The 115,343-nt window shown below is 48.8% G+C and carries 81 protein-coding genes (2 of these 81 running past the window's edge); 56 read left to right on the forward strand and 25 right to left on the reverse strand.

Annotation, left to right across the window (positions count from 1 at the left end):
- Positions 1 to 1,159, reverse strand: partial view of a SusC/RagA family TonB-linked outer membrane protein gene (locus U9S71_RS00600; RefSeq protein WP_326324420.1) — the beginning only. 1,889 nt of this gene lie to the left of the window's left edge; 1,159 of the gene's 3,048 nt are visible here — the first part of the coding sequence; it begins with the start codon at positions 1,157 to 1,159; its stop codon lies off the left edge, out of view.
- Positions 1,160 to 1,334: 175 nt separating this feature from the next.
- Here U9S71_RS00600 and U9S71_RS00605 point away from each other — a divergent pair, with 175 nt between their 5' ends.
- From U9S71_RS00605 to U9S71_RS00615, 3 genes are all read left to right on the forward strand, one after another.
- Positions 1,335 to 4,214 carry a ligand-binding sensor domain-containing protein gene (locus tag U9S71_RS00605; RefSeq protein WP_326324422.1) on the forward strand — a complete coding sequence of 960 codons (2,880 nt, stop codon included), beginning with the start codon at positions 1,335 to 1,337 and terminating at the stop codon, positions 4,212 to 4,214.
- Positions 4,215 to 4,250: 36 nt separating this feature from the next.
- A complete protein-coding gene (locus tag U9S71_RS00610) occupies positions 4,251 to 5,072 on the forward strand; it encodes a glycoside hydrolase family 16 protein (RefSeq protein ID WP_326324423.1) in 822 nt (273 codons plus the stop codon).
- A 101-nt stretch (positions 5,073 to 5,173) separates the two neighbouring features.
- Positions 5,174 to 7,438, forward strand: a complete 2,265-nt coding sequence (locus U9S71_RS00615; RefSeq protein WP_326324424.1) for a glycoside hydrolase family 20 protein — start codon at positions 5,174 to 5,176, stop codon at positions 7,436 to 7,438.
- Between the two features lie 34 nt (positions 7,439 to 7,472).
- Here the strand turns inward: U9S71_RS00615 and U9S71_RS00620 are convergent, their stop codons facing one another.
- The 8 genes from U9S71_RS00620 to U9S71_RS00655 form a co-directional block, all read right to left on the reverse strand.
- Positions 7,473 to 8,630: an SGNH/GDSL hydrolase family protein gene (locus U9S71_RS00620; RefSeq protein WP_326324425.1), complete on the reverse strand. Its 1,158-nt coding sequence runs from the start codon at positions 8,628 to 8,630 to the stop codon at positions 7,473 to 7,475.
- A gap of 6 nt (positions 8,631 to 8,636) precedes the next feature.
- On the reverse strand, positions 8,637 to 9,614 hold the full coding sequence (locus tag U9S71_RS00625) for a hypothetical protein (RefSeq protein WP_326324427.1): 978 nt from the start codon (positions 9,612 to 9,614) through the stop codon (positions 8,637 to 8,639).
- Positions 9,615 to 9,638: 24 nt separating this feature from the next.
- The gene (locus U9S71_RS00630; protein ID WP_326324429.1) at positions 9,639 to 10,595 is read right to left on the reverse strand and encodes an IPT/TIG domain-containing protein; all 957 of its coding nucleotides are present in this window, start codon (positions 10,593 to 10,595) and stop codon (positions 9,639 to 9,641) included.
- 44 nt (positions 10,596 to 10,639) lie between these two features.
- Positions 10,640 to 12,397 carry a RagB/SusD family nutrient uptake outer membrane protein gene (locus tag U9S71_RS00635; RefSeq protein ID WP_326324430.1) on the reverse strand — a complete coding sequence of 586 codons (1,758 nt, stop codon included), beginning with the start codon at positions 12,395 to 12,397 and terminating at the stop codon, positions 10,640 to 10,642.
- A gap of 19 nt (positions 12,398 to 12,416) precedes the next feature.
- Positions 12,417 to 15,644, reverse strand: coding sequence for a TonB-dependent receptor (locus U9S71_RS00640; RefSeq protein ID WP_326324432.1), 3,228 nt, complete (start codon positions 15,642 to 15,644; stop codon positions 12,417 to 12,419).
- A gap of 376 nt (positions 15,645 to 16,020) precedes the next feature.
- Entirely contained in the window at positions 16,021 to 17,151 is a 1,131-nt protein-coding gene (locus U9S71_RS00645) for a FecR family protein (protein ID WP_326324433.1), read from the reverse strand.
- Positions 17,152 to 17,207: 56 nt separating this feature from the next.
- Positions 17,208 to 17,792, reverse strand: coding sequence for an RNA polymerase sigma factor (locus tag U9S71_RS00650; RefSeq protein ID WP_326324434.1), 585 nt, complete (start codon positions 17,790 to 17,792; stop codon positions 17,208 to 17,210).
- Positions 17,793 to 17,810: 18 nt separating this feature from the next.
- Positions 17,811 to 18,695, reverse strand: coding sequence for a ComEC/Rec2 family competence protein (locus U9S71_RS00655; RefSeq protein ID WP_326324435.1), 885 nt, complete (start codon positions 18,693 to 18,695; stop codon positions 17,811 to 17,813).
- A gap of 252 nt (positions 18,696 to 18,947) precedes the next feature.
- Here U9S71_RS00655 and U9S71_RS00660 point away from each other — a divergent pair, with 252 nt between their 5' ends.
- The 13 genes from U9S71_RS00660 (at position 18,948) to U9S71_RS00720 (ending at position 36,923) form a co-directional block, all read left to right on the forward strand.
- Positions 18,948 to 19,964, forward strand: a complete 1,017-nt coding sequence (locus U9S71_RS00660) for a LacI family DNA-binding transcriptional regulator (protein ID WP_326324436.1) — start codon at positions 18,948 to 18,950, stop codon at positions 19,962 to 19,964.
- 207 nt (positions 19,965 to 20,171) lie between these two features.
- Complete coding sequence (locus U9S71_RS00665) at positions 20,172 to 23,285, forward strand: SusC/RagA family TonB-linked outer membrane protein (protein ID WP_326324437.1); 3,114 nt, start codon at positions 20,172 to 20,174, stop codon at positions 23,283 to 23,285.
- A gap of 12 nt (positions 23,286 to 23,297) precedes the next feature.
- Positions 23,298 to 24,992: a RagB/SusD family nutrient uptake outer membrane protein gene (locus tag U9S71_RS00670; RefSeq protein ID WP_326324438.1), complete on the forward strand. Its 1,695-nt coding sequence runs from the start codon at positions 23,298 to 23,300 to the stop codon at positions 24,990 to 24,992.
- The gene (locus U9S71_RS00675) at positions 24,992 to 26,179 is read left to right on the forward strand and encodes a glycerophosphodiester phosphodiesterase (RefSeq protein WP_326324440.1); all 1,188 of its coding nucleotides are present in this window, start codon (positions 24,992 to 24,994) and stop codon (positions 26,177 to 26,179) included. Before U9S71_RS00670 ends, U9S71_RS00675 begins: the two co-directional genes overlap by 1 nt.
- Before the next feature lies 1 nt (position 26,180).
- Entirely contained in the window at positions 26,181 to 27,206 is a 1,026-nt protein-coding gene (locus U9S71_RS00680) for a zinc-dependent alcohol dehydrogenase (RefSeq protein WP_326324442.1), read from the forward strand.
- Positions 27,207 to 27,238: 32 nt separating this feature from the next.
- A complete protein-coding gene (locus U9S71_RS00685; RefSeq protein ID WP_326324443.1) occupies positions 27,239 to 28,066 on the forward strand; it encodes a glycerophosphodiester phosphodiesterase in 828 nt (275 codons plus the stop codon).
- 17 nt (positions 28,067 to 28,083) lie between these two features.
- On the forward strand, positions 28,084 to 29,124 hold the full coding sequence (locus U9S71_RS00690) for a substrate-binding domain-containing protein (protein ID WP_326324444.1): 1,041 nt from the start codon (positions 28,084 to 28,086) through the stop codon (positions 29,122 to 29,124).
- A 39-nt stretch (positions 29,125 to 29,163) separates the two neighbouring features.
- Positions 29,164 to 30,639, forward strand: a complete 1,476-nt coding sequence (locus U9S71_RS00695; protein WP_326324446.1) for a sugar ABC transporter ATP-binding protein — start codon at positions 29,164 to 29,166, stop codon at positions 30,637 to 30,639.
- An 11-nt stretch (positions 30,640 to 30,650) separates the two neighbouring features.
- Positions 30,651 to 31,571: an ABC transporter permease gene (locus U9S71_RS00700; RefSeq protein WP_326324448.1), complete on the forward strand. Its 921-nt coding sequence runs from the start codon at positions 30,651 to 30,653 to the stop codon at positions 31,569 to 31,571.
- A gap of 2 nt (positions 31,572 to 31,573) precedes the next feature.
- Positions 31,574 to 33,064, forward strand: a complete 1,491-nt coding sequence (locus U9S71_RS00705) for a mannitol dehydrogenase family protein (RefSeq protein ID WP_326324450.1) — start codon at positions 31,574 to 31,576, stop codon at positions 33,062 to 33,064.
- 46 nt (positions 33,065 to 33,110) lie between these two features.
- Positions 33,111 to 34,046 (forward strand): PfkB family carbohydrate kinase, encoded by a 936-nt coding sequence (locus U9S71_RS00710; protein WP_326324452.1) that lies wholly within the window; start codon positions 33,111 to 33,113, stop codon positions 34,044 to 34,046.
- Between the two features lie 157 nt (positions 34,047 to 34,203).
- Positions 34,204 to 35,505 carry an FAD-dependent oxidoreductase gene (locus U9S71_RS00715; protein ID WP_326324453.1) on the forward strand — a complete coding sequence of 434 codons (1,302 nt, stop codon included), beginning with the start codon at positions 34,204 to 34,206 and terminating at the stop codon, positions 35,503 to 35,505.
- Positions 35,506 to 35,627: 122 nt separating this feature from the next.
- Positions 35,628 to 36,923 (forward strand): MFS transporter, encoded by a 1,296-nt coding sequence (locus U9S71_RS00720; RefSeq protein WP_326324454.1) that lies wholly within the window; start codon positions 35,628 to 35,630, stop codon positions 36,921 to 36,923.
- 280 nt (positions 36,924 to 37,203) lie between these two features.
- Here the strand turns inward: U9S71_RS00720 and U9S71_RS00725 are convergent, their stop codons facing one another.
- Entirely contained in the window at positions 37,204 to 38,196 is a 993-nt protein-coding gene (locus U9S71_RS00725; protein WP_326324456.1) for a hypothetical protein, read from the reverse strand.
- Between the two features lie 1,604 nt (positions 38,197 to 39,800).
- Here U9S71_RS00725 and U9S71_RS00730 point away from each other — a divergent pair.
- From U9S71_RS00730 to U9S71_RS00740, 3 genes are all read left to right on the forward strand, one after another.
- Complete coding sequence (locus U9S71_RS00730) at positions 39,801 to 41,639, forward strand: carbon starvation CstA family protein (protein ID WP_326324457.1); 1,839 nt, start codon at positions 39,801 to 39,803, stop codon at positions 41,637 to 41,639.
- Positions 41,640 to 41,707: 68 nt separating this feature from the next.
- Positions 41,708 to 42,130 (forward strand): Xre family toxin-antitoxin system antitoxin, encoded by a 423-nt coding sequence (locus U9S71_RS00735; protein ID WP_326324459.1) that lies wholly within the window; start codon positions 41,708 to 41,710, stop codon positions 42,128 to 42,130.
- Positions 42,131 to 42,138: 8 nt separating this feature from the next.
- Positions 42,139 to 42,600: an RES family NAD+ phosphorylase gene (locus tag U9S71_RS00740; protein ID WP_326324460.1), complete on the forward strand. Its 462-nt coding sequence runs from the start codon at positions 42,139 to 42,141 to the stop codon at positions 42,598 to 42,600.
- Between the two features lie 26 nt (positions 42,601 to 42,626).
- Here the strand turns inward: U9S71_RS00740 and U9S71_RS00745 are convergent, their stop codons facing one another.
- Entirely contained in the window at positions 42,627 to 42,848 is a 222-nt protein-coding gene (locus U9S71_RS00745; RefSeq protein ID WP_326325278.1) for a helix-turn-helix domain-containing protein, read from the reverse strand.
- Between the two features lie 11 nt (positions 42,849 to 42,859).
- Here U9S71_RS00745 and U9S71_RS00750 point away from each other — a divergent pair, with 11 nt between their 5' ends.
- The 12 genes from U9S71_RS00750 to pruA all read left to right on the forward strand — a co-directional run bounded on the left by U9S71_RS00750 (position 42,860) and on the right by pruA (position 55,773).
- Positions 42,860 to 43,207, forward strand: coding sequence for a nuclear transport factor 2 family protein (locus U9S71_RS00750; RefSeq protein ID WP_326324461.1), 348 nt, complete (start codon positions 42,860 to 42,862; stop codon positions 43,205 to 43,207).
- Positions 43,208 to 43,278: 71 nt separating this feature from the next.
- Positions 43,279 to 43,485, forward strand: a complete 207-nt coding sequence (locus tag U9S71_RS00755) for a hypothetical protein (protein ID WP_326324462.1) — start codon at positions 43,279 to 43,281, stop codon at positions 43,483 to 43,485.
- Positions 43,482 to 43,646, forward strand: a complete 165-nt coding sequence (locus U9S71_RS20955) for a PIN domain-containing protein (RefSeq protein WP_436410293.1) — start codon at positions 43,482 to 43,484, stop codon at positions 43,644 to 43,646. The genes U9S71_RS00755 and U9S71_RS20955 overlap by 4 nt, the downstream gene beginning before the upstream one ends.
- Positions 43,647 to 43,914: 268 nt before the next feature.
- Positions 43,915 to 44,511, forward strand: coding sequence for an RNA polymerase sigma-70 factor (locus U9S71_RS00760; protein WP_326324464.1), 597 nt, complete (start codon positions 43,915 to 43,917; stop codon positions 44,509 to 44,511).
- Between the two features lie 75 nt (positions 44,512 to 44,586).
- Complete coding sequence (locus tag U9S71_RS00765; RefSeq protein WP_326324465.1) at positions 44,587 to 45,759, forward strand: FecR family protein; 1,173 nt, start codon at positions 44,587 to 44,589, stop codon at positions 45,757 to 45,759.
- Between the two features lie 248 nt (positions 45,760 to 46,007).
- Entirely contained in the window at positions 46,008 to 47,561 is a 1,554-nt protein-coding gene (locus U9S71_RS00770) for a SusC/RagA family TonB-linked outer membrane protein (RefSeq protein ID WP_326324466.1), read from the forward strand.
- Positions 47,558 to 49,531 (forward strand): SusC/RagA family TonB-linked outer membrane protein, encoded by a 1,974-nt coding sequence (locus U9S71_RS00775; protein ID WP_326324467.1) that lies wholly within the window; start codon positions 47,558 to 47,560, stop codon positions 49,529 to 49,531. Before U9S71_RS00770 ends, U9S71_RS00775 begins: the two co-directional genes overlap by 4 nt.
- 21 nt (positions 49,532 to 49,552) lie before the next feature.
- Complete coding sequence (locus U9S71_RS00780; RefSeq protein WP_326324468.1) at positions 49,553 to 49,879, forward strand: hypothetical protein; 327 nt, start codon at positions 49,553 to 49,555, stop codon at positions 49,877 to 49,879.
- A complete protein-coding gene (locus U9S71_RS00785) occupies positions 49,852 to 51,321 on the forward strand; it encodes a RagB/SusD family nutrient uptake outer membrane protein (protein WP_326324469.1) in 1,470 nt (489 codons plus the stop codon). The genes U9S71_RS00780 and U9S71_RS00785 overlap by 28 nt, the downstream gene beginning before the upstream one ends.
- 93 nt (positions 51,322 to 51,414) lie before the next feature.
- Complete coding sequence (locus U9S71_RS00790) at positions 51,415 to 52,296, forward strand: endonuclease/exonuclease/phosphatase family protein (RefSeq protein WP_326324471.1); 882 nt, start codon at positions 51,415 to 51,417, stop codon at positions 52,294 to 52,296.
- 82 nt (positions 52,297 to 52,378) lie between these two features.
- Positions 52,379 to 54,028, forward strand: a complete 1,650-nt coding sequence (locus U9S71_RS00795; protein ID WP_326324472.1) for an FAD-dependent oxidoreductase — start codon at positions 52,379 to 52,381, stop codon at positions 54,026 to 54,028.
- Positions 54,029 to 54,138: 110 nt separating this feature from the next.
- Positions 54,139 to 55,773: an L-glutamate gamma-semialdehyde dehydrogenase gene (pruA, locus tag U9S71_RS00800; RefSeq protein WP_326324473.1), complete on the forward strand. Its 1,635-nt coding sequence runs from the start codon at positions 54,139 to 54,141 to the stop codon at positions 55,771 to 55,773.
- 50 nt (positions 55,774 to 55,823) lie between these two features.
- Here the strand turns inward: pruA and U9S71_RS00805 are convergent, their stop codons facing one another.
- The 3 genes from U9S71_RS00805 to U9S71_RS00815 form a co-directional block, all read right to left on the reverse strand.
- On the reverse strand, positions 55,824 to 56,486 hold the full coding sequence (locus tag U9S71_RS00805; RefSeq protein WP_326324475.1) for a carbonic anhydrase: 663 nt from the start codon (positions 56,484 to 56,486) through the stop codon (positions 55,824 to 55,826).
- A gap of 17 nt (positions 56,487 to 56,503) precedes the next feature.
- On the reverse strand, positions 56,504 to 58,141 hold the full coding sequence (locus U9S71_RS00810; RefSeq protein WP_326324476.1) for a SulP family inorganic anion transporter: 1,638 nt from the start codon (positions 58,139 to 58,141) through the stop codon (positions 56,504 to 56,506).
- A 70-nt stretch (positions 58,142 to 58,211) separates the two neighbouring features.
- Positions 58,212 to 58,778, reverse strand: coding sequence for a hypothetical protein (locus U9S71_RS00815; protein WP_326324477.1), 567 nt, complete (start codon positions 58,776 to 58,778; stop codon positions 58,212 to 58,214).
- Positions 58,779 to 58,828: 50 nt separating this feature from the next.
- Here U9S71_RS00815 and U9S71_RS00820 point away from each other — a divergent pair, with 50 nt between their 5' ends.
- Positions 58,829 to 60,682 (forward strand): glycoside hydrolase family 2 protein, encoded by a 1,854-nt coding sequence (locus U9S71_RS00820; protein WP_326324478.1) that lies wholly within the window; start codon positions 58,829 to 58,831, stop codon positions 60,680 to 60,682.
- A gap of 36 nt (positions 60,683 to 60,718) precedes the next feature.
- Here U9S71_RS00820 and U9S71_RS00825 read toward each other — a convergent pair whose 3' ends face one another.
- Positions 60,719 to 61,468, reverse strand: coding sequence for a GntR family transcriptional regulator (locus U9S71_RS00825; protein ID WP_326324479.1), 750 nt, complete (start codon positions 61,466 to 61,468; stop codon positions 60,719 to 60,721).
- A 271-nt stretch (positions 61,469 to 61,739) separates the two neighbouring features.
- On the opposite strand from U9S71_RS00825, the gene U9S71_RS00830 reads away from it, so the two are divergent.
- From U9S71_RS00830 to U9S71_RS20960, 9 genes are all read left to right on the forward strand, one after another.
- The gene (locus U9S71_RS00830; protein ID WP_326324481.1) at positions 61,740 to 64,862 is read left to right on the forward strand and encodes a SusC/RagA family TonB-linked outer membrane protein; all 3,123 of its coding nucleotides are present in this window, start codon (positions 61,740 to 61,742) and stop codon (positions 64,860 to 64,862) included.
- A gap of 25 nt (positions 64,863 to 64,887) precedes the next feature.
- On the forward strand, positions 64,888 to 66,801 hold the full coding sequence (locus tag U9S71_RS00835; RefSeq protein ID WP_326324482.1) for a RagB/SusD family nutrient uptake outer membrane protein: 1,914 nt from the start codon (positions 64,888 to 64,890) through the stop codon (positions 66,799 to 66,801).
- 45 nt (positions 66,802 to 66,846) lie between these two features.
- Positions 66,847 to 68,022, forward strand: a complete 1,176-nt coding sequence (locus tag U9S71_RS00840; protein WP_326324483.1) for a DUF5000 domain-containing lipoprotein — start codon at positions 66,847 to 66,849, stop codon at positions 68,020 to 68,022.
- A gap of 19 nt (positions 68,023 to 68,041) precedes the next feature.
- The gene (locus U9S71_RS00845) at positions 68,042 to 69,241 is read left to right on the forward strand and encodes a DUF4998 domain-containing protein (RefSeq protein ID WP_326324485.1); all 1,200 of its coding nucleotides are present in this window, start codon (positions 68,042 to 68,044) and stop codon (positions 69,239 to 69,241) included.
- 45 nt (positions 69,242 to 69,286) lie between these two features.
- Positions 69,287 to 72,448: a GH92 family glycosyl hydrolase gene (locus U9S71_RS00850; RefSeq protein WP_326324487.1), complete on the forward strand. Its 3,162-nt coding sequence runs from the start codon at positions 69,287 to 69,289 to the stop codon at positions 72,446 to 72,448.
- Positions 72,449 to 72,605: 157 nt separating this feature from the next.
- Positions 72,606 to 73,778: a glucosidase family protein gene (locus U9S71_RS00855; RefSeq protein WP_326324489.1), complete on the forward strand. Its 1,173-nt coding sequence runs from the start codon at positions 72,606 to 72,608 to the stop codon at positions 73,776 to 73,778.
- Positions 73,779 to 73,842: 64 nt separating this feature from the next.
- Positions 73,843 to 75,672 (forward strand): class I mannose-6-phosphate isomerase, encoded by a 1,830-nt coding sequence (locus U9S71_RS00860; protein WP_326324491.1) that lies wholly within the window; start codon positions 73,843 to 73,845, stop codon positions 75,670 to 75,672.
- Positions 75,650 to 77,035 (forward strand): sugar porter family MFS transporter, encoded by a 1,386-nt coding sequence (locus U9S71_RS00865; protein WP_326324493.1) that lies wholly within the window; start codon positions 75,650 to 75,652, stop codon positions 77,033 to 77,035. Before U9S71_RS00860 ends, U9S71_RS00865 begins: the two co-directional genes overlap by 23 nt.
- A 106-nt stretch (positions 77,036 to 77,141) precedes the next feature.
- On the forward strand, positions 77,142 to 77,465 hold the full coding sequence (locus tag U9S71_RS20960; RefSeq protein WP_436410294.1) for a LytTR family transcriptional regulator DNA-binding domain-containing protein: 324 nt from the start codon (positions 77,142 to 77,144) through the stop codon (positions 77,463 to 77,465).
- Here U9S71_RS20960 and U9S71_RS00870 read toward each other — a convergent pair.
- The 8 genes from U9S71_RS00870 to U9S71_RS00900 all read right to left on the reverse strand — a co-directional run bounded on the left by U9S71_RS00870 (position 77,430) and on the right by U9S71_RS00900 (position 85,517).
- On the reverse strand, positions 77,430 to 77,693 hold the full coding sequence (locus U9S71_RS00870; protein ID WP_326324494.1) for a DUF4369 domain-containing protein: 264 nt from the start codon (positions 77,691 to 77,693) through the stop codon (positions 77,430 to 77,432). The two genes, U9S71_RS20960 and U9S71_RS00870, sit on opposite strands and share 36 nt — an antisense overlap.
- Before the next feature lie 29 nt (positions 77,694 to 77,722).
- Positions 77,723 to 80,470 (reverse strand): porin family protein, encoded by a 2,748-nt coding sequence (locus U9S71_RS00875; RefSeq protein ID WP_326324495.1) that lies wholly within the window; start codon positions 80,468 to 80,470, stop codon positions 77,723 to 77,725.
- A gap of 92 nt (positions 80,471 to 80,562) precedes the next feature.
- Positions 80,563 to 81,810: a DUF4934 domain-containing protein gene (locus tag U9S71_RS00880; protein WP_326324497.1), complete on the reverse strand. Its 1,248-nt coding sequence runs from the start codon at positions 81,808 to 81,810 to the stop codon at positions 80,563 to 80,565.
- Positions 81,811 to 81,822: 12 nt separating this feature from the next.
- Positions 81,823 to 83,607: an O-antigen ligase family protein gene (locus U9S71_RS00885; RefSeq protein WP_326324498.1), complete on the reverse strand. Its 1,785-nt coding sequence runs from the start codon at positions 83,605 to 83,607 to the stop codon at positions 81,823 to 81,825.
- Entirely contained in the window at positions 83,600 to 84,037 is a 438-nt protein-coding gene (locus tag U9S71_RS20965; protein WP_436410295.1) for a MauE/DoxX family redox-associated membrane protein, read from the reverse strand. Before U9S71_RS20965 ends, U9S71_RS00885 begins: the two co-directional genes overlap by 8 nt.
- Entirely contained in the window at positions 84,021 to 85,067 is a 1,047-nt protein-coding gene (locus tag U9S71_RS00890) for a hypothetical protein (RefSeq protein WP_326324500.1), read from the reverse strand. The genes U9S71_RS20965 and U9S71_RS00890 overlap by 17 nt, the downstream gene beginning before the upstream one ends.
- Before the next feature lie 37 nt (positions 85,068 to 85,104).
- Complete coding sequence (locus tag U9S71_RS00895) at positions 85,105 to 85,302, reverse strand: hypothetical protein (RefSeq protein WP_326324501.1); 198 nt, start codon at positions 85,300 to 85,302, stop codon at positions 85,105 to 85,107.
- Positions 85,303 to 85,319: 17 nt separating this feature from the next.
- On the reverse strand, positions 85,320 to 85,517 hold the full coding sequence (locus U9S71_RS00900; protein WP_326324502.1) for a hypothetical protein: 198 nt from the start codon (positions 85,515 to 85,517) through the stop codon (positions 85,320 to 85,322).
- A 479-nt stretch (positions 85,518 to 85,996) separates the two neighbouring features.
- Between U9S71_RS00900 and U9S71_RS00905 the strand changes: the two genes are divergently transcribed.
- From U9S71_RS00905 to U9S71_RS00915, 3 genes are all read left to right on the forward strand, one after another.
- Positions 85,997 to 87,961, forward strand: coding sequence for a discoidin domain-containing protein (locus U9S71_RS00905; protein WP_326324504.1), 1,965 nt, complete (start codon positions 85,997 to 85,999; stop codon positions 87,959 to 87,961).
- Positions 87,962 to 88,076: 115 nt separating this feature from the next.
- Positions 88,077 to 88,994 carry an endonuclease/exonuclease/phosphatase family protein gene (locus U9S71_RS00910; RefSeq protein WP_326324506.1) on the forward strand — a complete coding sequence of 306 codons (918 nt, stop codon included), beginning with the start codon at positions 88,077 to 88,079 and terminating at the stop codon, positions 88,992 to 88,994.
- 30 nt (positions 88,995 to 89,024) lie between these two features.
- Positions 89,025 to 91,304, forward strand: a complete 2,280-nt coding sequence (locus U9S71_RS00915; RefSeq protein WP_326324508.1) for a GH92 family glycosyl hydrolase — start codon at positions 89,025 to 89,027, stop codon at positions 91,302 to 91,304.
- A gap of 17 nt (positions 91,305 to 91,321) precedes the next feature.
- Here U9S71_RS00915 and U9S71_RS00920 read toward each other — a convergent pair whose 3' ends face one another.
- Complete coding sequence (locus U9S71_RS00920) at positions 91,322 to 92,107, reverse strand: response regulator transcription factor (protein WP_326324510.1); 786 nt, start codon at positions 92,105 to 92,107, stop codon at positions 91,322 to 91,324.
- Complete coding sequence (locus U9S71_RS00925; protein ID WP_326324512.1) at positions 92,082 to 95,264, reverse strand: ligand-binding sensor domain-containing protein; 3,183 nt, start codon at positions 95,262 to 95,264, stop codon at positions 92,082 to 92,084. The genes U9S71_RS00920 and U9S71_RS00925 overlap by 26 nt, the downstream gene beginning before the upstream one ends.
- Positions 95,265 to 95,611: 347 nt before the next feature.
- Here U9S71_RS00925 and U9S71_RS00930 point away from each other — a divergent pair, with 347 nt between their 5' ends.
- The 12 genes from U9S71_RS00930 to U9S71_RS00985 form a co-directional block, all read left to right on the forward strand.
- The gene (locus U9S71_RS00930) at positions 95,612 to 96,658 is read left to right on the forward strand and encodes a LacI family DNA-binding transcriptional regulator (RefSeq protein ID WP_326324513.1); all 1,047 of its coding nucleotides are present in this window, start codon (positions 95,612 to 95,614) and stop codon (positions 96,656 to 96,658) included.
- 36 nt (positions 96,659 to 96,694) lie between these two features.
- Positions 96,695 to 98,887, forward strand: a complete 2,193-nt coding sequence (locus U9S71_RS00935) for an alpha-glucuronidase family glycosyl hydrolase (RefSeq protein WP_326324515.1) — start codon at positions 96,695 to 96,697, stop codon at positions 98,885 to 98,887.
- Positions 98,888 to 98,949: 62 nt separating this feature from the next.
- On the forward strand, positions 98,950 to 102,138 hold the full coding sequence (locus U9S71_RS00940; protein ID WP_326324516.1) for a SusC/RagA family TonB-linked outer membrane protein: 3,189 nt from the start codon (positions 98,950 to 98,952) through the stop codon (positions 102,136 to 102,138).
- A gap of 10 nt (positions 102,139 to 102,148) precedes the next feature.
- Positions 102,149 to 104,056 (forward strand): RagB/SusD family nutrient uptake outer membrane protein, encoded by a 1,908-nt coding sequence (locus U9S71_RS00945; protein ID WP_326324517.1) that lies wholly within the window; start codon positions 102,149 to 102,151, stop codon positions 104,054 to 104,056.
- 21 nt (positions 104,057 to 104,077) lie between these two features.
- Positions 104,078 to 105,262 carry a DUF5000 domain-containing lipoprotein gene (locus tag U9S71_RS00950; RefSeq protein WP_326324519.1) on the forward strand — a complete coding sequence of 395 codons (1,185 nt, stop codon included), beginning with the start codon at positions 104,078 to 104,080 and terminating at the stop codon, positions 105,260 to 105,262.
- Between the two features lie 13 nt (positions 105,263 to 105,275).
- A complete protein-coding gene (locus U9S71_RS00955) occupies positions 105,276 to 106,397 on the forward strand; it encodes a DUF4998 domain-containing protein (RefSeq protein WP_326324520.1) in 1,122 nt (373 codons plus the stop codon).
- Positions 106,398 to 106,415: 18 nt separating this feature from the next.
- The gene (locus tag U9S71_RS00960) at positions 106,416 to 107,480 is read left to right on the forward strand and encodes a glycoside hydrolase family 43 protein (protein WP_326324522.1); all 1,065 of its coding nucleotides are present in this window, start codon (positions 106,416 to 106,418) and stop codon (positions 107,478 to 107,480) included.
- An 8-nt stretch (positions 107,481 to 107,488) separates the two neighbouring features.
- Positions 107,489 to 108,961, forward strand: coding sequence for a sulfatase (locus U9S71_RS00965; protein WP_326324524.1), 1,473 nt, complete (start codon positions 107,489 to 107,491; stop codon positions 108,959 to 108,961).
- A 35-nt stretch (positions 108,962 to 108,996) separates the two neighbouring features.
- Positions 108,997 to 111,963 (forward strand): glycosyl hydrolase 115 family protein, encoded by a 2,967-nt coding sequence (locus tag U9S71_RS00970; protein ID WP_326324526.1) that lies wholly within the window; start codon positions 108,997 to 108,999, stop codon positions 111,961 to 111,963.
- Positions 111,964 to 111,975: 12 nt separating this feature from the next.
- Entirely contained in the window at positions 111,976 to 113,439 is a 1,464-nt protein-coding gene (locus U9S71_RS00975) for a sulfatase family protein (RefSeq protein ID WP_326324527.1), read from the forward strand.
- Positions 113,440 to 113,764: 325 nt separating this feature from the next.
- On the forward strand, positions 113,765 to 114,877 hold the full coding sequence (locus tag U9S71_RS00980) for a glycosyl hydrolase (RefSeq protein WP_326324529.1): 1,113 nt from the start codon (positions 113,765 to 113,767) through the stop codon (positions 114,875 to 114,877).
- A gap of 70 nt (positions 114,878 to 114,947) precedes the next feature.
- Positions 114,948 to 115,343, forward strand: partial view of a SusC/RagA family TonB-linked outer membrane protein gene (locus tag U9S71_RS00985; RefSeq protein WP_326324530.1) — the 5' portion only. It continues 2,697 nt past the right edge of the window; only the first 396 of its 3,093 coding nucleotides appear in the window; the start codon lies at positions 114,948 to 114,950; its stop codon lies off the right edge, out of view.

A 115,343-nucleotide genomic window follows, 5' to 3' on the forward strand; every position in this document is an offset into this window, starting at 1 on the left:
AAGCCGGATACAGTGGCGAGGCAAAGTACGCCTGCCGGAAGGCAACGTTATTGGGAGAGAAGGTATTGAAGTTATTCAGATGGGCGGTAAAGCCCAGCTTCAGCCACGGTGTCACCCGCGCTTCAGTCTGCATGCGGATGTTGTATCGTCGCACGTAGTTTTCGGCATCCATGATGCCGTCTTGGTCTACGTAATTGATCCCAAAGGCGTAGGTTATTTTTTCGCCACCGCCTTGCACGTCGAGGTTATGGTTGGTTATCATCGCGCCCGAACGCAGCAGCTCGCCATACCAATCGGTATTCATAGCCGGGTTTTGAGCGGTTCCGCCAAAGCGTTCGGCCGAGCTCTCGGCGATATGCCCTTCGCCTTTAGCGGTTACGTAGGCAGCATACTGTTGCCCATTGGCCATCTTCAGTACGTTACTCGGTGTTTGCAGTCCTACGTAGCCATTGTACGTTACCCGGGGCGTCATGTTGAGCGATCCTTTTTTGGTCGTTACGATGATGACTCCGTTGGCCGCTCGTACACCGTAGATGGCCGCTCCCGAAGCATCTTTCAATACCGACATGTCGGCGATGTCGTTCGGATTCAGGAAACTGATGTCGTCCATAAACATCCCGTCTACCACATATAGAGGCGACTCGTTGTTAAACGATCCCACGCCACGTACGCGTACAATAGGGGTGGCGCCTGGCGCACCCGAGCTCACTACCTGCACGCCCGTTACAGAACCTTGCAGTGCATCCATGGGTGCAGCCACTGTGCGTTTCCCTGCTTGCTCCATATCCACCGTGGCCACAGGGGCCGTCAGGTCACCTTTGCGCTGCGTACCATAACCCACCACAACCACCTCTTCCAGGTCGTGCGCCACATCGGCTTGTAGCCGTATCTGCATGGTCGCATCCGTTATCGCCAATGTCTGCTTTACATAGCCGAGAGCCGATACGACCAGCGAGTCGGCGGTTGCCGGAACTGATAAGTTGAATGTACCCGCTTCTGATGTGGTGGTTCCCACCGTAGGTGCATTCTTTACCGCTACCGAGGCGGTGACGGGGTTCCCTTGTTCATCCAGAACAGTTCCCGAGACTGCCTTGTTCTGCGCCCATACGCTGTTCATCACAGCAAGGCACATAACAAGTAATGTAATTGGTTTTCTCATTGTCGTTAAGATTTGATTCGCGTTCTCAGTGCTTTATAATCAGTTTGGCAAAACTAATGGAGATATATTCGCTCCGCAAAAAAAGGAGTACTACATTACTACGACGATCTGCCTTGAGTCATTATTTTCGCTATCTTTGTGCTACGACATCGATTCTACAAGCGGGAGGAATTACGTGAACTTAGGTACGGCCATCAAACGGTTTTTAAGTGCAGTACTGATTTTTCTCTGCGCCACTGGCGGAGTAGCAGGGCAGCTCCACGAATTGCCTTGGGTAACCAACTATGATAAATCCGTGTTCCAAGGCGGTACACGCACGTGGGATATTGGGCAAGACAGCCGAGGGTATCTTTATTTCGCTAACAACGACGGCCTTATGGTTTTCAACGGGAATTTCTGGAAAAAGTTCCCGTTGCCTAACGGCACTATTCTCCGTTCGTTGGCCATCACCCCGCAAGACCGAGTGTTCGTTGGGGGCCAAGGCGAAATCGGGTACTTCCAATCAGACACGACGGGTAGCTTGGCATACATATCGCTCACAGATCGTATCCCTGAAGCCAACCGTCGGTTTGCGGACGTGTGGAACACCGTTGTCCTCGGTAATGCCGTTTTTTTCCGTACGGGCAATAGTATTTTCCAATTTGAAGATAATCGCGTCATCGCTCATCCCGCACCGCAGGAATGGCTCTTCCTTGGCCGATCGGACAACAGACTGCTGGCGCAGGACAAGGGGAGCGGCCTGCTGGAATATCGGGATGGTCAATGGGTACCCCTATTGGGCGATGAGACGATGCCCACTGGAGAGATTGCTGCGGTATTCTCCATCGGGCATGACAGCACGTTCATCGGCACCACCTCCAACCGTACCTTCCTGCTCGATGGAGCCGGGATACGGCCGCTCGATACCGGCCCATGGATTGACCAATACACCCGCTCTTATGCCAAACTCAACGATAGCACCTACGTGGTCGGCTCACGAATGGGTTGTACCATTCGCCAGATCGATGGAAGCACCCGGCAACAGTTTACCACCCACGAAGGTCTGCTGAGCAACAGCGTTACGACGGTATTCGTTGACCGCGCCAATCAAATTTGGGCGGGTGTAGATAATGGCCTCACACTAATTGCTTACAATAGCGCCATTACCTTCTTGCATCCTAACCTCAATAGCGATCTTACGGGCTATTCGGCCCGTATTTTTAAAGGTTACCTGTACCTCTCCACTTCCAATGGGGTGTACCGTGCGCCGGTGTCCGATCCGGTCGGCGGTTCCGCTTCACACAACGGTTTCGAATTGGTTGTGGGCAGTGATAAGGGCGATGCCTGGCGCATTGATGAAGTGAACGGGCAGCTCCTGCTTGCTCACCACCGTGGGCTGTATGCCATCCGGGGCGACCGGGTTGTGCCGCTATCAAATGGTACTGGTTCGTGGATGTTCCTGCCCATGTCCTCGGCATACCCAATCCAAGAGGTGTTGGTAGGTACCTACGATGGTTTGGATGTGTTGCGCTATGCTGACGGGGTGTTTCATTATACCCATTCGCTGGAGGGTACACCCGATTCGTATCGCTTCCTCACCAAAGACGACCAGAACGATGTCTGGGCGTCGCACCCCTACCGGGGCATCTATCGTCACCGACTTATGCCTGGCGGCCAACGCTATAAAACCACGTTATTCACCGCAGATCACGGACTGCCTTCCAGTTATCAGAACTACGTATTCATGGTAAAAAACCGGATGGTATTCGCAACTAAACAGGGGGTTTATGAATTTGACAGCGCTCTTGAACGCTTCGTACCGTCTAAGGAGTTTTCGGTGTTCCGCCATCTCGCACTGAATTATCTCAAAGAAGATGCCGATGGCAACATCTGGTTTTGCACAGGAAACAAGATCGGTATCGCCCGCTACCATAGTGCAGATAATCGGTATGCCCTTACGTATTTTCCGGAACTCGAAGGGTACAGCGCCGCTGGGTTTGAAAACATTTATCCCTACAACCGTAACAACATATATATTGGCTCGGAAAAAGGATTCGTGCACCTGGATTACGAAGCGTACCTCGCCGAACAAGATTACCCCAGCGTAGTGCTTTCTGAGGTGGTAGTCACCAACGACCAGCAAGACAGCACTCTTTTCAATGGCTTCCATGCCAGCCGAGTTGACGACGTACACCTGCCCGCTTCATATGACACCTACCGATTCGCCTATAGCGCCACCAGCTATGGTGCAGGAAACAGGATTGCGTATAGCTATTGGTTGGAAGGGTACGAGGATAAATGGTCGCCCTGGAGCGACAATATCGAAAAACACTACACGAACTTACCCAGTGGCACCTACCGATTTAAAGTAAAAGCCATAGATAACCTCAACCGCGAATCTGAAACCGCAGTTTTCGCGTTCGTGATTGACCCGCCCTGGTACAAAACCACATGGGCTTTGTTAGTGTATGCAGTGGTCATTGCAGTAGGCATCTATCTGTTACTAAAGTGGCAGCAAACCGTATTTCGCAATCAACAGCAACGATACGAGGAGCAGCTTGCCCACCTGCGGTATGTACACCAGCTGGAGAATGAGAAGAAAGAGAAGGAAATCGTCAAACTGCAAAACGAGAAGCTGGAAAACGAAGTGTTGTCAAAGACCAAGGAACTGGCTAATACCAATATGCAGCTCATGGAAAACGCGGGCACGTTAATTAAGTTGAAGGATGAGATTGCTAAGCTGAACGCGCAATCTGGTGGTAAGGCCAAAGATCTCACCCGGATAACAGTCTTGCTACGCGATGTGGAGAAAAACAACAAAAACTGGAGCCAGTTTGCCATGCATTTTGATGAGCTAAACGATGGTTTCCTCACCAGTCTCAAGGCTGCCCACCCGGTCCTTTCGCGTACAGACCTCAAGCTTTGCGCCTACCTGCACCTTAACCTGTCGTCGAAAGAGATTGCCCAGTTGCAGAACATCTCGGTGCGGGGGGTAGAGATGCACCGGTACCGGTTGCGGAAAAAATTACGACTTCCAACCGAGCGATCGTTAAATGATTACTTAGATGATATTTAATTTTTCGTACGGCGTATTTGTACTATCTATGTAGCTATGAAAATAATGGGATGGATTGGAATTGCTTTGCTCTTCGTCGGCTGTAGGCAGCATGGCGGAGGACCGGTAGATACCGAGTTTTCCGAAACGCCCGTTTGGGCAGACGAATTTGAATACGAAGGCTTGCCCGACGAAGAAAAATGGGGATACGATGTCGGTACGCTTCATAACGGTTGGGGCAACCAAGAGCTTCAGTATTATACCGATAAAAAGTTGGACAATGTCCGCGTAGCAGATGGGGTGCTTCGTATCACCGCACTTAAGGAATCTCATGAAGGGATGGGTTATACATCGGCTCGGTTGGTAAGCCGTGGCAAGGGTGACTTTCTATACGGTCGTTTTGAGGCGCGGGCAAAGTTGCCAGCCGGCCGGGGCACTTGGCCCGCCATATGGATGCTGCCTACAAACAATACTTACGGCGGCTGGCCTGCTTCGGGCGAAATCGATATCATGGAGCACGTGGGTTTTGATCCCGGTACAGTCCACATCAGTGTCCACACCGAAGCCTACAATCACATCATCGGTACCCAACAAACAGTAACGCGCTCCGTTGCAGACTTCAATACGAGTTTCCACGTTTACCGGGTAGATTGGACACCCGACTACATGCGCGGGTACATTGATGATGAATTGCTCTTCGAATTTGCCAACGAAGGCACAGGTTCGGCCGTGTGGCCTTTTGACCAACCCTTCCATTGGCTGCTCAATGTTGCCGTAGGCGGTAGCTGGGGTGGGCAACAGGGAATAGATGATGGTGTTTTTCCGGCTACAATGGAAGTCGACTACGTACGGGTTTATCCCCTGAATGAGCAGCCTTAGTCGAAATTTCCTCTTTCTCGGGTTTAGCTCGTAATGATAATTGGATAATTTGGGCGTTTTGAGTAAGTTTGTGTCAGATACGTAATAACAAACAGATTCGCATGGCTCAAAGAGTATCCCCCTTATTGTTGGGATTGCTTGCTTTACCGCTGCTACTGGTGGTGCCTGCCTATGCCCAAAGCCAAGTGTCCCTTATCCCCAAACCTACGCTCGTCGAAATGCACCAGGGAGCGTATGTGTTTCCTTCGGCTACGCCATTAGCTGCATTCGATGCATTTACGGATGTGGCTGACTTATTGTACGACCACCCTTCCGTTAACTTTATGGCCGTGGAACGTATCAAGTCGCATAAGCGTATTCCTGAAACCGGTGTACGGCTTGTCCAGGCACGTGATGGGGACCGGTTAGCCAAGGACGCCTACCGATTGGTGGTCGATACCTCCGGCATTGTCATTACCGCTCATCAGGCACCAGCGATGATTAACGGCATATTGACCGTACTCCAGCTTGCCTACACGCAGCCCGATGGCCGGCGGCTACCCGCTATGGTTATCGAAGACAAACCGCGGTTTGGTTACCGTGGCCTCCACCTCGATGTTTCCCGACATTTCTACCCGCTCCCCTTTTTGAAGAAGTTTGTCGACTTGATGGCGCTGTATAAATTCAATACATTCCATTGGCACCTTGCGGATGGCGCAGGGTGGCGGCTGGAAATTAACAAATACCCCAAGTTGACCCAAAAGGCCGCTTGGCGCACCCATGCGGGGTGGAAAGAATGGATGCATAATGGACAACGTTACTTGCCAATGGGCGAACCCAATGCCAGCGGTGGTTATTACACGCAAGCAGAGGCACGTCAATTGGTTGCCTACGCCGCTCGTAAAGGCATCACCATTATTCCTGAAATCGAAATACCGGGCCATTCCGAAGAAGTGTTGGCTGTTTATCCGGAGCTCTCTTGTACGGGCGAGCCGTATCGGCATAATACCTTCTGCATCGGTAACGAGGCGACGTCTACATTTTTCGAAGACGTATTAACTGAAATAATAGCCATTTTTCCGTCCGAATACATCCATATTGGTGGTGGTGAAGTGGATAAAGCAGCGTGGGCAGCGTGTGATAAATGTAAAGCCCGAGTGGAGCAATCGGGATTGGACAGTATAGATGCGTTGCAGCGCTATGCCGTGGGCCGTATAGACAGTTTCTTGCGTATACACGGACGGAAGTCGCTCGGCTGGGATGAAACGATGGATGAGGGTGCGCCGGGCACTACCATCATGAGCCGGCATGGTGGGACCACCGGTTTGAACGCCGCGACCGCGGGTCACGATGTCGTCATGACCCCTGATAAACACCTTAGCTTTGATCAATACCAAAGCGACCCGCGCACGCAGCCGGAGGCGGCCGGGGGGTATATCCCCCTCTCGGCGGTGTATGCCTATGAACCCATCCCTGCAGGGCTGGCAGCTGATAAAGTTAAACACATATTGGGCGCTCAGGGGAATATCTGGACGGCATACATGCCTACTACCGAGCAGGTTGAATACATGGCCTTTCCACGTGCGCTCGCCTTGGCAGAAGTCGCGTGGTCGGATCCTGCTCGGCGTGATTGGGATGATTTCAATAAGCGGTTGCAGCGGCATTATCAATTACTACAGCGATGGAACGTCAATTACTGTCGTCCCTCCTATGCCGTTGGTATCGATGTGGACTTCAATGCCGATACGTTGACCAACACGATAACGTTAGCTACGGAGCAATCTGCCCCCGGCATCCGTTACACAACCGACGGACAGGAACCGGACGCTGGGTCAGCACTCTATTCCAAGCCCATCGAACTGGCGGTGCCGGCTACGATTAACGCTGCTTTTTTTGTGGATTCGGGCCGGGTAGGCCCCATTGCCACCGCGAAAGCCGATATTCACAAAGCGATTGGTAAAAACATCACATACCAAACGGTGTGGGATGAATCATTTCCGGCCCAGCAAGACAGTACGCTACTCAATGGCCAGAAAGGGGGTGCGCTCGCTACTGATGGGCAGTGGCAGGGATTTGTGAATAATGTGGATGTAACCATCGATTTTCAGCGTAGAGAAGCCATCAAGTCGGTCGCAATCGATTTCCTCCAAGACCCGTCGGCCAATGGCTATCTGCCCGGTGACGTAACGGTGCTCCTCTCCGATAACGGTAAAAATTTTCGGGAAGCCGGTACGGTGCGGACCGAAACGCCGACTACAGACATGTTCCGTGAGGTGAAGACCTATGCCTTTAACTTTGATGCCGTGCAGACCGCACGATATGTCCGGGTGGTGGCTACCAATGCACGAAATGCACTATTGTTAACGGATGAAGTGGTTGTGTATTGAATGTTGATATACCGGTCTGTTATTTTTCGCTACGCTAATTGCTTTCCATAAACAGAGCCGTCAAGACCTGTGCATACCAACGCGATAAGTAGTCGTTGGGATGGTTGATGTTGTTGCCGGTCATATCTTGATACGATTTGTGGGTGAGCAGCCATTTATGCCAGTACGTCATATCGGCAATGGCCACGCCCACACCCTCCAATGCGAGCAAAGCGGGTCGGTAAGCCTCTTGCATCCTATTCTGGATAGCCTTCGGATTAGCCAGCATTGGGGTGATTACAACGAATTCGCATGTTGGGCGTTGTTTCCTTATGGCATCCATCATCGCCTGAATCTGCTTGGCAAAAATATCGACCGGCACACCTGCCGAACCGTCGTTCATGCCGAATCCAATCACGACTAGATCGGGTTGTTTTGCAATCACTTGTTCAATATTTTCTAGCCCCCACGCGGCCATTTTGCCGCCCACGGCAAGATTATCATATGATACGGCTGCGCTAAAATGTTGGCGAAGCTGGCGAACAAATAGCTCCGTCCAGTTGGGCATAAATGGCGGAACATGCTGGAAGCCGCTACTGTTTGCACCGGTTTCGATGCTGTTTCCCCAGAAAACCACGTGCAGCCTCTCGCTGGCAGCGAGCTTGCCAGTGGTATAGGTCAGGCGATCTGTTGTGGGCAGCAGGCGTTTGGCCGCTTCGTTTCCCCGCCGATCGGGGATGTAGGTTACCGCGAGTTGTTTAGACCGTATAAGTTCACCTTCGCTGAATAAAACATATGTCCCCGGCGCAGAACCCGGTTGCGAAATACCTTCTTTTACTTCGTTGTAAACCAAATCGCAGCTATCCCAATAGGGTATGCGCGATGAATCTGTGAGTACAATTCGTTGCCCTTCCCATATCCAGTCTTTTCCTTCTTCATAAACGATGTCCAAATACGCGTCACGGACAGAGAGAACCGACCGTACGGGGAACAACAGGCTGCCGCTCGGTGCAGCGTGCCCATCCTTGAGGGGCATCACTAACTCATTGTAGATGGTGTCTGCCATCAAAAACGGCTGCATATATTGGTCAAGATTAATATATGCCGGCCAATGCCTATCCAGTGTATCAATAGTTTGTGCCGCTACCCGGAGGCTCGTGGCACTAAGCGCGAAGGCCAACACACCACCTACAATAAGTTTTTGTGATAACATGTGATTCTATTTATGTTTCGTCACTGCTAAGATATCAAAACCGCTGAATTCGAAGCCAGCATCAAAAGTGCCGGGTACTTCCCATCCGAGGTTCATCCCCGATAGCCGGAAGTCTTCAAAGAACGAACCGGTGAGGTACCCCCGTTCTTTGGCAAGTTCTAAGGCACCTACAATCAGCGGATAGATGTCTTTTTCGATGGTTATCCAATTTCCTGAATGGAACGACCCCTCCATAAAGTCGGTGCTGCCTACACTGTAAATAAATTTTCCCGTCGCATCGCCTTTGCCTACATCTTGTGCGGCATAAAGTGGAATTTGTTCATGCCGATAGTCGTAAAATGGAATACCAAACCACAAGTAGTCGCCATAGTATGCCGATGTGGGGTTCAGGTCTTGTACGGTAATAAACAGTTGGAATTGGGCGGTATGCAAGCCGGGGTTGAAGTCACTGGCATCCATTTTCATTTCCGCATCGGTTAGTCTGCCTTTAAACTTCAATATCAGTCCTTCCAAATCTTTCATCAGTGGTTTCTCTGGAAAGGCTTGCTCAATCAGCAAGTGGGGCCACGCTTGGTTTTGCTGGCGAGGGGCATCGTATTCAGCAGAAGTATAGACATCCATGGTTACCTTCACATTTGTTCCGTCCTTTTCGAAAGAAATGGCTTTCCCGGCATTCGCAAAGGTGACGCGCCCATTATCGCTGGTCGTTTTATCCGTCTCTTCCAACTCGTGCTTTGTTCCCCATTCGGCCATTTCCCATATTGGTGCTGTTGTTGAGGCACCAAAAGGATAGATGTTTCCTGGCGATGGTATATCGGCGCGCTTGCGCACCAAGCCGCGCTCGAAAGCGCGGTCCCCTAAAACAGAAAGGGTGTCGTATTGGGTTGTTTTCGGTTCCGTGGGTACACTCGTATCGCCACCTGCCGCACAGGAAGCAAACAAACAGGCACTTCCTAGTCCGAGACATATGATTCGTGTTTTCATTGCTGTTGTCATGATCATATAAAGTTATAGTAATTCTAAATGAAAATCATCAAATGCGATCACCACCGGATCGGCCAAGCCAAAATAATAGACGCCCGGTGAGCCGCCCAGGTAAGGAGCAGGGTCTTCGACAGTCTGCTCGAAAAGAATCCCATTGGTGTCTTTATTGGTCACCTTTATCCGGAAATTGCCGGGCTGCGACGAGGAAACTGTTACCTGGTACGGTACGTTCGGTGCAAATCCTTCAAATGTCTGATTCACCATAATGTTTACCCAATGTCCGAGCCCGTTCTCGCCAGTTTTCAAGAGTTGTAACATATTGTTTGTGGTACGCAGAAGGTAGAAGCGCTTGTTGTCGCTCTGCGCATTGAAAATGATGCCGGCAAAAGACTCGGGGGAGCTGCTCATGGTTGCCGTCAGCTCAAAATAGCTGCCATCGCCCACCTTCATGTCCAGCTCGGTATCGCGATACAGCATGTAAGACTCTTGTCCACCTTCGGAACTGAAAAGCCGATTTTCACTCAACGAAAACCTACCATTTATAATCTGCCAGTTCGAGCCAAGTGGATTGGGGACGGTAGCGGCGCCCACCAATGGTACATCAGCTCGCTCGAAATCGTCCTTAAATATCTTTGAGCGTACCAGCGAAAGGTTCAGTTTGTTTGAAATCTTGCCCTTACTCCGGACCGATACACCCACGATATTGCCCTCGATTGCCGGCACGACTACCCGAATCAATGTATCTGAAACAGATACCGCTTCGATGACTGATTGGCCAAATTTGACTTCGTTTTCTGCGGTGGTCGCTGAAAAATTGATGCCGACAATAGCTAGCGTATCGCCTTCTGCGGCATTGGAAGGCTCCAATGCGAGGATACGTGGAATAGGGGCCGTATTAATTGGTGCCGACTCCTCTTCTTTACAGCCGCTCATCAATGCTACAGCTGCACATAGATATATACTAAAGTTGTTCGTCTTCATTTGTTATAAATATTTTCCGTTGTTCATTCGTTTCCACCGCGGCACTATTCCCAACCCGGATTTTGATCCCATAGTGGCATCAAGGTTAGTTCGCTCAACGGGATGGGAAAGACTAAGTGATTGTCTGTCCACGACTTCCGTCGTCCGGTTACGATGCGTTTTCCGGTAAAGCTGTTGCCGGATTTCGTCCACTCCATACCGGTCGTCAATTTATCGGTGGTGCTCAATATTTTCCAGCGCCTTACATCCCAAAACCGGTGCTCTTCGAACGCCAATTCAACACGGCGTTCACGGCGGATGCGTTCGCGCATCTCCTCCTTGCTCAGGCCGCTGGGCAGCTCAGGCATAATTGCACGGCCACGGATGGTATTGATGGCGTCATACACCTCCTGTGTAGGGCCATAGGCCTCATTCGCAGCTTCGGCATAGTTGAGGTACAGCTCGCCCAGCCGGTATTTCTTAAACCGAGATGTCCCGGTATTCGGGTCTAACTGGGCTGGGTCGCGGAATTTCCTAAGGTAATATCCATTGCCTGTTCGTTGCGTAATATTGGAGATTCCATCGGCGCCACCCAGGTAAGACTGGATGTAATAGGGGTCGCCATTGATTTCACCATAATACGCATTGTTATACCACACGGTTGCATAAAATCGGGGGTCGCGATTTTCATAGGGTTTTGACTCATCGTAACCCGAGGTGGTATTGATAATGGGGTAGAGGTGGTCTTCGTCGTAGTAGCCGGTAATGGCCGGTTCGCCATTTGCCATGTCATAACTATCTACCAGCTCTTGGGAGGGACTTACGCCCGCTTTATCACCACCTAAGGTGGGAATAGCATGCATACGGAACATTAGGTGGCTGAATTCGTGAGCTCGATAGGGCTTAATCTCGAAGATGGTTTCTTTATCAGCAGGATTTGCACTGATATCCGTACGGCTGTCGAAATATGCTTCATAGTTGGGGTGGAGGATGTAGTTATTAGCCAGCAATTCATCCAATGAGTTTTTGCTTGCTTCGGCGGCGGCGACCCATAATGCTTGGTCATCCGCCTCATTCCAAAGTGGACTTGCGGCGAACAATAGTGCCTGTGAACGTATAGCGTGTGCTACCGCTTTGGTAAACCGCCCACGCTCTGGCTCGGTGGTAATGCGGTAAGGCAGGTGCTGCTCCAGGATGGCCTCATCGCAATTCTGTTTGATAAAGTCAACGCATTCTTGGAAAGACTGCCTCGGTAGCGATTCAAACTGGAAATCTCCACCGAAAGGCCGATCAACGACGGGCATGCCCCCATACATTTTGATCAGCTCCAAGTAGAAGAAGGCCCGTAACACTTTTACTTCGGCGATCAACCGAGCTTTCACCTGCGGGTTAGCAAATGGTGTGCTGCTGATGTGTGCGAGAAAGACATTGGTTTGGCGAATGCCTGCCCAGTTTTTACGGTAGTAGTTACCGTTTGATTCCGTACTCGAAGAGCCGGTAGAGAATTGGATATCCAATGGATTCCAATTGGGTCGTAACTCGCCATTGTACCAGCGGGAAGGGGCGCGAGCCATATCCTGCGGAAAGTCATTGTCGTGCGCTTCGTCCGAGAAGCCTGCGAGCATGGTGAAGTAGTCATATGCCGTACCGTATGGGTTAATATTGTCATACATGGTGTTCACATATTCCGATGTCATCATTTCGTCGGCAAATATCTGCTCTAAGGTGAGGCGCCCGTCAGGCATAATATCCAACGGGTCTTTTTGGCAACCGGTGGCTGCTAGTATCAGCGCTGTATATAGCGTATATAGTAATTTCTTCATCTTCTTTTAGCCAAAACAATTAAAAAGTGACGTTAATACCCCCATTGAATACCCGGTATACCGGATAGCTCAGCGAGTTGTTTACTTCCGGATCGAAATCGTTGGTACGCATCCAATCCCAAGTAATCAAGTTGAGTCCATTCACGTAAAACCGGACCTCTTTCGCCCCGATACGGCTGCTCAGTGATGAGGGTAAGCGATACCCGATTTCTGCATTTTTCAGGCGAACAAAGCTGCGGTTTTCAATAAAGAACGCATTTGCATCCCGTTCGCTGACAGAGCTACCCAAGCTTAGCCGGGGGTATCTGATTTCTTCACCTGCTGCGGCCCGCTCGGCTGTCCAGGCGTAGCGGTGCCGGTCCCTGAAGTCATACATTCCCATTGTACCATAACCCGATAGCGGTTGCGTGACGTTCAATATTCCTTGAAACAGAAAGGAGACATCAAAGTCGCGGTAGTTGACACTGAAAGCTCCACCAAAGGTATATTCAGGAACCCCGGAGTAGCCTATGGGTACCATATCGCGTTCGTCGATTATTCCGTCGCTATTGGTATCTTGGTATTTGAAGTCGCCGGGCCTTACCGTATAACCGACATAGTTGAGGCCTTCGGCTTCAATTTCTTCATAGCTGGTGTAATATCCTTCGCGTAGCGGATAGCCAAAGACCTGCCCGATACGGTAACCGGTCTGGCGGTAACGGTAAGCATAGTCATCAGGGTATTGCAGCTCATCTGAGTATACCACTTTATTGCGTGCGAAGTTATAATTCAGTTTGGAGAGGATGGACCAGTCGTTGTTGAGCTGCTTGTTATAGTTGAGTTCAATCTCGTATCCGTGGTTCTCAACCACCCCCATGTTAACCGGGCTCATGCGAGATGCTTCTACGCCATATACCATTGGTATCGTCTGTCGGTTAATCAGGATATTGTTGCGGTTTTCCTTAAATAGATCAACCATCAGCGTGAGGTCGTTCATCAATCCGATTTCCAAGCCCACGTTGGTTTTCTCGGCCACTTCCCATTGGATTAAAGGATTGCCCAGGTAATTTTCTGCAATCTTGCCTCCTCTGCCCAGCGACCCACTATAGCCACCACCGGTTTGGCGCTGAATGTCGTCGAGGTAGAGGAAGCGCCTGCTTCCCAATCGATCGCTACCCACCCGGCCATACGAAGCACGTAATTTGAGCAACGTGATGTAACTATTGTCCTGTAAGAAGTTTTCGTTCGATAGGACCCACCCCCCAGACACGGTTGGGAAAAATCCGTACCGTCTGCCTTTCGCAAACTGCTCAGATCCATTATATCCGGCATTGAATTCCGCAAAATACGTGTTGTCATAGTTGTACATAGCGCGCAAGGAGATGCCGCGCAGATTGAAGGGTAGCCGGTCATTTGGCATTACCCGCATTTCCTGTTGGGCAAGGAGCATCCCGGTTACCGTGTGTTTTTCGTTGAATGTACGTTGGTAATCTGCGGTGAACTGGAAGTTGAAAAACGATTGAAAGTTGGAACCACTGCCGATGCTTAGTGGCGTATTTTCCAATTCCAGAAACATTCGCTTATATTCAACACTATCCATACCCAGGTGGTTTGACGTGTTCGGGTCGATAACCTGTATCCACCGTTGGTATTCTTTAGCGGCGGTGAGCGAGTAAATCGTCCTGGTATCAAAAGAGGCCATGAATTTGGCAGACAAGCCTTCGGTTACCATATCGAGGTCCTGCTTCAGACCCCAGGATGCGGTTATGTTATTCCGTGTTTCTTTCCGGTACCCGGAGCGGTTAATCAATGCCCACGGCGATACGTTATAGTTGCCGGGCCCAATGAGCACTTCTCCTTCGGGGGTAAGCGGCCCGGGCAACACGACTGGAAAGTAGCTATAGGTCCTTCTGAAGATTTCATCGGTGTTGGCATTGGGCGAGTTGACCTGTTCAAAATAGCCAGCGGCATTCAGGAAGGTGCTCAGCCTTCCCGACTTATTCAGTTTGGCATCAATGTTAGATCGGAAGTTATACCGTTTCAAATAGCCAGCCGGATCATACTCCGTGACGTCTGGGCTTATTTTCCACTGCCCGCCCTGATCGAGGAAACCCACATTGACAAAATACTGCACGTAGTCGCCACCACCACTGATGTTCAGGTTGTACCGTTGTTGGCCTACTAAATCGTTAAAAAGCAATTTCTGCCAGTTGGTGTTCGGGTACGCGTCTGGATAATCTTGGTATAGGAACCGGTCGAGCGCATATTCCGAATATGGCGGTTGGTTTACCGGGTCGTTGGGGTCTGTATTAGGGTTGTCATTTGCCCAAGCCTGGTTGCGAAGGCTAGCCCATTCATACGCGCTCACTACCGAAGGCGACCGCGTAAATCCCTGCAGACCCTGTTCATAGGTAAGCCCGATAGCGGGGCGGCCGCTGCTTCCTCGCTTTGTGGTTACGAGGATAACCCCATTGGCCCCCCGAACACCGAAAAGGGCGGTAGAAGATGCGTCTTTCAGTATAGATACACTTTCCACCTCGTTGGGATCAATGTAGGTCATTTCTCGCTCCACGCCGTCTACCAAGATGATGGGTGCGGTTGCGTTCAACGTGCCCATGCCGCGCAAAAAGAGGGCGGTGTGGTCCCGCCCGGGTTCACCGCTACGCTGTAAGGCAGTAAGGCCAGGTAATCTACCGGCCAATGTTACGGCGAGGTTTGCTGCAGGACTCTGTTTGATCTCCTTGGTTTGTATGGATGCGATAGCACCTGTTACGGAGATTTTTTTCTGTGTGCCGAACGCAACGACCACCACCTCATCCAAATCGCTCATGGCTAGGGTCATCGAAATGTTTACGGTGTTTTCGACGTCAGCTATGGCGTGCTCCACCGGTTCGTATCCTACTAACGAAAAGACCATCAAGGTTCCGTTCTCCGGAAGCGTAATCTGGTACTGTCCGCCATCATCTGTTGTGGTAGCTGCGGTAGTGCCCTGCAGGCTTACCGTGACTCCCTGTAACGGTTCCCCCTCTCCGTCCGTCACCCGACCGCGGATTACCCGTTGTTGTAATGGTGTCGCCACCGGTCGTGTCGATCGCGTGCGCCTATCGGAAGCTTGTTCGGTGATCACAACGGTGTTTTCGGTGATCTTGTAGGTTAACGACATGGGATTCAACAACGCTTCCAAGGTTTGAGCCAACGATACGTTGTTAACTTGGATAGAAACCGGTGTAGACCGATTTACAAGGCGGTCATTGGAAATCACCATCATGTCAGTTTGCTTTTCAATGGCTTGAAACACCGCCCCAATCGGTTGGTTTTTGACGTTTAAAGAGATAGTTTGCGATCGCGTTGCTGCACTTAAGTGTAAGCAAGCCGTCAAAAGCAATAGTGAGGTCAATCTCATGATTCGAAATAATTGCTGGATACCCAGGGGTACCTTCTTCTTCCCCCATAGGGAAAAATCATAATTTATCATTACGTTTGTTCGTTTAGATAAGTTAACTAACTAGTTTTAATTCGTGTTATTGCTGGTTTTTTCTGAACAAGAGGGGAGTGTTCGCAGCACTTCCCTTATTCATATCAGAAGGTTACGTGTCTATTTCATATTTTTTGTTTTTTTTAAGTTATCGATTGGTTACATCATTTTAATTTATCATTAGGGTTCCGTTTTCAAATGTCACATCGATCATAGATAGTTGTAGAATGTCAATGACCCCTTTCAATGAAACGTCCCGTTTAAATTTCCCCGTGAATGTCTCTTTGGGGATGCCCCGTTTATAGGTCACATCCACATCATACCACCTAGCAATCTGTTTGAGCATTTCGTGGAGTGGCGTAGATTCAAAATGGAATATCCCTTGTTTCCAGGCAATATATTGGTTGGTGTCTACGGGGGTAACCTGGATATTATCGCCGATTATGTTAGATTGCTGGCCGGGCGCGATAGCTATCGGCAATCCGGGGTTTGCAGTGGACGCCACTTGTACGCGGCCCGTTACCAATGTAGTTTTGGTATGCGGTTCATCGGGGTAGGCGGAGATATTAAATTGCGTGCCCAATACTTCGACTACCTGGCCGTCACTTATCACTTTAAAGGGTTTTCCTTGTTGCTTACTTACGTCAAAGAAGGCCTCACCTTCTAATTCCACAACCCGTTCGGAGCCATCAAACCGGCTCGGATAGCTCAACGCAGAAGCAGAATTGAGCCATACCCGCGTTCCGTCGGGCAGCGTTATTTGGTACGTGCCTCCCCTCGGCGTGATAAGGGCTAGCTGATCTTCGCTATCATAGGTGGGCGCTATAAGCTGACCATCGATGATTGCAGTGCCATCGAGGTATGTCAGCGCTTCGTTCACGGCGATTCCCGTTTGCTCTTCGCTCAACATGACCGTCCGGCCATCAGCCAATGCCAGCGTCGCCCGGTTGCCGCCCGGCACGATATCCGCTGCCGTCCGTTGTGCGATTGCCGGATCGTTAATCCTGTCATCGGCGATATACCAGATCCCCGCTATCGCCAGCATTGCGGCGGCAGCGTAGGGTAACCAACGTCGGCTCAGCCGCCGATAAACGCGATCGGCTGGTCTTATTTGTTTCATCAACCGCTGGTACATCCGTGCTTTCAGCTGTTCCGCATTATCGTCATTTTCTGCCGACAGTAATACCCGGGTATCATCAAAACGGTTGTACCATTCGGTTAAATCCGCCAGCTCCTCTTCGGTGATTGTTCCGGCCGCTAACTTGGCAATCAGGCCGTCTATGCGGTTACCGTGCTCCATTTCATGTCGTTGGTTTTTAATATAGACACCAAAAAGACATGTGGGGGTAGGTTACTTTAGAAAAAATAAGTTAACATGACCAGCCATGCACCTAGGTCTAGGTTCCCGCGGATGTCACGGTTGGCTTTCTTTAGGTGATATTTCACGGTATTCTCAGAAATGCCCAATTGGTTGGCCATCTGTTTGATGGTTTTGCCTTCCGTTTTGTTCAATTCAAAAACAATGCGGCATTGGCTAGGTAAACTTTTTATCGCGCGGTCGATACGTTGTTGCAGCTCTTGTGCTATCAGCAGCTGTTCGGGCGAAGGGTTCTTTGTTTCAGGTATTTCATATCCCGTTTCGCGCAGGCGCTCGCGATGGCGTTTCAGCCTACGGTTAAACACTTGGTTGCGTATCCCAACGGCCAGGTATGCCGATAGGTCGTCATTCTCCACGTGCAGTTTTTCTCTCAATCGCCACAGTTTATATAGTACGTCCTGTACACACTCTTCGGCTTCCTGTTGGTTATCTAAGCGGTTGGTGGCAACCACAAACAACCGATCCCAATAGCGCTCGTAGATTTCAGACAGCGCGACCTCGTCGCCCTGTCTCAGCTTGGCGACCAGTTCCTTGTCGTTATGGTTTCGATAAGCGGATGCCATGGGTCTGGGGTAAGCCGTCTATTGTATTTTATGGAGGCCCTCAAACATCCAATAATGTTCTTTGATGCCGATCTCGTCCATTAGACTCCTGATTTCAATCGTCTCCCAGTTGTGCGTATTATATCCTTTTCCGGCGTCGTTGTCATGAAGCCACTTTGGGGTTGGCCATAGGCAAGCACGGAAGGTTATGTTGCGGTAAAAATCTTTGCTTACGCCGTTCTGGCCATGATGGGCCATTTGCAAGTAATCACAGTTGAGCTCTTTTCGGTACGGGCCGTTCCACAATTTGTCGCCGCTTTCTCGTCCCAGGTCGGCAAGGAATAATACCGATTTCTTGGTGTCCCATACTTTGATCACTACACTCTGGTTATTATAAGGGTTTGCTGTGATTTCCTCGTTTTTAACGCCTAGTATCTTGAAGGTCGTATTGCCCATAGGGATGACCAAACCCGGCTCCTTCATGTCAACGACCTTTCCATCGAATTTGCGTAGCCGATCATAGAACTCTTTGGTTAACGCTTCGCTCCCTTTCTCATACTGTTCAACAAACGACGTTGATAGCTCCGAATGGTAGACGGTATGAATCGTCAGGTTACCGGGCGCTTTCAATATTTCATTCAATGCGCCGATGTGATCGCTGTGGGGGTGTGTAATGAACCAAGCCTCCACTTCATTTCCCATAGCAGCGAGAAACCCTTTCAGGTATGGCGCATCCGCGGCTGTACCGCCATCCATCACACACAGCTTGCCATTATCTGTGAGCAGCACATAGGAGTTCATCTGGGAAGATGATTGTGCGGGCAGCTGCCATAGGGTGAATCCAGGTTTCTTGGCCCCGTAAGCGGTTGTGTAGAAAACCAGACCGCATACGACTAATGGAAGCCATAAACAACGAAAGTTCATATTACTCATAATTTTAAAGCCTTAGCGCCGAAAATAGGAATAAAGCTCGAGGTTACCATCCCGGTACATCCTGTACCCATATCGACTATCAAATGGCAGCGTGGTTGCCTGGCTGCGGTGATAGATGGCGCAGCGTCCTATCGACCCCGCGCCTTGACAGGCAAAAAAATATGAAATTAATTTTGTTTAATCGATTAAATTTTTTCTTCTTTGCGTTAATCAATTATAAAGAAGATGTCAAAGAAAGTATCTATGAAGCGTATCGCAACGGAGCTGGGGGTTTCAGTAGCGTTGGTTTCTTATGTGCTGAATGGGAAGATGACCGATCGCATTAATGAGGATACTGCCGAGCGGATTCGGACGTTAGCGAAGAAACTAAACTACCGCCCTAATCAGATTGCCAAAAGCTTAAAGAATAGCAAAACGTATACGATGGGCCTAATCGTTGCGGATATATCTAATTTCTTTTACTCGCATTTAGCGAGATATATTGAAGAGGAAGCCAACACCCATGGATACAATCTGATATTTGGCAGCGCGTACGAAGACCCTAAGCGCTTTGAGAACATACTGCATATTTTTATTGCTCGGCAGGTGGACGGATTGATTTTAGCAATTCCGGAAGGAGCCGAACATTGTATTCCGTATCTAAAGGAGGTCGAGGTGCCATTTGTGCTTATTGACCGTGAATTTCCCCAGTTTGAAGGAATCACGACGATCAACCTCGATAACTTCAAATCTTCCGAACGTGTTGTCGATCACTTTCTCTCGCAGGGTTTTAAGCGCTTGGGAGCAATAGGATTATCAACACATCTGCACCATCTGCTGGAACGGAGGCGTGGGTTCATGGAAACGGCGTTAACTCGACTTTCGGGCGACGCTGTCTTTGCTTATGAGATTGTGGAAAACAGGCTGACCGAGGAAATCGAGAATGTTGTGATTGCCGCGATTGAACGGGATAAGGTGGATGCACTTTGCTTCTTTACCAATAAAATAGCTATGGCGGCTCTTCCAGTTATTGTCAAGTTAAATTTGCGGGTGCCGGAGGATATTGCCATTGTCTGCTATGATGAAGCGGGTGCATACAAGCTTTTTCATCGCCCCCTCTCGTATGTGCGGCAGCCGCTAGAATCCATGGGCAGCTCTGCTGTCAATTGCCTTATAGGTAATGGAGAGGGTGTTATAGGCAACCATATTAAATTTGATTCGGACCTTATCATTAATGAGTCGTCATTGCTTACATCACGCAATGCCCTGAAGGGGGGATAGCAACTAAATAATTTATGATGCTGTAATGAAGTTTAAATGTTCTGGTGTTTAGAGAAGTTAAAAAATCTTTTACTTTAATATTAAAACTTATATATTTGTAAATACACCACTTATAAATAAAGGTTATTTAACCTCATTAAGTTAATATTAACGTATTATTTCAGCATTTAACAGCGGTTTGGGAAAAGAAGTTTAAACGATTAAATTATGATGAAAAATTATGCTTACCACTTAGATGATTTTGCAAAGTGTAAAATTATCTTGGCTGTGAGGGCGGCCATTTTGATTGTGTTATGGCAATTTATGGGCATGGGGGCGTACGCCCAAGCAGACTCGAGGATAATTACCGGAAAGGTAACCGATGAAAATAGTCGGCCAATCGTAGGGATAACCGTTAGCGTGCCCGGCGAAGTTGCTGGCACCGTATCCGATTCTCTCGGTAACTATTCCATTGAAGTAGGGAAAAATGCCACGATGCTTAGATTTTCAACCATTGGCTATGTGGAGAAGAACGTAGAGATAGGCGGGCAGCGCGTGATAAACGTCACGCTGGAAGAAGATTTCGTAAACCTGAATGAAGTCGTTGTGGTTGGTTATGGGTCGATGAGTAAGAAAGACCTAACCGGGGCGGTAGCCACCGTTAGTGGCGACAAGTTGGAGAATATCAATGGCACCCAATTGTCGCAAGAGTTGCAAGGCCAAATACCGGGCGTAACCGTAACCCGGAGCAGCAGCATGCCCGGTGCGTCTGCCAATATCAGAATTCGGGGGATTACAACCATTGGTGATAGCAACCCACTGATTATTGTCGACGGCGTACCCTATACCAATATCGATGATATTTCGTCTAGCGATATTGAGGAAATTACCGTACTGAAGGATGCCGCTTCGGCATCGATCTATGGTGCACGCGCTGCAGCAGGGGTAATTTTGATCACTACAAAAAATGCGGAGAAAGGTATCACGCGTTTGGAGGCCGGTGTAAACATGGGATTGGAGCAATTGCCTACCTTTCCGGTGAGCGTGGGGCCGACGCGGTACCTGCAAATGGCGAATGAGGCGATGTGGAATGATGCGGGTAATCCGGAAGGAGCTGAATACCCCCTCTTTTCGGAAGACGATGTAACCAATTGGCTCAACTACAATAAAACAGACCCAAACAATTACCCCGTAACAGACTGGATCGATTTGTTGATGGGGAAGACAGCACCGCGCCAAAGGCATTTTCTGACTTTTTCTCATGGTGGAAAAGCCGTGAATACGCGGGTTTCGGTGAATTATGAGAATACAGACGCTTTGTACGAAAACCGGAATTACGAGCGTGTCATTACCCGGGCGAACAATGAATTGATGCTCACCGATAAGCTGAAAGCCAATTTTGATATCACATTAAATCATTCGATAAGCAACAACCCCACGTCCAACCCGATCCGATCAGCCCATAAATATGCGCCAATTTACGCGGCCCTTTGGTCGGACGGGCGCATAGCCGGAGGGAAGGATGGTTCGAATATGTACGCCGATATTTTATATGGCGGCTTTGACAAAACAACCAATAATAAATTCAACGGCCGGATTTCATTAGACTACCAGCCTGTTGAAGGATTGACGCTTACGGGAACCATCTCTCCTTACTTCCAATTTGGCAAGGGCAAGAATTTTGTGAAAAAAGTACCCTACTATGCTGCGGAAGACCCAACCCAGCTGGCAGGGTATGTATCGGGCCACAACATGACCAGCCTCTATGAGGACCGTACAGAGGTGACCACCCTTACGAAGCAGTTCTTTGCGAACTATGCCAAGAGTTTCAAGGCACATAATCTATCACTGATGGGTGGTTATGAAGACTACACCTATAAAACAGAATCGCTCGACGCACAAAGTGAAGATTTCGAACTATCCAACTTTTACTACTTGAATCTGGGTAATAGGAACATGCTTTTCAATACAGGCAATGCCGTAGAATCGGCTTACCGCTCATTGTTCGGCCGGTTGCTGTATGATTATGATAAAAGATACTATGTGCAGGCGAATTTCCGATACGACGGATCTTCCCGGTTCCATCCCGACCATAGATGGGCACTTTTTCCATCTGTTTCGGTTGGTTGGTCGCTCTCGGAGGAATCTTTCATGAAAGACATTTCTCAGGTTTCCTTATTGAAATTGAGGGGGTCTTTCGGGTCGTTGGGAAATGAGCGGATCGGCTATTATCCATATCAATCAACCATTTCGTACTATAACACACCCTTTTACCAAGGAGACGGCATCATCTCAAAGACAACGGCGGCCCAGGTAGCGTATGCGATTGAGGACATCAGTTGGGAAACAACAGAATCGTGGAACATTGGCGTTGATGGTGGATTTTTGGGCAACCGCCTGAGTGTAACTGCTGATTATTACGTCAAGAGAACCCGAGATATGCTCCTAAAGTTGGAAATACCCGACTATTTGGGTTTTGGAAACCCTGATCAGAACACGGGTCGGATGAAAACTAAAGGCTGGGAGCTGGTAACCAATTGGAGCGATCGCATACGCGACGATTTCCGGTATTCGGTGTCGGTTAATGTGTCTGACTTCAAATCGGTAATGGGTAACTTAGGAGGCACCGTGTTTACGGGGAACACGATTATCCGTGAAGGCAGCCAATATGATGAATGGTTTGGTTACATTGCTGATGGATTGTTCCAAAATATGGCAGAAATAGAAAATGGACCCCTATTGCATTCAGCCGTTCAACCAGGCGATATTCGTTATCGGGATATCTCCGGGCCCGACGGTGTGCCCGATGGGGCAATCACGCCCGAGTATGATAAGGTGCTATTAGGCGGTTCCTTACCTCGGTTCACCTACGGCGGGAATCTGAATCTGGGCTATAAGAATTTTGATTTTTCATTGGTCTTTCAGGGGGTAGGTAAGCACACCAGCCGATTGACACCTGATATGATTCAGCCCTACGAGTCATGGTGGACCAGCCCTTCTACCCTGTATGACGGAAATTACTGGAGCGTCTATAATACTGAAGAAGAAAATAGAAATGTTCGCTTTCCCCGCTTGTCCCACCAGAGTGCAGCAAACAATAATTATGAGATGTCTGATTTCTGGTTGTTTGACGGTAGCTACTTCCGTCTGAAGAATATAACACTGGGCTACAGCTTGCCCGAAAGCCTGTTGAGCCGGATCAATATGCGCGGTTTGAGGATTTATTTAACAAGTACTGACTTGTTCTCTCTGAGCGACTACCCATCGGGATACGATCCAGAATCGTCTCACGACTCATATATCTCAAGAACATACAGTGTTGGATTGAATGTTAAATTTTAAAAGCAAAGAACGATGAAAACGGTAAAAAAATATATAATCGGCCCGTTCCTCTTGATTTTTATGCTTTCCTGTGCGAAACTCGATTTAGTCCCGCTCTCGGAAGGGTCGAGTGAAAACTGGTATTCAGACCAGACACAGATAGAAATGTCACTCAATGATTTGTACCGAACGTATGTTTGGCATCTGGAAGATGGTTTCAAAACGGACCGATGGACAGACGACTGGGCGCAGCGGCTGGTGGTTTACGAATTTCCAGCCGGGGCCATCACCAGTGAGTGGGAGGAAAGCGAAGCGATGTGGACGGATACATATAAGGGAATTAGCAGGGCAAACAGGGTCATCGAAGGCCTCGACAACGCTGCGGAAGCACTTCCGGAAGAGACCATAAATCGCTTACGCGCCGAGGCCGCTTTTTTCCGTGCATATTTTTATGCGCAATTGATCACACTATACGGCGATGTGCCATTCTTTCAAAATACCATGACAATTGAAGAAGCTTTTGAGCTGGGGAGAGAGGATGCGGAAATTGTCTTGAATGCGGTTTACGCTGATTTTGATTACGCCATTGAACACCTCCCCATTGAGAATATCAGTGCAGATATCAGACGGGTAAGCAAAGGTGCAGCTATTGCCATGAAGGCCAGGGTTGCGCTGTGGATGTCCGATTGGGAAATCGTAAAAGAAGAAACGCAAAAGGTCATGGATTTGGGAGTATATTCGCTCCATCCTGATTATGAAACGTATTTTATGTCGAAAAAAGTTGAAGACGAAACGATCTTTTCACTTCCTAGATCCAAAGACCTCGATGAGGTATGGAGTTCACGGAACTTTATGCCCCGGACGGCGGGCGGCAATGCGGTGGCACAACCTTCTTGGGAGTTGTTGAGTATTTATCCTTGCACGGACGGACTTCTGATCGATGAGTCACCGCTGTTTAACCCACAAAAACCGTTTGAAAATAGGGACCCACGGCTTTCGGCGACTATTGTCGAATTTGGCTCTGAATTCCTGGGGTTTATTTATGATCCTGACCCGAGGGTTGAAAAGGTGTTGAACGTGAATACCGGTCAGTTGGTAGAGAATAAAGACACCAAGGGGTATACCCAACACGCTTCATACAACGGCCTTCAGTTAAGGAAGTACGCGGATATGAATTGGATCCCTTGGCTGGCTGATAACCCGATTATTCTCATGCGGTATGCCGATGTGTTATTAATGTACGCGGAAGCAAAAATCGAATTGGGTGAAATTGATGAAACGGTACATAACGCGATTAATCAAGTGCGTGCGCGGGCCTATCACACAACTGTGGGTGATGTAACCAATTACCCCGCTGTGACAACCATGGATTCTGATGAATTGAGAAAGACCCTGAGAATTGAGCGGCGGATTGAGTTCGTTTGGGAAGGTAAGCGATTTTGGGATTTGCATCGTTGGCGCGAATTTGAGATTCCGCTAAATAGGCCGTACTACGGGTTATTGCCAATTACCGAAATGAGAGCGAAATTAATTGAAACAGATTTATGGTTTTGGCCGATTACCCCAGAAATTGACGATAAAGGCTACCCTGATCTGGACGAATTGTATGAACAAGGTTATATCGCTAAATTGGGCGAACGGAATTTCGATCCGAAGCAATATAAATGGCCAATTCCGAATAAGGAGATATTGATCAATGATAATCTGGAACCAAACGACGGTTACTAGTGGAAAATTTTGTACGACGCTGTTTTCTTTTACTGCTCTTGGTCAGTTGTATCGAAGGGGCTAAGTCGCAAAGTTGGAATTCCATTGTCTGGAATAAAGGTACCATTGACCTGAAAATTTCAGACACTCAAGCCAGCGGTAGTGAGTTTAACTCCGGTTTTCTGGTGTTTTCTCAACCCGCTGTGATTCGTAACACGATTTCCGACGAATTGGGTTTGTATTTATTGGAATTTGACACATCCGGTAACTTGATAAAACACAGCCAGGCCTGGTTGCGAAGCGATATGGTAATAACCGACGTTAAAAACAGAAAGTTTCGATTGCTAGCGAAGGGACTGACTGCGAATGCAATTAACTCCGATCGGGTTTCAAAGCATATTATGCTGAGCACCGGAAGTGAGGCCCAAACGCTGATTAAGCAAAAGGAAGATGCGCATGAAAAAGCGGCTTCAAGTGTCTTTGCAACAACGAATACCTATCAAAATCCGTTGTACATGGCACATCGAGGGTACTCAGTTGATGCACCCGAGAACAGCATACCCGCTTTTATCCATGCAGGACAAAAAAATGCGTGGGCCATTGAAACCGATTTGCGCTTTACCAAAGACAGTGTCGTAGTTTGTATCCATGATGCGACGTTGGATAGCAGGTACAACGGGACGGGGAAGGTGTCCGACTATACGTATCAAGAGCTGCTCGAAATGAAGATCGCCGTCGGAAACAATTTAAATAGTTATGCTGATGACGAATTGCGAATACCTACACTAGAAGAATATCTTAACATCTGCAAAGCCTACGGAGCTATCGCATTTATTGAATTGAAGGAGGATGCGTCGGATGAAATTGTTGCCGCGGCAAAGAAACTAGGAATGGAGGGCAGATACATCGTGTCTTCATCCAAAATAGAGTTTTTGATACATTTTCGGAGCTTAAGCAATGAAGTGGTACACCATATAAATATGAAGCCGACTTCCTCATTTTTGAATGCACTGGTATTAATGGGAAATGCCAGCACAGGATTCAATCGTTATGACCCCTCAGGAGCGGATAAAGAATTGATTGAAAAATGTCATTTTTTGGGATTGAGGGTTTGTTTTAGAGGTGTGGACACAGCTGAATACGCAAAAAAATGCATTGATGGGGGATTGGATTTTCTGCCATCAAACACAATGCCTGAATTGAAATAAGATGAAAAGAGCAACGATGTTATCTCCTGGTCATATCCAGGTTTCCGACGTAGCTGAAATCGCGGGAATAGGTGATGATGAAGTCTTGGTAAAGATCATGAGAATAGGGGTTTGTGGATCGGATATACACGTTTATCACGGGAAGCATCCATTTACTCCTTTTCCTGTTATACAGGGCCATGAATACAGTGGAGAGGTTATGGCTGTAGGTGAAGCTGTGAGTTCGGTTAAAGTTGGCGATAGGGTAACGGGTAGGCCGCAGCAGGTTTGTGGAACGTGTGGCCCCTGCCGGGCGGGACGCTATAATGTATGTTCGCGCCTTAAGGTGGAAGGTTTCCAGGCGCCCGGTGTTGCACAGGATTACTTTGCGCTGCCTGAAGACCGCGTATATGTTGTTCCAGACCAGGTGAGTTTCGACGAGATTGCCCTTCTGGAGCCCGCGGCAGTCGCCGCCCACGCCACATCAATGATAGAGAGCATTACGTCTAAAGTGGTTGTTGTTGCTGGGGCCGGACCCATCGGAAATCTTATTGCCCAGTTTGCGAAGATACGGGGTGCTAAACGGGTCATCGTTAGTGATTTCAACCCGTTCAGGCTCGGCTTGTTAAGAGAACTAGGTATAAATGACGTTATCAATTTAGCGGAAGAGGATTTTAAACAAGGCGTTACGAGGATATTGGGAAAAGAGGCGTTTCAAGTAGGGGTTGAAGCTGTCGGGGTTGAACCCGCGCTCCATAACCTTATAGATCACGTTGAGAAGGGCGGGCAGGTGCTCATTGTGGGAGTTTACGAAGAGCACCCCCGCTTAAATATGGGATTCGTAGGTGAGCATGAGTTAACCGTGCAGGGTAGCATGATGTACAAACACGAAGACTATGTGAAGGCAATTGAATACTTGGTGTCGGGCGAACTGCAGCTATCGGCATTAATCACGCATAGATTTGGATTCAATGCATATAACGAAGCTTATCATTTCATTGAAAAAAACCCGACTCAAACATTAAAAGTATTAATCGATGTAAATTAAATATGATGAATAGTAAAAAAAGTTCCAGAAGAATGAATGTCAAATTTCGAATTGTAGGCTTGTTTGCCGCTATCTTATTATTGGGCAACACGGTTTATGCGCAGCAAGCGGAGGTGAAACTGTTTGCACACCGGGGTGGTGCGCACGAGTACGATGAAAACACGATCAGCGCTTTTCAGGCAACCTACGATAAAGGGCTGAGAGGCTATGAGCTCGATGTCCGGCGAACAGCGGACGATCAATTGGTTATCTTCCATGACGCTAATCTAAAGCGGATTGTGGGGCAAGAAGGCGCCATCGAAGACTTGACGCTCGATGAAATCAAAAAACTACGTACCAAGAAAGGGAACGAGATCCCAACACTTGATGAGGTGCTGGCCTTCTTCAGCGATAAACCCTGGGTTTATATTGAGTTTGAAATGAAAACCAATAAGCCCATGTATGATGAGAAAACACTTGAAGCATATTGTGATCAGCTCTATCAGAAAGCGTACGCCGCCATGCCTCCCACGTCGAATTATGTACTGACCTCTTTTGATACCCGACCACTCCGCTATTTGAAAACCACCTACCCTACTGTAGATTTATTGCTGATTAAAGGAGCCCCTTTAAGCCAGGAGGTGCTTGATGAGGCGAAGGAACTCGGCATAGATCGCGTAGGATGTAATGTGGATGGTACCACCCGAGCCATGGTGAAGGAAGCAAAAAAGCAAGGTTTCAAAGTGAGTTTATGGCCCGGCCGGTCCGTTGCGGATTTCCTGCTTGGTGTTTCCTTGGGTAGCGACTACCTATGTTCGGATGTACCGGTTGCGGTGACGGAGTGGGTAAAAGCGAACGCACCATGGATTACGTTGAAATAAGTGCCAAAAGTATTTTTATGCGTGCAGTAATTAATCATATTCATCGAACGCAGGCCGTATGGGGTGTGCTGTTGTTGCTACTGGCCGGTTGCTTGCCGAAAGAACAAGCCCGCAATGATGACCCTTCGGGAAGCAAAACGGGTCTGCAGTACGTGTCGGCTGCGGATCTATCTGCCACCAAAGTAGGTTATTGCGGTCCTTCTATGGTAGCCCCTTACTATGTAGCGCTGGAGACTGTCGTAAAACAGAGCGTGCAACATTACGGAATGCACTATTACATGGCCGATGGGCAAGAGGATGTGGCTAAACAGGTAGCGGCGATCGAAGACCTGCTTTCCAAGGGGATTGATGTGTTGATTTTAAATCCCTTGGATCCAAAAGCGGCCGTGCCGGTTGTTAACCGGGCGGCGCAGCAGGGGGTAAAGATTTTCATCGTGGACTCGATGATTGACGACGCCGCTTCCTACATCTCCTCAGTTGTTGCAAACAATACCATGAATGGCGAGAAGCTGGGCCTCTGGTTGGCAGAAAACACTAACGAGGATCTAAAGGTTGCTATCATCAGCGGTAATCAGGGAAACCCGGTGGGGCGCGAGAAGCGACTGGGGTTCGTACGTGGACTGGTAGATGGTCAGCTGCATAAGCAAGCCAAAACAAATTTTTCGATCGTGGCCCATGGCTGGGGGCAATGGAATAATAATGGGGGGTTAAAAGCCATGGAAGATATCCTGGTTGCGCACCCCTATGTCAACGTGCTTCTGGCAGAGAACGATGCCATGGCCATCGGTGCGCTCAAGACCATCCGCCAGATGGGGAAAGAAGGGAAAATTACCGTGCTGGGATTTGATGGTCAAAAAGAAGCGTACGAGCTGATCAGTGCCGGATCTTTTGCCGCGACAGCTCAGAACAGTCCGAAGATATTGGGGGAAATGATTGTGGAAATAGCCGTCAAACATCTCAATGACGAAGAAGCAATCGAGAAAATCAACTACACACCTTCCGTATTAATATCGGCGGATAATGTGGATGCGTTCTATGACCCGCAGGCATTGTTTTAAAAGGAGATTAGGTTAGCCAAATATATTAATAGTTGGAACATGCTTGTTTTAAAAAAAATATCCAAATCATTCGGAGGCGTCCGTGCGCTTGAAGACGTGGACCTGTCGATTCGTAAAGGGGAGATTCATGCCCTGCTCGGCGAAAATGGCGCTGGTAAATCCACCCTTATGAAGGTGATTTCAGGGGCCCACAAAGCAGATAGTGGGCAAATCATCATCGATGGGCAGATTATTGACCATAATGACCCTCATGTCGCTAAAACTCGAGGTATCAGTATCATTTATCAAGAGTTCTCGCTTATCCCCGAACTCAGTGTTTCTGAGAACATCCTATTCGGCAGCGGCGAGGGGAAAGGGTGGCTTAATAGAAAGAAAATGGATAATGATGCTGCGGCATTAATCCATTCGTTAGGTTTCGACATTGATGTGAAAAAACGCGTGGCACAGCTCAGTGTCGCGCAACAGCAGATTGTTGAAATTGCCAAAGCGCTTTCGCAAGATGTGAAGTTGTTGATTTTGGACGAACCGTCTGCGGTATTAGGAACCAAAGAGGTGAAAAAGTTGTTCAGTCTACTTTATGCACTTCGCAAAAAGGGTGTATCGGTTATTTATATATCACACCATCTAGAAGAGTTGCTGGAGTTGACAGACCGGGTTACCGTATTGAAAGACGGAAGAACGGTAACCACCTTAGAGACGTCTGCAGTTGATAAAGATAGGCTGGTTAATTTAATGGTAGGCCGTGAGCTGACGCAGCTCTATCCAGAGAAGCTCAGCAAGCCAGTCTCTTACGAAAAGATTGTCATAGACAAATTGTATGGTAATGACCCGCAACCGATATCCTTTGAAATCAGAAAAGGAGAGATTCTGGGCTTAGGTGGTCTGGTCGGTGCCGGACGGACGGAGATACTGGAAAGCTTGTTTGGTTTGTCTAGGCAGCGGCCCGCAACATTACAATGGAAAGAGCAATCGATAAGCTACCGTACGCCGCGCGAAGCCATCTATGACGGATGGGGTATGGTGCCCGAAGACCGCAAAAAACATGGTGGTATCCTCGACTTGAGTATACGTGACAACATCAGCCTCACAAACTTGAGTCAGATTGCCAATAGATGGGGGTTCATCAACCACCGAAAGGAAGAGAAAATCGTCCGTGAATTGATCAGTCGGCTCCGTATAAAAATAGGTGATGTTCATCACCCTTTGGCTACACTCAGTGGTGGCAACCAACAGAAGGTCGTGTTAGGCAAATGGCTAAACCGTAGCCTGCATGTACTGCTGATTGATGAACCTACACGTGGTGTGGACGTAGGAGCACGTTCCGAAATCTATCAAATCATCCAGCAACTGGCTGATCAGGGAATGTATATCGTCATGGTCTCTTCAGATATGGAAGAGCTAATGGGGATGTCTGACCGTATTATGGTGATAAAAAATGGAATGCTTCAAGGAACAGTTGGTCGATCGGATTTTAGCGAAGAAAAAATTTTGAGAATGGCCATCGGCGCCAATTAATTTGATATGGAATGAGGGAAAAGCTGTTAAAAAACAACACACTGATTATATTTCTGCTGTTGCTTGTGGTATCAAGTTTCACTTCTGACTCTTTTTTGACCATGACCAATGTCACCAATCTGCTGCGCCAAGTGGCACCCATTGGGCTAATTAGCATCGGTATGTTCCTGGTTATTTTAACGGGCGGAATCGACTTATCCGTTGGTTCCATCGTGGCATGCGTCGGCGTCGCTTTCGCGCTGCTTTCCTATGAGGTGTATTTTAGCGCAGCAATAGTGCTAACCTTGCTACTGGGTATTGCTATCGGTGCTGTCTCAGGTTACCTGGTGGCATACCGTGGTGTCGCTGCTTTTATCGCCACATTGGCGCTCATGACCATTGTGCGTGGACTTGGTTTCCTGCTATCAAAAGGGGCGCCAATCACCGTAGGGCCACATTCGTCGGCGATACTCAGCTTGGGTACGGGCAGTATACTCGGGGTGCCGCTGTCGGCCATCCTGTTAGGTGTGGTATTCATCATGGTGTTTATTGTACTCAAGTACCATATCTATGGTAGGCAGATTATTGCAATAGGATCTAACGAAGAGGCAGTACGGCTATCGGGCATATCGATAGAGCGGGTTAAATTCTCGGTCTATGTTATCGCTGGCTTTCTCACCGCGTTGGCCGGTTTGCTGATGGTGGGCCGCACCGGTGTTGGCACGCCTAATATCGGCGTGGGTTTAGAGCTCGATGCCATAGCTGCCGTCGTCATCGGTGGGGCCAGCTTGTTTGGCGGCAAGGGTTCGGTTGTTAATACATTGCTGGGGGTTCTGATATTGGGTATGATCGGCAACATTATGAACTTACTCGATATCACCGCTTATATGCAACAATTGATTAAAGGTGTGATTATCATTTTGGCAGTCATCTTCCAAAAGACGCAGCAATAATTATGACCACATTAAAGAATGAAACATTAAGTCAGTTACCCGCGGCGGTGCAAACACCGCTACCCGTTAGCAAGGGCAACAAAAACCATATTCTGCATATCGGAGTTGGGGCGTTCCATCGGGCGCACCAAGCCTATACGTGGCATCAGTTGCGACAACGGTATCCGCAGCAATACGCCGATTGGACCATTCTAGGGGTATGTCTTATGCCCGCCGATAGGGCTTTCGTACAACAATTTGAGGAACAGGACTACCTGTATACCCTGCGTATGCGGGCTGCCGACGGGAACGACGACGTCGTGGTCATCGACAGCATTACCGAAGTGCTATACGGTCCGGACGATACGGCTGCCGTTATCCATGCAATAGCCCATGTCGATACCCGGATCATCAGTTTCACCATCACCGAGGGTGGTTATAATACCGATTTCGATAACCATCAGTTTATCTGGTCGAACGCCCATATCCAACACGACCTCGAACCCGGCAATCCACCTAAAACGGTGTTTGGTTACCTCGCAAGAGGCCTTGCTGAACGCAAGGAAAAAGGGGTAGGAGGCTTGGTGTTGATGTCGTGCGATAATATCCAAGAAAACGGACATGTGCTGAAGCATGCATTGCTTGCTTTCCTGGAACGATATGATCCTACCTTGAGAAACTGGGCAGCCGATCATGTGTCCTTTCCAAATAGCATGGTCGACCGTATTACTCCGGCTTCTACAAGTCATGATAAAGACGACTTCGAGTCGTGTTTTGGTTTGCGCGATAATTTGTTGGTGGTGAGTGAAGATTTTTTTCAATGGGTGCTTGAGGATACCGGGCTTATCGGTATTCCGCCATTGGATGAAGTCGGCGTTCAGTTGGTAGACGATGTACGCCCTTATGAGGCTATGAAATTGAGTATACTCAACGCGGGGCACTCGTTGGTGGGCTTATTAGGAGACGCCTTGGGTTATACCAAAATACATGACGCCATCCGGCACCCGCAGATTGCAGCAGTATTTGAACGATATGCAATATATGAGGCCATTCCCGTATTGCCGGCCGTTGCCGGTGTCGATTTGCAAGTTTATTTCCGAACGGTCCGCTCGCGCTTTTCCAATGCGATGATCAATGACGCTACGGCACGGATCATCTCGGGCTCGTCCGACAAGATTCCGAAGTTCTTGCTTCCGGTTGTCCATAGAAATTTGCAGACGAAGAACTCAAATATTGATATAGCCGCCTTAGTTGTCGCGGCTTGGTGGTACTATCTTTACCGAGCCAATCGGCTAGACGACATGCGGACCGTGATAGACAATAAGCGGGATGAGCTCAAAGCGCTTTTCGATGACGAATCGGTATCATTCATACGATTTTTGCAATACCGACCGGTCTTCGGCAATTTATCCGCCAATCCCTTATTCGTGGATAGTTGTAAACATTATGCCGCCTCGTTCTTGAATGGCAAGATGGAAGATTTACTGCGCGACATATTGGGCAAATTAAGATGATCGCAGCCCTATTAAAAGATATTATTCAATTGTTAGATTGCATTAAATGAAAAAAAATAATCGAATTTTCTGTTTCGGAGAGGTACTATGGGACGAGGTAAATGGCGAAGACGTTCCGGGAGGGGCCCCACTTAATGTGGCATACCATATAGGGAAAGATGATCGGTTTGAGGTGCATCTTGTCAGTTGTATTGGCGACGACGCAGCTGGCGCGTGTATGTTGTCTCTTATCGACGGCTGGTCTATCGATAGGCAATTTGTACAATCTACAGCGGACTACCCCACCGGCCGGGTAGTTGCTAATGTATCGGATAGGAATAAGGTATCTTATGATATTTTGCAGCCTGTAGCCTGGGACTACATCAATGAAGACAGTGCGCTCAGTGATTGTCTTCACGAAGACGACTGTTTGGTTTTCGGCAGCCTTTCTTGCCGAAACATGAAATCCAGACAGACATTGTTCACCTTATTGTCCCAAAAATGTTTCCGTATATTCGATATCAATCTGCGAGGCAATTATTACGACGAGGAGACGTTGTCTGTGCTTTTGGAAAATACTGATTTATTAAAGATCAGCGATGAAGAATTGGTCATGGTAACACGCCTTTTCCAGCCGACCATGACAACAGCCACGGAGAAGGAACAGCTTCGCACGCTGATGAGCCGTTTTAACATCGGTGCTGCGATCGTGACGAGAGGAGCGGACGGCGCTAGCTATTATACAACGGAAGGCCATTGGGATGTGCCGGGTGTACGTGTGGCGGTGGTGGACACTATCGGTTGCGGCGATGCGTTTCTAGCGGCCTTTCTGCGATACCGCCTTACAGGCACCTCCTTGGAGACCACACTGAACAATGCGATGCTGACCGGTGCCTTTATAGCAAGACAAAAAGGCGGCTGTCCACCTTATACATTGGCAGATTTGGAAACGTTTATAAGCGAAAAAAGTACGGGCGAGTTCGGACGATTTTCGGCTCATTGAAATGGTACGATGAACAAAAGATGTCCGGCTGAAGCTACTTCTTTGCCCATAGGGGTTATTAGCATAAAGCACCGAAAAGCTCGATTACCGCGATGGGAAAAACTGTGAATTTAGGCTTCGACATGATAGAAATAGATGTTTTTTTCAAATTTTAAAAATGAAACGAATATCACAAACAAAAGACATTCCCGTTATCGCAGAATACGATGTGGTGGTGTGTGGTGGCGGTCCCTCCGGGTTTATCGCCGCGATTGCCGCGGCCAGGGGCGGAGCACGTACCGCACTGATCGAACGGCATGGCTTTCTTGGCGGCATGGCCACAGCGAGCCTCGTGGCACCCATCAGTGTGTTTAACTACAATGAACGCCGGATAATCGACGGGTTACCCTGGGAGTTTATCGAACGCCTTATAGCTATCGGTGGGGCGAGGGAAGAAAGGCCGCTGGGCAACATCACCTTTTCGCCCGAAAAATACAAGCTCATCGCCCAACGAATGGTTCTCGAAGCGGGGGTGTCGCTTTATTTCCATTCGTACCTTACCGGCTGCCAGAAAGATGGCGACCGGCTCACGCATGTTATCATTGACAATAAGAACGGCACGGAAGCCATTTCCGCGAAATATTTCATTGACTGTACGGGCGACGCCGATTTGTCTTACCAGGCTGGTGTACCCATGCAGCCTATGAACAAGGAGCTTCAACCCGCTACGTTGATTTTTATGCTGGGTGGCGTCGATACCGACTCGCTGCCGATGCTGCGCCATAGCCAGCAGGGCGTAAATTACCACGATATCAACATCCGCGAGCTGCTCGAAGAATTGGGCAAGGAAACCGAGTTGCCCCGTTTCGGCGGGCCCTGGTACTGCGGTGTGCTTGACCACGGCCTGGCCTTGGTGAACATGACCCGTACGTATGCCAACATGGCCGACAATCGCCAAACCACCAAAACGGAATGCCTTCTCCGTGAAGATGTCTTCACTTTTGTGGATATTCTGACAAAAAATGTCCCCGCCTTCAAAGATGCCTTCCTGGTGTTGACCGCTCCGCAAGCCGGCACGCGCGAGACCCGACGCATCAAAGGGGTGCATACCCTGGCGGGTGAGGAGTATATCGAAGCACGCGACTTTCCCGATGCCATTTCAAGAGGTTGCCATCCCGTGGATATCCATTCGTCGGGCTCGAATAACCAGCGGTGTGAATTCCTCAAAGATGCCGCATTCGTGCCCTACCGATGCCTTATCGCGCCGGATTTTCCCAACTTGCTAGTTGGCGGAAGGGCTTTTTCTGCCGACGGCATATCTTCAGCCTCGGTTCGCGTGCAGGCCTCTGTGATGGGACTTGGCCAAGCGGCCGGTGCCGCAGCCGCGTTATGTGTGCAGTCGGGTACCGACGTTGGCGAGGTAGATATCGCCGAACTTCGAAACACCCTGATAACGTACGGGGCAAATCTTACCAATTAATTCCACAACACATTTTTTTAATCAAAGCATACTCGATTATTGACAACGTAAGGAATCATCGGCAGCATGGGCGTTCTTCGGAAGAGCGATTATAATCGCGGCTGCAAATTAAAAATCAACGAATGAAGAACATATTCTTTCCTGTAGCCGGAAGCGGCTTGAACGGTAAACTTACACAACCCGAATTCAGGCGCTGGGCTATAGTCGCCGTGGTCTTCCTCGCTATCGTTTGCAACTACATCGACCGGCAGATTGTGTCCGTGTTAAAGCCCCTGCTCAAAACAGAGTTCGATCTAGACGATTCCGGTTATGCGGTCATTATCAATATTTTTACTGTATGTTATGCGCTATCCTATCCATTTACCGGATGGGTGGTAGACAAGATCGGCCCTAAGCTGACCATGTTTTGGGGCATCCTATTATGGTCTATTGCCAGTATCGGTGGAGGGGTTTCCCGCACTGTTACGCATTTCGGTTTTTTCAGAGGACTTTTAGGCGTTGCGGAGCCCACGGTGTTCCCCGCCCAACTGAAGGCCGTTACCGTCTGGTTTCCGGGCAAATTAAGGGGCACCGCAAACGGCATCTGCCAGGCAGGCGGTTCTATCGGTGCAATTTTAGCCCCGCCATTGGTTGCGTGGCTTGCCATCAACTACTCATGGCATGCCGCCTTTATCGTGATGGGGGTCGCGGGCATCATCATCGCCATTCTCTGGAAACTGATTTACAAAGACCCTCCTCAAGCCACCCTTGATGAAGCCTTGCAAAGTACCGTTTCAAAAGATGCGGTATCCTTTTCCTGGAAGCAGCTCTGGGGCAAAAAAAGCCTCTGGGGGGTTATCCTGATACGCTTCGTCAGTGACCCCGTTTGGTACTTCTGCCTTTTCTGGCTTCCCGGATATTTGCAGGAAGAATCGGGGTTGTCGTTGGCACAAGTGGGGATGTTCGGATGGATTCCATTTCTGATCGCCGATATCGGTGCGGTCGGTACTTCCATGTTGTCGGACAAGATTGTACGTAGGGGAACGCAACCCCTGTTGGCCCGGAAAAAAATGCTGACCTGGATCACGTTTCTCACTGTGTTTTGTGCTTTCACTCCGTTTATAAACAATGCTGCATTAACGATTGCCATTTTTAGTGTGGTTGCGCTCGTCTGCGTCAGTTGGCTTTTCACGGTAGGCGTGGTGATCGCCGAATCTTTCCCCGTACACAACGTGGCGAGTGTACAAGGAATTGTGGGAGGCTTCGGCGCATTGGGGGCAGTGATGTTCAATTTTTTTGTTGGCGAAGCCATGGATGCCCCGGGTGCCGAAAATATATTTTTCATCATGGCCCTCCTGCATCCTATCGCGTTATGGATCCTATGGAAAATTGTGAAGCCCGCCAAACCAGCAACCGATGAAACGGCCACAGGCTCCTAAGATATTTTTAACTCATTCATCAATGATAATAAACTAATAAATATGAGAAAGATCGTTAGTTACATCGTATTCGCGCTTTTTTCAATAAGTATGGCTGTGGCGCAGCAAGATTATCAAAAGCCTGTTCTCGAGCAAAAGGATTCGTGGAGGAATTCTTCCCCGATGGACACACCGTCAAGGTGAAGACATTTTCACCCTTGTTTGCCATCTCACCGACCTCGCAATCTCATGCGTGGAAAAAAGATGCTCGCAATGAGTTCACGTTGCAATTTGATTGATATCAAGGCAAACCTGTAAATCCATCCGGGAACCACTTTATTCCCGCTACGGCACACCCGTGTATTACTTTCCCTCCCGCCGTTGTGGGCTGCAGGTCGTCAACAGGCTCGCCATCGTAACCCGGCACTAATTGGATAGGCGACGAAGGATCGGCGGGCACGATTCTTAGTTCACTGCAATCGTTGGTGGCCGCTTGGTCGCTGAAGTCCAATACCAGGTATTTCCCATCCGGGCTCCACCCTGCATCCCATTCATTGAAACGGGAATTGGTGACCTGTTTATGCTCGGCACCTTCCGTAAGTAACAACGTATAAATGTGGTTGTTGAAGGTGTAGGCTATCGTGGCCCCATCGGGCGAAATGGCAAGGTCGACCGGCACCGTGCTATAATCGGCAAACGTGCGGATTACGTTAGACACGGCTTGTCCCTCCACAGCAAAGTCGCTTATTTTGGCAATGGCATACCCTACCGGATTTCCCTGGGCATCCAGTGCTTCTGCCGCAATGATCAAATCGTCGCCATCGGGCGAAAATGCGAAATCCTTGACATGCGGAACCATGGCCAGGCTTTTACCCGTACGGTCCATTAAATGGAAATCTGTACGGAGTAATGGCTCATCGGCCGATTTTACCAACACCCCCAAGGATTCACTGCCTGGCCTGAAATCCGGGGTTTTTTCAACCGCATAAGGGGCAGTGAAGCTAACGTTGGATTCGACGTCGTCGAAGCGATGGATATGGATGGTAGACTCGCTTTCAAAGGCGTCATAGTCGAACCATAGGAACATGCTACCGTCGGCAGAGACGTTGTATCCGTACCCTTCTGAAAAAACCGTCCGTTCGATTTTATCCGCAAAGGAGTACACCATCAGCTCGTCGGCCGAGGGGTACACCAATGTGCCTTTCATCGACGGGTTTTGGCCGGTATCTCCCCGGTTATCGTCTTTGGTGCACGACATAAAAAAGGCAAAGGCGAGGAACAAAATCAATGACATCCGCATTTCTGTGTTTTTTTAAGAACTGTTACAAAGATACGCAATCCGCCGAACCCGATAAATCCACGGAAACAAGGATTTTTCGTAGTTTGAGGGTGTGGACGCCGGCTGCGTAGTACATCATGCCGGCTACGTAGGGGTTCATGCCGGCTACGTAGGGGTTCGGCGCGTCGGGCTACCCCTAGATCGCGGCTGCCTAGTCCGTAGATGCGCTTATCTAGTATGGGGCTGCCACAAGTTAACACGTGGAAGCGGCATTGTAGTCCGGGGATGTGGCACCGTAGCCCCGGGAAGCCTTGTCGTAGTCCGGGGATGTGGCAACTTAATACGTGGCAGCGGCATCGTAGTCCATGGATGTGGCGTCGTAGCCCCAGGAAGCCTTGTCGTAGTCCGAGGGTGCGGCAAGTTAATACACGGTCGCGGCATCGTAACCCCGGGAAGCCTTGTCGTAGTCCGGGGATGTGGCAACTTAATACGTGGCAGCGGCATCGTAGTCCATGGATGTGGCGTCGTAGCCCCAGGAAGCCTTGTCGTAGTCCGAGGGTGCGGCAAGTTAATACACGGTCGCGGCATCGTAACCCCGGGAAGCCTTGACGTAGTCCGGGGATGTGGCAACTTAATACGTGGCAGCAGCTTCGTAGCCCTAGGAAGCCTTGTCGTAGTCCGAGGGTGCGGCAAGTTAATACCCGGTCGCGGCATCGTAACCCCGGGAAGCCTTGACGTAGTCCGGGGATGTGGCAACTTAATACGTGGCAGCAGCTTCGTAGCCCTAGGAAGCCTTGTCGTAGTCCGAGGGTGCGGCAAGTTAATACCCGGTCGCGGCATCGTAACCCCGGGAAGCCTTGTCGTAGTCCGGGGATGTGGCAACTTAATACGTGGCAGCAGCATCGTAGCCCTAGGAAGCCTTGTCGTAGTCCGAGGGTGCGGCAAGTTAATACACGGACGCGGCATCGTAGCCCCAGGAAGCCGTGACGTAGTCCGTGGGTGCGGCAAGTTCATACGTGGCAGTAGCATCGTAGCCCCCGGAGGCCTTGTCGTAGTCCGGGGATGTGGCAACTTAATACGTGGCAGCAGCATCGTAGCCCGAGGAAGCCTTGTCGTATCCATGGATTAGCTTAGCTTAATACACGGTCGCGGCATCGTAGCCCCAGGAAGCCTTGTCGTAGTCCGTGGGTGCGGCAAGTTAATACGTGGCAGTAGCATCGTAGCCCCAGGAGGCCTTGTCGTAGTCCGGGGATGCCGCACCGTACTGCATGGAAGCTGTAACTTAGTGTTGCGGTACGCCAACGTAATACGAGGAAACCGCCGCCTAGTACGAGGAAACGCAGAGAAGTGCTTTCCTTGTTGGGGGTCCGTATCCGTGCCGAACAAAACAAAAAGAACGTTTCATCCTTGGCAGAAGGCCCATGAGTAAGCACTTCGCTGATAAAGATTATATTTCTGAGAAGCCGACCAATTGATGGCGTTTTAATAATCAAACTCAGGTTATTACTCCCATATCTTTTGAAAATGTTATGTTTGAAGTCTGAAAAAGATGACCATAACAGATAGACCATGAAGGCGATATCCGAAAATCATGACCATTAGCTGATAAAATTAAATATATGGAATTTCTCAACGGCATCAACGCCCTCACGCTCGTTTTCGCATCGCTCTTGATCTTCGCGATAGCCTACCGTTTCTACGGCATTTTCATGGCCCACCGGGTACTGCGACTGAACGGCGCGAATGCCACCCCAGCGGTTTCGCTGGCCGACGGCCGCGACTACGTGGCTACGGACCGTAACGTGCTGTTCGGCCACCATTTTGCCGCTATCGCGGCAGCGGGTCCGTTGGTAGGCCCGGTACTCGCCGCGCAGTTCGGCTACCTGCCCGGTGCATTGTGGATCCTCATCGGCTGTGTACTGGGGGGCGGGGTGCATGATATGGTGGTACTGTTCGCCTCAGTGCGACACAAAGGCCAGAGCTTGGCCACCATCGCCAGCAAGGAGATCGGCCGCACCACAGGTGCCATCGCCGGCGTGGCGGTGCTATTTATCCTTATCCTGACACTGGCCGGCCTCTCGCTGGCCTGCATCAGCGCCATGAACGAAGCACCTTGGTCGTTGTTCACCGTAATCGCTACCATGCCCATCGCCATCATCATGGGGCTCATCATGCGCTACCGGGCCGGCAGCGTCACGCTGGCGAGCATTCTGGGTGGCATATTGCTCATCGCAGCCATCATCGGCGGGCATGGATTGATGGAACACCAGGCTATCGCCAGCTTGTTCCACTGGAATGTCGGAACGATTTCCATCGCTATCGCGGTGTACGGCTTCATCGCTTCGGTGCTGCCGGTATGGTTATTGTTGGTGCCGCGGGATTACCTGTCGACCTATCTGAAGATCGGTACCATCCTGATGCTTGCCGTGGGGATCGTATTCGTGCACCCCACGCTGGAAATGCCGGCACTCACGGAATTTGCCGCCGGGGGCGGCCCCATCATCGGCGGGCCGGTGCTGCCGTTCATCTTCATCGTCATCGCCTGCGGGGCCATCTCGGGCTTCCATGCCATTATCGCCACGGGTACCACACCCAAGATGCTGGGCAACGAGAAGGACATCCTTTTCGTGGGTTACGGAGCCATGCTGGTAGAGGGGTTCGTGGCCTTGATGGCACTGATCGCGGCCTGTACGCTGATGCCGGGCGATTACTTTGCAATCAACACGCCCAGCGGCACCTATGAGGCTTTCTTGGCCGCCAACCCCGGGCTGCACCAGGTGGATCTGCCGCACTTTGTGGAGAAAATCGGCGTGGAACTCCAGGGCCGCACGGGCGGTGCGGTGTCATTGGCCGTGGGTATGGCCCATATCTTCAACAGCATCCCGTTCATGGACGAGGTGATGGCCTACTGGTATAACTTCGCAATCATGTTTGAGGCGGTGTTCATCCTCACGGCCATCGATGCCGGTACGCGCGTTGGCAGGTTCTTTTTGCAAGAGATGATCGGAAGTGTGATACCGCGGTTTGCCGACAAAAATTGGGCGCCGGGTGGTATCATTGCCGGCCTGCTGTTCACTTTCGCCTGGGGTTATCTGGTATATACGGGCAACGTGAGTAGCATCTGGCCACTATTTGGCATCAGCAACCAGCTGCTGGCGGCATGCGGGCTGATCGTGTGCACCACGATGCTGATCCGGTTGAACCGGGGCAAATATGCGCTGTGCTCGGCCATACCGGGGGTATTCATGGCGGTGATCACGTTCTGGGCGGGTTACGCGCAGGTGATGGACATTTACCTGCCCCACGGGCAATACCTGCTGGCTTCACTGGCCGTGCTGGCCATGGTGCTGATGCTCATCGTGTTCATCGGTGCCTTCCGCAAATGGTCGCAATTGCTGGCTATGCCGGCCGACAAGACCGATGCCTACGGGGAAACGGTGAAGGAATTGGTGAATTGAATTTTTTCGTTTTGTAAATAGAATATTTTCACCACCTTTGTAGGTGACGGAAATTAATTGCAACACGGATGAGCGCGATAGGTACCTCAATTAAGAAAGCATTCAAATCACTGAAAACAGAAAGTGATGCGGCTATATTTTTTGCTGCTCGCAACGGAATACCGCCCACGGTGTTCTACCGTTTCGCCAAGGCATCTCAGCTCGCTGAAAAAGAACTGGCTCGATTAATTAACCTATCCGCCCGTACGGTGGGCAACTACCTCGAACGCCAACAGCCTTTGGCACGGGTGGAGAGCGAGCATCTGCTTAAACTGATTGCTTTATACGAGAAGGGAGAGGCCTTATTTGGTGGCGTCGGTGAATTTAACCAATGGTTGCGCAAGCCATTTTGGAACCGGGATGACCGTCCGGTCGATTGGTTAGATACACCTTCCGGCGTAGACCTTGTTATCGATGAGCTCGACCGCATCGCCCATGGGTATGTTATTTAGTCTTAGACATGTTAATATACCGAATAGCCCATAAGCAATACAGCCGAGCACTGTTCGCTCCCGGGTTTGGCGGGCGTTGGAACAGTGAAGGTAAGAAGGTTATCTATGCAGCCGAATCTATTCCATTAGCTTTTTTGGAAAGCATGCTACGCCGACAAGGCGTCGGTTTTAATCGTGATTTCAATACCATGATTATTGAAGTGCCCGACACGCTGCCAGTGAAGACGATTGACGTAGAGCAATTGCCGGATGCTTGGCGCGACTCCTACGATTATCGTATCTGTCAACAGATTGGTGATGAGTGGTATGATAGTGGCGAAACGCCACTGCTAAAAGTGCCATCTGCGGTACTCCCCGATGCCGCTAATTATGTTATCCACACCGCACACCCCGACTATTCACGCATCAAGCTGGTTAACGTCACTACGCTTATTCCTGATCAACGGATAGAGGGGTTGCTGAGAAAGTGATTTTTCACATTAAATTCCTTATGGAATCAAGTTAACGTGCGGTCGTTTTCCTTACATGCGTCAATCGTTGAGTTATCCAGATGTTGGCTAATCACTTTGTACTGCTGCTTATACTGGATGGGGGTGCATCCAACAATGCGTCTGAAGTGTCGGAAAAAGTTAGACCGATTACTGAACCCACATTCAAAACAAATCGCTTCCGTAGTATGGCGTTGCGCCTCGATCAGCATGCGCTTGGCATGGCTAATCCGTACCTCAAATGGAGCGTTTTAGGGTTGCACTCCTATCTCCGCAAACGTCCGTGCTGGAGGACATGACATCCGAAGCACTGACTTACGGCCATTCTTCAGGGTTGATGGAAGACCAGGATACGTTTATTCATTCGGTGATTTCTGGAAAATTTAAATTTACGCAGCTCGAATTCAATGACCAGACGGTTAATATCGAAGGCAATACGGCCATTGTGAGACACACCCTTTTCGGCCACACGGCCGACGAAGGAAAAGAACCGGCTACGGTTGCCTTGAGCGTTTTGACGATTTGGCAGAAGGTCAATGGAAAATTGCGTCTGCTTGCCAGGCAATCGGTGCGGAAGGCACCGGTTTAGCGTCGCCACTTTCGGAACCCTACAATCTTCTGGTTTTGCACTTATACGTTCTTTTGTTTTAATTTGTAATTATGGTAATAGAGCGCATTGAAGATGATCGGGTTAAAATTACATCGTCTGCTGCTGTTGATACATTTGGGTTGCAACGGCTCATTGACTATGTGAATTACTTGGAGGCGACAGCAAAAAGCAAGGCGACGCAAAAGGCCGTAGATCAATTGGCCGATGGGGTAAACGCCTCATGGTGGAGCAACAATAAAAATCGGTTTATCAAGTGATTTTAATTGTTGATGCCAATATCGTTTTCAGCGGTATATTGAATACCGATGGAAAGATTGGAGATCTTCTGATTAATTCTGTTGGTTATTTAAAGTTTATTGCACCGGAATATTTGCGTAAAGAAATAAAAAAACACTACCTAAACTTTCTAAAATCGTGAAACTGCCTGTGTCACAGATTCAGGAAACTGAGTTTCAAGACGGCACGCTTAAACAGGACATATTTATTCCAGATGGCCACATGAACGAGAAGGGATATCGGATTCGGCAACAAGTCATTGAACCGTACCTGATTAAATAAACTTTTTTTACCCATCATAGCAGTTCCCGTGGCGACGTTGTGGGCGAATGCCGGCTTGCACTTTGGTCGCTCGATTTTGGTTTAGTCGAAAAAATCGTGATATTAGACCTAATATTAACTAGCTCATTTTGGCCAAATATCCCCCAATCGACGAAAGTGCCCTGCTTGCTCAGTTGCAGGAGGGCGGTGATTTGGCATTTAGGGTAGTATTCGAACGTTTCTATACGCGGCTGTGTGTGTTTGCGGATCGATTCGTACATGATCAGGAAGCCAGCAAAGATATTGTCAACGATGTATTTATTAAATTTTGGAAAGCGCCGAAAAAATTCCAACACATAGACCATGTACTCGCCAGTCTCTATCTAACTACGAAGCACACGGCATTGAATCACCAGCAACACGTTGTACGTTCCATGAAGAGGGATTTCGCTTATCAGGCCAAATGCGATGACGATGATACTCACTACTTGACTGAAATCGCCCGTACTGAAATGTTGAATGAATTGCATGCGGCGATTGCAAAGTTGCCCGAAAAAGCAGGAAAGATTGTCCGTGCAACCTATCTGGAAGGGAAATCCAACCAGGAAGTTGCCGACGAGATGGGGATAAGTATGCAAACGTTGCGCAACCAAAAGAGCCGGGCATTGGCTATGCTGCGTGGCCGCCTCCCGAAAGATAGCTTCGCGCTGCTTATGGCGGGCATCTTTTTGATAAACCGTTTTTAATTTCGATTTTTTTTGAAGATTCTTTGGTACAAAACGTATTTGGTGTTGTATACTAAATAACGACCAATACGAGAGATGGACTTTAACAGGGAAAAAATATCGATAACCATGGGGCGGATCATCGGCCGGTCAATTAGCGGAACGATAACGCCGGATGAGCAAGCAAAGTTTGACGATTGGTTGCAAATCGAAAAGAACCAACAAATCTATGCCGCTATCCGCAACGGGCAGCCCTTGAGCGAAACGTTATTAGCCTTCGATGGAATTGACGTCAATGAAGGCTATCGCGAATTCCAAGCATCCATTGGTGATAAAAAGAAAGGCTTTTGGTTTAGGTCCTGGATGGCGGTAGCGGCAGCTGTCACTGTATTTCTAACAGTCTGGGCCACGATTTATCTGGTCAAACAGGCAGACAACCAACCTGTGGAATTGGCTGCCGGAAAAACGCACGATATCCTGCCAGGGGGAAATCGGGCCACACTCACCCTGGCAGATGGCCGTACGATAACCTTAGACGAAGCCCGGAGCGGTATCATTATCGGGAGCGGAGGAATAACTTACAATGATGGAGATCCGCTTGCGGTGGCTGAGGGCAATACGAAGAGACAGGTTGGTACGGCTTTATTGGAATTAAGCACTCCCAAGGGGGGAACCTACCAAATCACACTGCCGGATGGCTCTCAGGTGTGGCTCAACGCGGCATCTACCTTAAAATATCCGGGCCACTTCGGTAGCGATGAGCGTACGGTTGAGCTCGAAGGGGAAGCCTATTTTCGGGTTAAAAGTGATCGGAATAGGCTTTTTAAGGTGAAGAGCAATGAGCAGTATGTCAGTGTTTTAGGTACAGAGTTCAATGTTTTGGCTTATCATGATGAATTGGAAACTCAAACCACGTTGGTGGAAGGGTCTATCGAGATTTTTAACCGACGTTCCGAAAAAGTCAATAAGCTATTCCCAGGGGAGCAGGGGGTCATTCGCGGCTCCGCTATCGCGGTACAGCCCGTAGCGGTAGATAAATACATTGCTTGGAAGGATGGACGTTTCTACTTCAAGAAAACGCCTTTCGAAGAACTGATGCGTCAAATTGCACGGTGGTATGATGTCGAAATTGTATATAACAAAGATATTCCCCAAGAAACGTTCTCTGGCGAGATGAGCCGAAACCTCACCCTAAAGTCGGCGCTGGAGCTTTTAAATGTGTCGGCCGTTAAAGTGAAGATTGTGGGTAGACGCCTAATAGTGAATTAACCCTTATAAGTTACATCAACTCATTATAATAATGCATATGGAAAAATAGAGACAAAGATCCCTTCTAAAAAACAAAGGGAAGTGCGGCTAACACTCCCCCGTTTGTTTGGATTATACCCGTAGGTAAATAAGGCTAATAAACTAAATTATTTATTCATCCAAAACGTACAAACGTAATGATTAATTATGGATTTTCCGAACGGAGCATCATATTGCTCGTCGGAAGAAAAGACCAAGTATGGCGAATTATGAAACTAACAACGTTTCTGATCTTTTGGTGTTGTCTACATCTCAGTGCCGCCTCGCTTTCACAAACCGTTACATTGAAGGCTGACAAACAGCCGTTGCCACAGGTACTCGCCGCGATTAAGCAACAGACCGGATACCTGATCATGTACAATGACCGTTTTGTAAGGCAGGACATGGTGGTCTCCGTCGATGCGAAGGACAAACCGCTTGAAGACGTGCTAAATCATGTACTCAACCCCCTAAAACTGACCTATCACATTGAAGGTAATACAATTGCTGTAAAAAAGATGAAGGTTAGTCCGCCTACAAGGAGGACCATATTGCCGACCGTCGTAGAGGCGCCGACAACCCAGCAACGCGTAGTAAGTGGAAGGGTTATAGATGAAGCGGGGAATGCGCTTGAAGGAGTGACGGTAAGTTTGAAAGGGACATCTTCGGTGGTCACAACTGATGGCAATGGAACATATCAGATTTCTATTTCCGAGGAGCCGAATACGTTGGTGTTTTCCATTGTCGGGTTCGAATCATCCGAGTTTGCAATTGGAGACCAGCGCATAGTCAATGTGGCTATGAAGGCGTCTATAAGCGATTTGGACGAGGTAGTCGTGGTAGGGTATGGTACACAAAAGAAAGTCAATTTAACGGGTGCTGTTACCCAATTGGATGGTGAGGAACTCAAGGATAGACCCGTCTCGAATATAACCCAAGCATTGCAAGGAACCATCCCCAACTTGAATATTGTAATCGGTTCTGGTCAGCCGGGTACCAGCGGCACCCTGAATATCCGCGGGAATACATCGATAACAAGTTCGGGCGAACCACTGGTTTTGATTGATGGCGTACCCGGCGAAATAGACCGGGTGAATGTCCGTGATGTCGAGTCGATAACGGTGTTGAAAGATGCATCTGCGTCTGCCATTTATGGTGCCCGCGCGGCTTTTGGTGTCATCTTAATCACCACCAAAAGAGCGAAAGCTGGAGACATGATGCTTTCCTACAATAACAACTTCGGATGGACGACCCATGGTACCAATACCGACTTTTTAACGAGTGCATATGATCATATACGCCTTAATGAAGAATCCTATTATAACGCCCTGGGGAGGTACTGGACAGGGTATACGGAAGAAGATTATGAAGAGATATATGCCCGTAGGAATGACAAAGTAGAACACCCCGACCGGCCTTGGGTAATGATCAAGCCCGATCGCAGTGGTAGGGATGTCTATAAGTATTACGGCAATTTTGATTGGTTCAATTGGTTTTTTTCCGAATGGCGGCCAAAACAGGAGCACAACCTCAGTATTACCGGCTCATCTGAAAAGGTACGGTATTATCTAAGTGGCAGCTTAAAGAATGAAGTTGGGCTGATGAAGCAAAACCCGGATTCTTACAGGCGGTATAATTTCAACGGGAAGGTAGATGTTGATTTATTTCCTTGGTTTACGGTAAGTAACAACACGCGCTTCTTTAATTCCAATTACCGGTACTACGGCAAAGAAGGTGGTATGTTCCCAACGACCTATAATAATCTGAGTACAAACCAGACATGATGACGCCCGCCAATGTCCCCACGAACCCGGATGGCTCGGGGACCTATTTGATGGACAATGGCACCTATGCTATCGGGTACGGTGCACATTTAGCACAAATGAATAAAAATCTAGTGGGTAACGACGGCCTCAATGACTTTACTTCCACGTTTGAAGGCGTGATTAAGTTGTCCGAAGACATTTCCATTACCGGGAATTACACCTACAACTTGGAAAACATGCAAGATATGTACCGTGGTGTGCGGTTGCAATATTCGTTGTACCCCGGTATCATCGAGCAGGTACCCCGTGCGGAATGGGATAGGGATATTTTGATGGAAACCGTACACAACAATAAGTACAATATTGTGAACGTATTCGGCACATTTGATAAGACATTTGGCGATCATCAGGTTAAATTTACGACGGGGTACAATAGAGAGGAGCGTACATTTAAACGGGTGTATGCAGAGGGTCAGGAACTCCTTTCCGAAACGTTGAATGACTTAAACCTGGTAACGGGAGAAAAGCAGGTGAGTGGGGGATCGAGTGAGTGGGCGCTGAGCGGTTTCTTTTATCGGGGTAATTATGATTACCAAGGTAAATACTTGTTTGAAGCCAGTGGCCGCTATGATGGCACATCGCGTTTTAAAAAAGGTGATCGGTTTGGATTTTTCCCATCTTTCTCCGTCGGATGGCGCATAAGCGAAGAGCACTTTTTCCAGCCCTTGCGTAAGGCGATAGACGACATGAAATTCAGGTTTTCGTACGGAACGTTAGGCAATCAGCTCGTGGGTACCTATGCGTATATCCCTAGTATGGGGGCGGCCAATATGAATTACGTGATCAACGGCCAACGGCTACGGTCCGTGACCTCGCCCGATCCAATTTCTACCCGGCTAACATGGGAACAGACCGCTTCGCAGAATTTCGGTGTGGACATGGATTTTTTAGGGAATCGATTGGGCGTTGTCTTTGATATGTACGTCAGAGATACCGAAGGGATGCTGGTCAAGGGGATGACGCTCCCTGCAGTGTTCGGCGCTGCCGAACCACAGGAAAATGCAGCTGATTTGCGTACGAAAGGATTCGAAATCAGTTTGAATTGGCGCGACAAATTTGACTTTTTCGATAAACCATTCCGATATAATGTTGGCGTCGTGCTATCTGATTACACTGCTAAAATCACCAAGTTCGATAATCCTTCCAGGGTACTGACAGATTATTATGTAGGCCAGGAGCTGGGTGAAATCTGGGGGTTCGTTTATGACGGTTTTTTCAAAACCACGGAGGAGGCGCAGGCATATCCCGTAAATCAAGACTTAATCAACGTACGTAGGGTACAAGCGCCTACAGCCGAATTACGGATTATGTTGCAGGCGGGAGACATCAAAATCGTTGATTTGGACGGTGATGACCGGATCACGTTTGGCGCCGGAACCGTTGATGATCCGGGCGATCGGAGGAAAATTGGAAATAGCCAACCGCGCTATTCGTTTGCCGTGCCTTTTGGAGGTGCGTGGAACGGTTTTGATCTCAACTTGCTATTTCAAGGAATAGGTCGACAGCATTATTACCCAGATCTCGAAAATCAACGTTTTTGGAATGCGTATGCTCGGCCGTATGGTACGTTTTTACCAACAGATTTCGAGGAAAAGGTTTGGCGACCGGAAAACCCCAATGCTTATTTTCCGAGAATGATCGGATATATCGCCCAAAATGCTGAGTTACGTCGGGAGAATAACATGTACCTCCAAGATTTGGCTTACCTCAAGTTGAGAAACGTGACGGTCGGGTATAGTCTCCCCCAAAGTCTGCTAAGCAAGGTTAAGCTTAAGGATGTCCGGTTATATCTGAGTGGTGAAAACTTGGTGACTTGGAGTAAGCTTGAAACGGATTATATCGACCCGGAAGAAGTGATGTGGGACAGGACAGGGCGCACGTATCCGATGGGGAGAACGTATTCATTTGGTTTAGATGTCAGATTTTAATCACAAGTAAAACTTAAAGTGATGAAAAAATTAGCGTATATATTAAGTATCGGTATTGCTGCATGTTCCGCAGGTTGCAATGATGAATTTTTGGAGCGTTATCCGCTAGACCAGCTGTCGCCCGAAACATATTTCCAAACCGAGAACGAGTTAAAAACATATACCAATTCGTTTTACGCATTGGTACCAGGCGCACCTTCCGATGGCGGAAGCAGCATCTGGGGTACGTATATCGATGATGAGGCAACCTTTTCCGTGTCTGATTTGGTTGCTGGTACACGTACCGTACCTACCACGGGGGGCGGATGGTCGTGGGGGATATGCTCAGAAACATCAATTTTTTTCTAGAGAACGCGGACAGGTTTCCCGGGGATGCGGCTGTGCGGGATCATTATGTTGGACTTGCGCGTTTCTTTCGGGCTTGGTTTTACTTTGAGAAAGTAGCACGGTTTGGCGACGTTCCTTGGTACAGCCAAACGATAAGCGCCGATGAAAAGGAGTTGCTTTCGAAAGGGAGAGATTCGAGGGTATTGGTGATGGATTCCGTGCTCCGGGATATTGATTATGCCATCTCGAACCTACGAGATCAGCCCAACTCGAAGGAAATAACCAAATGGACGGCATTAGCCCTTAAATCCCGAATGTTCCTCTTTGAAGGTACTTTTCGCAAATACCATGGCATCGGTGATTACGAGCGCATGCTTGACGAAAGTATTGATGCATCGCTCGATTTGATGCAGCATAGCGGGTATTCGATTTACAAAAGTAACCCCGAAACAGCCTATCACGAATTGTTTATTGCCGCCGACGCCATTTCGCAGGAGTTGATTCTGGCACGGGAGTTTGACCTCGCGATTCCCTTTACCCACAGTGTCAACTTCCGCACTAATTCCTCATCCTACGGTCGGCCGGGGGTAACCAAGCAGCTAATCAACAGTTACCTGATGAAGGACGGGTCGAGATTCACTGACCAGCCCGGTTACGCGACCATGCAATTTTTCGAGGAGTGCCAAAACCGCGATCCCCGATTGGCTCAGACCATCCGTACGCCGGGCTACAAGCAGATCGGCGAAGACCGGACATCCGTCCCGGATTTTACCGCTTCTATGACCGGCTACCAGTACATTAAATATATCCTTGCCCCCGTTCATTTTAGCTTGGGCTGTGACAATGATCTCCCAGTGTTCAGGTTTGCCGAGGTACTGTTGAATTTTGCAGAAGCGAAGGCCGAACGGGGAACGATTACCCAAGGTGATCTCGATATGAGCATTAAGCTGATTCGCGACCGGATAGCGATGCCGGGTATTGAGTTGGCTTCGAGCAATGCAAATCCCGATGGTTACCTGGAAGCGCAGTATAAAAATGTCTCGGGAGCTAACAAAGGTGTTATATTAGAAATACGTAGAGAAAGACGCATCGAACTAATACGTGAAAATTTAAGATGGAACGACCTGATTCGCTGGAAAGAAGGACACAACCTGACTCGTCCCTTTTTGGGGATGTACTTTCCCGGAGCTGGCGAATATGACCTAGACAAAGACGGCTCGGTAGATGTGGTATTATATACGGGTTCGGAACCTGCTAACAAAATACCTTCGGCTCAATATTATAGAATCGGCGAGATTGATTTAGTAAATGGAAGTGCGGGGGGAAATATTATCGTAAACCGGACTGTCCCGAAAAGCTTTGATGAAAATAAGGACTATTTTTATCCCATTCCTACGCAGGAGCGAATCCTAAATCCGAACCTTGAACAAAACCCGCATTGGGATGATGGACTAAGTAATTAATGACGGTGAAACGTAACGCGGATATCATGTCGCGTTAAATCGCCATCACCGTATGGCAGGACGCAAAAAAATAAACATTTATAATAATATCTGATGGAATCAATAATTAACACATCGTCCGCAGTATCGAGGCGGAAGTTTCTGACACAATCGGCCATCGGCGCAGTTGGTCTTACTACTTTTGGCTTATTAGCTTGCGCGGGCCAATCGAATAAACCGGTTTCAATCCGGGTGATAGCGTACAATATTCTGAAATGTACAGGCTGGCCAGTCGAACATGTAGAGGATGAGTCGCAAATACCTGCACTGATTGCCCAGGAACTATCGAAATATAAACCGGACATCGTCAATTTCTCGGAATCACCGGAGGAATCGGTGGTCAAACAGATCGCAGATCTGTTGCAAATGGATTATGTCTATTTTCCTAGCGGTGGGAATTGGCCCGGCGCGGTACTCACGCACCATGAAATTCTCGATTCGGTAAACGTACCGGTTGTTTCTGGCGCGCGCCCCGAAACGTTATTTACCCGGCATTGGGGACGAGCAACACTTCGGATTGCTGGGAGCCATACATTAACAGTGCACTCGGCTCACCTTTATCCATTTGATACGCCGGAAGGTGTAGCAGTCAGACGCCAGGAAATCAGGGAAATAGTAAAATCCATGGAAACTGATAGGATCGCGGATAAGAAAATAATTGTGATAGGAGACTTGAATCACACCCCCGATGTGGAAGAATACGCGCAATGGATGGATGCTGGCTTTGTGGATTCATTTATCGCCGCCGGGGAGGGTGATGGGTTTACCATAAGGGCAGATACGCCAAATAAGCGCATAGACTATGTATTGAGCCGCGGTCTAGAGGCATCTGCCGGCCGCCCTTTATTTGAAGGCGCATTCCGAACGGATCCCTCCGTGCCAGACTCGTTCGCATTGAGTGACCATTTACCCTATTTCGCTCAATTCGATCTATAGCTTGGCAAAACGGCAATAGGATGGAGGCGATGGTTCTCAACGGAAAATGGTATGTTTGAATCTGAAAAAAATAACCATAACGATGAGAGCCATATCCGTTTGCCTTACCCTCTTTGCTTTGTTGACCTCCTGTGGGGAGGCGTCGTCCGACAGGAATCAAGCCGACCTGATTATCTACGGAGGCACTTCCGCTGCTATCATGGCGGCGGTACAGGCAACCCAATCGGGCAAATCGGTCATCGTAGTATCGCCGGATAAACACCTGGGCGGCCTGTCATCAGGCGGTCTGGGTTTTACCGATACGGGCAACAAATCAGTAATCGGTGGTTTGGCCCGCGATTTCTACCACCGGGTATACTTGCATTACGCCGACAGTGCGGCGTGGAAGTGGCAGGAGCATTCAGAATACGGCAACAAAGGGCAGGGTACCCCGGCCATGGATGGCAACGCCCGCACGATGTGGATATTCGAGCCGCACGTGGCAGAGCAAGTCTTTGAAGACTATGTAAAGGAATACGGCGTCGACGTGCGTAGAGATGAATGGCTCGACCGCGAACGCGGCGTAACCATGGAGGGAACCCGTATCACGTCAATAACCACGCTCAGCGGTAATACCTACAAGGGCAAGGTATTCATCGACGCGACCTACGAGGGCGACCTGATGGCTGCCGCCGGGGTGAGCTACCAGGTGGGCCGGGAGGCCACGAGCGTGTATGACGAGAAGTGGAACGGTGTGCAGACCGGCGTGCTGCACCACGGCCACTGGTTTAAAAGCGCTATTAGCCCGTATAAGGTGCCGGGCGACAGCACCAGCGGATTGCTGTACGGTGTATCTGCCGAACATCCGGGCGAATATGGTGCCGGCGACCACCGCGTGCAAGCTTATTGCTTCCGGATGTGCTTGAGCAACCATCCCGATAACCGCGTGGCATTTCCCAAGCCTGATAACTATAACGCCGAAAATTACGAATTGCTGGCGCGGGTGTTTGCCTCGGGCTGGCGGGAGACATTCCAAAAGTTCGACCCGCTACCCAACCGGAAAACCGACACCAACAACCATGGCCCGTTCAGCACCGACTTTATCGGGATGAACTACGACTACCCCGAAGCGAGCTACGAGCGACGGCGCGAGATTATCGCTGAACACGAAGATTACCAGAAAGGGCTGATGTATTTCCTGGCGAACGACCCACGGGTGCCGGCCGAGGTGCGTGAGGAGATGGCGCAATGGGGGTTGGCAGCCGACGAGTTTACGGATAACGGGAACTGGCCGCACCAGCTGTACATCCGCGAGGCACGGCGGATGGTGGGGCAGTACGTGATGACCGAGCACGACACGTTCAGCGACCGCGAGATTACGGATCCCGTGGGTATGGGCTCTTACACGCTGGATTCACATAACGTGCAACGATACGTAAAACCCGATGGTTTTGTGCAGAACGAAGGGGATATCGGCGTGCACCCGGAACAGCCTTACCAGATTTCGTATGGCGCGTTGGTACCCAAGGAGGAGGAGTGTACCAATCTATTGGTGCCGGTATGCCTGTCAAGCTCGCACATCGCCTTCGGCAGCATCCGCATGGAGCCGGTATTCATGATACTGGGGCAGAGCGCGGCTTTGGCAGCTTCGTTGGCCATCGACAATGGAACGGACGTGCAGGAGGTAGCGTATGCTGCACTCGAGAACGAATTACTGACCGTTAAGCAGGTTTTGGCTACACAGCCCAAATGACCTGGTTTCCGCATTGCCGGTATCATTGCGACGGCTGATTGGGATGCAAATAAATTGCAGAGTCCTACGGGTTTTGGTAGCTTTGTGGCATCACACAAAATGAATGAACTATGTTAAAAGGATTTTTCAATGTTCCCGAACCGGTCAATGAGCCGGTACTGTCGTACGCTGTGGGAAGCAAAGAGCGTAAACTGCTGCAACAGGCTATCCAAACAGCGCTCGCCCAGGAAGCGGATATCCCCATGTATATTGGCGGTAAGGAGGTGCGTACAGATCGGAAAGTTTCTATCCACCCGCCCCACCAGCACCAACATACGTTGGGCTATTTTTCCGAAGGCGATAAAACCCACGTGCAGACAGCCATCGATGCGGCACTGGCGGCCAAGGAAGATTGGGAGAATCTGCCTTGGGAGCAACGGGCAGCCATCTTCCTGAAGGCAGCCGATTTGATCGCCGGACCCTACCGCTATAAGATCAATGCGGCAACGATGCTCGGGCAGTCAAAAAATGCATTCCAGGCCGAAATCGACTCCGCCTGTGAAATTGTCGACTTCCTGCGCTTCAATGTGCAATACATGAGTGAAATATATAAGCAGCAGCCGCCGGTTTCGCCAAGGGGATTCTGGAATCGTGTCGAACAGCGTCCACTGGAAGGATTCGTGTTTGCACTCACCCCCTTCAACTTTACCGCGATAGCGGGTAACCTGCCCACCGCTCCAGCCATGATGGGCAACGTGGTGGTATGGAAACCGGCCAATACGCAGGTGTATTCGGCCAATGTACTTATGGAGGTCTTCCGCGAGGCGGGTGTACCCGATGGGATCATCAATCTCATCTATGTAGACGGGCCGTCGGCCGGAGAAGTTATTTTCAACCATCCCGACTTTGCGGGGATTCACTTTACCGGGTCTACTGGGGTATTCCAGCACATCTGGAAGACCATCGGCGAAAATATCCACCGTTACCGCTCATACCCGCGTATCGTGGGCGAAACGGGTGGCAAGGATTTCATATTGATACATCCCTCGGCCGACATCAAAGCCTCGGCAACGGCCATTGTGCGGGGTGCGTTTGAGTACCAAGGACAGAAATGTTCGGCGGCCTCCCGCGTGTATATCCCCGAATCGCTCTGGCCGGAGCTGAAGGAGTTGATCATTTCGGATGTCGAATCATTTAAGATCGGCCCAGTAGATGATTTCAGCAATTTCATCAATGCGGTTATCGATGAGAAATCTTTCGATAAGCTGGCGAAATACATCGATCAGGCTAAGAACGACAGCGATGCCGAAATCATCGTTGGTGGCACATACGACAAGAGCGAGGGGTATTACATCCACCCCACGGTGATTAAGGCCAGCCGGCCCGACTACGTAACGATGTGCGAAGAACTGTTCGGTCCGGTACTGACCGTGTATGTATACGCTGATGATGAATGGGACAAAACATTAAAAGTAATCGACAACACGTCAATCTACGCACTCACCGGCGCTGTAATCGCACAAGACCGCTATGCCATCAGTCAGGCTACGAACGTACTTCGCCATGCTGCGGGCAACTTCTATATCAACGATAAGTGTACAGGAGCAGTGGTCGGTCAGCAGCCGTTCGGGGGTGCGAGGGGTTCGGGAACGAACGATAAAGCGGGTTCGATGATCAATCTGCTGCGGTGGGTATCGCCACGTACCATCAAAGAAACATTCGATCCGCCAACCGATTACCGGTATCCGTTCTTAGGGGCAGAATAGGCGGCCGAAAGAATAAAAGGGCGTCTACCAATTGGCAGACGCCCTGCTGTCTATTTATAGGCAAACACCCTGCCCAATCCTAAACTATCTGTAAAAGTAATATCCAGGTCGATCAACTTGCCGGTGGCGATATCGATGACCATGCCATGTACGGCCAGGTCATTGCGCTCTTTCCACGCATTTTGCACGATGGAGGTGGTGCACAGGTTGAAAACCTGCTCGGCCACATTGAGCTCGACCAGCCGGTTTACCTTTTGCTTCTCATCCGCTATGGCATCGATCTCGTCGCTGTGGAAACGGTACACATCCTTGATGTGGCAAAGCCAGTTATCGATAATGCCGAATTGCTGGCGGCTCAATGCCGCCCCCACGCCACCACAACCATAGTGCCCGGCTACAACGATGTGCTTCACCTTCAGTACGTTTACCGCATAGTCAAGCACGCTGAGCATGTTCATGTCCGAATGGACACACATATTGGCAATGTTGCGGTGTACGAAAACCTCGCCGGGCTGGGTGTTTGTAATTTGGTTGGCCGGTACGCGGCTGTCGGCGCAACCGATCCATAGCAATTCGGGGTGCTGGCCTTCTGCCAATTGCTTCAGCTTCCCGGTGGTATCTTCTTCCACCTGTTTAATCCAGTCGGCATTGCCGGCAAGGATTTTTTCGAAGCTTTGTTTTAGTTCGGGGTTATTTAATTGTTTTTTGAACATAGTTGTATAGTGATTTATTAGATTGTCTTTGAGACTCTTTTTGCCGATTTGCGTTTTAATGCGTCGTTTTGTAGGATGCTTTGTGTAAAGCGCCTGATGTTGGGGACATTTTTCCTGTTTACAATGCCCACCAGCTCGATGGAATTCCCTTTACTCACCGCGTGCTGTTCGAAATCCCTCAGGACTTCAATCACGTCTTTATCGATAAAGCGGCTCTGCGACCCGTCAATGATGATTTCGTTTATACGGCGTGGGAGACCGTATAGCGCTTTTTGTATGGCCGCCTTGTTGAGGAATGTCACTTCTTCGGCTAAGGTAAAGGTTATTTTGGCTCCTTCCTCATTTTCTTCCACAAGAAATTCAAATGTGTTGGAAAGATTGTTCCTAAGGATATAAAACATGGCCACTAACAGGCCGATGCCTACACCGGTGAGGAGATCGGTGAACACCACCGCGATGATGGTTACCATAAACGGGATAAACTGGTCCATGCCTTTATGCCACATGCGCCGAAAGGTCGATGCCTTGGCCAATTTGTAGCCGGTGTGGAGCAGGATGGCGGCCAAACAGGCGAGTGGAATAAGGTTGATGATGGTCGGAACCAGCAGCACCGCCAATATGAGCCAAATTCCATGCATAATCGCACTTTGTCTCGTTCGGGCACCCGCATTTACGTTGGCCGAGGACCGCACAATCACCGCAGTCAAGGGCAGGCCGCCCACTAAGCCGGAAGTCATGTTGCCAATGCCTTGCGCCATGAGTTCCCGGTTGGTTGGAGAAACCCGCTTGAATGGGTCGATCTTATCCACGGCCTCCAAGCTGAGTAAGGTTTCCAGACTCGCAATGATAGCAATGGTAAATGCCGCTATCCATACGTCCTGGTTGGTAATCTGCGTAAAATCGGGATGGGTAAACAACCCCATAAATTCATTGAACGAATGGACTACGGGGATGCCTACCAGGTGGTTTTGGGCCAGCTCAAAGTCACTGCCAACGAAAAGTAAGCCCAACACCACACCAGCGATCACCACAACCAGCGGTGCGGGCACGATGCTCAATTTTTTGAATCTCGGCCAAAAAATCAAAATGGCCAATGAAATCGTGCAAATAATAAATGCCCCGTAATTAATGGCGCCGAAGGCTTTTTGCAGTGCGGAAAACGTATTCTCATTATTCAGTTGAATAAAACTTTCTTCGCCGAAGAAGCTCGAATCGTACCCTACCGCATGGGGCAGTTGTTTGAGTATGATGATAATGCCGATGGCTGCCAACATGCCGATGATGACCGCCGAGGGGAAATAGTTGCCGATCATCCCCGCTTTAATGATGCCCAAGGCAAACTGGATCATTCCGGCCAGCAATACGGCCAACAAGAAGGTTTCGAAGGCTCCTAATTGTTGAATGGCGCCGAGAACAATGACGGTTAGACCGGCAGCCGGGCCACTCACGCTAAGCTGGGAGCCACTGAAGGAGGCGATGACAATGCCGCCGATGATTCCGGATAATATCCCCGAGAATAGTGGCGCGCCAGAGGCCAAGGCTATCCCCAGACATAAGGGCAAGGCGACGAGGAAGACCACAACGCTTGCCGGTAAGTCGTATTTTAAGTCGCGTTTTGATAATTTTAAAAACGCAGACGTACGTGTACCAAACATAATGATATAAAATAAGTGTAAAACGTAAGTTTAATTACAAGAAATTCCCATCGATGGATGGGAGTCAGATTTACACCAGGCAGTTTGGGGGCGGGGTGGGTACGGTTGGATAAAAGGCACGGATATGCCGGGCATCATCCGCGATGAAATTCGCTTCGATGGTGTAATCAGCAGGGGGTTGAAGACTAAATATCGTTGCCAGTTTGAAATAGCCTTTGGCAAAAACATCCTTCACTTGGTCGCCTAATCCGGACTTACCGTTGTTATTTTCAATTTCGAGTTGTAAAACAACCTGCAATAATGCCTCTTTGTCAAAATCGTGAACAAAAATAGGGGCAGTAGAGATAACCATCTTTGCAAAAAAGATAGCAAAGAATAGTTTTGAGTATATTTCTCTTGTTATTGCGGTCGACATCTGACTATCATATACCGTTTCGGTTGCAAAAAAAGGAAAAATCTGAGGCTTTTCGTGTACGGCAACTAAAAAAGTTACAAAAAAATAACACAAAGAAGGCTTCTCACAAGGCCTCTGTGTAGACTTGGAAAGCGGGGGTGTGGCGGTAAGACAAGATGTTGAAATAATGAGACGAAAAAACGGAACGAAAAGTACACGATTATCCGTTGTTTTGCGTAGCATTGTCCATATCTTAGCTGACTTAAATACGAATGATAGATACAAATACAAAGATGAAGACCATTTATTCCACCTTTTTCTTCTTATCCTGCTTCCTGTTAGGACAACTGAATGCGCAGGAATCAAGCGCTTGGCAACCTGCCGGTGACAAAATTAAATCGGCTTGGGTACAAGATATCGATGTGTCCAGCCTGCTGCCCGAATACCCCAGGCCACAGTTGGTTCGCGAACAGTGGCAAAACCTCAATGGCCTTTGGGACTATGCTATCGTACCGGGTAAGCTGGGGTCCGCCCCCGGCAATTTCGACGGCCAAATCCTGGTGCCCTTTGCCGTGGAGTCGGCGCTTTCGGGCGTTGGAAAGACGGTGGGTAAGGACAGCTCCCTGTGGTACCGGCGAACAGTAACGCTGGATAAGAAAATCCGTAAGCAACAGGTGCTTTTGCATTTCGGTGCTGTCGATTGGAAATGCGACGTATATGTGAATGGCCAGAAGGCCGGCACGCACGAAGGTGGCTACGATCCGTTTTCCATCGATATTACCCCCTATTTGGCTAAAGGCGCCAAGCAGGAAATCGTTGTGGGCGTATGGGACCCCACCGATGAAGGTCCACAGCCCAACGGTAAGCAGGTTGTCCGCCCGCACGGCATTTGGTATACACCGGTGACCGGCATCTGGCAAACCGTATGGATTGAAGGGGTGCCCGAAACCCACATTGCTGCGACCAAACAAACACCCGATATCGACCGGGGTACCCTGTCGGTACACACCACCGTAGCGGGTGCGCGGCAAGGCGACCAGGTACGGGTCTCCGCATGGAAAGACGGCGCGAAGGTAACCGAAGAAACCGTGTCGGCCGGGGCCGAAGCCAGTTTAACAATCGAGAATGCCCAATTGTGGTCGCCCACGTCCCCAACATTATACGACCTCAAGGTAGCAGTGTTGCGCAAAGGCAAGGTGGTCGACGAAGTTACCTCCTATTTTGCGATGCGCAAGATATCGATGGCTAAAGACGCAAACGGCATCCAGCGGATGCTGCTTAATAATGAATTTGTATTCCAATATGGGCCGCTCGACCAGGGTTGGTGGCCGGATGGCCTCTATACCGCGCCTACGGATGAGGCCCTGCGCTTCGACGTGGAGAAGACCAAGGAGATGGGCTTCAACATGATCCGCAAGCACATCAAAGTGGAGCCGGCACGCTGGTATTACCACTGCGATCAATTGGGGCTGCTGGTATGGCAAGATATGCCGAGCGGCGACCTCGGTGGCAACAAATGGGATATGCGGCCCGGCATCACATCGGGGCTCCAGCACGACAAGGACCGTAGCGCCGAGTCGGAAGCGATATACCGGAAGGAATGGAAATCCATCATGGATGCATTGCACAATTTCCCCAGTATCGTGGTATGGGTACCGTTCAACGAAGCATGGGGGCAGTTTAAAACCGAAGAGATCACCGAATGGACCGTAACATATGACCCCTCGCGCTTGGTGAATAGTGCAAGCGGTGGTAATTTTTACGAAACGGGCCATATCATGGACATCCACAATTACCCGGATGCCGTAATGCCACGCCCCGAGATATACGGCGATACACGGATCTTGGTACTTGGGGAATTCGGTGGCTTGGGGCTACCCGTAGAGGGGCATACCTGGCAGAACAAGGATAATTGGGGTTATCAAAGCTTTAAGAACGTAGATGAGCTGAAGAGACGATACAGCGGATTGGTTAAAGACCTGGCGCGGTTGATACCCTTGGGCCTTTCTGCTGCCGTATACACACAGACCACCGACGTGGAGATAGAAACCAACGGATTGATGACGTACGACCGTGCCGTGGTGAAAATGCCCGCAGCGGAGCTGCATCAATGGCATCAGCAATTGTATAAGATAAAAGTGGATTGATATCCAAAGCAGTCATGCGGCAGCAGGGGCGCGAGGTCAGCGTGCGCCCTGCCGCCTGCTTTCCAGGGTGTATATAAAGCTGTCTGCTTTGTAATACCCTAAATTGAATTCCAACGGACGATCGGCTTGGTCAAAAACTTGCCGCTTTCGGAAGAGTATGGCCGCACCCACTTGGGTGTCCAATTTGCCCGCAAGGAATTTATCCGCCACCATCGCGCTGATCTCTTCCTTTGATAAATCCGCCACCGTATGGTGGTCGTTTTCCAGGATGTCATACAGCGGGCGCTTGAAATCCTCGTCGCCGGTAAGGCCGATGCGGGGGTGGAAATACGAGATAAAGTAAACGAATGGACCCTCCATTCCGCCCCGCACGCGCTCCAGCTTCAGGATTTTCTGATCCGTACCAATACCGAAGAAATCCATTAATCCTTCATTGGGGATCTCCCAAGAGATGTGGAGCTCGAAATTCTTGACCGGAATGCCGCGGGCGGCCATCTCTTGTGAGAAACTGAGCCAGTTGTTGGAGCGCGAGCTGAAGCGCTTCTTAACGACTTTCGTGCCAACTCCCTTCTTCCGTTCCAATAGCTCCTCAAACACCAGCTTATTGATGGCTTGCCGTAACGTGGCCCGCGAAATGGCTAGCCGCTTGGCAAGATCAACTTCATTGGGTAGCAGTTTGCCCTCTTGGTATTCCGGGGTCTCGATCAGTCTGCGTAGTAGATTCTCCGCTTGCACGTGTAAGGGGATCGGACTTTTATGGTCGATCTTGAAATTCAGTTTTGTCATAAAGGTGAAAACATAAGCTAATTTAAAAAAAGGATTTGGATTTAAGAAATGTGTTTGTACATTTGTACAGACATACTAACATATAAAACTGATTATTGTCTTGATTTGTCGGCATTTAAATAGGTGTTTTGATTTTTTGGGTCGGTGAATATTTGTATGTATATACATTGTTTGTCGATTTACCTGATAAGATGCCGAGGGTCAGTGACCATTTATTGACGCTTAAAAAAATAACGGAATGAGTAAACCAAAACGATTAATGCTCTTTTTAATGTGTCATCTGCTTGCGGTTTGCACTGTACAAGCGCAACATCAAATAACCGGTGTTGTGGTACACGCAGTTGACGGATCGCCGTTGGCAGGTGTGAGTGTAAGTGCTAAAAACACCCAGTATGCGGTTGCAACCGGCGATAATGGCCGGTTTTCCATTAATGTCCCGAACGACCGCGGTATTCTTGTATTTACCTACGTCGGATTTGAGCCCAAGGAGGAATCTATTGGCGGGCGCCCGATTGTAAATGTCGAACTGGCACCGGATGAAGATTTGCTCGACGAAGTGGTTGTTGTGGCGTTTGGTGAGCAAAAGAAGGAAAGCATGGTCAGTTCCATCACCACCGTAAACCCAAAGGAACTGAAAGGGCCTACCAGTAACCTGACATCGATGTTGGCCGGCAGGGTATCGGGAATGATTGCCTACCAGAGTAGCGGGGAACCGGGCGCGGATAACGCGCAATTTTTCATCCGGGGTATTACCACGTTCGGATCGGGTAAAATCGATCCGCTCATATTGATTGATGGGATAGAGTCAACGTCAAATGCATTAGCCCGGCTCCAGCCGGACGACATCGCCGGATTCTCTGTGCTTAAAGATGCCGCCGCGGCATCGCTTTATGGGGCAAGGGGAGCGAACGGAGTGGTGTTGGTTACCACCAAATCGGGTGTGAACGACCGGACGCACTTTAACTTCCGCTTGGAAAATTCCATTTCCCAAAACACCACGAACTTCAACCTTGCCGATAACATTACCTATATGCAACTGGCCAATGAAGCCGTGCTTACCCGAAATCCCATCGGCGCCTTGCCATACACACAAAACAAAATCGACAAAACCGCAGCCGGTGAAAATACATTGTTATATCCCAGCAACAATTGGTTGGGGATGTTAATCAAAGACTATACGGCAAACCAGCGGTTCAATATGAATGTGCGTGGAGGTGGTAGGGTCGCTCAGTTTTACATATCGGGCACCTACAACAGGGATAACGGGATGTTGAAATCAAACAACAAAAACAACTTTGATAACAACATTGACCTGAAGAATTACGAGGTACGTTCCAACGTGAACGTAATGCTAACGCCTTCAACAGAAGGCATCGTGCGGACATCGGGGAACTTCACCGACTATACTGGCCCCGTTGGTGGTGGGTCGGCGGTTTTCCGGAGCGCCACAACGGCTAATCCGGTGTTGTTTCCCGCAGTTTTCCCCGCTGCCGATATATCTTATGCTAAACACCCGTTGTTCGGCAATGCGCCGCGGGGCGATGGCGATGCCGTTTATGCGAATCCGTATGCTTCCATGGTGTCGGGCTTCCAACAATACAGCCGGACCCAGTTGAATGTCCAGCTGGAAATCAAGCAGGATTTCAATTTCCTGACCGAAGGACTCAATGCGCGCTTGATGGCCTATACACAGCGGTACTCCTATTTCAGTTTGGAGCGGCAGTATAACCCGTTTTATTATTTTGCCTCGCCGAATAATTTTTCGCCTTCGGGCTATTCCCTCCGGTTATTGAATGAAAATAATGCTACCGAATACCTAAACTATAACGAGGGTGGAAAAATCGTTAACACCACAGCTTACCTCGAGACCGCGGTGAACTACAATCGCACGTTCGGCCAAAAACATGCCGTGAGCGGCATGCTGATTGGCATTTTCCGAAACCACGTGGATGGTAATGCAGGAAACTTGCAATCGTCGCTGCCTTTCCGCAACCAAGGCTTATCGGGTAGGTTTACTTATGGCTACGATAGTCGGTATCTGTTTGAAGCGAACTTCGGATTCAACGGGTCGGAACGGTTCGCAAAGAACAATCGCTTCGGCTTTTTCCCGTCGGCTGGGGTGGCTTGGAACATCAACAACGAACCGTTTTTTGAACCACTGCTCCCGGTCGTCTCCAAGCTGAAGTTACGCGCCACCTATGGGTTGGTGGGCAATGATCAGATTGGTGATCCCGACGATCGGTTCTTCTATATGTCTAATGTGACATTAAATGATAATGGCCGAAGGACGGTATTCGGCGAGAACTACGATTACGTGCGCCCCGGCGTCTCCGTATCACGGTATGCGAACGACGATGTAACGTGGGAAAAAGCGTATAAAACCAACATCGGTATGGACCTGGAACTCTTCAATCAGCTGAACATGATCGTGGATGTCTTTCACGAACGCCGGACCAATATCCTCATGGGGCGAAGCTACATCCCCACTACGATGGGGCTGACCGCGGGCATCGCCGCCAACGTAGGTGAGGCCGAAGGGAAAGGGATAGATATGGAGTTGGATTATGGTACGAATTTCGGTCCTAATTGGTTGAGGGTAAGGGGTACATTTACCTACGCTACCAGCAAGCTGTTGGTGAATGAAGAGCCGGAATACCCCGCAAACATGCAATACCTTTCGCGCGTTGGGCACTCCTTACAGCAATACTGGGGGCTGATCGCCGAGCGGCTGTTCATCGATGATGAAGACGTAAGAAATTCACCTCCCCAAGCATTTGGCGAAGTGCGTGGTGGAGACATCAAATACCGCGATCTCAATGGCGATGGGGAGGTCACCAACCTGGACAGGGTCAACGGACTCGGCTATCCGATGGTGCCCGAGATCATTTACGGTGCGGGATTTTCCTTCGGTACCGATAAGTTTGATATCAGTGCCTTTTTCCAGGGTTCTGCCCATTCTTCCCTGTTCATTGATCCTGCCGCCATCAGCCCGTTTGTGATGAGTGGTGCACGCCAAAATGGCTTGCTGCAGGTTATTGCCGAGGATCATTGGTCTGAGACCAACAGAAACAGCTATGCGTTTTGGCCGCGGCTCAGTGCTACAGGTAATAGCAACAATAACCAAGCCTCCACCTGGTGGATGCGCAATGGAGCCTTTGTACGGCTTAAGTCCGTCGAACTAGGGTATAACTTCTCAGGCAAAGCTTTGCAGCGGATGAATGTGAGCGGCGTGCGTTTCTACGTCAATGGTGTCAATCTGTTCTTGATCAGTAGCTTTAAAATGTGGGATCCCGAGCAGGGTAGCAATGGCCGTGATAGCGATCGGCTGGGCAGCAATGGACTCGGGTATCCGCCTCAGAAAGTTTTCAATATTGGAGTGAATATACAACTATAACCATAATCTTCCAACACAAGGTGTTATGAATAAGAATAAACTGATTAAAATAGCCCTGATGGCACCGCTGTTTTCCATATTGGTGGCGTGCCAAGACTATCTCGACGTCGTGCCCGATAATGTGCCGACCATGGAACACGCATTTTCCAACCGGAATGAAGCCGAGAAAGCGCTCTTTACTTGCTACTCGTTTCTACCCAACGAGGCCAATCCCGATTACAACCCCGCATTCAATGCCGGCGACGAGGTGTGGACCTACTGGCCCATGACCGAGGATTATTTCTCATTAGATTCCTACAACATCGCCCGTGGGTTGCAAAATAGGGCCGGCCCATTGATGAACTACTGGGATGGATACAACGGACGCTCCATGTGGCAGGGCATACGGATGTGCAATATCTTCATGGATAATATCGATGACGTACCGGATATCGCCGATTTCGAAAAACAGCGGTGGATCGCAGAAGCCAAGTTCTTGAAAGCTTATTTCCACTGGTATCTTTTCCGCATGTATGGCCCCATCCCGATTGCCGATGAGAACCTGGATATTACTGCAAGCCCAGAAGACGTCAAGGTGGTTCGTCAACCGGTAGACTCGGTGGTGAATTATATTGCATCGTTGCTTGACGACGCCGCGGGCGATGGTTTTTCCGGGTTGCCTTCGGTCATCGATAGCCGTGCTATTGAGTTGGGCAGGGTAACCCGGGTTGCAGCATTGGCCATAAAGGCCCGGGTGTTGGTTACGGCTGCCAGCCCGTTGTTTAATGGAAATGTGGAATTCCAGTCGTTAGAAAATCCCGATGGGACGCCACTCTTTAATGCCACTTATGAGCCGGAGAAATGGGCGCGTGCCGCTGAGGCATGCCGATTGGCCGTGGAGGCTGCAGAGGCTGCAGGCGTACAGCTGTATACCTTCAGTTCGTCGCAGGTAACGCTCAACGATGCCCAAAAGCAGGAAATGACCATACGCAATGCCATCACGGAGAAGTGGAACAGTGAACTGATCTGGGGATCGACCAACGATGATATTGGTAATGCGCGGCCAAGCTATTGGATCCAGCTGTTTGCGTGCCCCCAGCTCGATCCGGATGTAACCAACCTCAGCCTGAAGGGAAAGTTTGCGCCCACGCTCAAGATGGCCGAACTCTTCTACACCGAAAACGGCGTCCCCATTGATGAAGATAAAACCTGGGATTACGCCGATCGGTATGAGCTGCGAACCACCACCAGCGATGATGCCGGTATGCAGCCGAATTACCAAACGGTAGGGCTGCACTTCGACCGCGAACCGCGCTTTTACGCTTCCATCGCATTCGATGGCTCCACATGGCTGATGCGCAACGGCACATACAATATACAGAGTAAGATTGGGCAACATAGTGGCAAACGGCAAAGCCGATTATATTCGGTAACCGGCTACTTCACGAAGAAAGTAGTCAACTGGAACCTCGTGGCCACGTCGAGTTCGGTTACCGTAGAGCCCTATCCTTGGCCGATCATCCGATTGGCCGACCTTTACTTGCTCTATGCGGAAGCACTCAACGAGAGTGGCCAATCCAGCGAAGCATTGCCATTTATCAACAAGGTCCGGGAGCGCGCTGGCCTCAATTCCGTTGAGCAATCGTGGTCAGCATATTCGACCCACCCCGACAAATACACCACTGTGCCCGGCCTGCGAAGCATTATCCAGCAGGAGCGCGGTATCGAACTGGCATTTGAAGGGAGCCGTTTTTGGGATTTGCGCCGCTGGAAGACGGCAACACGTACCTTGAACGCGCCGATATACGGGTGGGATATCGAGCAATCGACCTACGAAGCCTATAATAGACGCATACTGCTTTTCAGGCAATCGTTCGACAATATGCGTGACTACCTATGGCCCATCCATGAGCATGCGCTTCAGATCAACCCGAATTTGGTGCAAAACCCTGGGTGGTGATAAAATGGAAATAAGAATGTATGATGACAAAAAAATAAACTGACGATGAAACCACAATATCTCATTTTTTTTATCGGGTGGCTAGCCCTTGCAACGGCCTGCCAAGACACCGAGCCAACACCAATTGAAAACGACGGCGTGCCGCCCGGTCCGGTCACCCAGTTGGAAGTCAACAACCTGAACGGCGCGGCTGAAATTAGTTATCAAGTGCCTTCTGACCCCGATTTACTATACGTTAGAGCGGTCTATACCACCAAACAGGGGGAAGTCCGGGAAACCAAAGTGAGTCGGCATCATCGTAGCCTAACCGTGGAAGGTTTCGCAGATACCGACCCATATGACGTGACACTTTATGCCGTGGACCGTGGCGAAAATGCCTCAGAACCGGTCCGTATTACCGTTAATCCGGATAGACCACCCATGCAACTTGCGCGCGATAGTTTGGAAGTGATCCCTACTTTTGGCGGCATTAGCGTTACCTTCAAAAACAGTACGCTAGGCGATCTTGCCTTTGTGGTATTGGCCAATGATTCGCTGGGTGAATTTGCACCCTTAAACACGTATTACACCCGATTGCGCGAGGGGGAGTTTGCCGTTCGCGGGCTTCCGTCCGAAGAAACCCGGTTTGGCCTGTTTGTTCGCGATCGGTGGGGCAACCTATCCGACACTTTATATACCTTTGAAACGCCGTTGTTTGAAGTCCGCTTAGATCCCGACCAAATGAAGGACTATCGGCTACCCACCGACGCACAACTGGGATACAGCGGCAGCGTCGAAGCGTTGTTTGACGGAATTCTAACCGATAGTCGCCGCGGCTACCATTCAGGCAACTCCGCGCGCATGCCCCAATGGTTCACGTTCGATATGGGTGTTAAAGCGAAGATCAGTCGGATGACGTACTTCATGCGGGAGGGCTCGTTTTACTATTCTTTGCATAATCCGCGGTCATTCGAAATTTGGGGGTCGAACGACCCCGATCCGGATGGAAGTTTCGATAGCTGGGAACTCCTCCTCACCTACGAACAGATTAAACCGTCCGGCCTACCATCGGGGCAGCTTTCGCAAGAAGATATAGCGGCAGCAGAGGCCGGTGAAACCGTCATTTTTCCGATCGATGTGCCAGAAGTGCGGTATATCCGCTTTAAGACGTTACGCAGTTGGTCTAACGGCACGTATGTGAATTTCAACGAACTCATGATATGGGGTGCGCCTGTGAATTAATGATGATAAACGATTAGCTATGAAACGAAAACTATTGTTTGGCTGTTTACCTGTTATATTGATGGCAGCCCTGTTTGTGTCATGCATTAAGCAAGATGCGTATAAAAAGTTCCTCGAAGGAGGAGAAATCAGTTATGCCGGTCGGGCAGATTCCGTGATTGCACAGTCGGGTAATGGACGTATCCAGCTGTCAATTGTCCTTGGTAATGACCCTAACGTTAATAAGGCCATGGCCTTTTGGAATGATCGCCGTGATTCCGCTGAGATACAAATACCCGAAAGCATCAAGGGAGATACCGTCCGCATGATCATTGAAAACCTAGCAGAAGGTACCCATAATTTTGTGGTTTATACATTTGATAATAGAAACAATTCATCTGTGGCCGTCAATGTCAGCGGTGAGGTCTATGGAGAAAACTATGTGAGTTCGCTTTCCAATAGGCAGCTCGGCGAGATCGATTATTCCACTGATGGCAAATTACAACTGCATTGGGAAAGTTCATCCCCCAATGAGGTATATACCGAAGTACATTACCAGGATCAGAATGAGGAGCACCATAGCTTAACAGTCTCCCCAGAGGAAACATTAACGCAAATTGAGGACTATTACGAGGGTGCTGAGATCCGATACCTTAGTTTTTTCAAACCGGATTCTACCGTATTTGAGCTTTTCGCTCCCGAAATGACCACTGTGGAAATTCCCACCTTTGAGCGTTTGCTTGATAAAGCAGGTTTCAGAGATTTCTCCCTTCCTACCGATGTTAAAGACGGCGGATATGGCTGGCTTGTCGAATACCTGTGGAACGAGAATTACAACCCACCAGGATTCGCCACGCAATCGGGCATACCGCAATGGTTTACATTAGACCTCGGCGTCTCTACTTCGCTTAGCAAGTTCAAGATCTGGCAGGCCAATGATCGTCTTTACGAAAAGGAAAGTGTTAAGAAATTCGAGGTATGGGGCAGTGACAATCCTGACATGGACGGTAGTTGGGATAGCTGGACAAAGCTCATGACCTGTGAATCTGTAAAACCCTCTGGATTACCCGTCGGAGAGCTTAGCAGTGAAGATATCGAATATGCAAAGGCGGGTGAAGAATTTGTTTTCCCTGCGGGCACACCGAAAACACGTTACCTGCGATTTAAACTTTTGGAAAATTGGGGCAACTCCCGTTTTATGACGATTGCGGAACTTTCATTCTGGACAAGCGACCGATAGTTTACGTACCCGTGCTTAGTCAGGCAACATACTGAAAAAGATGATATGATGAGGAAAATATTGAATGTCATGATGGGTTGCGCATTGGTCACCCTAATGTGCAGTTACAAAACAGATGAGGTAAAGGCCATTTGGCAGATTGGGACGGCAGATGGAAGCGCGGATGAATTTGCCCTTTCGGGCGGCGATTATGCAAAATTCCTCGATAACGATTTTGGTTGGGAAGATCGTTTTTATCTCATCGGGAAATCGACACCTAAGGAGGATTTTCCCTACGTTTTACCCGGTCCGGCGGATGCGTGGGGAGGTTCTAGTGGAACAGCAGGTCGACGTACCTATGTGCTGAACATTCTTTTTAGCATGAAAACTGCGCCGCAACAGGACGGGTGGAAACTGATATTTGATATTTTGGATACCCACCGCGAACGCCCACCTTATGTTAAGGTGACCGTGAACGGGCGATCGTGGCGATATGCGTTGCCCAAGGGCGGAGGCGACGAGTCGTTACGAGGGGATTACGGGAAAAGCCTCAAGCATACACTGGAAATCCCACTGGAAGCCGATCAGATTAAACAGGGTGGAAATGAAATTAACATAACCAGCTTAGAGGGCTCCTGGCTCGTCTTTGATGGCATCCGGCTGGTGGGTCCACAAGCAGCGGAGCTCCACAGCGATATCGGCAATGCCTATCTGCGTAAGGTGCAGGTGGCAGACTACCAATTGGAGGAACTGAAGTCCCAACCTTTGCTGGTCGATGTAGAGCATTTAAAAGGGGAACCTGTTGTACAGGTGGATGTAGACGGGGAAACGGTTCTTAAACAGACCCTGGAGCAGGGCCGGTATGTCTTTGAGGCCCCCATGGCTGCCGTTTCTACGCAACGAACGAGTAATTATAAGATCGCCATTGACGGCAAAATAGTCAATGAAGGGCGTATCGTCCGGTCCCCGCAGAAGGCCGCCATTGCTGCCGATTACATCGATACACGTATGGGGACCGCACATTCGCGCTGGATGATTGCCCCTGGGCCATGGATGCCTTTCAGCATGGTTAAGTTGAGCCCCGACAACCAAAACCCGGGTTGGCTGTCCGGCTATGATCCCGCTTTTGAGAGTATTGGCACCTTTAGCCACATCCACGAATGGACCATGGCCGGGTTAGGGACGATGCCAACCAATGGAAAGCTGAAAACAAAAATTGGCGATCAGTCTATCTTTAAAAAAGACAGCACGTTTTATCGGTCGTCTTTCGACAAGTCTACTGAAGTGACCGATGTGGGCTACTACAAGGTGGAACTTTCCGATTACAACATACGTGCCGAGCTTACCTCCACGACGCGTTGTGGATTCCAGCGGTATACTTATCCCGGAGAGAAGGACTCACGCGTGATGATCGACCTGAAAATCCCTGCGGAATACCGGTATGATATACTGGATAGCCGGATTACCCGCGTAAGCCCCCGTCGTATCGAAGGTTACAGCAAGCAACAAAGTAAAAATGTATGGTCAAAAGATAGCAATCAAGACTATATTATCTATTTCGTCATAGAGTTTGACCAAGACATGACCAACTTTGGGGGATGGGTCAATGATGATGTTATCCGCGACACGACAGTGACTGCCCAACGCCCGGAATCCATGGGCTATTTTGCGGAGTTCGATACCCGGAATAATCGCGTCGTGCAGGTGCGATCTGCCATTTCCTATGTCGATATCGCCGGCGCCCGGAAGAACCTGGAGGAAGAGGTGGCTCAACCGTTCGGGTGGGATTTTGATGCGGTGCGCGAACATAACCGTCAAACATGGAACGAGTTGATATCGCGTGTAGCCATACAGACGAACGACAGACGGGAGAAGACCCGGTTTTATACCAATATGTACCGCGCGTACTGCCGCAATGCTTTCAGTGATGTAGATGGGCGCTGGGTGGATGCGACGGAGGAAATTCAGCAATTTGACGACCCGGATGCTGTGGCCCTCGGCTGCGATGCCTTTTGGAATACGTTTTGGAACCTCAACCAGCTCTGGAACCTGGTTACTCCGGATTGGTCGTCTCGCTGGGTGAAATCACAGCTCGGCATGTACGATGCCAACGGTTGGTTGGCAAAGGGTCCCGCCGGTATGGAATACGTACCCGTGATGGTTGCCGAACATGAGATTCCGTTATTGGTCAGCGCTTATCAAATGGGGATAGATAACTTTGACGTGGAAAAAGTATTTTCTGCAGCTAAGAAAATGCAAACCAGCCTCCCGGAAAAAGTGGGTGATGGGTTAGCGGGCAATCGCGACTTGGCCGCTTACCGCGAACACCAGTTTGTGCCGGCCGATAAAGGGCGGTTCTCCAATACGTTGGAGTATGCTTACGACGACTGGACGGTGGCGCAGCTGGCGAAGGCGCTGGGCCAGGATGCGGATTACCAACAGTTTAAGCAGCGTGGAAATTGGTGGCGGAATGCCATCGATCCCGAAACGGGCTACGCCCGGATCCGTTACAGCAACGGAGAGTGGGAAAAAGATTTTGATCCCTTTTCTGCGGGTGGAAATCATCAATATGTGGAGGCAAACGCTTGGCAAATGACCTTCTTTGTGCCACAGAATGTGCCGGCACTTGCAGAAGTCATCGGAAAAGACAGGTTCATCGAACGCCTTACTTGGGGGTTCGAAGCGAGCGAGCCCCTGCGGTTCAATGCGCCGGGCGATCAATATTGGGATTATCCCGTGGTGCAGGGCAACCAGCAGTCCATGCATTTTGCCTACCTGTTCAATTGGGTAGGCCAACCGTGGCAAACGCAAAAATGGAGCCGCTCGATTGTCGACCGATACTACGGATTTGATGTTTCCAATGCCTACCTCGGCGATGAGGATCAGGGCCAAATGAGTGCATGGTTCGTGATGAGCGCACTGGGGTTGTTCCAGATCGACGGCGGTGCCCGGGTGAACCCGATCTACGAAATCGGAAGCCCCATTTTTGAACGCGTCGATATCGACTTGGGTGAGCGCTTCGGAAGGGGGGAACGCTTTACCATAATAGCTAAAAACACGTCCAAGAAAAATCGTTATGTCCAGCAGGCACGGCTCAATGGGCAGCCGTTGGAGAATTGCTGGTTCCCTGCATCCGAATTGCTTAAAGGCGGGCAGCTTGAGCTAGTTATGGGGCCGGAGCCCAACACCGAATGGGGTGTCGCGGTGTTGCCGCCCGTAAGCAACTAAAACAGCAATACACAAGCAAGAACATACCATGAAGAATGCGTTCGTTTTACTGGGGTCAGTTGGAGTTTGTATAGCAGCATGCGGACCCGATTCGCGTAGCGATCGGGCGCTAGCTGCTCGAATTAGTCAGGATACCTCGATGCAAACGGTTAAATCCATGGCGCAGGCAACCGTGGGGTCGGGATTCAACGCTGGTGATGGATATGCGGAAGTATGGATCCGTGATTACAATACCTTCATCACATTGGCTACAGCGCTGCACCCGGCAGAAACCATCGAAGAGAACCTTCGCGTGTTTTTCCGCCTGCAGGGCGAAGATGGTAACATCGTCGATGGCTTCGTTCCCAAAGAAAAAGCCCAAGCCGCGAGCGGCGGGTATACCTATATCTACACCGAAATGGAGCCCGATTATGCGGGGCATAAAAACACGGTCGAAACTGATCAGGAAAGTTCGTTGATACAAGCGGTGTATAAATACGTCTCGAGCAGTGGGAATAAAGCTTTTTTGCAAGATACCGTGGGAGGGCAAACCGTTGCCCGGCGCATGGAATGGGCCATGGACTTTCTTATGGCACATCGGTACGATCGGAAGTACGGCTTGCTATGGGGCGCTACCACGGCCGATTGGGGTGACGTGCAGCCGGAGCATGCCTGGGGCGTCTACCTGACCGACAGCACGCATTATGCCATTGATATTTATGATAACGCCATGTTCTTGATTGCACTCGACAATTTGATGGAGCTACTCCCCGAAGTGCGGCCGAAGTGGCGTGCAATCCGTGATGAGATTGCTAAGCACTGCATGGCCCATCTATGGGATAAGGAGCGTCAAAAGTTCATCCCACACATCTACTTGGATGGCTCACCCTTTCCCGATGGATTCGATGAAATGGGAGTCTACTACCATGGTGGCACTGCCGTAGCCATCGAAGCGGGTTTGCTATCACAAGCACAGGTAAAGCATGCGCTTGATCGGATGGTGACCAACGTTCGGGAATCGGGTGCCGCAACCATCGGGCTCACCTTATACCCGACCTACCCGGCGGGCAGTTATAAAAACAAGGGAATGTACCCTTATGGCTACCAAAATGGGGGCGACTGGGATTGGTTTGGCGGGCGTATGATTCAACAGCTTATCCACTACGGTCTGGTAGCTGAAGCCTATGAACAGGTACAACCGATGCTGCGCCGCGCCGTCGATAATCGGGGTTTTTATGAATGGTATACCGCAGATAATCTACCTAACGGCTCGGGGACGTTCCGTGGGGCAGCGGGGGTGCTTTATGACGCCATCGTTTTATTCGAGGAGTTTGCCGCTGCCAATCGTTGATTTGGCAACCCGAAGGGTGTTGCGTTATTATATTTATTATTACATAATTTAATTTTTTTTGTGAATGGAATTGAAGGAAAACGGTGAGACGGAAACAATCACATCGAATGCATCTGCCACATGGAGGAACACGAAACAGGAAATCATGCCCGCCACAGTAGGGGCAATGGAAAAGGGGAGGTATAACATTTATCCGTCCCATCCGCTGGATGAAGGGACAATCTACAATGGTTATGAGTCATTGGCACAATGGATCGTGAAGCAAAAAACGGTGGTCATAGACGGCTATGTAGGGGTTTTTTGGAATCGCATCGTCGAAGCATTGACCCATGAATTTGAAAAGCGGGGAACCAAGGTGAATTGGCACCGCATGGATGATTTCCTGAGGCCGGGGAACGCTATCGAACAACTCGTTCAACCCTTTTTGGGAGCAGCTGATTCGGTATGGGGTACGAAGACGTCGCTTCAGCTGGCCGATTTCTACCAAATGGATGCCCTGGCTACCCTTCAGCCTAACCCAGATTTCCCCATCAACATCCTCATCGGTACGGGTGCCGCGTTGAGTGGATGGGAAGCTGCCGTGATCTACATCGATTTACCCAAAAATGAATTGCAACACCGCATGAACGCTGGCGCAATTGCCAACTTGGGTAGATCATCCGCCGAGAAGCCAACCGCGATGTACAAGCGGTTTTATTTTGTAGACTGGGTGGTTTGCAACCAGCATAAGGCATCCGTGCTTTCCCGCGCAGATGTGTTGGCCGATGGGCAAGGGATCGACTGGTTGACCTGGGCGTATGCGCAGGACATCCGTAACGGCTTAAACGCACTTAGCCAGTCGGTATTCCGGCCGCGACCATGGTTTACGCCCGGCTCGTGGGGCGGACAATGGCTCACGGAGCATATCCCGCAAATAAACCAGGAGGAACCCAATTATGCTTGGTCTTTCGAGCTCATTGCGCCTGAGAATGGCTTGGTTTTCGAGCATCATGGCGTGCGATTGGAGGTCTCCTTCGATTGTTTGATGATACTTGCCGGAGCACAGGTCTTGGGTAAACACCATGCCCGGTTCGGCAATGAGTTCCCTATCCGGTTCGATTTCCTCGACACGTTCGATGGTGGCAACCTGTCTATCCAATGCCACCCCTCACTGTCGTATATCCAGGAACATTTCGGCGAGGCGCTCACACAGGATGAGACGTACTATATGCTGGACTGCGCACCGGATGCGAAAGTGTACCTGGGGTTTCAAGACAACATAGACCCGACGGCGTTCAGGCAGGAATTAGAACACAGTTTGGCCAACGATACGGAGGTCCCGATTACCGATTATGTACAGTCATTCCCGGCTCAAAAACACGACCTATACCTCATTCCAAACGGCACAATTCACAGTTCCGGGCAGAACAATTTGGTGCTTGAGATCAGTGCGACACCCTATATTTTTACGTTCAAGATGTATGACTGGTTGAGCAAGGACTTGAATGGCAATCCCCGGCCGATCAATATCGAGCATGCTTTCAATAACCTGCGGTTCGACCGGAAAGGGGAAATGGTACCGCAGGAACTCATTTCCAAACCTTATGTCTTGGAACAGGGTGCCGACTGGAAGACCATCCATTTACCCACACACGCGGCACATTTTTACGACGTGCACCGAATCGAGCTAGAAAACACCGTGACGGTGCAGACCCACCACGCCTGCCATGTGCTGATGCTGGTGGAAGGTACGGAAATACGGGTTAGGGTCGGTAACAAAGAAACGGTATTCCAGTATGCGGAAACATTCGTTATTCCGGCTGCGGTAGCTCAATATACGCTGATCAATACCAGCGGGGCGACAGTCAAAGTAGTGAAAGCATTTGTAAAAGATGATGATGAAACAACGCCATAGATTGCCAAAAATCCTCTGGTGGGCCTGCGCCGTCGCGGCGCTGGGAGGCTTCCTGTTTGGGTTTGATATGGCGGTGGTATCCGGGATATTGCCGCTGGTTACGAAGCAGTTTTCGCTTTCGGCTTTCCAACAGGGTTGGTTCGTCTCGTCGGCATTGGTGGGATGCATAGCGGGGGTGGCGGTATCGGGCGAACTCGGTGACCGGTACGGCCGACGTCGGGTATTGCTGTTGGCCGCTGTCTTGTTCCTGGTGTCTGCCCTGGGGTGTGGGCTGTTGCCCACGTTCCAATCGATTATCATCGCTCGTATATTGGGTGGCGTAGGCGTGGGTATCGCATCCAGTATGGTGCCGCTGTACATTTCAGAAATTGCTCCCGCCAACATCCGCGGGCGACTGGTTACCTACTACCAATTGGCTGTTACATTAGGGATTCTGGTGGCCTACCTCAGCAATGCATTCTTGGTTCAGGCCACTACCGAAGGGGTTGCCCGCTGGGTCAGTATATGGTTCCAAGACGAAGTATGGCGAGGCATGTTTATCGTAGGTGCGTTGCCGGCATTGGTGTTTTTGTTGGGCTTGTTGGGCATTCCCGAAAGCCCACGTTGGCTGTTGCAGAAGGGGCAAACAACCGCGGGGGCAGCCTTGCTTACCCGGTTCGTGGGGCACGCCGAAGCAACAGCTGAGCTGGAAAGCAGGCGCCAGCAAGGGCCACGCCAGGGGTCTTACCGCGATTTGTTTTCACCGCGGTTGCGCAAGCCGCTCCTTTTGGGATTGCTCCTGCCGTTCTTCTCGCAGTTCTGCGGCATCAATGCGATTATCTATTATGGCCCCAGCATACTGAACGATGCAGGTGTAAGCCTATCGAACTCCTTGCAAAGCCAGATTATTTTCGGTGCGGCCAATCTCGCGTTTACGTTGATTGCCGTATGGAAAGTGGACCAATTGGGCCGACGGCCACTCTACTTGATCGGTACGGCGGCGGCGGCACTGAGCCTGATGGCTGTTGGTCTGTGCATGTATACGGAAAACACACAGGGTTTGCTGTTGTTGCTTTCCGTTGTGATCTTCCTGGCCAGTTTCGCTTTTTCAATCGGCCCCCTCAAATTTGTGGTCGCCGCCGAGATTTTTCCCGCCCATATCCGCGGTAGGGCAATTGCGCTCAGCATCATGGTCATGTGGGTGGCCGATACCGTTATCGGGCAACTGACACCCGTATTGCTGGAAAGCATCGGTGCGGGTTTTACGTTCTGGTTTTTCGCATTTTGGTGTATACTCGCTTTTGTGGTGGTTTATCGGTTACTACCCGAAACCAAGGGCAAGTCGCTGGGGGAGATTGAACGCCAATGGACAGATAAAAAATGAAATGCCGGACAAGTGGGGTTTTTGAATGAAGGGCATTTGGTTTTTGGAGGAAACATAGTATTACTTATATACAAGCACCTACATTTATTTACATCAATAGTGAATTATGAGCCGTTTAATAATCAGAACCAAAGGTAAGACAATCGTTGTGAATCCGCTGGATGTGTTGTACTGTAAAGCGTCGGGTTCCTATTCTGTTCTTTTTCTCAACAATAGTGTTGACGAGCTATGCACCAGTGTTAATCTCAGTTGTTTGCAGAGAAGGATGGAGTCATTATCGTATATGGTCAGGGTTAGCAAGTCATTGTTAGTAAATATTGGATTTGTTGAATGTATCCATCATTCTCCAAAGGAAATCGAGTTAAAAAATGGCGAACGGATGCCGTTTACAATGTCAATCAGCGCACTTGAGGAAGTGTTTAATACCTAGTCCAACAACCCCCCGCAAACTTGTGCCGACACCCGAAAGTTCAAATTTTCCGTTTTTCAATTCCATCGAATTGATATATATACTTTTATTAGATTGATATACCAAATAGACAGTTGCCGGAATATTCAAGTTACTTACCTTGCCTTTAATCGTAAACGATTCCTGTTGGGCAAAAACCGTTGTCGTCATCAAAAACAGGGTGCCTGATATTAATAAAAGTGTTCTCATAGTATGGCCATTTATTGTATTCGTTATGGTTATTTACGGAAACCGAATCTGCGTGGATAATAGGAAATTCCAAAAATAAAATATTGTTGCAAAACGTTTCTATTTCCTGTAACAAGCACACCTTCTTGATTAAAGTTAACGATGGAAGTGTTTTGACGTAATAAATCCAGGGCTGAAAGTTTAACCTCTAAGTTATTCCCCTTGAGTAGCCGATATGCGACATTTGCGTTCCATATATTATAGTTAATAGCGGCTGAGCCTGTAGACATATTTTTGGAAAACGAGATATTACTATTCGTCGTTAATCTTTTGTTGACATGGTAACTTATGCTAAAAGCCGTCGAAAAATCGGTATTCTTAAACAAAGCTCTTTCATTTAAATCCTTGCTGAATGAGTTCGTTACGGTTTGTATTGCTTCAACAGCAATGTTTTCGTTAAGAGTGAAGTTTACGATTAATCTATTGTTAAAATAATCTGTATACCACGTGTTATAGGTGTCATTTATATTGGTTTGTCTTTTGCTGTGATTATAGCGTGTGTTATAGTGGAGCTGCATTTCACTTTCTTTTAATTTTATGGATTTTTTTATCCGTCCCGATAAATCATAAGTGCCATTATTACTATTATTTATTGCTTGTTTTGTTCGTATATTTTGGGCGTCGATCAGAATCTTATCGATTATTCCGTTTTGGGCTCTATTATAGCTTGCAGCAAGTTCATATTCAAAATTATTTTTCCTTTCGTTGATATGTTTAAACTTCATACTAACAGACTCCACTCGCTCTTCTTTTAAACCCAGATTTGCAATCTGTATGCTATATATGTTCATGCTGTCAGTCAGCGGCGCTATTTGCCCGATACTAGGAATAACCGTTCTGTTGTCATAACCCAGGACGACGTTTCTTCGGTATTCGCCATATTGGTTATCTGAGAAATTTACTTTAAAGCTGGGTAGCAAGCTTGTATAGGTGCGATTTATATCTTGAAAATCCTTATCCGATCGGTTGTTCTGATAATAGAGTTGCCCTTTTACACGGAAAGAAAAACCCCATGATCGATCAAACCTATTGGTTAAACTTTTGCTGATTGTTTTATGGAGCATCAATACGGGCTCGTATATCAATGAATTATATTCTGCTACATTGGTGAGGTACTGGTTAGGCAACAATCCGTTTGTTGCACCGTCATAATCGTATACTCTATTGTTATTTTTATTGTTTTCTACCAGCAAGCCATTCTCCATGTTAATATCAAATAAGTGAAAACGGTTTACGCCAAGAATCAGTTGAATAATATTTGGCAAATTGATATTTATATTTTGGGAGATACTTTGCGAGCGGGTGTTATAATTGCGACTAAAAAGTTTGTTTTTTGTTGAATCATTTATGGATTGAAAAGATGTAAAAGATTCCATCTTATTGCTTTTTTCGCTAATATTCAAGGAATAGTCAACATCGACACCGGAGAACCTACTTTCAAGGTCCCAAATATTTGGCTCATATCCCAAAGCTGTGTTAAAGCCATAGGATTTTTCATTACCATTGTTCGAATTGGTATTGGTACTTTGACTAACGATTTGTCCATCATCATTTGATGAAATATTAGTGCTATGGTTGCTAGACTTGTTGTGGTCCAAATTGACGTTTTGAGAAACGATAAAATAGTATCTGTCTTTTGCAAACTGATAATCCATGTTAAATTGTTGGCCTGTGCGGTCAGCAATATTGTGGTCACGTTTATTCTCTAAAATATTGCCGTGATTGTTTACTGCAGTTGTTGTCTGGCTGTTTCCTTTTTGTTGAATCTGGTTGTTTTGAAGGAAGTATTTACTACTTATTGCATTTTTGTTTTGAGTTTTAGCAACCGGATCAACAAAATCGTATTTAAACGTATACCCGACTGAGTTTGGTTGGTTTATGCCGGATGTTCTGAAATCCGGCATATAATCTATCTGAACCCCAACTCCTTTGTATGTACTGTTTCTCAGTAGCGTATTGATGCTGCTTGGGATTTTGTTTACATTGTTGCTGGCTCCTCCAAGCGAAACCTGTAGTTTTGGGGAAAACGCGTTAAAGTTCAGGTCTGTTTCGAACCGATTGCCTGTACCGTATCCTCCTCCTATTTTGCCAAAATAACCAACCTCTTTGCCTGGCTTTAGCTTCAGATTCATGTTCAGACTCGAGTCCAGTAGGTTCCTGGAATTAGCCAACGTGTTGTATACTTGTATCTTGTCTACAGCGTTTTTTGGTATATTTTCTATTGATATCTTCGGGTCTCCACCAAAAAATTCTTTCCCATTGACGAGCAAGGTTTTTATTTCCCGCCCATTTACCGTAATTGTTCCGTCCCCCCACAACGTAATATTGGGTATTTTTTTCATCAAATCATGTACAACGGCATTACTATCTAATGCAAAAGCAGCGGGGTTAAATTCCAATGTATCGCCGTTCATCTGCACAGGGGGAGGCGTAACGGTCACTTCCTCTAGTTCGTTTATTTTTAAGTCAATGAATACCGCTCCAAAATCATACGTGGACGTGGTATCCGGAAAAGTGAATTTCTTTGAAAATTGTTGGTATCCTATGTTGCTTATTACTAATTTTAAATTGGTCGACGTAGGAATGTCTTTAAACAAAAATTCACCAAGATTATTGCTTACCTGATAGCTGACAACTTTGCCGTCAGGTACGGCGTAGATAGCTACAGTGGCAGACTTGATGGCATGGTTATGTACACTATCTCTGATAAGCCCTTTAACAACCCCTGTTTTTTCCACCGTGTTATTTTGAGCAAAGACGGGTAATTTAAGGAGGCACATAACCAAAATGAATGCAGGGGGTATTAGTTGCATCTATAAGGGCATTTCATTTATTTTTTGGGTTTCAGTTGGATAATAACGGGATTATCTTTTTTGTCGCCGTTTTTAAAGTAATTTTGCATGGCAGCAGGATAATTATATCCCTTCATTCTGACCTGTTCGTGATAGCTAAACAGCTCCAATGAAGACAAAGAAGCGTATAGGTATTGTCCGTCATATTTCTTAAAATCATTATCCCACCTGCCTATTACAGGAAGATGATGTGAAAGGCTATCAGGGTCCAATCTATTCAGAGAAATCAGATAATCATTTTCGAGATCATATACAAAGGAACCGTTTCTTCTAATATTAGCGCTAAGGGAACCGCATTTAACATAAAGGTACTTTCCGATTTGATAGGTATACCCAATGCCAAATATGTTTTCCGGGTTTTTAAAGAAATAATCCAATTTTTTCCCGAGATACTTCTTGTTTCTGTTGAAATCATAGGGTATCGTGTTCGTGCTTGGAAAAACCAGCGTGTAGGCAATAGAAATGCCTTTACTAGTTATTTGGTATATATTATAATCATAATACCTTACGGCATGTAACACCTCGGGATTATCGGTTTCTATAAAGCTTGGCCCACCGACAGCAAAATCACCTGTTTTACTATATTTTCCCGTATCGATCTCGAAATATTTACCAAGTACCTGTGTGTTTTTCAACAAAGCGTATCCATAAAGTGCTTTGTCTTCGCTTTTCTTGTTTTGGTAGTAACTGACGAGTTTGACGGAATCTTTGAAAATGTATTCTTGTGTTGATATGTGGGCATTGCTGTTGCGATTATAGTGATCGATTTGTTTTGCATTCGTGTCAAAGACGTAAACATTACTCGCCGTACGTATTTCGATCATATAGTCCGAACTTTTTTTGTATAATTCAAAACCATATACATCAATATCTTCTGGACTTAATCTACCTCCGATTACTTTACCCACGTCTATTTTGGTCTTATATTTGCCCTTTCTGTCAAATAGCAATATGCATTTCGTGTCATGGTCAAACACGATGAACAGGCTTTCGGTAACTTCCAATTGACCAATATCTCCAAAAACACTTTCTTTCGTTGTTTCCAATGGAATGAAATTTATTTCATCAAAAACTTGGGACATATTTCCGCCACTGGCTGTTGTTGGATCTATTCGTAGTGTTCTGATAGTTGATGTATCCACCGGACTTTCCTGTCCCTGACTATTATTTACAACGAGCAAAATCGCTACTACCACCAATAGCGTATGTAAAATATATGATCTCATGGTTAAATTTAATCAACGATGACCGTATTCACAATCAGTCATGTTTTTATCTAAATCTTTACTTATTCGTGCGATTTCATTTTTAATAAAATCAACTTCTTTAGAGGGTATTTTTATTGGCATATTCAGCGTATACTTTGCCAAATGTTTCGCTTTATCCAGGTTGAGATTTTTTTGATAAAGCTTTAGCAGTTCTAACCGATTGCTGAATTTGCTTGGTATATAGTTAACCAACCATTCAAAATTCTCGATTGCCTTTTCGTAGTTTCCTTCTTCTACATAAAGATACGCAAGATTCTCTATACTTTCCTTTGAGATAAAGTTCCTTTTTGCCTTTTCGATAAGAATGATTGCTTTTTCGATATCGCCATGATGTTCATAAATATAGTTACCGTACTCAGCTAAAAATTTACCGTCATTTTTTAGTTGGGATAAAATAGAGCTTATTTCAGACTTTCCATCGGTTATGGACACATAAGGAGGGTTTTTTATATCCACCCAGTTATGGATTGCCTCATACTTTTGATAAACGAAAAACAGTGCAACAAAACAAGATATGAGGATGAGTTGTTTTGAGAATGATATTTTTCCTGCTAATAGGAAGCGACCCTTTTCTAATATCTTCCAAGAAATTGCTGCATAATATGCAGTTATCAATAGTACGACATTAATATGAAGCGTGTAATAGGTTAAGGAACATGCTAATATGATAGTGAACGTTGTTTTTATCATTTTTAACAGGTCAATTTCGGCTGGTATTGCTGGTATTCTAAAATAAAAAAAACGTACGATCAGGTAGCATAATAAAACAAATAGAGGCGCACCAATGGAAAGAAATAGTTGGACAAATTCATTAAAAATTACATACGATTCACCCGCATTTAAAAAGTAGCCGAGATCCGGCGAGGTTACTATACTAAAATAATCTGCTTGCCATTGTGGATAGTACCACGTAAAATTCCCCAAGCCAACACCACTAAACCAATATTCCTTAACATTTGAAAAAGCGATGTCTAACATCAACACTCTTCCAATAGATGAATCTTCTTTGATGTGGAAAAGGTAGTTTAGCAGATATAAAAAGAGCAAACTGAAAGCGAAAAGCAGTGACACTTTGACATATATGGATTGCCGCTTTATCCAATTAAAAAGGACAGGAAAACAGAAAGCCAGAAAAACGGCTATCATAGCAGTTCTAGATTTCACAAAGAATATGATTAATAAGATTGCTATTACGTATAGGCTAAAAAGCAGCTTATAGTATCCGCCACTAAGATTTTTACTAGCCAAGTATTGGCATAAAGGTATAAAAACAATACTATAGATGGCAAAAACCCCGGTATTGTAGAAGCTAAGCTTGTCACTCATTTCTCCAATATATAAATGATATGCAGTGTATACGAATTGAATTAAATATAAGAAAAGGACAATATACATTATCTGCTTTAGCCGATGTAGCGAAAGAGATTTAAGAAGGAAAAAATGAACAACAAATGCAGCCAGAACGGAAGCATATTCATTGCCGCTATCTATCCAATAAAGATGAAAAAAAAGGGGGATTATGATTAAGATAGAACTATCGTCATCGTCGAATATAGAAAGCAAAGACCATATGACGGTTGCAATAGCTATTGTAAAAGCAATCGTATAGTTTCCATGTTCATATGTTTCAAAATTGAATGCAAACGGATAGTCGGTTAAGGAGTATATAAAAGTTCCTATAAAAGATAATATTACTGTAGCCTCTTTGCTGATTTTAATAAAATGCCGATATGTTAATAGATTGATGCTACTCATTTTTTAAATCGAATCTATTGGCAAAAAAGAGCCCTCCAGATATGACTAAGAATGCCCCATTAAAGTATATATGCTGAGACCAGGACAGCGCTTCAATAAATCCGCCACAACTACAAGGTAAGTATGGGCTGAAATTAAACATCATCAAGAGGTATCCTGTGAATATAAAGAAAAGGAAAAAAGAAAGAAGGTATCCTATATAGGTCGTTTTTTCAAAGAACAAAGAAAAAGGAACAAAAAGCTCTATTATTATAATTAAAATGCCTACTGTTTTTGCATCTATATTTGATAAAAATGGAGATTTCTCGAGATTGTTTATAAAGTAATCAAAATTCGATGCTTTTGAAAAGACAGAGTATGAAAATACTGCAAATATCAAGCAATGTAGGAAAAAAAGTAAATATTTCCTATACTTATAGACTAATATCATAGACTAATATCTTGTCTGTATACTGTAGTACCAAGGTGTTTTCATCTGCAAAAAAATCTATAATACGATTATTGTCAATTCGTTTAAGGTAGATAGTGCCAACATATTTTAGTTCATCCTCAATATCGTATACATCAATCAGGTCACTGGTTCCTCTTGGAAAATTATCTTTGTCATTATCCGCGCTCACATACGAGTTAACAAACAAAAAATTATCGAATGTTTGTACCAATTGATTAACCGGCCTCGGTGCCTTAACGAACTTTGTGATAGTCCCATTTCGAATGGTAACCGTTTTAGGCTCTGTAGTTATGGTATCGATTGTATGATATAACAACTCTTTATTAAGACCGGAGTCTATTAATGCAATCGTATTATTATAATAGTTGACATACAATAGATCTCCGTTATATTTTTGCAAAATACCGTCGTCAGTCATCGACCGCCTTATTATATTGCTCGACTTTATAATATGCTCTTTACCATTTTCGTCAAATTGAATGTGGGTCAGAATGGTTTCATTCCTTTTGTCGCCCTGTATGAACGTATAAAAGCTGTTTTCTGAAGCCCTGACTGCTTTTTCAAAAAATGTTGTAAACACGAATATTGACGTTATTTCTTGGGTCTTGGTATCGAATACGAATATTTTATTGTCATTATTACAATGTATATCAATAAGCTTTTTATCATAGGGGGGTATTGATATACTAAAAATGTTTTCCGGAATTATTTCATTGGGTAGTTGAATGGTTTCTTTCGTATGATCGGGGTTAAATACAACCAAGTTGCTTGCATTTAACTCGTGAATGATGACTTTATCATGATCTGCCCCAACAATCCTATAATATCCTTTATTAAGACCGTATTTTTGTTCAAGAGATAGGTTCAGCGATAAAAGCTTTCTTTCAAAGCCCCCATTTTTCAAATACTGATCGCTTATTCTATTTGTTGAAAAATTATAATAAAGAAAGGCTAAAACGGCCATTGATATTGCAATACCAAAAATTATAAGGTATATGTGTCTTTTCATAGTAAAGGTTTAAAAAAGGGGCTACACGCCCCTTTTCTTAATCAATAATAATGGTGAGAACCCCCGGGATAACTTTATCTTTCAAAGGCCAAGGCAAATGAACAACCATACAAGTGTTTGAGTGCGGAGCCGCACACTCTCCGTCATTTCCTCCTTCAACGTCTGCTCTAACGTTGTTAATTGTAAATGCAGCAACGATTGCAGCAGTTAACCCTAAAATTGTTTTCTTTTTCATGCTATTAACGTTTAAAACTATTCAATGTGTAATACTCCTTTTTTGGATGATATCAATTGACCATCTTTGTTGTAGATGTTGTAGCAAGTGTTTGAGAGAGGTTCTTTACATTTTCCTCCACTACCCCCACCTGACTCAGTGTCTGCCATAACGCCGTTAATTGTAAGCGCCGAAATAATTGCGAGGGTTAATCCTAAAGCTGTTTTCTTTTCCATGATGTTAATAAAATTTAGCGAAAATAAATGACCTGCAAGCTACAATACCGTTTCTGTTTAAAATTTAAACCGATTTTTGAGCCTGTATTGCACTGCAAATATTCTATTTTATTAATGGCAAATCAAAGATATTCAGCTGATTATTTGTTTATGCGCCCTGTTGGTTTGTCAATAGAGGCTGATTATTTGTATTGCTATAGTATCGCAACTCTAAGTATACGATTGCTCCGAAATCGTACTTGTGCTAACACCGTATGAAAGGGTTGCTGAAGGTTGGCGGATCTTGATACTGAATCTGAATCTAAAAATAGTGCCGCCATTTATGATAAAAACTCCCCTTAACAAAACTAAACCAATGCTTTACAAAGTATGGGGTGCTGGGGTCGTTGATAGAAGACTGGAAAACTATCTTTGAAGAAATTGTTGTAAACAAGCTCTAATAAATAAGGTAATATCACTAACAAAATTGAAAAAATCTGATGAATATATCCGTTAAGATAACTTGCCTGGCCGCCTTGTTATCCTTTGGATTAACGATACCATTATCGTGCACCAACCTGCAAGTCGGTGATATCGACGATGTATTGCGGCAAGCCGGAGGAAACAGGGGAGAGTTGGAGTATGTACTTGCCCACTATTCCCGAAACCCAGAAGATAGCCTGAAACACAGAGCGGCGGAATACCTTATTAAAAATATGGCCTTCCATTATTCATTTGTGATGGATGAGACCATTGAAAACTTCCATGCTCAAATAGAGCATGCCATGGACAGCTTGCGGGATGCACCTTTCCCTATCAAGGACAGCGTTTACCAGACTATATTGTTAAAAAATGAAAACCTTAATTACAGGAAAATAGCAGATGCGAAAGTTATTACGGCAGAATACCTAATCAGTAATATCGAGCATTCATTTAAGGTATGGAATAACGAACCTTGGTCGCAGCATCTGTCATTTGAGGAATTTTGTGAGTTTATCCTGCCGTACAAAGTGATTGAAGGGCAGGTGTTGGATGATTGGAAGCAGTTCTTTTATGAAAGATACAACAAACTGTTAATGCCCCTGAGTTATTCGTCAATTTATTCAAACAGCTCGTACAATGCGGCAAATACAATCAATGCGGCGCTGCGGAATGAGATGCACCCAATGTTGAATTCGGAAAGCCATACACCCATCATTAAGCTAAAGACATTGCTAAGTATCCCATCCGGACCCTGTAATGAGTACGGGACGTTGGCCAATGCCGTAATGCGAGCAAACGGCATACCCACGGGTATGGATTTCACCCCGCAATGGCCGTTCAGGAGCCTGGGGCATTCGTGGGATTTTCTTCATGAAAATACCAAGAAAAATACGGTATTCGAAGGGGCTAACTCGACTATTGGAAGCCCCCATAAGAAAGATCACATCATGGCCAAGGTATATCGGCGTACATATGGAATAAATAAGGAATTAGAGTTGTTGATCAAAAACGAACAAACTGTTCCCCGGATCTTTTCGACACCGTATATTCTAGATGTCACGGACGAATACATGTCAACCATTGATATTGAATTAAACGTCAAAACGGATAATGACTACGTGTATCTGGCAGTTTTTAACAATAGGAACTGGGAAGTTTTAGCTTGGGGAGAAAACAAACGGGGTAAAGCGAGTTTTAAAAGCATCGGTAAAGACGTGCTCTACTTGCCCGTTAATTACGGCTATGATGGCGTTGAGCCCATCGGAGCCCCGTTTATCGTCTATTTGGGTAATAAAATCCAAACGATCAAAGCCGACACCTCACGAAAGCAAACGTTGAAACTACAGCGGAAATTCCCGTTGCTTTCGGCGGCCTATCGTACCAACCTGAGAAAAATCGGTGCTAAGATCCAGGGCGCCAACCGGAGCGATTTTAGCGATTCGGTGACGTTCCACGTGTTTGACAACTTCGAGAATGAGGTGGCGCTCAATCCGGAACGGAAGCGATATCGGTATTGGCGGGTATTGTCTGCACCGCATGGTCATTCGAACGTCGCCGAGCTGCGGTTTTTCAAGCGGGGGAACGCGCCTGTCGTAGGCGACATTATGGGCACAGACGGGTCTTTCCGAACAGAGGACGGCTATACAAAACAGGCAGCTTTTGATGGCGACCTGTTAACCTTCTTCGATGCTCCGAATGGTTCGGGTAGTTGGATTGGCATGGATTTCAAGGACTCGGTCGCCATTGACCGTGTAACATGCATTATGCGCGGGGATGGAAACGAGGTTGAAATAGGTGATGAATACGAATTGGCCTACTGGATGGAGGGACAGTGGGTTTCGCTGGGAAAGAAAATCGCAAAAGACCTGGTCTTGGAGTTTGCGAATTGCCCGTCTGATGCGTTATTCATTCTTCACAATAGAACGAAGGGCAAAGAGGAACGAATATTCACCTACGAAAACGGACAACAGGTGTGGTGGTAAATGTTTTTAACGCCAGCCCAGCGCTCCATTCCGAAATATCACCAGTTGTCCGATGCTTACAATGACAGTTTGCGAAAAATAGGAAATAGTTTAAACGATTTAGCTTAACTTTGACATGATGAAAAGACGTTTTATATTATTTATACCGGCCGTTTGTTTTGCATTAATCGGCTATGGTCAGCAGTTGAAGATAGCGTCATACAACGTGCGCAACCAAAACAGCAATGACGCGAAGCAGGGTAACGGCTGGGAACAGCGTTTACCCGCTATCTGTAACTTGGTGCAGTACCATAATTTTGATATCTGGGGTGCCCAGGAGGTACTGCATGGCCAATTGGAAGACCTGCTGGGTTGTTTGTCCGACTATACCTATGTAGGTGTCGGCCGCGACGACGGCAAAACCAAGGGCGAATACGCACCGATTTTCTGGAAGAAGGATAAATTTGAGCTGCTGGAGTCGGGGCATTTTTGGTTGTCAGAAGAGACCACCTACCCCAACAAGGGATGGGATGCCGCACTTCCGCGGATATGCACCTGGGGGCATTTCAAAGAGAAGGAGACGGGTACGGTTTTTTGGTTTTTCAACCTGCACATGGATCACCGGGGTGTAGTGGCCCGGGAGAAGAGTGCCGCCTTGGTACTGGAGAAAATACGGGCCATGGCCTCATCGGATCCGGTCGTGCTAACCGGTGATTTCAATGTCGATCAAACCCATGCGAACTACGCCGTGATCCACGATTCGGGCCTATTGGTCGATGCGTACGAAGTTGCGGCCTTACGGTACGCACCAACGGGTACATTCAACAACTTCGACATCAACCTCAAAACCAACAGCCGGATCGACCATATCTTTTTAAGTCCGACGATTCAGGTTGAGCGCTACGGGTTGCTCACCGATTTTTATTTTTCCACTACCGAGGTGCCCGCAGATTCCGTCAAATCGGCCAACTTTCCCGATGAGGTTTCACTGATTAAGCACCGGGCGCGGCTTCCTTCCGATCACAACCCGGTGGTCGTAACCGTAAATTTTTAATTATCCATTACGCAAAATAACATTCAACTGATGACATACTTGAAAAAATTAGCCGGCTTATTTTTGTTTTTTGCCCCGATAGCGGTGCTCGCCCAGGAACCCGTAGATTACGTCAACCCACTCATGGGTACGATGTCTAAATACGAGCTCTCCACGGGGAATACCTATCCCGTTATTGCCATGCCCTGGGGCATGAATTTCTGGTCGCCACAGACCGGCAAAATGGGCAACGGCTGGTTATACACGTATACCGCCGATAAAATCCGCGGATTCAAGCAAACACACCAACCTAGCCCGTGGATGAATGATTACGGACAATTCGCCATCATGCCCATCACCGGCTCCCCTACATTCGATCAAGATGAGCGCGCGAGCTGGTTTTCGCATAAAGCTGAAATTGCAAAACCTTACTATTACAAAGTGTACCTAGCCGACCACGATGTGACGACAGAAATCGCGCCAACCGAGCGGGCTGCCATGTTCCGGTTTACGTTTCCCGAGACGGAGGATGCATATGTGGTCATCGATGCATTCGACAAGGGATCGTACGTAAAGGTCATCCCCTCGGAGAACAAGATCATCGGATATACCACGCGCAACAGTGGCGGCGTGCCGGAAAACTTCAAGAATTATTTTGTGATCCATTTCGATAAGCCGTTTACCTACCAGGCAACCGTGGCCGATAGCATCATCCGTGAGGATGAACTGGAAGCGGAAGAAAATCATGCCGGTGCCCTTGTGGGCTTTCGGACCGAGCGCGGTGAACAGGTCCATGCTCGCGTTGCCTCCTCGTTTATCAGCATTGAGCAGGCCGAGCGCAACCTGAAGGAACTTGGAAGCGACTCCTTCGACCACGTGGCCGAAAAGGGGAGAACTGCTTGGAATGACGTACTTGGCCGCATCGAGGTGGAAGACGACAACATCGATAACCTGCGTACCTTCTATTCTTGCCTTTACCGTTCGGTACTCTTCCCCCGCGCTTTCTATGAAATCGACGGCGACGGCCAAATCGTCCATTACAGCCCCTACGACGGTGGCATTCATCCCGGGTATATGTTTACGGATACCGGCTTTTGGGATACCTTCCGGAGCTTGTTTCCATTGTTGAACCTCGCTTACCCTTCCATGAGCATCAAGATGCAGGAAGGGCTTATCAATGCGTACAAACAGAGCGGGTACCTTCCCGAATGGGCCAGTCCGGGGCACCGGAACATCATGATCGGCAACAATTCGGCTTCCGTTGTCGCCGATGCGTACATCAAGGGCCTTCGGGGCTATGACATCGAACTGCTCTGGGAAGCCCTGAAACATGGCGCCAATAATCACCTGGAAGGTACGGCGTCCGGTCGGGTGGGTTACCAATACTATAACGACATCGGTTATGTGCCCGACAATGTAGACATCAGGCACAGCACGGCGCGTACGCTCGAATATGCCTATAACGACTGGACCATCTATACACTGGGCAAGGCATTGGGGAAGCCGGAGAGCGAAATTGGTATCTATGCACAACGCGCGATGAACTACAAGAACGTCTACCATCCCAGCCGTCGGCTCATGGCCGGTCGCGATGACCGCGGCATGTTCGACCCCGATTTCAATCCCAGCGATTGGAGCTGGCCGTTTTGCGAGGGGAACAGCTGGCATTGGAGCTTTTGTGTATTCCATGATCCACAAGGGCTGATTAATATGATGGGGGGAGACAACATGTTCAATACGATGATGGATTCCGTGTTCATTGTGCCGAGCAACGACGGGATGCAAAGCCGGCGGATGATCCACGAAATGCGCGAAATGCAGGTCATGAACATGGGGCAGTATGCCCACGGCAACCAGCCCATCCAGCACATGACCTATCTGTACAACTACTCCAAGCAGCCTTGGAAAGCACAGTACCGGGTGCGGGAAATTATGGATAAGCTCTATTCGCCTGCCGCCGATGGGTACTGTGGCGATGAAGACAACGGCCAGACATCCGCATGGTATGTGTTTTCTGCGTTGGGCTTCTACCCGGTATGCCCCGGGTCGGATGAATATGTAATCGGTTCGCCGCTTTTCCGAAAGGTGTCATTGCACTTGGAAAACGGAAATACGGTTACGATCTCGGCAGCCAACAACCGGCCGCAAAACCGCTATATCGAATCGTTGACGGTAGATGGTAAGTCGTATGAAAAAAACTACGTAACGCATGAAACACTGACCGGTGGCGCTGAACTGATCTTCACGATGGACAACCAGCCCAACAAGTTGCGGGGAACGGCCGTGGAAGACACTCCCTATTCGTTTTCAAACGGGCAACACGGACCATAAATATAGCGTATGCCGTTTCACTGCTTATGTTTGGCTATGTATTCGCTGGGCGACATACCGAATTGCTTTTGGAAGTTCCGCCCAAAATGGGTCTGTGAGCTGTAACCCACCCGATCGGATACTTCGTAGATTTTGTGCCGCCCTTCGCTGAGCAATTCAGCCGCTTTCTTTAGGCGGGCTACGTTGATAAGGTCGTTGGGTGTTAAATCGGATATCGCTTTGATTTTGCGGTATAATGTCGGCCGGCTGATATGCATCTTTTCGGCGAGGTGCTCCACATCGAAGCCTACGTCGCCCATGTGCTCATGGATCAACGTGTCCAGTTCTTCCAAAAACAGCGTGTCAGCCTTCGTATGTGCCATGGAGATGATGTGTGCCAAGGGTGAGCTCGCGAAATAGGTGCGGATTTTATTGCGGTTGGCAAGTAAGCTACCGATTTGAGCTTGGAGGTGTTCGGGCGAAAATGGCTTTTCGATATAGGCATCAGCGCCATATTCCAATCCTTCGATTTTAGATTGCAGCGTATTCTTGGCGGTTAATAAGATGATGGGAATATGGCTATGTGTTACGTCGGATTTGATGCGCAGGCACAATTCATAGCCATCCATTTCGGGCATCATCACGTCGCTGACAACCAGCTGAACCGGGTGTGCCTCGAGCACTTCCAATGCCTGTTTCCCATGCGCTGCTTGCAGTACCTCATAATCGGCACTGAGGTCGTCCACGATGAAATCGAGGATTTCTACATGGTCATCCACCACCAAGATGGCTGGTTTGTCAGTGGTTGTCGATTTTGATTCCATTTCGTTGTTTCTTAAGGGGTTGTTGCTTAAGGGGTAGTGTCAGTACAAATACATTCATTCCGTTTTCGGGATTCGCTAAATGCAGCGTGCCATTATGCAGCTGTGCCAGTGAGCGGGCCAGCGCCAATCCCAGGCCGGATCCGTGTTGGTTGTCGGTCATCTTCAACCGTACGAAAGTCTCGAAAATCTTTTCCCGCATCGACAAGGGGATGAGGTAGCCGTCGTTTTTAACAAGGATGGCCACAGCATCCGTCGATTCGGACTGCATGATGATTTCAATGGAGCGCTCCGCGTACTTTAGCGCATTGGTAAGTAGGTTGCCGATAATCTGCGTAAATGCTTCTTTGTCTACCGCCGCAACGCACGTGGCGGGCGGGGGTACAAAGGTAAGCTTGATGCCTTTCTGCGAGGCCACGAGTTTAAAAGCCGTATAATTTTCTTTCACGAGCTTGGTCACGTCCATCTCGGTGAAATTCAACCGGTATCCGTTTACCTCGGTTTTCCTGAAATCGAGCAGTCGGTCAGTCAGCTCCAGCAGTCGTTCGGTATTCCGCTCCATGGTCTGCAGGTGCTTACGCACGGTGGGTAGTTCTTCCGCCTTCTTCATCACTTTCTCCAAGGGTGCCTTGATGAGGGTGAGTGGGGTGCGTATTTCGTGCGTCACGTTCGTGAAGAAATCGATCTTGGCGCGGTATAGCTCTTCTTCTTTCCGGTGCCGTAGCTGTTCGAGTTTGCGTTTGTTCTTTTCCCGTATCCGGCGGTGGTAACTTCTTATGGCATACCAAACACCGGCAATAACGAGTAAGGCATAACCTAAAAAAGCCGGGATGCTGGCCCAGAAAGGCGGTAAAATCGTAATGCGGAGTGTCGTTTCCTTGCCCTTGAGATCGCCGTTGCTGTCGACCACATTTACCCGGAATACGTAGTCGCCCGGGGGGAGCTTGGTGAAATACGCTTTGCGATTGGTCTGGATGTGGGTCCACTCCTTATCCAACCCCTCCATTTTGTAAGCATATTCGGTCATGTCTGGCGAGACATAGCTCAATGCTGCGAAATCGATACTAAAGGACGACTGGTTATGGTTAAGCTCCAGGTGGTCGATAAAGGTAATCGACTGTGTGAGCGGCGACCCCTTGCTGTTGATTTCCAATTCACGGTCATATACTTGCAACCCGGTGATGTAGACCGGTGGTTGGAAGGTGTTCTCGAGATAATCGGTAGGGTTGAACCGGATGAGCCCTTTTACACTGCCGAAATACAGGGTGCCGTCCGGCCCTTTGTAGGCCGAGTTGTAGTTAAACTGGTCGCCCAGTAATCCATTGGCTTTCGTAAAGACTTTGATGTCACCAGTTGCCGGCGCAAACCGCACGAGTCCCTTGGAGGTGGTTACCCAAAGCTTACCTTCACCGTCTTCCAATAGCGCGAGGATAAGGTTACTTGGAAACCCTTGGGTGGTACCATACCGCTGGAAATCATTCCGCTGGCTATTGAACTTACACAAGCCCCCCTCGGTAGCCACCCAAATATGGCCGTTGCTATCTTCGAAGATACGGTTTACCCGGTTGCTGCCGATGCTGCCGGGGAGGTGTGCATCATGGGAAAACGAGCCGTTTTCCCCCGACCGGGGATTCGCATAATACAAGCCATCACGCCAGGTACCGGCCCATATCGTTCCCTGGCTGTCTTCAAAAAGCGTGGTATAAAAAATAAAGTCTGGAAAGCCGGGGACCAGTTGGAAGCGCTTTGTCGCAGGGAGATATTCATAAAGCCCGCGTCCCGTTGCCAGCAAGATCCGCCCGTTCCGGGTGCGGCGAATGTTGAAGATAAAATTATTGTGTAACGTGCCATCCTTGTTCTCTGCATTGTAATGGCGGATAACCTTGCCGGTGCGGACGTTGAACAAGTCGAGACCATGTTCGAAGGTGCCTACCCATAGGGTGTCACCGGTAACGAGCAAGCCATGGATGTTGGAATAGGCGAGGCTGCCCGGTTCGTCGGTAGGCCCGTAATTTGTAATGCGGCCTGTACTGAGGTCCATCTTGTTCAGCCCCTCGTCTTCGGTGCCGATCCACAGGTTGCCGTAGCTATCCGGGCATAATTCTCGTACCGCGTTTCCCGATATGGTGTTTCCGCTACCTAGTGGGAAGAATTTTTCGAAGAACGTGTTTGCACGTGCGTAATGATTAATACCGCCGAAGTAAGTGCCCGCCCAGATGCTGTTTTCCTTGTCCTTGCAGAGTGTGTAGACGGCATTGTCCGATAACGACCACGGGTTACCCCGTTCTTTTTTTAAATTGATATACGTGCCGTTGAGGTGATTGTAGACGAAAATACCCGATTCCGTAGCCAGCCAATACTCATCGGGATGATACTCTACGATGTCCCGGATAAACATGTCCGTGCCATCGTCATCTCGCGTCAGCAGATCGGTATACGTACCTGTTTCGGTGTCGAATACTTTGACGCCTTGTTTGGATGTACCGACGAGCAGGTATCCTTTGTTGGTGCAAAATACCCGCTCAACCCATCGCGACACGACCGTGGGCGAGTGGTTGAAGAGGGAGTACGACCGCTGAAGGCCGCTGGTTGCCCCGTAATGCAGGATGTTGCCATTGATGGTCCCCACCCATGCGTCGCCCGTTTCGGTGAGGCCGACAGCGCTTACCGAAACGGTAGCGGGATCTGTCACAGATACCAGGCTATCGGCAGAGGAGTCATAGCGAAATAATGTCAAGTTGTTGATAAACCACACGTTGCCCCGGTGGTCACCTTGTATGTCAAGTATCTCATTGGTAATGGATGGATGGAATATGGAAAAGGTTTCCGACTTCGGGTCGAATAGGTAAATACCCTGGTCGGTGCCCACCCATATGAAGCCCGAATCATCAACGTACAATGCCCTCACGAAATTGCTCCCCAGCCCGTTGGGATTATCCGGATCGCTGTGGAAGACCTTGAAAGAATAGCCATCGAATCGGTTAAGTCCATCTTTGGTGCCGAACCACATGAACCCCATGGCGTCCTGTGCGCTGCACAGCACCGCATTGTTCGATAGTCCGTTCTCTACTTGGTAATGGGTGAAATAAAACGGTTGGCCGTAAACGCAACCGAGGGATGCCCACACACCTATGAAATATGTCAACAAAAGCGATTTCATTCAACTCCCATGTTCTTTAGCCAAAGATAGTGGTAAAATTTGAGGATAGCGTAACGGTCTGGGTTTGGGTATCACTGGAGCGCGTATTGAAAGCTGACTCTTCGCTGTTTTATAAAAAAATGAGATAAATTGATGAATAATTGAGATAAAATGAGTTGTTTTGTATTGTTTATATTATCGTATTTTGTTGTTTTACCATTTAAAACCGTTGATTCAGCGATTAGAGACAGCTAAATAACATATATCGTTTCTTGACTGTACCGATAACATGATAAAATATAAAGTATGTATGGGATCGATTGCATAAAGCATGACATCATTAAGATTGGCAACAGGGTATTCAAATAATGAGCAATAAGACAGAAATAACGATGAATGACATCGCCGCTGCGCTGGGGCTATCACGGTCGACAGTAAGCAGGGCATTGCAAGACCATCCGCATATCAAAGCCGAAACAAAAATACAGGTAGTAAATGAGGCAAAGCGACTGGGTTATCAATACAACGCGGTGGCTGCTGGCTTGCGTACTAGGAAATCCAATACCATAGGTCTCATCGTTCCGCGCATCGCCCGTCATTATCAGTCGGCCGTGATCACCGCCATACAAAACAGCCTTCACCAGCAACGGTATAACCTGATGATCTGCCAATCGAACGAGTCGCCTGAAATGGAGCGAGAGCTGGTGCATGCATTGTTTGCGTCGCGGGTTGGGGGTCTTATCGTTTCGGCTACGCTTTATACGACTGATTTTTCGCCATTTGATATTTTTGCGCAAAGTGGGCGACCGTTGGTTTTTTTTGATCGTACCCCCAAAAGCTACCCCGCACACAAGATCCAAGGGGATGATTACCAAGGCGGCTACTTAGCTACCGACCACTTATTACAACAAGGATGCCGACGTATCGCACATATTGGTGGTGCAACAACGTGTACAATCTATCGGGAGCGCTATGAAGGATATTGTGATGCTTTGGCTAAGTATGGGTTGACCCCCGATGAAGAAATTGTTTTTTTTCACGACCTCACCATAGAAAATGCGATTTCGACGTTTGATCATATCCTAACAAATGAAAAGGGGGTGGATGCTATCTTCGCCGGCAATGATACGATAGCCCTGACACTGGTCACCCACGCCCGAAAGAGAGGTTTGCAGCTGCCAGACGATCTCAAAATCGTGGGTTATTCGAACGACCCGCTGACGGAAGTGGTGGTTCCGTCGGTTACATCGGTCGAGCAGCATCCGTATGAAGTTGGAAATCAAGCAGCCTCCTTAATGTTGGGGCTGATTAACGGCTACATTAAGCCAGGTAAGAATTACATGTCGGTGACGATTCCAGTAGAATTGGTGCAGCGTGCATCAAGTAAACGTGAACTGGATGAATTGATTATATAACGCTAAATGACAATGAGGGAATACGCAAAGACTATTATGCAATCGATACCAATTTCGATAACCTACTATCATGCGTTGCTGATGGTGGTATGCAGCATATGGTGCCTGAGCGTCAAGCTGTCGCTTGCTGACACCGGGAGCAGGCTATGGCTGAAATACGATCGGATAGCGGATTATGCTGTTCTTCAGTCTTATCAACAGCGACTGATAACCATTGATGTTCGTGGTAGTTCGTTGACCCTTGACGCAGCGAAGATGGAACTTCATCGAGGTTTGCACGGACTCATCGGCTTTCCTACAGCTACTGGTTCTTCAACTGGAATCGATTCCAGTACATTGGTAGTCGCTACGTTCGATAAACTTCCCGCACATGTTCGTCACCAGTTCGCACAGGACGAGTTACAGCAACTTGGAGAAGAAGGGTATGTTATCCGAGAAATGACGTCCAAACCGCAATCTCCCATTGTTATTACGGCCAATAAAGACATCGGCGTCTTATACGGGGTGTTCCATTTTCTTCGTTTGCTGCAAACACACCATGACCTCGACGGGGTTTCAATGAGTAGTTCGCCCAAATTGCAGTGGCGGATGCTCAATCATTGGGACAATTTGGACGGCACCATCGAGCGTGGATATGCGGGTCTATCGATATGGGACTGGCAAACATTACCAGACACGTTATCTCAACGTTATGTAGATTACGCCCGAGCTAATGCTTCAATCGGTATCAATGGTGTTGCGCTCAATAATGTAAATGCTTCCCCAAAGATATTGACCCCAGCGTACCTGTCGAAAGTGGCCGCATTGGCGGATGTTTTCCGGCCCTACGGTATCCACGTTTTCCTTTCCGTCAACTTCGCGTCGCCGAAGGTGTTGGGTCCCCTTGAAACCGCCGATCCGTTGGATGCTAACGTACATCGATGGTGGCACGACAAAATCGATGAAATTTATCGCCTCATTCCGGATTTCGGTGGGTTTTTGGTTAAAGCAAATTCAGAAGGCCAGCCCGGCCCTCAGGATTATGGGCGCACCCATGTAGATGGCGCCAATATGCTTGCTACGGAATTGGCGACGCACGGTGGTCTGCTGATCTGGCGGGCTTTCGTCTATGAAACCCGGGGGAATGACCGGGTCAAAGACGCCTATGATGAATTTGTAGAGTTTGACGGAAAGTTCTTACCCAACGTTTTTATACAAACGAAAAACGGACCACTGGATTTCCAACCACGGGAGCCATTTTCGCCATTATTTGGTGCGATGCCCAATACGCCACAGATGCTGGAGTTTCAAATCACGCAGGAATACCTCGGGTTCAGCACCCACCTGGTGTACCTAGCCACCTTATACAAGGAGGTGTTGGATGCAGATACCTATGTGTCGGGTAAACATGCAACCGTGGCGCGTGTGATAGACGGAAGCCTACAGGGACAGCAAATAACGGGTATGGCAGGTGTTTCCAACCTAGGCGATGTAACCAATTGGACCTATCATCCGTTTGGGCAAGCCAACTGGTATGCGCTGGGACGTTTGGCTTGGGACCACCGTTTGTCGGCATCGCAGGTTGCTTCCGAATGGATAAAAATGACACTAACTACCGATAAGTCGGCTGTACAGACCATTTTGACAATGATGATGGAATCGCGCGAGCACCTCGTAAATTACCAGACCCCGTTGGGGTTGAATGTACTAAGCAGCGTTGGCCATCATTATGGTCCGCAGCCTTGGAAGCGGGCGGCCTACCACCGCGCCGACGCAGAGGGCATCGGGTTCGACCGAACGCCATCTGGCAGTAATGCGGTAGCCCAGTATTCGCCTGTCGTCCGCGATTCGTTCGCAGATTTACACCGGTGCCCCGAGATGTTCCTGACGTGGTTCCACCATATACCGTGGGATTACCGCACGGCTTCCGGACGAACGTTTTGGGAAGCGTTGTGCGACCACTATTACCGAGGCGTGGAAGGGGTACGGCAGATGCAGCGCGACTGGGCTTCCCTTGTAGAAGTCATCGATCCCGAAACCTTCCAACAGGTCGGTCGCTTGCTCACTATTCAAGAGGATGAAGCCGTGTGGTGGCGCGATGCATGCTTGTGGTATTTTTCCGGTGTGTCGGGCAGGCAGGTACCAGCGCACTACGAGGCACCCCGGTATCGTGCAGAAGAACTGAAGGAAAAAGAACAAAAAACACGTCATATGAAACCTTTTAGCCATGTAATGAATGATAATCCCTAATACAACCAGATGACAAATTATGTAGTGTGACAACCAATTTAATGAACAAAAATTAATGAACGATGATGGGAAAAGTACTTTTTTTTAAGGGCGTCTTGTTGCGCACCTTGGCAGCGGCCTGTCCCTTTTTCTTGCTAATGCTGGCTTCGCCGGCCTATGCTGGCGATCCACCTTATTTGTTGCAGACGAAAGAAATCCGTGGCGGGGTTGTCGATACGTCCGGCACGCCATTGCCGGGGGTTTCGGTGACTGTCCAAGGGTATACAAGTATTGGTACAACCACCGATATGAATGGACGGTATATATTGGATGTGCCCGAAGATGGGGAGGTCCTAGTGTTCAGTATGGTGGGTTTCGAGTCGCAGGAAATCGTGATCGGTAACCAGTCAGTTATCGACGTGCGGCTGGTGGAGGCAGCCGGACAGTTGGACGAAGCAGTAGTCGTGGCGTTCGGAAAGCAGAAGCGCACGGATTTAATCGGCTCAGTGACTTCGATCAATCCGTCCGAACTCAAGGTCCCATCGAGTAATCTTACCACAGCCCTTGCCGGACGCCTCGCAGGTGTTATTGCCTACCAGCGGAGCGGTGAACCCGGCGCAGACAATGCCGAGTTTTTCATACGCGGTGTCACGACGTTCGGTTACAAGAAGGATCCGTTGATACTGATTGATAATATCGAACTTTCTGCCACCGACCTGGCTAGGCTCAATCCCGATGATATTGCCAGCTTTTCGATTATGAAGGACGCCACAGCCACCGCGTTATACGGCGCAAGGGGGGCAAACGGGGTGATATTGGTGACGACCAAAGAAGGTCGGGAAGGGAAGGCCCGGATTTCGTTCAGGTTGGAAAACTCGATGTCTATGCCCACCAAGAACATCGAGCTGGCAGACCCCGTAACCTATATGCGGCTCAATAATGAGGCGATTCTGACCAGGGACCCCCTCGGCGAACTCATGTATACCGAAGAGGAAATCAATAACACCGTGCCGGGATCGGGGTCTTACCTTTTCCCGACGGTCGATTGGCGGGAGGAGTTGTTTAAGGATTATACGATGAACCAGCGCGCCAACCTAAGTGTCAGTGGCGGCGGAAAGGTTGCGCGGTATTATGTAGCCGGTTCGTTTACCAAAGATAACGGGGTGCTAAAAGTGGATCCACGGAATAATTTCAATAACAACATCGATTTGCGCACCTCATCGCTCCGGGCGAATGTCAATATCAACCTGACTCCATCCACCGAGCTGATTACCCGGCTATCAGGCACGTTTGATGATTACACGGGCCCTATTTATTCGGGCGGTGGGCTCTACACCCGCGTCATGCGGGCCAACCCGGCAAAGTTCCCCCCATATTACCCGATAGACGACGATCACCAGCATGTTAAGCACATCATGTTTGGCAACACCCCCGAGGGCAATTACCTGAACCCTTATGCCGATATGGTAAAAGGGTACAAGGATTACGCACGATCAAACATGAATGCGCAATTTCAGGTCAACCAGCAATTTGACTTTATAACCCCAGGCCTTAGCGCCCGTGCACTGGTGAATACCGCACGGATATCATTTTTTGATTTGGTGCGCCAATATTCCCCCTTTTATTATACAAGAGGGGGGTATAGTATCCGTGACAACACCTACCAGGTGAATATCGTGAACGAGGAAAATGGAACCGACTACCTGACCTATGACCCCGGGCAGAAGCAGGTCAGTTCTACCGTTTATCTGGAAGCCGCACTGAACTATAACCGCGCGTTTGCCGACAAGCATAACCTCAGTGGTATGCTGGTGTACATCCTGCGCGAAGCGCTCGATGCCAATACATCAACCCTGCAAGAGTCGTTGCCGTATCGCAACATCGGTTTATCGGGGCGTGCGACCTACGCTTACGACAACAGGTACTACCTCGAGTTTAATTTCGGTTATAACGGCTCTGAGCGATTCTACAAAACACAACGCTTTGGCTTTTTCCCGTCGGCAGGAGCAGCCTGGACCATCTCTAACGAACGGTTCTGGGAGCCGTTTAAGTCCGTAGTCAATAATTTCAGGCTGCGGGGAACCTACGGGCTGGTAGGGAACGATGCTATCGGCGCTGGCCGGTTCCTATACCTATCGGAAGTGGACGTCAACGACCCCGACCGGTCGGCGGTTTTCGGGCGGAATAATGGGGAGAGCCGCAACGGCGTGTCGATATCACGGTATTCCGATTTGAACATTACCTGGGAAACCGCGGCAAAAACCAACATCGCCATTGAGCTCGGCCTTTGGAACAAATGGAATTTCGTTGGCGAGTATTTCCGCGAGCATCGTACCAACATCCTGCAGACCCGGGCATCCACACCGGCCTCCATGGGATTATGGCAAACACCTGCCGCCAATATCGGCGAGGCGACCGGCGAAGGGCTGGATATGTCGTTGGATTACAACGACCATTTTATGAACGGAATGTGGATACAGGCACGGGCCAACTTCACCTACGCGACCAGCGCCTATAAAGTATTTGAAGAATACGATTACGAAAATGAGTGGTGGAAATCAAAGGTCGGTTATCCGATGAACCAGCAATGGGGGTATATTGCCGAAGGCCTATTTATAGACGATGCGGAAGTGGCCAACTCGCCAAGGCAGAATTTCGGGGAATATACCGCCGGCGACATCAAATATCGGGACATCAACGAGGATGGGCAGATTACCGAGCTCGACCAGGTGCCCCTTGGATTCCCGACCATGCCGGAAATCGTATACGGATTCGGGTTTTCAGTCGGATACAAGGGCATCGATTTGTCGGCCTTTTTCCAGGGAGCTGCACGCGAATCGTTCTGGATCGACCCCCATGCTACGGCTCCCTTCGTGTCGTATTACTACAGCGACGCCGAACGGAACTCCGGTACGAATTTCACCAACCAGTTGCTGCAAGCTTATGCCGAAGACCATTGGTCGGAGGATAACCGCAATGCGTATGCGCTGTTCCCACGGTTCAGTGTCAACCATATCGCTAACAATACACAGCGCAGCACCTGGTTTATGCGCAACGGAGCGTTCCTCCGGCTCAAACAGGTCGAAGTGGGGTATTCGCTTCCCACACGCTGGGCGGAAAGGATGCATATGGATAATGTCAGGCTCTATGTTAACGGAACCAACCTACTGTCGTTTAGTAAATTCGGTCTATGGGATGTAGAGATGGCAGGAAACGGCCTGCGGTATCCCCTACAGCGCGTATTCAATATAGGGTTGCAAGTTTCACTTTAATGATTAGGTTATGAAGAAGATAATAGTATATACATACGGGGTCTTCCTTACCCTGTTTGGAGGATGCCAGAAATACCTGGACATCGTACCGGATAATATTGCGACTATCGAAAATGCATTTAACATGCGGGTATCGGCCGAACGGTTCCTATATAGCTGCTACCATTACCTGCCGCTGTTGAGCAACATCGAACACAACCCGGCTTTTACGGCGGGCGATGAATTCTGGCTGCACGAGTTCTACCGCATGCCCGGCTGGGAAATTGCACGGGGTTTCCAGAATGTAACAAACCCCTACCTCAATTATTGGCAGGGCAATACCGGACAAGGGAGTAACGCCACCCGCGACCTGTATCAGGCCATCCGCGATTGCAATATCTTTCTGGAAAATGTGGATGCGGTACCCGATTTGAGTGAGGGCGAGAAAAGAAGGTGGGTGGCAGAGGTCAAGTTTTTAAAGGCCTATTTCCATTTCTACCTGATCCGGATGTACGGCCCCATCCCGTTAAAGAAAGAGAACCTACCCATCGATGCCGGCGTGGAGGAAGTGAAAGTGTTCCGCGATCCGGTAGACGAGTGCTTTGCCTATGTGGTGGAACTGTTGGACGAAGCACTCCCTGACTTGCCGGCCATCATCAATTCCCAAACCTCCGAATTGGGCCGTATTACACAGCCCATCGCCCTATCGGTGAAGGCCCATGCTTTGGTGACCGCCGCCAGTCCACTGTTCAACGGCAATCCCGATTATGCCCATTTCACAGACAAGCGCGGCACCCAGTTGTTCAACCCCGATTTTTCGATGGAAAAATGGGAACAGGCAAAGCAAGCTTGCGAAGCGGCGATAGCGGCCTGCGAAGATGCAGGCAACAGGTTGTACTATTACAGCCAAAGTGGTCTCCAATACGATGTATCGCCCGAAATACGGACGGAAATGAATATCCGGAACGCCGTGACCGAGAAGTGGAACGACGAGATCATCTGGGGACACACCAATAGCATGACGGGCAACATGCAGCGGCAATCGACACCACGAGGAGTAGACCCCGCTACGCGCGCCAATTCCAATGTCCATGGAAATGCAGCGGTACCCCTCAAAATAGCGGCACAATTCTATACCAAAAACGGTGTGCCGATTGAAGAGGATTTAAACTGGGACTACAACGCGCGGTTTGACCTGCATACCGGTACCGAGGCTGAGAAATACCACATCAAAGAAGGGTATACCACAGCTAGGTTCAATGTGGATCGTGAGCCGAGGTACTACGCTAACCTAGGGTTTGATGGAGGCATATGGTATGGCATGGACCGGTTCGACGACGACGAGACGTGGTTCGTATCGGCGAAAAAAGGCGAACCCGCTTCCAATGTGGCGCGCGATAAATTCAATGTGACCGGCATCTGGGGCAAAAAGCTCGTCAACTACCAAAACTCCATCGGCGAAACCAGTTATACCATCGAGCAGTACCCGTGGCCTGTATACCGGTTGGCCAACATCTATCTGTTATATGCCGAGGCATTGAACGAAATGGATGGGCCGTCGCCGGAAGTTTTCGAGTTCTTGGACCTGATCCGCGAACGGGCAGGGCTGCCCGGCGTGGAAGCCGCTTGGCAGCTCCATTCCAGAAATCCCAATAAACCCCAAACCAAAGAAGGCCTGCGCGAAATCATCCACCAAGAGCGGTTAATCGAGCTTGCGCTGGAAGGCCAGCGCTTCTGGGATTTGAGGCGGTGGAAAAAAGCAATGGACCTATTGAATGCCCCGATTACCGGTTGGGACATCGAGCAGCGTACAGCCGAAGGGTATTACCGCGAGCGGGTGCTTTACAACCAAACATTCGCCATCAGGGATTATCTCTGGCCCGTTCGCGAAAATGAACTTTTAGCGAATAAAAATACGATACAGAACCCCGGTTGGTAACTCTATTTAAACACATAAATCATGAATAGAAACTATATATATCTGATTTTGGGATTGTGGCTATTGGCTGGCTGTTCCGAAGAGAAATATACCTCACCCATTGACGACGATACGGCACCCGCACCCGTGCAGGATGTACAGGTAGAAAACTTACCGGGCGGGGCGAAAATATCGTATGCCTTGCCCAATAGCGAGAGCCTTCGCTACGTAAAGGCAGTGTATTCCATTCGCCCCGGGGTGGTGCGCCAAGCAAAGTCATCACTCTATAGCGACCATTTGGTGATCGATGGCTTCCCCGCCCAACGGGAATATGAAGTGGAACTGTATGCCGTAAGCAAAGGCGAGCAGGAGTCCGAGCCCGTGACGGTCACCGTTAACCCCCTCACGCCACCATTGTTGGAAGCTTTTAACTCTTTGACGTTTGAAGAGACTTTTGGGGGTGTGACCATCGCGTTTGAAAACTCGGGCGAGGCCAGCCTCGCGGTAACGGTACTCACCGAAGAAGAGGGCGCGATGACCGAAGTGGAAACCTACTACACCAAAAGCCCACAAGGGTTACACTCGGTACGCGGTTTTGCCGCTGAGCCCCGGTTGTTCGGGGCAGTGATCCGCGATCGCTGGAACAATTTCTCGGATACCTTGTACGCAGAACGTACGCCGATCTTTGAGGAAGAGATTCCGAAAGATGAGTTTGCCGAGTATCACCTGCCAACGGATACATGGGAGAAGCATATCCCCCAAGGAGACATGTTCCAAATGTGGGACGGGCGGATAGCTCCGAATGGAGGAATCGGTGTGTTCCACACCAAGCCGGGTTCGGCAATGCCACAGTGGTTTACTTTCGACATGGGGAAGACAGTTTTACTGAGTCGATACAAGCTATGGCACAGAGGCCCTGGAACGCAGTGGGCCTACCAGCTCGCATCACCAAAGAAATGGGAAGTGTGGGGTACCGCCGAAACGCCAGACCCCTCCGGTAGTTGGGAGGGATGGACCATGCTGATGGAGTGTGACTCCTATAAGCCGTCGGGTGACGGCCCGGTAACCAGCGACGATGCGTTTTATGCGACCAATGCCGGGGAAGATTTTACCTTTCCCGATGGAACACCACCTGTTCGCTATCTGCGCTTCCGGATGGTGGAAACCTGGGGGTATCTAGACTATATCTATATACAAGAATTGACCTTTTGGGGGCAAATGCAATAAAATATAACCAGCTATGAACGTACGAAAAAATAAAAAAATGGCAGGTGTTGTCCTTTTCGGACTCGCGCTATGCCTTGGGGCATGCTCCAAAATGAACGATACATACAAGGAATTTCTGGAAGGCGGGATGAAGACGTATATCGGAAAGGTCGACTCCGTGTTCGTCCACCCCGGCAGAAACCGTGTCCAACTGGCATGGGAAGTCCCGTCGGACCCCAAGATTACAACGGCCCGAATATATTGGAACAACCGACAGGACTCCGTGGAAGTGGCGATCACGGCAGTGGATACGATGCGCACGATGCTCGATGATTTCGCGGAAGGACCCTATGTTTTTGAGGTGTTTACCTTCGACAACCAAGGGAATACGTCGTTGAAAACCGAAGTGCTGGCCCGGGTTTACGGCGATCGTTACAACCGTTCGTTATTGAGCAGACCCATCGATAGCTATCAAATGTTAGACGATACCCTGATGTTAACCTGGGGTGGCTCGCCCGATCCAACTGCAGTTGGATCGGAAATGACCTATATGGATGAATACGGCGTGCAGCAAACGCTGGTCATTTCGGCCGAAGAAGTGATTACGTATATCGTGCCTTTCACGCCGCAGACATTCACCTACCGCACCCGCTATCTGCCCACACCCTTGGCCATCGATACGTTTTATACCGAAGAAGCCTCCATACGGATTAAGGGCGAACCTATTGAACTGCCAAAAACGGGCTGGATTGCTACGGCGTCAAGCTACGATATTGCCGGTAATCGGCCGGCGTCCAACACCATTGATGGCAACGAGGCCACCATCTGGGTGAACCAAACGCGAGGACCCGCATATGTCTATCCGCATACCATCGAGGTCGATATGGGCGAGGTCCATGATGAATTGGAAGGTTTTGCCATCGTTACCCGGGTAGGGGATGCGGCCGCACGGCCACGAACGATCCAGTTGTTTACCAGCGTGGATGGCGACGAATGGACCGCCCACGGAACAACGATATTGGAAAATACCGGCGACCGGCAGTTTATCGCCTTGGCCGAACCGGTTTCGGCTCGTTATTTCAAGATGACCGCACAAGATGCGCATAACAACGGGAACAATATCGCGCTGGCGGAAATCGGCATGTACTATCGGTAAGCATTAGCATAAGGAACAATGACGATTCGTAATCTTTTCGTTTTGGTTTTCATGGTTTTCTTAGTGGCGGGGTGTAAAAAGGAGACTGCCGATGCAGACCCGGAAACACCCGATCCGGAAGTAACCGATCCGGATGATAGCCATACATTCACCAACCCGCTGATACCCCGTGGCGCTGACCCGTGGGTAACCCAGCACGATGGCACGTATTATTATACCTATACGCAGGGGGGGAAGTTGGTGTTGTATGTAACCAAAAAAATAAGCGAGCTTGACCAGGCCAAGCCGGTTGATGTGTGGATACCGCCGTTGGGTACGATGTACTCCAAAAACATCTGGGCGCCAGAACTTCACGAAATCGATGGCAAATGGTACATGTATTTTGCGGCAGACAACGGCAGTAACGCAAACCATCGCATGTATGTCATCGAAAACGAGTCGTCCAGCCCGTTGAGGGGAGCGTGGGAGTTGAAGGGAAAAATTACAGTGCCCGATGATGAATGGGCGATCGATGGAACCGTATTGCCCTACAACGGCCAACTGTATTTCCTATGGTCGGGCTCCAACCGTGGTGCCGCTCCGCAAAAAATATATATCGCCAAGATGAGTGACCCCTGGACCATCGAAGGCGACCGTGTGGAGTTGACGGCGCCCGAGTATGATTGGGAAAAGCAGAACAGTGCGGTCAACGAGGGGCCACAGGTACTGATCAACCCCGAAGGCAACGTTTTCGTAGTTTATTCGGCCAGCCATTTTACGTCTGATCATTATGCGCTGGGTTTACTGTCGCTCAAGGAAAACGGCGACCCGCTGAAGAAAGAGGACTGGAGCAAACACGATGAACCCGTTTTTTCTATACATGCGGCAAGTGGCGCTTTTGGCCCCGGGCACAACGGGTTTTTCAAATCGCCTGATGGCACGGAAGACTGGATCATCTACCACGCCCGGAATCTGCCCGACGGCGGAAGCACGAATTATCGCAACCCGCGGATACAGCGGTTTAACTGGCGTGCAGACGGCACCCCAGACTTTGGAGTACCGGTAAAAATTGGTGAGCAAATCAAGAAACCTTCAGGAGAATAATCGGAGATATGTTACAATTGAATAAATTTTCGTTTCTTTTATGTCTATTGCTGTGGGCGAGCCGCTCTGCTTTTGGACAAGATCGCCCCAACGTCTTGTTGATTTGTATCGATGACCTGTTGCCCGCATTGGGTTGCTATGGAGATGCCACGGCCATCTCGCCCCATATCGATGGGTGGGCTGCGCAGGCGGCCTTGTTTACCAACCATTACGTCACGGTACCCACTTGCGGAGCATCGCGCTATAGCCTCCTCCGGAGCAGTTTGCCGCGTACTACCGGCGAACTGGGCAACGAGATCGCCAATCGTTTCTCCAGCCCCGACGTACCCCCCGTAACCGGCCCGGAAACGTTTATCGAACAATTCCGCAATGGCGGGTACTACACCGTGGGCATTGGGAAGATCAGCCATACGGTCGATGGTTATATCTATCCGTATTCCGCGGCCAAAAGCAATCGCCGGGAATTGCCGCGCAGCTGGGATGAGATGCTTTTCGATGCCGGCAAGTGGGGGGAAGGTTGGGATGCCTTTTTCGCGTATGCCGACGGCGAGAGCCGAACGACAAGAAAGAAGGAGGTACGGCCCTACGAAGCTGCCGAGGTGGACGACAACGGCTACCCCGACGGCTTGACAGCCACCCTAGCCGTCAGGAAACTGGAGGAACTGGCCCATAGTGATAAGCCGTTCTTCCTGGGCGTTGGATTCTTCAAGCCACATTTACCCTTCAACGCACCTAAAAAGTACTGGGACTTGTACAAGGAAGATGAACTCCCCCTGACGCCTGTGCCGGATATCCCCCAAAACGTAAGCCGCGCCAGTTTGCATAACAGTGCGGAGTTTAACCAGTACAAGTTGGGTGCAGAGACGGCTTCGCTGGATAAACCGCTGTCAGATGCATACGCCCGCAAACTCATCCATGGCTACTACGCGTGTGTTAGTTATATCGATGCGCAGGTTGGGAAGGTGTTGCAAGCGCTCAAAGCAACCGGCCTGGACCGGAATACCATTGTTGTCCTTTGGAGCGACCATGGGTGGCATCTGGGCGATTATAGCGTATGGGGTAAGCATACCCTGTTTGGCCGCTCCTTGCGTAGCGTGCTGATGGTCAAAACGCCAGATATGATAGAGGGGACGCAAATCGACCGGGTGGTTAGCACCATCGACATCGCACCGACATTGCTCGACCTATGTGGCGTGTCGCCGATGCCCGAGGCGGATGGGCATAGCATGCTCAGCCTCCTGAATAACCATCGGGACCGCCGATGGAAAGATGTGGCCTATGGGTACTTCCGCAATGGAATCACCATGGTGACACCCAGGTACCGGCTTACCAAGTATTTCCGCGCCGAGCAACCCGTTGTCGAACTGTACGACCATAAGAAAGATCCGTTGGAAACCCGCAATGTGGCTGGGCAAAAAGCCGCCGTAATCCGTAAGCTCAACCCATTGTGGGAACAGGGCAATACCGGTTTATATGAATAATTTTTAATCACTGTCGCGATAGCCAAAAAAATAGTATGAATTTAAGTAGTTATATAAGAGCCGTATTTATACCCGTATTTTGTGTCTTTCTAGCCACGGGCGCCATAAAGGCGCAGGTTTCACTCGTCGAAACTGCAGCTGGCCAAGGGGACGTCTTTCCGCTGTCGACTAAGGGGCAGACAACTAGTATCTATTACGATACTGATGATTTCACGTCCGTCAAAACCAGTACGCAACTTTTTGCCGCCGATGTGGAGCGCGTGACAGGGAGAAGTACGTCTGCACGTGCCACCAACACCCGCTTAACAAAGAATATGGTGCTGGTGGGTTCGCTAGGAAACAATAAGCTGATCGATGAGCTTGTTGCAAACAACAAGCTATCAGTAGCCGAAATCGAAGGCGGCTGGGAACAATACACCATCCAGCTCGTGCATAACCCCTTTGCCGGTGTAGCCAAAGCGCTGGTGGTGGTAGGCAGCGACCGGCGGGGTGCGGCATACGGCCTCTTTTCCATATCAGAAACCATCGGCGTATCGCCGTGGTACTGGTGGGCCGATGTGCCGGTGAAGCAGCGGCGAATCCTAAACTTGCAGGTCAGCAGTTTCTCTTCGTCGACACCTACGGTTAAGTACCGCGGTGTATTTATCAATGACGAAGACTGGGGTTTATTGCCCTGGGCTAAGCATACGTTCGATCCCGAACTAGGCGATATAGGCCCCAAAACCTACGCCAAGGTATTCGAATTATTGCTACGTTTGAAAGCCAACTACCTCTGCCCGGCCATGCACGAGGCCAGCGGTGCCTTCAACAAATACGCCGAAAACAAGGCGGTCGCCGATTCGTTCGGTATCGTCATGGGGTCGGTGCACCCCGAGCCGCTGCTCTTCAACAACGCCAGTGAATGGGACAAAGAAACCATGGGCGATTGGAATTACATGACCAATAAAGAAGGAATCCTGAAGGTGCTCGACCAACGGGTAAAAGAAAACTCGCCATACGAAAATGTATATACCCTTGCATTACGCGGGTTGCATGATAAGGCCATGACTGGCGGTTATAGCTTGGACCAACGAGTGGCGCTCGTAAATGAAGCCTTGCAAGATCAACGGAAGATACTGGAAAAATACATCGACAAACCGATTGAAAAGATTCCACAGGCGTTTACACCCTATAAGGAGGTGCTCGACCTTTACATGGCGGGCTTGGATCTGCCCGAGGATGTCATCTTAGTCTGGCCGGATGACAATTACGGCTACATGAAGCAGCTCAGCAACGCCGAAGAGCAAAAGCGGTCGGGTGGCTCGGGCGTGTACTACCATGCATCTTACCTAGGTATGCCCCACGATTATTTGTGGATATCCTCCACGCCGCCCGCATTGATGTATGAAGAGTTATACAAGGCGTACAATACCGGAGCCAATCAACTGTGGCTGCTCAATGCCGGCGACATCAAGTCGTGTGAGTCTCCCGTTTCGCTGTTTTTAGCGATGGCATATGATATCCATCAATTTGATTTCGACAATGTTTCTGATTACCAAGCCAAATGGTTGAGTTCGATCTATGGGCAATCGTATTACGACGATTTCCGGGAAATCACACATGCGTATAATCGCCTTGCCTTCATCCGAAAGCCTGAGTTCATGGGCTGGGGATACGAGTGGAATACATTCAGCCACGGTACGGAACGACCCACCGACACCGAGTTTTCATTTGCTAACTACGGCGAAGCCGAAAAGCGGATTGCCGACTACAGCCGGATAGGTGCGATGGCCGAGCACATCCTTAATGCGTTGCCCGAAGAAGAAAGGGCATCGTTCTTCCAATTGTTGTATTACCCCGTGAAGGGCGCCGAGCTGATGAATAAGAAATGGCTGACGGCCCAACGCCAGCGCATGTATGTCGCTCAGGGGAGAGCGGGAGCGAATCAATTGCGGGATCAGGTGAGACATTATTACGACACGCTCTATACCATCTCGTATGAGTATAACGATATGCTTGACGGGAAGTGGAAGCGGGTATTATCCATCCGCCAGGGTGTCACAGCTTCCTACTTTAAGATGCCCGAATTGGATTCCGTTGCTATATCACCTGAGGCGGGGCTAGGGATTGCCGTCCAGGGCCAAGAGGTGCTTAAAGGACGAACCAGCTATTATGCCCTGCCTGCCTTTAATCAATTTCTGGATAAGACCTACTTCGTCGACCTGTTCAATACCGGATCGGGTTCATTCGACTGGCATTTAAAACCTTCCCACGATTGGGTTGTCGTGAACAAAACGAGCGGAACGGTAACGCTTGAAGACCGCGTATGGGTGTCTATCGACTGGTCGAAAGTGCCGGTAGGCGAACGGATTTCCGGCCACATCGAAATCTATGCTGGCGACACTAAAGAGGAGGTGCTGGTTTCCGTATTCAATCCCGCGTCCCCGGCGCTGGGTGACGTTCAGGGCCTGTACATTGAAGACAACGGCGTAATATCCATTGCCGGTGCTGACTTCCAAAGGAAGCGCGAAAGCGACGATATAAAGATGCAGGTTATTGATAATCTCGGTGTAGAAGGCCAAAGTGTGATGATCGGTGACCCCACCGCCGAGGTACGTAACCCGAGGGATCCCAAATCGCCCGGGGTGGAGTACGATTTTTACACCTTCCATCGCGGACAGGTGGATGTATATACGTACGTGCTGCCCATCTTCCCGTTGAGTTCGGACCGTGACTTCGGTTTCCATGAACAAGGTACTGGCCAGACACGCTATGCCGTAAGTATCGACGATGGGCCGGTTGCGTTGCCCTCGTCCTCCGCACCAGAATACACCCAGGCCTGGCTGGATAATGTATTGCGCAACGCCGCAGTAAACAAGTCGACGTTCTTTATCGATACACCGGGCAAGCATACGCTCCACATCAAATGTGGCGATCCGGGCATGGTGATCCAAAAAATCGTCCTTGACTTCGGTGGTATGAAAAAATCGTACATTGGCCCATCGTTAACGAAGGTGAAATAAAAAGCTGCAAAAGTGAAAGTACCGTTTGAACGTGCCATTTGGTTGACCATCCTGTTGACTACCGTGGCGCTTACCCCACGTGCGCAGGAGCCCGGTCGCCCTAATTTCGTGCTATATATCACCGATGATGTGGGCTGGGGAGACATCGGATGCTATGGAAGCCCCACGGTAAAGACACCCCATATAGACGCACTTGCAGCCAAGGGGCTGCAGTTTGAGAACACCTACCTCACCACAAGTAGCTGTAGCCCCAGTCGGTCCAGCCTCATCACGGGGAGGTATCCCCATAATACCGGTGCGCCCGAACTCCACGATCCGCTGCCCCCGGGGCAGGTCATGTTTCCGCAATTGCTGAAGACGTCAGGCTATTATACGGTGTTATCGGGGAAAAACCACATGGGTCCACAGACGAAGCATGCATTTGATTATATTTCGTCGGGCAAAGGGCCTGGAGGACAGGAAGATTGGGTTTCTATCATCCGGAACCGCCCGAAAGACCAGCCCTTTTTCTTTTGGTTTGCATCGCATGATGCGCACCGGGGTTGGCAGATTAACGACAAAGGGACGATATACGATCCTGAAGATATTGCGGTGCCGCCGATGCTGTATGATGGGCCGGTAACCCGTAGCGATCTTGCTAATTACTACCATGAAGTGTCTCGCGCCGATTATTATTTGGGCGAACTTATCCAGGAGTTGGATCGGCAGGACTTGCTAGACAATACGTATATCATTTTTATGAGTGATAACGGAAGCCCGTTCCCGCGTAACAAATCCCGGTTATACGACAGCGGAATTAAAACACCTTTTATCGTGTATGGGCCTAACGTGGCGGTGGGACGTAATCATGCATTAGTCAGTACGCTCGATATTGCGCCTACGCTGCTTGATCTGGCTGGGGTGGCGGCTTCAGACAGGATGCAAGGGCGTAGTTTCCGGCCTGTATTGGAAAACAACCTGAAAAAAGGGTATCGTGATTTCGTTTTCGCCGAACACAATTGGCACGTATTTCAGGCTCACGAACGTATGGTTCGTTATCAAGATTGGGTTTACATTAGAAATGCCTACCCCGATCGTGGTAATTATGCGGGTGAGTCTACCCGGCAATTTCCAGCGGGGGAGGAATTGTGGGATGCATATGACCAAGGCCGCACTACCGCTCAACAAGAAGATGTTTTCCTCGAGCCGCGCCCTTCCGAGGAACTCTACAACATTAACATCGATTCTTTCCAATTTGTAAACCTGGCCGATCAGCGAAGGCACCGTAAGATATTGGTATACTTGCGCGGGGTGATGGACCAATGGGTTGAAGAAACAGGCGATTCCGTACCGGAGGAGCCGACGCCCGACAGAGACGATATCTATGGGAAACGTTTGCCCGGGAATTGGGAAAAAGGCGAAAAGCCGGGGGCCAGTAAAAATGCTGGTAAAATTAAAGAATCCGGACCGATCACCGTAGGGGATATCCAATTCTAATCCGACGCGGTTTCGATCCTTATACCGCGTCAACCGCATTCCTTTATTCATTTTCTTTTCAGCGTACTTCCACTTGTTTTGCGAGGAACCAAGTAGGTAATTGGACCCATTTACATGCGTTATACGTTCATGGCGAAGCAGGTGTCAATCGGCTATGAAGCAAGCACGAAGCATTTTGAGACAAAATAGGGAAAGATTGAAACAAATTGGTATCACACCCAGTGGCCATAATGCCGTCCTTTGTTGAGAACAAAATTATAAAGCCGATTTAGTAACCAATGAAATGCCAGCGATGACACGGACTTCTAGTATTTTTTTGACCTTTTTGACTTTGACCATCTTCTTATTATCCGGTTGCAGCACCGGCGGAGGGAGCGTTGACAGCGAATCGCCGAGAGGCATTTGGACGGCCGAGGAAGCCAAAGCGTGGCAGGCTGAGCAAGGGTGGCTCGTTGGGCCCAACTATACCCCGGCAACGGCCATCAACCAGTTGGAGATGTGGCAGGAAGACACTTTCGACCCGGAAACGATAGACAAAGAACTGGGGTGGGCTGCCAACTTGGGCATGAACACGGCCCGCGTGTACCTTCACGACTTGCCTTATGAGCAAGATTCGACAGGGTTTATTTCCCGTATCGAACATTTTGTACGCTTGGCCGACAAGCACGGCATCCGTCCGCTGTTTGTCTTTTTTGATTCCTGTTGGGATCCGTTTCCGGTGGCTGGAACGCAGCGCGCGCCTAAACCGCATGTCCATAATTCGGGGTGGGTGCAAAGTCCGGGGCAACATGTGCTTCAGGATAGTACGCAGTACCCACGGTTGGAACGCTATGTAAAAGGCGTCATTGCCCATTTTGCTGAGGATGACCGCATTCTAGGTTGGGATGTATGGAACGAGCCGGATAACATGACCGGACCTTCTTACGAAGCGGTGGAAATCAAAGACAAAGTAGACTATGTATTGCCACTATTGGAGCAAGCATTCGCTTGGGCACGGTCGGCAAATCCGTCGCAACCGCTCACCTCTGGTATCTGGGCAGGCGATTGGTCTACGCACGAAGGGTTGAAGCCCATCGAAAAACTACAGATCGAGCAGTCGGACATCATCAGTTTCCATAACTATGATACCCCCGAAGATTTCGAAAAGCGCATACAGCAGCTCCAGCGATACGATAAGCCGTTGTGGTGCACGGAATATATGGCACGCCCCAACGGCAGCACCTTCGAAGGATTCCTGCCCATAGCCAAAAAATATAATGTGGCCATGTTCAACTGGGGGTTCGTAGACGGCAAGACGCAGACTATTTATCCTTGGGATAGCTGGACAAAGACCTACACGGATGAGCCGCCGCTGTGGTTCCATGATATTTTCAGAGGTGACGGCACGCCGTATAAGCAAGAAGAGGTGGAATTGATAAAGCGACTAACGAGCAATTAATTAACAAAAACAAGAGCGGTTAACGGTTGCAAATCGTTAACCGCCAAAGAAAAATTATAAACTAAATTTTATGAAACGAAGCATTACAACGGTAGGCCACTGGCCTATCTCCATTCGACTTATGGTCTGCTTGTTTGTCTTTGGTGGCACATCAGTGCATATGCAAGCGACAGCAAGCGAGAAAATGTCGTGGGCGCATGCCGTGGTCGCCCAGCAAGTTACGGTTACCGGACGCGTTGTAGACCAGCAGGGTACGCCGCTTCAAGGAATCAACGTGCAATTGAAAGACAGTGGTACAGCTACCGTAACCACCGAGCAGGGTACCTTTTCCATCCAGGTGCCGAACGACCAAGCGGTTTTGGTGTTTTCTTATTTAGGATACCAAAGTCAGGAAGTCAACGTGGGTACACAGCGAACCCTCAACATCACGCTCCTGGAATCTACGGAGGAGCTGGATGAAGTCGTT

It is taken from the genome of Parapedobacter flavus, assembly GCF_035818675.1.
GTDB lineage: Bacteria > Bacteroidota > Bacteroidia > Sphingobacteriales > Sphingobacteriaceae > Parapedobacter > Parapedobacter flavus.

What these genes read in the sequence shown, in the direction of transcription:
- U9S71_RS00775 (WP_326324467.1), top strand. Translation starts at nt 47,558, where the DNA reads ATGATGACGCCCGCCAATGTCCCCACGAACCCGGATGGCTCGGGGACC.
- U9S71_RS00900 (WP_326324502.1), bottom strand. Translation starts at nt 85,517, where the DNA reads ATGGAAAAGAAAACAGCTTTAGGATTAACCCTCGCAATTATTTCGGCG.
- U9S71_RS00735 (WP_326324459.1), top strand. Translation starts at nt 41,708, where the DNA reads ATGAGCGCGATAGGTACCTCAATTAAGAAAGCATTCAAATCACTGAAA.
- U9S71_RS00670 (WP_326324438.1), top strand. Translation starts at nt 23,298, where the DNA reads ATGAAAACGGTAAAAAAATATATAATCGGCCCGTTCCTCTTGATTTTT.
- U9S71_RS00785 (WP_326324469.1), top strand. Translation starts at nt 49,852, where the DNA reads ATGCTCAGAAACATCAATTTTTTTCTAGAGAACGCGGACAGGTTTCCC.
- U9S71_RS00740 (WP_326324460.1), top strand. Translation starts at nt 42,139, where the DNA reads ATGTTAATATACCGAATAGCCCATAAGCAATACAGCCGAGCACTGTTC.
- pruA (WP_326324473.1), top strand. Translation starts at nt 54,139, where the DNA reads ATGTTAAAAGGATTTTTCAATGTTCCCGAACCGGTCAATGAGCCGGTA.
- U9S71_RS00640 (WP_326324432.1), bottom strand. Translation starts at nt 15,644, where the DNA reads ATGATGGTGATTTCCAATGACCGCCTTGTAAATCGGTCTACACCGGTT.
- U9S71_RS00635 (WP_326324430.1), bottom strand. Translation starts at nt 12,397, where the DNA reads ATGAAGAAATTACTATATACGCTATATACAGCGCTGATACTAGCAGCC.
- U9S71_RS00930 (WP_326324513.1), top strand. Translation starts at nt 95,612, where the DNA reads ATGAGCAATAAGACAGAAATAACGATGAATGACATCGCCGCTGCGCTG.
- U9S71_RS00860 (WP_326324491.1), top strand. Translation starts at nt 73,843, where the DNA reads ATGGAATTGAAGGAAAACGGTGAGACGGAAACAATCACATCGAATGCA.
- U9S71_RS00915 (WP_326324508.1), top strand. Translation starts at nt 89,025, where the DNA reads ATGACATACTTGAAAAAATTAGCCGGCTTATTTTTGTTTTTTGCCCCG.
- U9S71_RS00830 (WP_326324481.1), top strand. Translation starts at nt 61,740, where the DNA reads ATGTGTCATCTGCTTGCGGTTTGCACTGTACAAGCGCAACATCAAATA.
- U9S71_RS00715 (WP_326324453.1), top strand. Translation starts at nt 34,204, where the DNA reads ATGAAACGAATATCACAAACAAAAGACATTCCCGTTATCGCAGAATAC.
- U9S71_RS00845 (WP_326324485.1), top strand. Translation starts at nt 68,042, where the DNA reads ATGAAACGAAAACTATTGTTTGGCTGTTTACCTGTTATATTGATGGCA.
- U9S71_RS00665 (WP_326324437.1), top strand. Translation starts at nt 20,172, where the DNA reads ATGATGAAAAATTATGCTTACCACTTAGATGATTTTGCAAAGTGTAAA.
- U9S71_RS00765 (WP_326324465.1), top strand. Translation starts at nt 44,587, where the DNA reads ATGGACTTTAACAGGGAAAAAATATCGATAACCATGGGGCGGATCATC.
- U9S71_RS00850 (WP_326324487.1), top strand. Translation starts at nt 69,287, where the DNA reads ATGATGAGGAAAATATTGAATGTCATGATGGGTTGCGCATTGGTCACC.
- U9S71_RS00945 (WP_326324517.1), top strand. Translation starts at nt 102,149, where the DNA reads ATGAAGAAGATAATAGTATATACATACGGGGTCTTCCTTACCCTGTTT.
- U9S71_RS00755 (WP_326324462.1), top strand. Translation starts at nt 43,279, where the DNA reads ATGGTAATAGAGCGCATTGAAGATGATCGGGTTAAAATTACATCGTCT.
- U9S71_RS00885 (WP_326324498.1), bottom strand. Translation starts at nt 83,607, where the DNA reads ATGAGTAGCATCAATCTATTAACATATCGGCATTTTATTAAAATCAGC.
- U9S71_RS00610 (WP_326324423.1), top strand. Translation starts at nt 4,251, where the DNA reads ATGAAAATAATGGGATGGATTGGAATTGCTTTGCTCTTCGTCGGCTGT.
- U9S71_RS00895 (WP_326324501.1), bottom strand. Translation starts at nt 85,302, where the DNA reads ATGAAAAAGAAAACAATTTTAGGGTTAACTGCTGCAATCGTTGCTGCA.
- U9S71_RS20965 (WP_436410295.1), bottom strand. Translation starts at nt 84,037, where the DNA reads ATGATATTAGTCTATAAGTATAGGAAATATTTACTTTTTTTCCTACAT.
- U9S71_RS00660 (WP_326324436.1), top strand. Translation starts at nt 18,948, where the DNA reads ATGAAGCGTATCGCAACGGAGCTGGGGGTTTCAGTAGCGTTGGTTTCT.
- U9S71_RS00820 (WP_326324478.1), top strand. Translation starts at nt 58,829, where the DNA reads ATGAAGACCATTTATTCCACCTTTTTCTTCTTATCCTGCTTCCTGTTA.
- U9S71_RS20960 (WP_436410294.1), top strand. Translation starts at nt 77,142, where the DNA reads ATGAGCCGTTTAATAATCAGAACCAAAGGTAAGACAATCGTTGTGAAT.
- U9S71_RS00815 (WP_326324477.1), bottom strand. Translation starts at nt 58,778, where the DNA reads ATGCTACGCAAAACAACGGATAATCGTGTACTTTTCGTTCCGTTTTTT.
- U9S71_RS00710 (WP_326324452.1), top strand. Translation starts at nt 33,111, where the DNA reads ATGAAAAAAAATAATCGAATTTTCTGTTTCGGAGAGGTACTATGGGAC.
- U9S71_RS00695 (WP_326324446.1), top strand. Translation starts at nt 29,164, where the DNA reads ATGCTTGTTTTAAAAAAAATATCCAAATCATTCGGAGGCGTCCGTGCG.
- U9S71_RS00805 (WP_326324475.1), bottom strand. Translation starts at nt 56,486, where the DNA reads ATGTTCAAAAAACAATTAAATAACCCCGAACTAAAACAAAGCTTCGAA.
- U9S71_RS00865 (WP_326324493.1), top strand. Translation starts at nt 75,650, where the DNA reads ATGATGATGAAACAACGCCATAGATTGCCAAAAATCCTCTGGTGGGCC.
- U9S71_RS00725 (WP_326324456.1), bottom strand. Translation starts at nt 38,196, where the DNA reads ATGTCATTGATTTTGTTCCTCGCCTTTGCCTTTTTTATGTCGTGCACC.
- U9S71_RS00890 (WP_326324500.1), bottom strand. Translation starts at nt 85,067, where the DNA reads ATGAAAAGACACATATACCTTATAATTTTTGGTATTGCAATATCAATG.
- U9S71_RS00645 (WP_326324433.1), bottom strand. Translation starts at nt 17,151, where the DNA reads ATGGAGCACGGTAACCGCATAGACGGCCTGATTGCCAAGTTAGCGGCC.
- U9S71_RS00955 (WP_326324520.1), top strand. Translation starts at nt 105,276, where the DNA reads ATGAACGTACGAAAAAATAAAAAAATGGCAGGTGTTGTCCTTTTCGGA.
- U9S71_RS00835 (WP_326324482.1), top strand. Translation starts at nt 64,888, where the DNA reads ATGAATAAGAATAAACTGATTAAAATAGCCCTGATGGCACCGCTGTTT.
- U9S71_RS00925 (WP_326324512.1), bottom strand. Translation starts at nt 95,264, where the DNA reads ATGAAATCGCTTTTGTTGACATATTTCATAGGTGTGTGGGCATCCCTC.
- U9S71_RS00970 (WP_326324526.1), top strand. Translation starts at nt 108,997, where the DNA reads ATGAATTTAAGTAGTTATATAAGAGCCGTATTTATACCCGTATTTTGT.
- U9S71_RS00620 (WP_326324425.1), bottom strand. Translation starts at nt 8,630, where the DNA reads ATGTTATCACAAAAACTTATTGTAGGTGGTGTGTTGGCCTTCGCGCTT.
- U9S71_RS00840 (WP_326324483.1), top strand. Translation starts at nt 66,847, where the DNA reads ATGAAACCACAATATCTCATTTTTTTTATCGGGTGGCTAGCCCTTGCA.
- U9S71_RS00795 (WP_326324472.1), top strand. Translation starts at nt 52,379, where the DNA reads ATGAGAGCCATATCCGTTTGCCTTACCCTCTTTGCTTTGTTGACCTCC.
- U9S71_RS00750 (WP_326324461.1), top strand. Translation starts at nt 42,860, where the DNA reads ATGGAGCGTTTTAGGGTTGCACTCCTATCTCCGCAAACGTCCGTGCTG.
- U9S71_RS00685 (WP_326324443.1), top strand. Translation starts at nt 27,239, where the DNA reads ATGAATGTCAAATTTCGAATTGTAGGCTTGTTTGCCGCTATCTTATTA.
- U9S71_RS00630 (WP_326324429.1), bottom strand. Translation starts at nt 10,595, where the DNA reads ATGAAGACGAACAACTTTAGTATATATCTATGTGCAGCTGTAGCATTG.
- U9S71_RS00880 (WP_326324497.1), bottom strand. Translation starts at nt 81,810, where the DNA reads ATGAGATCATATATTTTACATACGCTATTGGTGGTAGTAGCGATTTTG.
- U9S71_RS00965 (WP_326324524.1), top strand. Translation starts at nt 107,489, where the DNA reads ATGTTACAATTGAATAAATTTTCGTTTCTTTTATGTCTATTGCTGTGG.
- U9S71_RS00700 (WP_326324448.1), top strand. Translation starts at nt 30,651, where the DNA reads ATGAGGGAAAAGCTGTTAAAAAACAACACACTGATTATATTTCTGCTG.
- U9S71_RS00780 (WP_326324468.1), top strand. Translation starts at nt 49,553, where the DNA reads ATGAAAAAATTAGCGTATATATTAAGTATCGGTATTGCTGCATGTTCC.
- U9S71_RS00690 (WP_326324444.1), top strand. Translation starts at nt 28,084, where the DNA reads ATGCGTGCAGTAATTAATCATATTCATCGAACGCAGGCCGTATGGGGT.
- U9S71_RS00720 (WP_326324454.1), top strand. Translation starts at nt 35,628, where the DNA reads ATGAAGAACATATTCTTTCCTGTAGCCGGAAGCGGCTTGAACGGTAAA.
- U9S71_RS00855 (WP_326324489.1), top strand. Translation starts at nt 72,606, where the DNA reads ATGGCGCAGGCAACCGTGGGGTCGGGATTCAACGCTGGTGATGGATAT.
- U9S71_RS00770 (WP_326324466.1), top strand. Translation starts at nt 46,008, where the DNA reads ATGAAACTAACAACGTTTCTGATCTTTTGGTGTTGTCTACATCTCAGT.
- U9S71_RS00950 (WP_326324519.1), top strand. Translation starts at nt 104,078, where the DNA reads ATGAATAGAAACTATATATATCTGATTTTGGGATTGTGGCTATTGGCT.
- U9S71_RS00730 (WP_326324457.1), top strand. Translation starts at nt 39,801, where the DNA reads ATGGAATTTCTCAACGGCATCAACGCCCTCACGCTCGTTTTCGCATCG.
- U9S71_RS00940 (WP_326324516.1), top strand. Translation starts at nt 98,950, where the DNA reads ATGATGGGAAAAGTACTTTTTTTTAAGGGCGTCTTGTTGCGCACCTTG.
- U9S71_RS00615 (WP_326324424.1), top strand. Translation starts at nt 5,174, where the DNA reads ATGGCTCAAAGAGTATCCCCCTTATTGTTGGGATTGCTTGCTTTACCG.
- U9S71_RS00650 (WP_326324434.1), bottom strand. Translation starts at nt 17,792, where the DNA reads ATGGCATCCGCTTATCGAAACCATAACGACAAGGAACTGGTCGCCAAG.
- U9S71_RS00905 (WP_326324504.1), top strand. Translation starts at nt 85,997, where the DNA reads ATGAATATATCCGTTAAGATAACTTGCCTGGCCGCCTTGTTATCCTTT.
- U9S71_RS00910 (WP_326324506.1), top strand. Translation starts at nt 88,077, where the DNA reads ATGATGAAAAGACGTTTTATATTATTTATACCGGCCGTTTGTTTTGCA.
- U9S71_RS00705 (WP_326324450.1), top strand. Translation starts at nt 31,574, where the DNA reads ATGACCACATTAAAGAATGAAACATTAAGTCAGTTACCCGCGGCGGTG.
- U9S71_RS00960 (WP_326324522.1), top strand. Translation starts at nt 106,416, where the DNA reads ATGACGATTCGTAATCTTTTCGTTTTGGTTTTCATGGTTTTCTTAGTG.
- U9S71_RS00655 (WP_326324435.1), bottom strand. Translation starts at nt 18,695, where the DNA reads ATGAACTTTCGTTGTTTATGGCTTCCATTAGTCGTATGCGGTCTGGTT.
- U9S71_RS00920 (WP_326324510.1), bottom strand. Translation starts at nt 92,107, where the DNA reads ATGGAATCAAAATCGACAACCACTGACAAACCAGCCATCTTGGTGGTG.
- U9S71_RS00625 (WP_326324427.1), bottom strand. Translation starts at nt 9,614, where the DNA reads ATGAAAACACGAATCATATGTCTCGGACTAGGAAGTGCCTGTTTGTTT.
- U9S71_RS00790 (WP_326324471.1), top strand. Translation starts at nt 51,415, where the DNA reads ATGGAATCAATAATTAACACATCGTCCGCAGTATCGAGGCGGAAGTTT.
- U9S71_RS00810 (WP_326324476.1), bottom strand. Translation starts at nt 58,141, where the DNA reads ATGTTTGGTACACGTACGTCTGCGTTTTTAAAATTATCAAAACGCGAC.
- U9S71_RS00825 (WP_326324479.1), bottom strand. Translation starts at nt 61,468, where the DNA reads ATGACAAAACTGAATTTCAAGATCGACCATAAAAGTCCGATCCCCTTA.
- U9S71_RS00870 (WP_326324494.1), bottom strand. Translation starts at nt 77,693, where the DNA reads ATGAGAACACTTTTATTAATATCAGGCACCCTGTTTTTGATGACGACA.
- U9S71_RS00935 (WP_326324515.1), top strand. Translation starts at nt 96,695, where the DNA reads ATGCAATCGATACCAATTTCGATAACCTACTATCATGCGTTGCTGATG.
- U9S71_RS00680 (WP_326324442.1), top strand. Translation starts at nt 26,181, where the DNA reads ATGAAAAGAGCAACGATGTTATCTCCTGGTCATATCCAGGTTTCCGAC.